The 114,466-nt window shown below is 68.3% G+C and carries 94 protein-coding genes and 5 tRNA genes (1 of these 99 cut by a window edge); 55 read left to right on the top strand and 44 right to left on the bottom strand.

Annotated elements, in window-relative coordinates:
* A protein-coding gene (locus I7X39_RS05650; RefSeq protein WP_198110007.1) for an FAD-dependent oxidoreductase crosses the window boundary here: on the top strand, positions 1–888 show its 3' portion. 357 nt of this gene lie to the left of the window's left edge; the window shows 888 of its 1,245 coding nt (coding positions 358–1,245); the start codon falls outside the window, past its left edge; its stop codon occupies positions 886–888.
* 9 nt (positions 889–897) lie between these two features.
* Here the strand turns inward: I7X39_RS05650 and I7X39_RS05645 are convergent, their stop codons facing one another.
* Together I7X39_RS05645 and I7X39_RS05640 are read right to left on the bottom strand one after the other, a co-directional pair.
* The gene (locus I7X39_RS05645; RefSeq protein ID WP_198110006.1) at positions 898–2,100 is read right to left on the bottom strand and encodes a Yip1 family protein; all 1,203 of its coding nucleotides are present in this window, start codon (positions 2,098–2,100) and stop codon (positions 898–900) included.
* Between the two features lie 115 nt (positions 2,101–2,215).
* The gene (locus I7X39_RS05640) at positions 2,216–3,001 is read right to left on the bottom strand and encodes a substrate-binding periplasmic protein (protein WP_198110005.1); all 786 of its coding nucleotides are present in this window, start codon (positions 2,999–3,001) and stop codon (positions 2,216–2,218) included.
* 93 nt (positions 3,002–3,094) lie between these two features.
* Here I7X39_RS05640 and I7X39_RS05635 point away from each other — a divergent pair, with 93 nt between their 5' ends.
* Positions 3,095–3,847, top strand: a complete 753-nt coding sequence (locus tag I7X39_RS05635) for an MCP four helix bundle domain-containing protein (RefSeq protein ID WP_198110004.1) — start codon at positions 3,095–3,097, stop codon at positions 3,845–3,847.
* Here I7X39_RS05635 and I7X39_RS05630 read toward each other — a convergent pair.
* The 7 genes from I7X39_RS05630 to I7X39_RS05600 form a co-directional block, all read right to left on the bottom strand.
* On the bottom strand, positions 3,837–4,448 hold the full coding sequence (locus tag I7X39_RS05630; protein ID WP_198110003.1) for a LysE family transporter: 612 nt from the start codon (positions 4,446–4,448) through the stop codon (positions 3,837–3,839). The two genes, I7X39_RS05635 and I7X39_RS05630, sit on opposite strands and share 11 nt — an antisense overlap.
* A gap of 21 nt (positions 4,449–4,469) precedes the next feature.
* Complete coding sequence (locus I7X39_RS05625) at positions 4,470–5,453, bottom strand: quinone oxidoreductase family protein (RefSeq protein ID WP_198110002.1); 984 nt, start codon at positions 5,451–5,453, stop codon at positions 4,470–4,472.
* Complete coding sequence (locus I7X39_RS05620; protein WP_198110001.1) at positions 5,454–6,095, bottom strand: histidine phosphatase family protein; 642 nt, start codon at positions 6,093–6,095, stop codon at positions 5,454–5,456.
* On the bottom strand, positions 6,077–6,751 hold the full coding sequence (locus I7X39_RS05615; protein WP_198110000.1) for a TVP38/TMEM64 family protein: 675 nt from the start codon (positions 6,749–6,751) through the stop codon (positions 6,077–6,079). Before I7X39_RS05615 ends, I7X39_RS05620 begins: the two co-directional genes overlap by 19 nt.
* A complete protein-coding gene (locus I7X39_RS05610; RefSeq protein ID WP_198109999.1) occupies positions 6,748–10,608 on the bottom strand; it encodes a non-ribosomal peptide synthetase in 3,861 nt (1,286 codons plus the stop codon). Before I7X39_RS05610 ends, I7X39_RS05615 begins: the two co-directional genes overlap by 4 nt.
* Positions 10,605–12,410 (bottom strand): cyclic nucleotide-binding and patatin-like phospholipase domain-containing protein, encoded by a 1,806-nt coding sequence (locus I7X39_RS05605; protein ID WP_198109998.1) that lies wholly within the window; start codon positions 12,408–12,410, stop codon positions 10,605–10,607. Before I7X39_RS05605 ends, I7X39_RS05610 begins: the two co-directional genes overlap by 4 nt.
* Before the next feature lie 62 nt (positions 12,411–12,472).
* Complete coding sequence (locus I7X39_RS05600; protein ID WP_198109997.1) at positions 12,473–13,510, bottom strand: quinone-dependent dihydroorotate dehydrogenase; 1,038 nt, start codon at positions 13,508–13,510, stop codon at positions 12,473–12,475.
* A 50-nt stretch (positions 13,511–13,560) separates the two neighbouring features.
* Here I7X39_RS05600 and I7X39_RS05595 point away from each other — a divergent pair, with 50 nt between their 5' ends.
* Complete coding sequence (locus tag I7X39_RS05595; RefSeq protein ID WP_198109996.1) at positions 13,561–14,688, top strand: 3-deoxy-7-phosphoheptulonate synthase; 1,128 nt, start codon at positions 13,561–13,563, stop codon at positions 14,686–14,688.
* A complete protein-coding gene (locus I7X39_RS05590; RefSeq protein WP_198109995.1) occupies positions 14,685–15,197 on the top strand; it encodes a GNAT family N-acetyltransferase in 513 nt (170 codons plus the stop codon). The genes I7X39_RS05595 and I7X39_RS05590 overlap by 4 nt, the downstream gene beginning before the upstream one ends.
* A gap of 48 nt (positions 15,198–15,245) precedes the next feature.
* On the opposite strand, the gene I7X39_RS05585 is transcribed toward I7X39_RS05590, so the two are convergent.
* Positions 15,246–15,321 (bottom strand) — tRNA-Ala (locus tag I7X39_RS05585).
* A gap of 169 nt (positions 15,322–15,490) precedes the next feature.
* Between I7X39_RS05585 and I7X39_RS05580 the strand changes: the two genes are divergently transcribed.
* From I7X39_RS05580 to I7X39_RS05560, 5 genes are read left to right on the top strand one after another with little or no spacing between them, the layout of a single operon-like run.
* Entirely contained in the window at positions 15,491–15,910 is a 420-nt protein-coding gene (locus tag I7X39_RS05580) for a rubrerythrin family protein (protein WP_198109994.1), read from the top strand.
* A 57-nt stretch (positions 15,911–15,967) separates the two neighbouring features.
* On the top strand, positions 15,968–17,317 hold the full coding sequence (locus I7X39_RS05575; protein ID WP_198109993.1) for a (Fe-S)-binding protein: 1,350 nt from the start codon (positions 15,968–15,970) through the stop codon (positions 17,315–17,317).
* Positions 17,318–17,321: 4 nt separating this feature from the next.
* Positions 17,322–17,900, top strand: a complete 579-nt coding sequence (locus tag I7X39_RS05570; RefSeq protein ID WP_198109992.1) for a DUF3501 family protein — start codon at positions 17,322–17,324, stop codon at positions 17,898–17,900.
* 22 nt (positions 17,901–17,922) lie between these two features.
* Complete coding sequence (dnaE, locus tag I7X39_RS05565; RefSeq protein WP_198109991.1) at positions 17,923–21,435, top strand: DNA polymerase III subunit alpha; 3,513 nt, start codon at positions 17,923–17,925, stop codon at positions 21,433–21,435.
* Positions 21,436–21,444: 9 nt separating this feature from the next.
* Positions 21,445–22,728: a patatin-like phospholipase family protein gene (locus I7X39_RS05560; RefSeq protein ID WP_198109990.1), complete on the top strand. Its 1,284-nt coding sequence runs from the start codon at positions 21,445–21,447 to the stop codon at positions 22,726–22,728.
* Here I7X39_RS05560 and I7X39_RS05555 read toward each other — a convergent pair.
* From I7X39_RS05555 to gyrA, 15 genes are all read right to left on the bottom strand, one after another.
* Complete coding sequence (locus tag I7X39_RS05555; protein WP_198109989.1) at positions 22,709–24,457, bottom strand: ABC transporter transmembrane domain-containing protein; 1,749 nt, start codon at positions 24,455–24,457, stop codon at positions 22,709–22,711. The genes I7X39_RS05560 and I7X39_RS05555 overlap by 20 nt on opposite strands.
* Positions 24,454–25,227, bottom strand: coding sequence for a glycosyltransferase family 25 protein (locus I7X39_RS05550; protein WP_198109988.1), 774 nt, complete (start codon positions 25,225–25,227; stop codon positions 24,454–24,456). Before I7X39_RS05550 ends, I7X39_RS05555 begins: the two co-directional genes overlap by 4 nt.
* Positions 25,224–26,102, bottom strand: a complete 879-nt coding sequence (kdoO, locus tag I7X39_RS05545) for a Kdo hydroxylase KdoO (protein WP_198109987.1) — start codon at positions 26,100–26,102, stop codon at positions 25,224–25,226. The genes I7X39_RS05550 and kdoO overlap by 4 nt, the downstream gene beginning before the upstream one ends.
* A complete protein-coding gene (locus I7X39_RS05540; protein ID WP_198109986.1) occupies positions 26,095–27,111 on the bottom strand; it encodes a glycosyltransferase family 2 protein in 1,017 nt (338 codons plus the stop codon). Before I7X39_RS05540 ends, kdoO begins: the two co-directional genes overlap by 8 nt.
* Entirely contained in the window at positions 27,111–27,851 is a 741-nt protein-coding gene (locus I7X39_RS05535; protein WP_198109985.1) for a glycosyltransferase, read from the bottom strand. Before I7X39_RS05535 ends, I7X39_RS05540 begins: the two co-directional genes overlap by 1 nt.
* Complete coding sequence (locus I7X39_RS05530) at positions 27,848–28,990, bottom strand: lipopolysaccharide assembly protein LapB (protein WP_198109984.1); 1,143 nt, start codon at positions 28,988–28,990, stop codon at positions 27,848–27,850. Before I7X39_RS05530 ends, I7X39_RS05535 begins: the two co-directional genes overlap by 4 nt.
* Positions 28,980–29,270, bottom strand: a complete 291-nt coding sequence (locus I7X39_RS05525; protein WP_198109983.1) for a lipopolysaccharide assembly protein LapA domain-containing protein — start codon at positions 29,268–29,270, stop codon at positions 28,980–28,982. The genes I7X39_RS05530 and I7X39_RS05525 overlap by 11 nt, the downstream gene beginning before the upstream one ends.
* A 4-nt stretch (positions 29,271–29,274) precedes the next feature.
* On the bottom strand, positions 29,275–29,589 hold the full coding sequence (locus I7X39_RS05520; protein WP_198109982.1) for an integration host factor subunit beta: 315 nt from the start codon (positions 29,587–29,589) through the stop codon (positions 29,275–29,277).
* Positions 29,590–29,702: 113 nt separating this feature from the next.
* Entirely contained in the window at positions 29,703–31,412 is a 1,710-nt protein-coding gene (rpsA, locus tag I7X39_RS05515) for a 30S ribosomal protein S1 (RefSeq protein WP_198109981.1), read from the bottom strand.
* 175 nt (positions 31,413–31,587) lie between these two features.
* Positions 31,588–33,603, bottom strand: coding sequence for a bifunctional 3-phosphoshikimate 1-carboxyvinyltransferase/cytidylate kinase (locus I7X39_RS05510; protein WP_198109980.1), 2,016 nt, complete (start codon positions 33,601–33,603; stop codon positions 31,588–31,590).
* Between the two features lie 26 nt (positions 33,604–33,629).
* Positions 33,630–34,556 carry a prephenate dehydrogenase gene (locus I7X39_RS05505; protein ID WP_198109979.1) on the bottom strand — a complete coding sequence of 309 codons (927 nt, stop codon included), beginning with the start codon at positions 34,554–34,556 and terminating at the stop codon, positions 33,630–33,632.
* Between the two features lie 4 nt (positions 34,557–34,560).
* Positions 34,561–35,661, bottom strand: coding sequence for a prephenate dehydratase (gene pheA, locus I7X39_RS05500; protein WP_198109978.1), 1,101 nt, complete (start codon positions 35,659–35,661; stop codon positions 34,561–34,563).
* Positions 35,654–36,766 (bottom strand): 3-phosphoserine/phosphohydroxythreonine transaminase, encoded by a 1,113-nt coding sequence (gene serC / locus I7X39_RS05495; RefSeq protein ID WP_198109977.1) that lies wholly within the window; start codon positions 36,764–36,766, stop codon positions 35,654–35,656. Before serC ends, pheA begins: the two co-directional genes overlap by 8 nt.
* Positions 36,767–37,336: a hypothetical protein gene (locus tag I7X39_RS05490; protein WP_198109976.1), complete on the bottom strand. Its 570-nt coding sequence runs from the start codon at positions 37,334–37,336 to the stop codon at positions 36,767–36,769. It lies immediately after the preceding gene.
* Positions 37,333–39,996: a DNA gyrase subunit A gene (gene gyrA, locus I7X39_RS05485; protein WP_198109975.1), complete on the bottom strand. Its 2,664-nt coding sequence runs from the start codon at positions 39,994–39,996 to the stop codon at positions 37,333–37,335. Before gyrA ends, I7X39_RS05490 begins: the two co-directional genes overlap by 4 nt.
* A 279-nt stretch (positions 39,997–40,275) precedes the next feature.
* Here gyrA and ompA point away from each other — a divergent pair, with 279 nt between their 5' ends.
* Entirely contained in the window at positions 40,276–40,986 is a 711-nt protein-coding gene (ompA, locus tag I7X39_RS05480; protein WP_198109974.1) for an outer membrane protein OmpA, read from the top strand.
* 104 nt (positions 40,987–41,090) lie between these two features.
* On the opposite strand, the gene efp is transcribed toward ompA, so the two are convergent.
* Entirely contained in the window at positions 41,091–41,645 is a 555-nt protein-coding gene (gene efp / locus I7X39_RS05475) for an elongation factor P (RefSeq protein ID WP_198109973.1), read from the bottom strand.
* A 110-nt stretch (positions 41,646–41,755) separates the two neighbouring features.
* Positions 41,756–42,805: an elongation factor P maturation arginine rhamnosyltransferase EarP gene (gene earP, locus I7X39_RS05470; RefSeq protein ID WP_198109972.1), complete on the bottom strand. Its 1,050-nt coding sequence runs from the start codon at positions 42,803–42,805 to the stop codon at positions 41,756–41,758.
* Positions 42,806–42,842: 37 nt separating this feature from the next.
* On the opposite strand from earP, the gene uvrC reads away from it, so the two are divergent.
* The 7 genes from uvrC (at position 42,843) to I7X39_RS05435 (ending at position 48,541) form a co-directional block, all read left to right on the top strand.
* The gene (gene uvrC, locus I7X39_RS05465; protein ID WP_232351742.1) at positions 42,843–44,858 is read left to right on the top strand and encodes an excinuclease ABC subunit UvrC; all 2,016 of its coding nucleotides are present in this window, start codon (positions 42,843–42,845) and stop codon (positions 44,856–44,858) included.
* A gap of 160 nt (positions 44,859–45,018) precedes the next feature.
* On the top strand, positions 45,019–45,363 hold the full coding sequence (locus I7X39_RS05460) for a hypothetical protein (RefSeq protein WP_232351741.1): 345 nt from the start codon (positions 45,019–45,021) through the stop codon (positions 45,361–45,363).
* A 30-nt stretch (positions 45,364–45,393) separates the two neighbouring features.
* A complete protein-coding gene (pgsA, locus tag I7X39_RS05455) occupies positions 45,394–45,960 on the top strand; it encodes a CDP-diacylglycerol--glycerol-3-phosphate 3-phosphatidyltransferase (protein WP_198109971.1) in 567 nt (188 codons plus the stop codon).
* 88 nt (positions 45,961–46,048) lie between these two features.
* Positions 46,049–46,321: an HU family DNA-binding protein gene (locus I7X39_RS05450; RefSeq protein ID WP_198109970.1), complete on the top strand. Its 273-nt coding sequence runs from the start codon at positions 46,049–46,051 to the stop codon at positions 46,319–46,321.
* Positions 46,322–46,336: 15 nt separating this feature from the next.
* A tRNA-Val gene (locus I7X39_RS05445) sits at positions 46,337–46,412 on the top strand.
* Between the two features lie 125 nt (positions 46,413–46,537).
* Positions 46,538–48,436 carry a SurA N-terminal domain-containing protein gene (locus I7X39_RS05440; RefSeq protein WP_198109969.1) on the top strand — a complete coding sequence of 633 codons (1,899 nt, stop codon included), beginning with the start codon at positions 46,538–46,540 and terminating at the stop codon, positions 48,434–48,436.
* A 29-nt stretch (positions 48,437–48,465) separates the two neighbouring features.
* Positions 48,466–48,541 (top strand) — tRNA-His (locus I7X39_RS05435).
* Between the two features lie 63 nt (positions 48,542–48,604).
* On the opposite strand, the gene I7X39_RS05430 is transcribed toward I7X39_RS05435, so the two are convergent.
* Entirely contained in the window at positions 48,605–49,300 is a 696-nt protein-coding gene (locus tag I7X39_RS05430) for a LuxR C-terminal-related transcriptional regulator (protein ID WP_198109968.1), read from the bottom strand.
* A gap of 97 nt (positions 49,301–49,397) precedes the next feature.
* On the opposite strand from I7X39_RS05430, the gene surE reads away from it, so the two are divergent.
* From surE to I7X39_RS05385, 9 genes are all read left to right on the top strand, one after another.
* Positions 49,398–50,156, top strand: a complete 759-nt coding sequence (gene surE, locus I7X39_RS05425; protein WP_198109967.1) for a 5'/3'-nucleotidase SurE — start codon at positions 49,398–49,400, stop codon at positions 50,154–50,156.
* A gap of 20 nt (positions 50,157–50,176) precedes the next feature.
* Positions 50,177–50,944: a protein-L-isoaspartate O-methyltransferase family protein gene (locus I7X39_RS05420; RefSeq protein WP_310739873.1), complete on the top strand. Its 768-nt coding sequence runs from the start codon at positions 50,177–50,179 to the stop codon at positions 50,942–50,944.
* A 62-nt stretch (positions 50,945–51,006) separates the two neighbouring features.
* Positions 51,007–51,942: a peptidoglycan DD-metalloendopeptidase family protein gene (locus I7X39_RS05415; protein ID WP_198110235.1), complete on the top strand. Its 936-nt coding sequence runs from the start codon at positions 51,007–51,009 to the stop codon at positions 51,940–51,942.
* Between the two features lie 36 nt (positions 51,943–51,978).
* Positions 51,979–52,905 carry a sigma-70 family RNA polymerase sigma factor gene (locus tag I7X39_RS05410; protein ID WP_198109965.1) on the top strand — a complete coding sequence of 309 codons (927 nt, stop codon included), beginning with the start codon at positions 51,979–51,981 and terminating at the stop codon, positions 52,903–52,905.
* Between the two features lie 53 nt (positions 52,906–52,958).
* On the top strand, positions 52,959–54,314 hold the full coding sequence (gene rlmD, locus I7X39_RS05405; RefSeq protein ID WP_198109964.1) for a 23S rRNA (uracil(1939)-C(5))-methyltransferase RlmD: 1,356 nt from the start codon (positions 52,959–52,961) through the stop codon (positions 54,312–54,314).
* A 201-nt stretch (positions 54,315–54,515) separates the two neighbouring features.
* Positions 54,516–55,679, top strand: a complete 1,164-nt coding sequence (gene carA / locus I7X39_RS05400; protein WP_198109963.1) for a glutamine-hydrolyzing carbamoyl-phosphate synthase small subunit — start codon at positions 54,516–54,518, stop codon at positions 55,677–55,679.
* A 5-nt stretch (positions 55,680–55,684) separates the two neighbouring features.
* Positions 55,685–58,951, top strand: coding sequence for a carbamoyl-phosphate synthase large subunit (carB, locus tag I7X39_RS05395; protein WP_198109962.1), 3,267 nt, complete (start codon positions 55,685–55,687; stop codon positions 58,949–58,951).
* A 73-nt stretch (positions 58,952–59,024) separates the two neighbouring features.
* Entirely contained in the window at positions 59,025–59,501 is a 477-nt protein-coding gene (greA, locus tag I7X39_RS05390; RefSeq protein ID WP_198109961.1) for a transcription elongation factor GreA, read from the top strand.
* 22 nt (positions 59,502–59,523) lie between these two features.
* Positions 59,524–59,919 (top strand): DUF4149 domain-containing protein, encoded by a 396-nt coding sequence (locus I7X39_RS05385; RefSeq protein ID WP_198109960.1) that lies wholly within the window; start codon positions 59,524–59,526, stop codon positions 59,917–59,919.
* Between the two features lie 9 nt (positions 59,920–59,928).
* On the opposite strand, the gene I7X39_RS05380 is transcribed toward I7X39_RS05385, so the two are convergent.
* Positions 59,929–60,393 carry a YhbY family RNA-binding protein gene (locus I7X39_RS05380; RefSeq protein WP_198109959.1) on the bottom strand — a complete coding sequence of 155 codons (465 nt, stop codon included), beginning with the start codon at positions 60,391–60,393 and terminating at the stop codon, positions 59,929–59,931.
* Positions 60,394–60,413: 20 nt separating this feature from the next.
* Between I7X39_RS05380 and I7X39_RS05375 the strand changes: the two genes are divergently transcribed.
* The 5 genes from I7X39_RS05375 to phoR all read left to right on the top strand — a co-directional run bounded on the left by I7X39_RS05375 (position 60,414) and on the right by phoR (position 66,663).
* Positions 60,414–61,094, top strand: coding sequence for an RlmE family RNA methyltransferase (locus tag I7X39_RS05375; RefSeq protein WP_198109958.1), 681 nt, complete (start codon positions 60,414–60,416; stop codon positions 61,092–61,094).
* 86 nt (positions 61,095–61,180) lie between these two features.
* Complete coding sequence (ftsH, locus tag I7X39_RS05370; RefSeq protein WP_198109957.1) at positions 61,181–63,088, top strand: ATP-dependent zinc metalloprotease FtsH; 1,908 nt, start codon at positions 61,181–61,183, stop codon at positions 63,086–63,088.
* Positions 63,089–63,157: 69 nt separating this feature from the next.
* On the top strand, positions 63,158–64,003 hold the full coding sequence (gene folP / locus I7X39_RS05365; RefSeq protein WP_198109956.1) for a dihydropteroate synthase: 846 nt from the start codon (positions 63,158–63,160) through the stop codon (positions 64,001–64,003).
* Between the two features lie 22 nt (positions 64,004–64,025).
* Positions 64,026–65,354, top strand: a complete 1,329-nt coding sequence (gene glmM, locus I7X39_RS05360) for a phosphoglucosamine mutase (RefSeq protein ID WP_198109955.1) — start codon at positions 64,026–64,028, stop codon at positions 65,352–65,354.
* A gap of 4 nt (positions 65,355–65,358) precedes the next feature.
* On the top strand, positions 65,359–66,663 hold the full coding sequence (gene phoR / locus I7X39_RS05355; RefSeq protein ID WP_198109954.1) for a phosphate regulon sensor histidine kinase PhoR: 1,305 nt from the start codon (positions 65,359–65,361) through the stop codon (positions 66,661–66,663).
* A 1-nt stretch (position 66,664) separates the two neighbouring features.
* On the opposite strand, the gene I7X39_RS05350 is transcribed toward phoR, so the two are convergent.
* From I7X39_RS05350 to trxA, 4 genes are all read right to left on the bottom strand, one after another.
* Complete coding sequence (locus I7X39_RS05350; RefSeq protein WP_198109953.1) at positions 66,665–68,311, bottom strand: hypothetical protein; 1,647 nt, start codon at positions 68,309–68,311, stop codon at positions 66,665–66,667.
* A gap of 102 nt (positions 68,312–68,413) precedes the next feature.
* Positions 68,414–68,668, bottom strand: coding sequence for a type B 50S ribosomal protein L31 (locus tag I7X39_RS05345; protein WP_198109952.1), 255 nt, complete (start codon positions 68,666–68,668; stop codon positions 68,414–68,416).
* A gap of 198 nt (positions 68,669–68,866) precedes the next feature.
* Positions 68,867–70,132, bottom strand: a complete 1,266-nt coding sequence (rho, locus tag I7X39_RS05340) for a transcription termination factor Rho (RefSeq protein WP_198109951.1) — start codon at positions 70,130–70,132, stop codon at positions 68,867–68,869.
* A 174-nt stretch (positions 70,133–70,306) separates the two neighbouring features.
* On the bottom strand, positions 70,307–70,636 hold the full coding sequence (gene trxA, locus I7X39_RS05335) for a thioredoxin TrxA (protein ID WP_198109950.1): 330 nt from the start codon (positions 70,634–70,636) through the stop codon (positions 70,307–70,309).
* A 212-nt stretch (positions 70,637–70,848) separates the two neighbouring features.
* On the opposite strand from trxA, the gene I7X39_RS23635 reads away from it, so the two are divergent.
* From I7X39_RS23635 to I7X39_RS05310, 5 genes are all read left to right on the top strand, one after another.
* Positions 70,849–73,389, top strand: a complete 2,541-nt coding sequence (locus tag I7X39_RS23635) for a PD-(D/E)XK nuclease family protein (protein ID WP_198109949.1) — start codon at positions 70,849–70,851, stop codon at positions 73,387–73,389.
* On the top strand, positions 73,386–76,598 hold the full coding sequence (locus I7X39_RS05325) for a UvrD-helicase domain-containing protein (protein WP_198109948.1): 3,213 nt from the start codon (positions 73,386–73,388) through the stop codon (positions 76,596–76,598). The genes I7X39_RS23635 and I7X39_RS05325 overlap by 4 nt, the downstream gene beginning before the upstream one ends.
* Before the next feature lie 48 nt (positions 76,599–76,646).
* Positions 76,647–76,723, top strand: a tRNA-Pro gene (locus I7X39_RS05320).
* A gap of 96 nt (positions 76,724–76,819) precedes the next feature.
* Positions 76,820–78,805 carry an OPT family oligopeptide transporter gene (locus tag I7X39_RS05315; protein ID WP_198109947.1) on the top strand — a complete coding sequence of 662 codons (1,986 nt, stop codon included), beginning with the start codon at positions 76,820–76,822 and terminating at the stop codon, positions 78,803–78,805.
* A 62-nt stretch (positions 78,806–78,867) separates the two neighbouring features.
* Positions 78,868–78,944 (top strand) — tRNA-Arg (locus I7X39_RS05310).
* An 11-nt stretch (positions 78,945–78,955) separates the two neighbouring features.
* Here I7X39_RS05310 and I7X39_RS05305 read toward each other — a convergent pair.
* Together I7X39_RS05305 and I7X39_RS05300 are read right to left on the bottom strand one after the other, a co-directional pair.
* Positions 78,956–81,157, bottom strand: a complete 2,202-nt coding sequence (locus I7X39_RS05305; RefSeq protein ID WP_198109946.1) for a TonB-dependent receptor — start codon at positions 81,155–81,157, stop codon at positions 78,956–78,958.
* A gap of 4 nt (positions 81,158–81,161) precedes the next feature.
* On the bottom strand, positions 81,162–81,854 hold the full coding sequence (locus I7X39_RS05300) for a glutathione S-transferase N-terminal domain-containing protein (protein ID WP_198109945.1): 693 nt from the start codon (positions 81,852–81,854) through the stop codon (positions 81,162–81,164).
* Positions 81,855–81,882: 28 nt separating this feature from the next.
* Here I7X39_RS05300 and I7X39_RS05295 point away from each other — a divergent pair, with 28 nt between their 5' ends.
* Positions 81,883–82,623, top strand: coding sequence for a hypothetical protein (locus tag I7X39_RS05295; RefSeq protein ID WP_198109944.1), 741 nt, complete (start codon positions 81,883–81,885; stop codon positions 82,621–82,623).
* Here the strand turns inward: I7X39_RS05295 and I7X39_RS05290 are convergent, their stop codons facing one another.
* The 4 genes from I7X39_RS05290 to lptF are packed head-to-tail and all read right to left on the bottom strand — an operon-like array spanning position 82,624 to position 86,076.
* Positions 82,624–83,568, bottom strand: coding sequence for a CysB family HTH-type transcriptional regulator (locus I7X39_RS05290; RefSeq protein WP_198109943.1), 945 nt, complete (start codon positions 83,566–83,568; stop codon positions 82,624–82,626). It abuts the gene before it with no gap.
* Positions 83,565–83,945, bottom strand: a complete 381-nt coding sequence (locus I7X39_RS05285; protein ID WP_198109942.1) for a sirohydrochlorin chelatase — start codon at positions 83,943–83,945, stop codon at positions 83,565–83,567. Before I7X39_RS05285 ends, I7X39_RS05290 begins: the two co-directional genes overlap by 4 nt.
* Positions 83,942–85,045, bottom strand: coding sequence for an LPS export ABC transporter permease LptG (gene lptG / locus I7X39_RS05280; RefSeq protein WP_198109941.1), 1,104 nt, complete (start codon positions 85,043–85,045; stop codon positions 83,942–83,944). Before lptG ends, I7X39_RS05285 begins: the two co-directional genes overlap by 4 nt.
* Entirely contained in the window at positions 85,042–86,076 is a 1,035-nt protein-coding gene (gene lptF / locus I7X39_RS05275) for an LPS export ABC transporter permease LptF (protein ID WP_375140742.1), read from the bottom strand. The genes lptG and lptF overlap by 4 nt, the downstream gene beginning before the upstream one ends.
* Positions 86,077–86,163: 87 nt before the next feature.
* Here lptF and I7X39_RS05270 point away from each other — a divergent pair, with 87 nt between their 5' ends.
* The 10 genes from I7X39_RS05270 to dusA all read left to right on the top strand — a co-directional run bounded on the left by I7X39_RS05270 (position 86,164) and on the right by dusA (position 99,448).
* Positions 86,164–87,624 (top strand): leucyl aminopeptidase, encoded by a 1,461-nt coding sequence (locus I7X39_RS05270; protein WP_198109939.1) that lies wholly within the window; start codon positions 86,164–86,166, stop codon positions 87,622–87,624.
* Between the two features lie 13 nt (positions 87,625–87,637).
* Positions 87,638–88,057: a DNA polymerase III subunit chi gene (locus I7X39_RS05265; protein WP_198109938.1), complete on the top strand. Its 420-nt coding sequence runs from the start codon at positions 87,638–87,640 to the stop codon at positions 88,055–88,057.
* Positions 88,058–88,062: 5 nt separating this feature from the next.
* Positions 88,063–88,308: a hypothetical protein gene (locus I7X39_RS05260; RefSeq protein WP_198109937.1), complete on the top strand. Its 246-nt coding sequence runs from the start codon at positions 88,063–88,065 to the stop codon at positions 88,306–88,308.
* Positions 88,309–88,467: 159 nt separating this feature from the next.
* Positions 88,468–89,613: a branched-chain amino acid ABC transporter substrate-binding protein gene (locus I7X39_RS05255; protein WP_198109936.1), complete on the top strand. Its 1,146-nt coding sequence runs from the start codon at positions 88,468–88,470 to the stop codon at positions 89,611–89,613.
* Positions 89,614–89,863: 250 nt separating this feature from the next.
* Complete coding sequence (locus tag I7X39_RS05250; RefSeq protein ID WP_198109935.1) at positions 89,864–91,246, top strand: TIGR03013 family XrtA/PEP-CTERM system glycosyltransferase; 1,383 nt, start codon at positions 89,864–89,866, stop codon at positions 91,244–91,246.
* 72 nt (positions 91,247–91,318) lie between these two features.
* Positions 91,319–93,406, top strand: a complete 2,088-nt coding sequence (prsK, locus tag I7X39_RS05245) for an XrtA/PEP-CTERM system histidine kinase PrsK (RefSeq protein WP_198109934.1) — start codon at positions 91,319–91,321, stop codon at positions 93,404–93,406.
* Positions 93,403–94,761, top strand: a complete 1,359-nt coding sequence (gene prsR, locus I7X39_RS05240) for a PEP-CTERM-box response regulator transcription factor (protein ID WP_198109933.1) — start codon at positions 93,403–93,405, stop codon at positions 94,759–94,761. The genes prsK and prsR overlap by 4 nt, the downstream gene beginning before the upstream one ends.
* Before the next feature lie 47 nt (positions 94,762–94,808).
* Complete coding sequence (gene prsT / locus I7X39_RS05235; RefSeq protein WP_198109932.1) at positions 94,809–97,592, top strand: XrtA/PEP-CTERM system TPR-repeat protein PrsT; 2,784 nt, start codon at positions 94,809–94,811, stop codon at positions 97,590–97,592.
* A 28-nt stretch (positions 97,593–97,620) separates the two neighbouring features.
* Positions 97,621–98,403, top strand: coding sequence for a S1 family peptidase (locus I7X39_RS05230; protein WP_198109931.1), 783 nt, complete (start codon positions 97,621–97,623; stop codon positions 98,401–98,403).
* A gap of 58 nt (positions 98,404–98,461) precedes the next feature.
* Positions 98,462–99,448, top strand: coding sequence for a tRNA dihydrouridine(20/20a) synthase DusA (gene dusA, locus I7X39_RS05225; protein ID WP_198109930.1), 987 nt, complete (start codon positions 98,462–98,464; stop codon positions 99,446–99,448).
* A gap of 21 nt (positions 99,449–99,469) precedes the next feature.
* On the opposite strand, the gene I7X39_RS05220 is transcribed toward dusA, so the two are convergent.
* Positions 99,470–100,438, bottom strand: coding sequence for a recombination-associated protein RdgC (locus I7X39_RS05220; RefSeq protein ID WP_198109929.1), 969 nt, complete (start codon positions 100,436–100,438; stop codon positions 99,470–99,472).
* A gap of 162 nt (positions 100,439–100,600) precedes the next feature.
* Here I7X39_RS05220 and I7X39_RS05215 point away from each other — a divergent pair, with 162 nt between their 5' ends.
* From I7X39_RS05215 to I7X39_RS05185, 7 genes are all read left to right on the top strand, one after another.
* On the top strand, positions 100,601–102,262 hold the full coding sequence (locus I7X39_RS05215) for a serine hydrolase domain-containing protein (protein ID WP_198109928.1): 1,662 nt from the start codon (positions 100,601–100,603) through the stop codon (positions 102,260–102,262).
* 115 nt (positions 102,263–102,377) lie between these two features.
* Positions 102,378–102,791, top strand: a complete 414-nt coding sequence (locus tag I7X39_RS05210; RefSeq protein ID WP_198109927.1) for a DUF2141 domain-containing protein — start codon at positions 102,378–102,380, stop codon at positions 102,789–102,791.
* A 9-nt stretch (positions 102,792–102,800) separates the two neighbouring features.
* Entirely contained in the window at positions 102,801–104,297 is a 1,497-nt protein-coding gene (locus I7X39_RS05205) for a carotenoid oxygenase family protein (RefSeq protein WP_198109926.1), read from the top strand.
* Positions 104,298–104,339: 42 nt separating this feature from the next.
* On the top strand, positions 104,340–105,002 hold the full coding sequence (gene rpiA, locus I7X39_RS05200) for a ribose-5-phosphate isomerase RpiA (RefSeq protein WP_198109925.1): 663 nt from the start codon (positions 104,340–104,342) through the stop codon (positions 105,000–105,002).
* A 19-nt stretch (positions 105,003–105,021) separates the two neighbouring features.
* Positions 105,022–106,188, top strand: a complete 1,167-nt coding sequence (locus tag I7X39_RS05195) for an acyl-CoA dehydrogenase family protein (RefSeq protein WP_198109924.1) — start codon at positions 105,022–105,024, stop codon at positions 106,186–106,188.
* 10 nt (positions 106,189–106,198) lie between these two features.
* Positions 106,199–107,413, top strand: a complete 1,215-nt coding sequence (locus I7X39_RS05190) for an acetyl-CoA C-acetyltransferase (protein WP_198109923.1) — start codon at positions 106,199–106,201, stop codon at positions 107,411–107,413.
* Positions 107,414–109,465 (top strand): 3-hydroxyacyl-CoA dehydrogenase NAD-binding domain-containing protein, encoded by a 2,052-nt coding sequence (locus I7X39_RS05185; RefSeq protein ID WP_198109922.1) that lies wholly within the window; start codon positions 107,414–107,416, stop codon positions 109,463–109,465. It abuts the gene before it with no gap.
* Positions 109,466–109,511: 46 nt separating this feature from the next.
* Here the strand turns inward: I7X39_RS05185 and I7X39_RS05180 are convergent, their stop codons facing one another.
* From I7X39_RS05180 to I7X39_RS05170, 3 genes are all read right to left on the bottom strand, one after another.
* The gene (locus tag I7X39_RS05180; RefSeq protein WP_198109921.1) at positions 109,512–110,912 is read right to left on the bottom strand and encodes a YdgA family protein; all 1,401 of its coding nucleotides are present in this window, start codon (positions 110,910–110,912) and stop codon (positions 109,512–109,514) included.
* 119 nt (positions 110,913–111,031) lie between these two features.
* Positions 111,032–112,018: a 2-dehydropantoate 2-reductase gene (locus tag I7X39_RS05175; RefSeq protein WP_198109920.1), complete on the bottom strand. Its 987-nt coding sequence runs from the start codon at positions 112,016–112,018 to the stop codon at positions 111,032–111,034.
* Complete coding sequence (locus I7X39_RS05170) at positions 112,015–112,557, bottom strand: Mpo1 family 2-hydroxy fatty acid dioxygenase (protein WP_198109919.1); 543 nt, start codon at positions 112,555–112,557, stop codon at positions 112,015–112,017. Before I7X39_RS05170 ends, I7X39_RS05175 begins: the two co-directional genes overlap by 4 nt.
* Before the next feature lie 71 nt (positions 112,558–112,628).
* Here I7X39_RS05170 and I7X39_RS05165 point away from each other — a divergent pair, with 71 nt between their 5' ends.
* Entirely contained in the window at positions 112,629–113,303 is a 675-nt protein-coding gene (locus I7X39_RS05165) for a Crp/Fnr family transcriptional regulator (protein WP_198109918.1), read from the top strand.
* On the opposite strand, the gene mnmC1 is transcribed toward I7X39_RS05165, so the two are convergent.
* The coding region (gene mnmC1, locus I7X39_RS05160; RefSeq protein WP_198109917.1) for an FAD-dependent 5-carboxymethylaminomethyl-2-thiouridine(34) oxidoreductase MnmC1 at positions 113,294–114,466 on the bottom strand (1,173 nt) is incomplete at its 5' end. The genes I7X39_RS05165 and mnmC1 overlap by 10 nt on opposite strands.

The raw sequence follows: 114,466 nt of genomic DNA, 5'->3' as shown, positions 1-114,466 counted from the left end.
GGTGTGGACTGGCAGACCGGGGTGACGGTGCGCGCCTTCAAGCAGGACGCGCGTGGCGTCGAGCTCAAGGGCGAGGGCGGCGCCAGTCTGGGCCGCTTTGACGCGCTGATCCTGGCCGATGGCAGCTTCTCGCCGCTGCGCCGCCTGCTGCCGGTGCGCCAGCGCGTCGAACCTTTCCCCTGGGGCGCGCTGTGGACGCTGCTGCCCCTGCCGGCCGAGTTCCCCGACATCGAGCTGCGCCAGCGCTTTCGCGCCGCGCGCCAGATGCTCGGCCTGATGCCGGTGGGCCGGGCCTGGCAATCGGCCGACGTCTGGCCGGCCGTCAATCTGTTCTGGAGCCTGCCGCTGAGCGAGCTGCCGCAGGACATGGCCACGCTGGACCTGGCTGCCTGGAAGCGGCCGCTGGTGGAGCTGCTGCCCGAATGCGAACCCCTGCTCAAGGGCCTGAAGGACCCGCGTCAGCTGCGCCCGGCGCGCTATGCCCATGTGCGCCTGGAGCGGCCGCACCATGGCTGCGTGCTGGCCTTGGGGGATTGCGCCCACGGCATGAGCCCGCAGCTGGGGCAGGGCGCCAACCTGGCACTGGTGGATGCGCTGGTGCTGTGCCAGCAGTGGCGCGAGCAGCCACGCCAGGACTGGGCGCAACGCTTCGAGCACTACGCGCGGCGGCGCCGCGCGCACTGGAACTACTACAGCCAGGCCAGCCGCGCGCTCACGCCGATGTTCCAGTCGGCCCAGCCGGTGCTGCCCTGGCTGCGCGACCGCCTGATGGGCCCGCTCGGGCGCCTGGGCTGGGTGCATGGCCAGAACGTGGCCACGCTGGCGGGGCTGAAGACCGGTTGGCTGTTCGGCCGCCTGGAGTTGGGCGCCAACCCCTGGGCCGGCTGATTTGCCGATTTACTGAGGGCGCTGCAGGCTTTCGAGCTGGCCGAGGTTCACCGCATCGAATGCCTTGCGCAGGGCGGCAGCATCCACATGGCGACCCTGGGCTTCGACGACGATGCCATTGGCCAGCACCATGCTGATTTCGCCGCCCGAGCCGTCCTTGTGGAACTGCTCGCGCACGGTGTGCTTGCCGCGCTTGAAGACCTTCTCGATCTCAGTCTCGGTCTCGCGGTCCACCGTCATCTGGGCCCAGCCGGCCACTGCGGCCAGGCCGGCCATCCCGCCGGAGTCGACGATGCGCAGCTCGATCTCGCGGTCCTCAGCCCGATAGGTGGCTTCGGCGCTGGCCATGCCGATGCCCACCGCCGCACCGCTCTGCGCTTCCACGGCCACGCGCGGCAGGCCGTTCAGGCTTTCAGGCAGCAGGGCCTTGAGACTGGCCGGGTCCACCGGCTTGCCGCCGCCGGCAGCGCCCATCATGGCGCCCAGGGCCTTGGCAGCGGCGTCGGCGTCACCGGCCTTCTCGGCTGCTTCCATCTGCTTGCCGGCCTTTTCCATCTTCTCGGCCATTTCCTCCAGCTTGGCCGTGTCCACGCTCACCGAGCCTTCGGGGGTCTTCAGCGTGACGCCGCGGCCACCCCAGTGCGGCGAGGGCAGCACGGCGGCGCTGATGGCGCCCAACACGATGCCAGCCACCAGGCTGGCAATGGCCACCACGGCGGTGTAGGCGATCGACTTCTCGGCCGGGTTGCGCATCAGCACCGGCAGGCCGGTGTAGAAGAGATAGATCGAGTACAGCGCGGCCAGCAGGCCCAGGAGGGACAGCGAGGGCAGCAGGCTGAAGATGCCGCCCAGGAAGGCGGCGGTGCAGCCATAGGCCACCAGCTTCAGCGCGGCCAGGAAGTTGCGCGTGCCGCCGAAGCTGGGTGCCAGCGCATCCACCAGCAGGGCCACCAGGTACACCATGGCCAGGCTCAGGCCATAGCCGATGACGCCCTGCAGCAGGCCGGTGAGCAGCGGCACGCGGTAGCTGAAGCCCAGCGCCCCCACACCCAGCACCGAAAGGCCGATGAAGCTGGCCACGGCCGGAATGGCCGCCAGGATCAGCACCCAGTTCTTGTAGATCGAGGCCACGCTGGCGGGCTCGGCGGCAATGGCGGGCCAGGTGTCCTTGGGCTTGAGCAGCAGATCCTGGACGCGTTGGATGAGGTTCATGCGGGTTTCCAGTGGGCGGGGGTGGAGGGGGCGCGCGGCGCGAAGCCGCGCATTCTGGGTGCAGGGGGCGGGCCTGTCAGAACGCATGTTCCGCGCCGCCCCCGGCCGCGGATCATCACCCGCCTGGCAGGTGGCGGCGTTGCAGCGCCTGCAGCTGCCCGCTTGAACGCAGGGTGCTCAGGCCGCGGTTGAGCAGGTCGCGCAGCGCTTCGCCCTGCGGGTGCTGGCGCGAGACCATCATGTGGAACTCGCCCGGCGGCAGCTCGGGCACCTGCGCATGGCCCAGGTCGGGGTCGGCCAGCAGGTCCTTGCCGGTGATCCGGTAGCCGGCCACGATCTCCAGCTTTTCCAGCCCGATGGTGCAGCGGCCCAGGTGCAGCTTGGCCACCACGGCGGCGAAGTCGCGCGCGCCGAAGTCGATCTTCTCCACCGGCACCTTGTAGGCCTCGTAGTTGTAGCCGCGCACGCCGCACACCCGCTGGTTCGCCAGATCGGCCAGATGCGTGATCGGCAGGCCCTTCGGGAAGTGGCGGCGGGAATAGAAGTAGCTGTGCGTGGTGCGGTAGTAGGGCTGCGTGAGCCAGTAGCGGGCGTCGCGCTCCTGGCTGTAACTGGCGTTCAGCGCCATCAGGTAGCGGCCGCTCTCCACCTCGCGCTGGCAGCGCGCCCAGGGCAGCAGCTCCAGGCGCAGCTTGATGCCGGCCTGGCCGAGGATCTGCTGCAGCACCTCGACCGAGAAGCCGCCCAGCTCGCTGCTGGGTTTGCCTTGCGCATCGCGCAGGTAATGCGTGAAGGGCGGCCATTCGGCGCCGTCGTCGCAGGCCAGCACTTCCTGCAGATCGAGCGCCGCGGCCGGAGCGGCCAGGGCCAGCAGCACGAGGGGGGCGCAACGCGTGGGCATGGGCCGAGCGTAGCCGCAGGCGGGTGCTGGCTCTGCTACCTTTGCACGCGCCGGCGCTTTCCACGCCGGCGGGGAGGGCAAAAGATGGTGGTGATGCAACACGATCTGGATCGCTCCGTGCAGCGCACGCTGTGCAGGGTTCTGCTGCTGCTTGCCAGCGCCCTGGTGCTGAGCTGCACGACGCTGGTGTTCAGCACGCACCGGCTCGGCCAAGGGTTGCAGACCGTGGTGGACGACCGCGTGCGGCCGCTCAGTGACCTGCATGCCGTCAGCCAGATCCTGAATGTGGAGCTGCCGCGCGTCATCGATCCGGAGCGGCCCTCGGAGGGCCGAAGCGTCGCCGTGGCGCAGGCCTTCGAGCGCCTGCGGCGCCCCTGGGCGGCCTACCAGACCACCTGGCTGACGCCCGAGGAAGCCGAGCTGATGCGCGACGCCCAGCGCCGCCTGACCGAGCTGCAGCGCCTGCTGGAAGCCGCGCCCGCCGCCGCCGAGCGCTACGCGCGCGCCCTGCAACCGCTGAACCAGACCCTGGCCGCACTGATGCATCTGCAGGTGCAGGTGGCCGAGCAGGAGCTGCAGAAAGGCCGGCAACTGGGCGCCACCACCAAGGCCCTGGGCCTGGGGCTGAGCCTGCTGGGCCTGCTGCTGTGCGCCTACGCGCTGCAGCAACTGCGCCAACGCGTGCTGCAGCCCCTGCGTGTGGTGGCCGATGCCGTGGCCACCTTGGCCGCCGGTGAGCGCGCGGACAGCCCGGAGCTCAAGGCCTTGAGCGGCGATTTCGCCGAGGTGGGCGAGCAGCTTCAGCGCTTGCGCCGCAGCCTGGGGCCGCAGAGTCCTACGGCTTGAGCAGGCTGAAGGCCACCCACAGCCCCGTGCCCACCAGCAGGGCGCCGGTCAGCACATCGATGGCGCGCAGCGCCCAGGCCGGCAGCCAGTGGCGGGTGGCGCGCACCAGGGCCACCAGGAAGCACCACCAGGCCAGCGAGCCCAGGAATACCCCCAGCACCAGCGCGTAGGCCGAGCCCCCCTGGCCCGGCTGCCCCAGCGCGGCCACCACGCCCAGAAAGCTCACCAGCGTGGCGGGGTTGGCCAGGGTCAGCAGCAGGGTGCCGGCAAAGGCCGCCCAGGTGCTGCGGGCCGGGGCCGTGGCGCCGGCGGCGGCCGGCGGCTGCAGAAGGCGCCGCCACACGCCCAGGCCCAGCGCCACCAGCAGCAGCGCGCCCAACGCGCGCAGCAGGCTGCCGTGGCTCAGCAGCCAGCCCGTCAGCGTGAGCCCGCTGGCCACCACCAGGCCGTACAGGGCGTCCGCCGTGGCCGCACCCAGCCCGGTGGCCAGGCCCAGGCGCGCGCCCTCGTTCAGGCTGCGGCGGATGCAGAGCATGCCGATGGGCCCTACAGGGGCGGCGATGGCCAGGCCGATGCCGAAGCCTTGGAGCAGGGCGTTCATGGCTGAGAGGCTCTCCGCCCCTCAGGGAATGAGCACGGTGGAGCCGGTGGTGGCGCGCGCTTCCAGTTCGCGGTGCGCGTCCGCCACCTCGCTCAGCGGCCGCACCCGGCCCACGGGGGCGCGCACGGCGCCATTGGCCAGTACTTCGAACAGCTCGTCCGCCATCGCCTGGGTGGATTCGCGCGAGCTCAGGTGCGTGAACAGGGTGGCGCGCGTCAGGTAGAGCGAGCCCTTGGCGGCCAGCATGCCGGGCGCAATGGGCGCCACCGGCCCGCTGGCATTGCCGAAGCAGGCCATCAGGCCGAAGGGGCGCAGGCAGTCGAGCGAGCGCTCGAAGGTGTCCTGGCCAACCGAGTCGTACACCACCTTGACGCCGCGGCCCTCGGTGATGGCCTTGACGCGGGCGACGAAATCCTCGCGCCGGTAGTTGATGGCGTGGGCCGCGCCGTGGTCCAGCGCGAGCTGGCATTTCTCGTCCGAGCCCGCGGTGGCGATCAGCTTCAGGCCCAGGTGCTTCGCCCATTGGCAAGCGATCAGGCCCACGCCCCCGGCGGCGGCATGCCAGAGCAGGAAATCGCCCGCCTGCAGGCCCTGCACGGGCAGGGTCTTGCGCAGCAGGTACTGCACCGTCAGGCCCTTGAGCATGCTGGCGGCGGCCTCTTCGAAGGTGATCGCTTCGGGCAGGCGGCAGACGTTCTGCGCCGGCATCAGGCGCACGTCCGCATAGGCGCCGGGCGGGTTGCTGGCATAGGCCGCGCGGTCGCCCGGCTGCAGGTGCGTGACGCCTTCACCCACCGCCTCGACGAGGCCGGCCGCCTCCATGCCCAGCGCATGCGGCAGCGGCAACGGGTAGAGGCCGGTGCGGTGGTAGACGTCGATGAAGTTCAGCCCGATGGCGCGGTGGCGGATGCGGATCTCGCCCGGGCCGGGCGCACCCAGGCCGCGTTCGACGCGCTGCAGGGCCTCGGGGCCACCGGGGGCGCTGATCTGGTAGGCGTACGACATTCAAACCGTCCTTTCGTCCAGGCTCTGATCGAGGTGATCGTCCAGGCCCATGGCCTCGACCCACCAACGCTCCTGGCGCCAGACAAACCAGTTCAGCGCTGCGTTGCCGAGTGTGACGCCGCGCGGCGCGTCGAAGTCGCCGCCCGTGGCCAGGCGGTGCACGACGTCCAGCACCCCGCCATGGCTCACGGCCAGCACCTGCTGCCCGGCATGGGCCCGTACCAGATCGGCCAGCCAGGCTTCGACGCGGGCGCGGAACTGCGCCAGGGTCTCGCCGCCGGGCGGGGCATAGCCGGGGCGGCGTTGCTGCATCAGCCGGCTGAGCTCAGGATGGCGCGCATCGATCTCTGCCTTCAAAAGGCCCTGCAACTCGCCCAGGTGGCGCTCGCGCAGGCGTTCGTCCAGGCGCAGGGCGTGGCCGTGGGGCTGCGCCAGCGCTTCGGCGGTGGCGCGGGCACGCTGCAGGGGGGAGCTGTAGCAGGCGTCAAAGCGCTCGCCGGCCAGCTCGCGCGCGGCCGCCAGGGCCTGCGCCCGGCCCTCGGCATTCAGGGGCACATCGGTCCAGCCCTGCAGGCGCTGGGCGCGGTTCCAGTCGGTTTCGCCATGGCGCACCAGGCACAGTCTCAAAGGCTTCTCGCCCATCGCTTCAATCCCCAGGTGGCACCCGCCACCAACACCAGCACACCCACCACAAAGGCCCAGCCGGCACCGCTGGGGTGCTGGAGCTGCGCCAGGATCTGCGGCGCCAGCCAGGCCGTCATGCCCGCCATGGGCAGCATGCCCAGCACATTGCCGAGCAGGAAGGGCGCCCAGGCGACCCGCGTGGCGCCCAGTACCAGATTGACCACCGCAAACGGCGCCGCAGGCACCAGGCGCACGGCCACCACGGCCAGCAGGCCGCGCCGCGCCACCAGGGCGTTGAGCGCCTGCACGCGCGGGCCGGCCAGTTGTTCCACCGCGCGCTGGCCCAGCCAGCGGCCGAGCGCGAAGCTGGGCGCGGCGATCAGGCTGCCGCCCGCCAGGCTGAACAGCAGGCCGGGCAGCGGACCCAGGGCCAGCACGGCCAGCAGCACCAGCAGGGAAAGCGGCACCGCCAGGCAGCCGGCCAGCACGAACAGGGCCAGCAGCACGCCATGTCCCATGTCGGCCGCCAGGGCCTGGGCCTGGGCCACCAGACGCAGCGGATCCAGCCATGCGCGCGCTGGGCTGAACTGCCAGGCCAGCGCCAGCCCCAGCAGGGCAATCAGCAGGGCGGCGAGGGCAAGAAGACGGCGGTGGTGGGAACGGGGCGGACTCAAGCAGCGGGCGGGGGCAGGGCGCGGAGCAGGCATTGTGCAAGCCCGCCCACCCGGCCCGGCTCGAAGATCGAGCCGTGCAGGCCTTCCACTTCCTGCACGCGCAGGCTGCCGCTGAGGCTGCGTTGCCAGGGCCCGAACAGCCAGCGCTGCCAGCGCGCCAGGCCGCTGGTGCGGATCAGCAGCACCTCACCCGGGTAGGGGGCGAGCCGGTAGTCCTTCAGGGCCAGCACCTGGCCGACCAGGCCGGCGTCGTTGAACATCGCGCCCAGGCGCCGGCCATTCATCGTCAGTTCCTGCAGCCAGAGCCGGCGCGTGGCCCAGCCCATGGCCTTCCACAGCCAGCCTTGGCGGAACAGCCAGCGCGGGAACACGGAGTCGATCAGCACCACCGACTGCACGGCCACACCCAGTTCGCGCAGGCGCCGCGCGGTTTCCAGCGCCGCCACGCCGCCGACCGAAAAGCCCGCCAGGCGCACCGGCCGGCCGCCGGCCTGAGCGGCGATGTGCTGGGCATAGGCCTCGGCCAGGTCGGCCATGCTGTGCAGCGGCAGCTGGCGCGGCGGCTGCAGCATCTGCACGTTCAGCTGGGGCGCCAGGGCCTGGGCCAGGGTTTGGAAGCGCAGCAGGTCGCCATGGCCGCTGGCGGCCAGGTAGAGGGTGTCGGCCTCGGGCTCATCGGCGTGCGAGAGCGCCAGCGCCAGCTGCGTCTCGCTGGGCGCGGCGGCGGCGCGCAGTGCCGGGTCGCCGGCCAGCATCAGGGCCTGGGCCAGGGCGGCCACCGAGGGGGCCTGGGCCAGCATCTGCAGCGTGGGGTGCAGGCCGGTGCGCTTCTCGATCGCCAGCAGCAGGTCCAGCGCGGCGAGCGAATCGCCGCCGTACTCGAAGAAGTCGTCGTCCAGGCCGAGCTCGGGGTCCTGCAGGGCCTGCCGCATCAGCTCCAGCAGCGCCTGCTCCAGCGGGCTGGCGGGCGCACGGTGGTGGTGGGCGCGTGGCGCCTCGGCCTGGGGCAGGGCCTTCAGGTCCACCTTGGCGCTGCCGGGCAACAGGGGCAGGGCGGGCAGCAGGCTCCAGTGGGTGGGCTGCATGTAGTCGGGCAGCGCGGTGCGCAGGCCCAGCTGCAGGGTGTGCAGGTCCAGATCGGCCGGGCTCAGCCAGGCCTGCAGGGCGCGCCGGCCGCCCACCTCGACAGGCTGCACGCAGGCCTCGCGCACGCCGGGCAGGCTCAGCAGCGCAGTCTCCACCTCGGCCAGCTCGATGCGGTAGCCGCGCAGCTTGACCTGCCGGTCCGCGCGGCCGGCGAACTGCAGCCGGCCCTCGCCGTCCCACCAGGCGCGGTCACCGCTGCGGTACATGCGTCCTCCCGGCACGAAGGGGTCGGGCGCGAAGGCGGCGGCGTCCAGCTCCGGTCGGTGCAGGTAGCCCTCGGCCAGGGTGCGGCCGCCGATCCACAGCTCGCCCACGGCGCCGAAGGGCAGGGGCTGGCGCTGGGCGTCCAGCACGTAGAGCCGGGTGTCGTCCACCGGCGCGCCGATGGGCAGCACGGGGGCCGGGTCGTCGGGCCGGCAGGCCCAGGCGCTGGCAAAGATGCAGGCCTCGGTGGGGCCGTAGACGTTCCAGAGCTGGGCGCGCGTGAGGCGCAGCCAGCGCTCGGCCAGCGCCGGCGCCAGTACCTCGCCGCCGCAGCAGGCCACGCGCAGCTTGATGCGCGCGCGCTCGGCCTCGGGCAGGGCCTCCAGGCCGTCGAGCAGGCGCTGCAGCGTGGTGGGCACCAGGGCCGAGAGCGTGCAGCCATGGCGCGCCGCGAAGGCGGCCCAGGTTTCCGGTGCCTGCCGGCCCGGCGGCGGCAGGGCCACGGAGCCGCCGTGGATGAGCGGCAGCAGCAGTTCGATCAAGGCCGGATCGAAGCCGGACTGCGTGCCCTGCAGGCTGCGGTCGGCCGGGGTGATGTCCCACACGCGTGAGAGCCAGCCCAGGCGCCGCGCCAGCGCGCCATGGCTCACCGCCACGCCCTTGGGCCAGCCGCTGCTGCCGCTGGTGAAGAGCACATAGGCGAGCTGGCCTTCCTGCGGCAGCGGCGGCAGGTGCGCGTCGTCGCCCCGCGCGGGCAGGTGCAGCACTGGCACGCCAAAGCGCGCCCAGCGCGGCTCGGCCGGGGCGATCAGCAGGCGCACGCCGGCGTCCTCAAGGATCTGCTCCAGGCGCGCGTCCGGGCAGTCCGGGTCCAGCGGCAGGAAGGCCGCGCCAGCGCGCGCCACCGCCAGCAGGGCCAGCACCAGCTCGGGCGAGCGCGGCAGCGCCAGCGCCACCCGATCACCCGGCTGCACGCCCTGCCGTACCAGGGCGCCGGCGAGCTGGCGCACCTGGGCGGCCAGTTCACCGAAGCGCAGCGCGCCGCCGTCCCATACCAGGGCCAAGCTCAGGGGGTGCAGGGCGGCTTGTTCGCAAAAGCGCTGGATAAAGCTGGGGGCCGGGTCCAGGCTGGCGAGGTCGCGGTGCGGGCCCTCAATCAGCGCGCGCCACTCGGCGGCGTCCAGCAGCGGCAGTTCGCCCACGGGCCGCTGCGGCTCGGCGGCCAGGCGTTCCAAGAGGCCGCGCAGGCGCCGCGCCAGCAGGTCCAGCTCGCGCGGCTCCAGGTGGGCGCGGCTGCCTTCGAACACCAGCTCGATGTCGCGTGAGGCGCCGAAATCGCACACCGTGAGCGAGAGCGGGTAGCGCGCAAAGCCGGCAAAGCGCTGGCGCGCCGCCACCAGCTGGGCGGCGCCGTAGCGCAGGTCGTAGTCCTGGCGCTCGAAGCTGAGCAGCAGGTCAAAGGGGGCGTCGCGGCCGGCGCGCATCAGCTGCAGCTCGCGCGCCAGCGCGCTGATGGGATAGCGCGCATGGCGCATGGCGCGGCGCAGCTGGCGGCCCACGGTGGCCATCAGCTCCAGGCCGGTCTGCGCCGCGTCCACCGGGATGCGCAGCGGCAGCACGCCCACGTACATGCCGATGGCGGCGCGGTGCGCGCGCCCGCTGCGGTTCAGCGCCGGCACGCCGATCACCACCTCGCTCAAGCCTTGCACGCGGGCGAAGTACAGCGCCAGCGCGGCGGCCACCAGCGCGAACTCGGTTTGGGCCACCGGCGCCGCCGCCGCGCCCCAGGCGGCGTACTGGCTGCGCGGCAGCAGGGCGTGGTGCAGCAGGGCAGCCGGGGGCAAGGGGCTGGTGGCGTCTTGCTGGCGGCGCGGCAGCAGCACCGGCGGGGCCTCGGGCAGCTCGCTGCGCCAGAAGGCGGCGTCGGCGGCCCATTGCGGCCCCTGGCGGTAGCTGGCGCTGCCCTCGATCTGTTCGCGGTAGACCTCGCCATCGGCGGGCGGCGCGGCTTCGCCGTGCACCAGCGCGCTGTAGAGCTCGCCCCAGCGGCGCAGGAACTGCGCGGTGGCCGCGCCGTCCATGATCAGGTGGTGCGAGAGCAGCAGGATGCCGAGCAGCTCCGGGTGCTCGGGGAAGCGCATCAGGTCCACCCGCCACGGTGGGGCGCTGCCCAGCGGGCAGGGCTGGGCGGTGGCGGCGATCCAGGCCTGGTGCAAGGCCTCTTCGGGCGGCAGCCCGGGCGTGGCGGGCAGCTCGCGCAGCACCGGCTCATAGACCGGCAGCAGCAGTTGCTCCTCGCGGCTGGGCTGGGGCACCAGGCGCAGGGCCAGCTGCTCGGCGGCCAGCTGATGCAGCGCCTGCTGCAGGCGCGGCAGCTCGATGCGCCCGCGCAGCATGGTGGTGCCGCCCACCCAGAGATGCGGGCTCGCCGGCCAGGCGCGCTGGTCCAGCCAGACTTCCTGCTGGGCCTGGCTGAGGGGCAGGGTCTGGGGGGCGGGGCGGCTCACTCGAAGATGCGGCTCAGGTCCCAGCGGGCAATCTCGGCACGCGCGTACTCGTAGCCGCGCTGCACCACTTCCTCGGCGCGCTTGTAGGCCATGAGCGAGAAGTCCGAGACCGGCGGCTCCAGGTAGAAGTCCGACAGACCCATGGTCTTGCCGCGCTGCGTCAGCCCGCCCATGTGGCCGGCGCGGTAGAGGATCTCGCCGATGCCAGGCAGGGGCTGGCCGTTGCTCTTCTGGCCGCGCAGCTTGGCCCAGGGCGAGAGCCGGTCCACGTCCTCGGCCACGCTCAGCGGCTCACGCACGTCCACATCGATGGCGATCACCGTGCCATTGCCGCGCCGGCGCTCCAGCGGCGTGCCCAGGCGCTGGCGCATGGCCTCCACCGGCACGTTGTCCAGGATGGCGCCGTCGACCAGCAGGTCGCCGTTGTAGAGCACCGGCGGCAGCAGGCCGGCCGGGCTGTTGCTGGCCAGCACGGCGCGCCACAGCGGGCCTTGGTCCAGCACCGTGGTGCAGGCGCGGCTGAGGTTGCAGGCGGCTGTGAAGAAGGGCAGCCAGAGCCCATCCACTTGGGCCTCGGCATTGCCCAGCTGGCAGAGCTGCTTGAGGTCGCGTTCCATGCGCCGGCCGCTGAGCAGCGAGACCACCGGCACGGTGGGCCGCTCGCCGCCGGCGGCGAACTCGACGATGCGCCCGCGGATCTCGGCCAGTGAATGGCCGAGCGCGTACTGCGAACCGATCAGCGCGCCCATGCTGTTGCCGCCCACCAGGTCGATGGGGATGCCGGCCTCGCCCAGTGCCTGGATGACGCCCAGGTGCGCAAAGCCGCGCGCGCCGCCGCCGCCCAGCACCACGCCTACGGCGCGGCCGGTCAGGAAGCGCGCCAGGCGCTCGGCATCGCCGCGCTGGCCGCGGCGCATCAGCAGCACGCGCTCGATGGCGCTGCGCTCCTTGCGCCAGGGCGCCGGGGCGCTGGGGCGCACGGTGTCCGGCCCGTGCAGCAGCACCAGATGCTGGCGCTTGAACTCGAAGCCCGGCTCCTCGCGCAGCTTGCGCTCGAAGGCGCTGGGCAGCGGGCTGTGGCTGGGGCTGGAGACGAACACCACCTGATCGGCCTGGCGCAACGCAAAGCGCGTCCAGGCGCTGGGCTGGGCTTCGGCGCGGATCAGCAGCACCTCGGCCTCGGTCTCCAGCTGCTCGATGCGCTGCTGCGCCAGCAGCAGGTCAAAGCCGGTTTCGCCGGGCTCCAGGAGGCGGCCGCTGACGCCCAGAGCGCTCAGCAGGTCCTGCGCCAGCGCGTGGGATTCCTCGCCCGGGTGCAGCGGCACGAGGGCCACGCATTGGGCGCGGCGGCGTTCCTGCAGCTGCTGGATGTGGCGCAGGTAATGGAACAGCGCCTGCGAGAACAGGTGGTTGAAGGCGATCGGCTCGGCTCGCAGCAGGGCCTCGAAGCCCTGGCGGTCCAGCCGGGCGATGTGCGAATCGCGCAGCGCGATCAGGTTGGCCGGGCGCGGCTGGCCCAGCATCAGGCCGGCTTCGCCCTGGCTTTCACCCGGGCAGAGCTCGTTGTAAAGCAGCAGATTGCCGCGCGCATCCACCCGCGTGACGCGCAGCCGCCCGGTCAGCACGATCACCAGGCTGTCCGAGGCCTCGCCCTCGCGGAACACATGGCTGCCGGCCTCCACGGCCTCAACCCGCAACTGCCCCACCAGCAGGTCCAGATGCGCAGGGGCCAGCGCGCCGAACAGCTTGCTGGCGCGCAGGACCGAATGGACTTGATCGGAAAGCGGGGCGGTGGGGCTCATCGTGGCGGCCTGGAGCCGCTACGGTGACACAGATTTCAGCCGCCGCGCCCCAGGGCGCACCCTCAGCCCCGCAATGCCAGCGCCGCCTCGCGCACCAAGGCGGAACCCTTGTAGATCAGCCCGGTGTAGATCTGCACCAGATCGGCGCCGGCGGCGCGCTTGCTCTGGGCGTCCGCCCCGCTCAGCACTCCGCCCACGCCGATGATGGGGTAGCCCGCGCCCAGCGCCGCGCGCAGCTGGGCGATGACGCGGTTGCTGGCCGCCAGCACCGGCGCACCGGAAAGCCCGCCGGCCTCGGCGGCATGGCGGTGGCCGGCCACGGCGTCGCGCGCCAGCGTGGTGTTGGTGGCGATGACGCCGTCCACGCCGCAGTCCTTCAGAGTCTGGGCGATCACCTGCACCTGGCTGTCCTCCAGATCGGGGGCGATCTTGACGAACAGCGGCACCTTGCGGCCCAGGCGACGTGCCAGCTCCTCGCGCTTGGTCATCAGGGCATCCAGCAGGGCCTTCAGCGCTGCGTCGCTCTGAAGGCTGCGCAGGTTCGCGGTGTTGGGGCTGGAGATGTTGACGGTGACGTAGTCGGCATGCGGGTACACGCCCTCCAGCCCCTTGAGGTAGTCGCTCGCCGCGTCCTCGATCGCCGTGGCGGCGTTCTTGCCGATGTTCAGACCCAGGATGCCGCCCTTGGCACGGAAGCGCGTGCTGCGCTGCACGTTGGCCAGAAAGCTCTCCAGGCCTTCGTTGTTGAAGCCGAGGCGGTTGATGAGGGCCTTGTGCTCGGGCAGGCGGAACATGCGCGGCTTGGGGTTGCCCGGCTGGCCCTTGGGGGTGACGGTGCCGACCTCGATGAAACCGAAGCCCATGGCCCCCAGGCCGTCGATGGCACGGCCGTTCTTGTCCAGGCCGGCGGCCAGGCCCACGCGGTTCGGGAAGCGCAGGCCGGCCAGGCTCACCGGGTCTTCCACGCGCGGCTGTGCCCAGCTGCATTCCAGCGGCGTGCGCTGGAAGCGCTCCAGGTTCGCCAGGGTCAGTTCGTGGGCGTGCTCCGGGTCCAGAGCGAACAGGGCGGGGCGGGCGAGGGCGTAGGGGATCAGCGACATCAGAGGGAAGGCCTGGGCAACAATCGGCCGGATTCTCTCTTGCAGCCCCCATGAAGAACCTCGACAACCCCGTGCGCGACCTTGAAGCTGGCTCGATTGACGCCACCTTCGACGCCACCCGCACCGACGACACCCGCATCCGCGCCGTGCGCCCCCTCATCAGCCCGGCCCTGCTGCTGGACGAACTGCCGGTGCGCGAGGGCGAGCTGAACCTGGTGGAGCGCACCCGCACCGACATCGGCCGCGTGCTGCGCGGCGAGGACGACCGGCTGATCGCCATCGTCGGCCCGTGCAGCATCCACGACCACGACCAGGCGCTGGATTACGCCCGCCTGCTCAAGCGCTGTGCCGACGACATGGCCGGCGAGCTGGTGGTGGTGATGCGGGTCTATTTCGAGAAGCCCCGTACCACCGTGGGCTGGAAGGGTTACATCAACGACCCCCTGCTGGACGGCAGCTTCCGCATGAACGAAGGCCTGCGCCTGGCGCGCCGCCTGCTGCTGGACGTGACCGCACTGGGCCTGCCCGCCGGCACCGAGTTCCTGGACCTGCTCTCGCCCCAGTACATCGCCGACCTGATCGCCTGGGGGGCGATCGGCGCGCGCACCACCGAGAGCCAGAGCCACCGCCAGCTCGCCAGCGGCCTCAGCTGCCCGGTGGGCTTCAAGAACGGCACCGACGGCAGCGTCAAGATCGCTGCCGACGCCGTGCTGGCCGCCAAGAGCGGCCACGCCTTCATGGGCATGACCAAGATGGGCGCCGCCGCCATCTTCGAAACCCGCGGCAACGACGACTGCCACCTGATCCTGCGCGGCGGCAAGACGCCCAACTACGACGCCGCCAGCATCGAAGCCGCCTGCCAGGTGCTCGCCGCCTCCGGCGTGCGCCAGAGCGTGATGGTGGACTGCAGCCACGGCAACAGCAGCAAGCAGTACGAACGCCAGATCGAGGTGGGCCGCGACGTGGCGCGCCAGATCAGCGCCGGCGAGCGCCGCATCTGCGGCGTGATGATCGAAAGCCATCTGCAGCCCGGCCGCCAGGACCATGTGGAAGGCCAGCCCAAGACCAGCCTCAAGCCCGGCGTCTCCATCACCGACGCCTGCCTGGGCTGGGCCCAGACCGAACCCCTGCTGCGCGAACTGGCCGCGGCCGTGAAGGCGCGCCGCGCCGCCGCTTGAGCCCGATCCGGGCGCTGCGGCCGGCCGACCTGCCCGCGCTGCTGCGCGTGCAGCTGGCCTGCTACGGCCCCGGCTTCAACGAAACCGAGGCGGTATTCGCCGCCCGGCTGCGCCAGAGCCCGCAGACCGCCTGGTGCGTCGACGACACGGCGCGTCCGGGCGAACTGGCGGCCTACCTCGTGGGCTACCCGAGCCGGTTCGGCAAGATCACCCCGCTGCACGGTGAATTCGAGCCGGCGCTCTCGCCCGACTGCCTGTACCTGCACGATCTGGCGGTTTCACCGCTGTGCCAGGGCCAGGCCCTGGGCCCGCGCTTGGTGCGGCACGCATGGGCCGAAGCCCAGCGGCTGTGGGGCCTGCAGGTCTCCGCCCTGGTGGCCGTGCAGGGCTCGCTGCCTTTCTGGCAGCGCCTGGGCTACCGGGTGCTGGAACCGCAAGAAGGCGAGATGCAAAGGGGCTTGGCTGGCTACGGCCCCGACGCCCGCTACTGCGTTCTGCAAAGCGGCTGAAAAGCAAAAGGGCCTGGTCGATGACCAGGCCCTTTTGCTTTGAACTTGTGGTGGAGAGGAGGAGGATCGAACTCCCGACCTTCGCATTGCGAACGCGACGCTCTCCCAGCTGAGCTACCCCCCCACAGAAGAGGCCAAGACTGTAGCACAGCCCCCGGCGCGGGCCTGCCGCGCGCATAGCGGCCTCCTATCCGAACTATTGCGAACCCTTATTGGTGGCCGTGCGGCGATTGGGGTAGCGTCATCGCGCTCCGCCATCTGGCGGTTCTTCCGTTCACCTTGGAGAGACAGACATGGGACTCAAAGGATCGAAGACCGAGCAGAACCTGAAGGACGCGTTCGCCGGTGAATCGCAGGCCAACCGGCGCTACCTCTACTTCGCCAACAAGGCCGATGTGGAAGGGCAGAACGATGTGGCGGCGCTGTTCCGCTCCACCGCCGAAGGCGAAACCGGCCACGCGCACGGGCACCTGGAGTTTTTGGAGCAGGTGGGCGACCCGGCCACCGGGCTGCCGATCGGCAACACGCGCCAGAACCTGGCCGCGGCCATTGCCGGCGAGACCCATGAGTACACCGACATGTACCCGGGCATGGCCAAGACGGCGCGCGACGAGGGCTTTGACGAGATTGCCGACTGGTTCGAGACCTTGGCCAAGGCCGAGCGTTCGCACGCGAACCGCTACGCCAAGGCGCTGGAGCAACTGGTCGACTGAAGATGCGAGCTGATCGGAGTGCGGCGCCTGCGGGCGCCGCTTTTGCAAGGAGGCGGCATGGACAAGCGCGAAGGCAATCTGGAAGCCCCGACCCGCCACCCGGTGGACTGGAAGAACCCGGCCTTCTACGACGAGCAGGCCTGCCTGGACGAGATGGGGCGGATCTTCGACATCTGCCACGGCTGCCGCCGCTGTGTGAGCTTGTGCCAGAGCTTCCCGACCCTTTTTGACCTGGTGGACGCGACCAGCGACGGCGAACTGCACGAGGTCAAGCGCACGGACTACTGGAAGGTCGTCGACCAGTGCTACCTCTGCGACCTCTGCTACCTGACCAAATGCCCCTACGTGCCGCCGCACGCCTGGAACCTCGACTTCCCGCACACCATGCTGCGCGCCAAGGCGATCCAGTTCAAGCGGGGCGAGGTGGGGGCCGGGGCGCGCTTCCTGGCTAGCACCGATGTGCATGGCAGTTTCGCCGGCATTCCCATCGTGGTGCAGACGGTCAACGCCGTGAACCGCACTGGCCTGGCGCGCAAGGCCATGGACGGACTTCTTGGCGTGCACCCCGAGGCCTGGATGCCCGAATTGGCCACGCAACGCTTTCGCTGGGGCGCCGCGAAATCGCCCGCCCAGGTCTGCACCAACGGCGAGCGCACGCCGGGCAAGGTGGCGATCTTTTCCACCTGCTATGTGAACTACAACGAGCCCGGCATCGGCCACGATCTGCTGAAGATCCTGGCGCACAACGACATCCCCTACGTCATCGTCGAGAAGGAGGCCTGCTGCGGCATGCCCAAGTTCGAGCTCGGCGATCTGGAGTCCGTCGAGAAGCACAAGGACAAGAACATCCCTGTGCTGGCCCGCTATGCGGCCGAGGGCTACGCCATCCTCTCGGCCATCCCCAGCTGCACGCTGATGTTCAAGCAGGAGCTGCCGCATCTGTTCCCCGAAGAAGCGGCGGTGCAGGCCGTCAAGGCGGCGGTCTGGGACCCCTTCGAGTACCTGATGGCCCGCCACAAGGACGGGCTGCTGAAGCTGGACTTCAAGACCGCGCTCGGCCGGGTCAGCTACCACATCGCCTGCCACGGCCGGGTGCAGAAGATCGGGCGCAAGACCGAGGAAATGTTCAAGCTCATCGGCCAGAGCGTCAGCGTGCAGCTCAACACCGTCGAGCGCTGCTCCGGCCATGCCGGTACCTATGGTGTGAAAACGGCGCACCACCTGGACGCACTGAAGATCGGCAAGCCCGTGTTCAAGGCCATGGCCAAAGATGAGCCCGATGTCATCAGCAGTGACTGCGCGCTGGCCGGCCACCACATTGCCCAGGGCATGCAACAGGCCGGCACGCCGGCCAAGGCCCTGGCCCACCCGCTGACCCTGATGCGCCGCGCCTATGGCGTGGAGTGAGCCCATGTCCATCACCGCCGATTCCCTGCAAAGCCTGGAAGCCTGGAGCAAGGCCCGTAAGACCCTGCGGCCGGAGCTGATTGCGCACCGCCGCCGGCGCAGCGTGCCCCTGGGCGAGCACATGAACCTGCAGTTCGAGGACGAACGCACCATCCGCTACCAGATCCAGGAGATGCTGCGCATCGAAAAGATCTTCGAGGAGGAGGGCATCCAGGCCGAGATCGACGCCTATGCCCCGCTGGTGCCCGATGGCACGAACTGGAAGGCGACGATGCTGCTGGAGTACCCCGACCCGCACGAGCGCAAGCGCGAGCTGGCGCGGCTGGTGGGTGTGGAGGACAGGATGTTCGTGGAGGTGGAAGGGCACGCGCGGGTCTACGCCATCGCCGACGAAGACCTGGAACGCGAGACGCCCGAGAAGACCTCCTCGGTGCACTTCCTGCGCTTCGAGTTCAGCGCCGCGCAGCGCGAAGCCATTCTTGCCGGCGCTGCCGTGCGCCTGGGCTGCGACCACACGAACTACCCGGCGCACCTGAGCCTCCCGGCCGAGACCCTGGCCAGCCTGGCGGGCGACCTGCGCTGAACCCCGGCGGCACAATGCCGCGATGACGTTTTGCCATCTCCGCGCCCACACCGAATTCGCCGTCGTGGACGGCACCTTGCGCATCGACGACGCCGTCAAGGCCGCTGCCAAGGACAACCAGCCGGCCATGGCCATCACCGACCTCGCCAACCTCTTCGGCGCGGTCAAGTTCTACAAGGCCGCGCGCAAGAAGGGCGTCAAACCCATCCTGGGGGCGGACTGCTGGCTGGAGCCCGAGGGGGCGCAGCTGCCCGGCACGCCGCCGCAGGCGCCGGCGCGCGTGCTGCTGCTGGTGCAGAACAGCCAGGGCTACCTGAACCTGTGCGAGCTGCTCAGCCGCGCCTGGGTAGGCAATGTGATCCGCAACCAGGCCTGCCTGAAGCGGGAGTGGCTGGCCGAGCTGAACGGGGGGCTGATCTGCCTCTCGGGCTTTGCCAGCGGTCCGCTGGCTGCGCCGCTGCAGGCGGGTGACACCGCCAAGGCCGACGCCATCGCGCAGGAACTGGCAGCCGCCTTCTCCGGGCGCTTCTACGTCGAACTGCAGCGCGTGCAGGGCCAGCTGAACGAGCGCCTGCTGCGCGCCAGCTGCCTGCTCGCCAGCCGCCTGGGCCTGCCGGTGGTGGCCACGCACCCGATCCAGTTCCTGGAGGAGGAGGAATTCACCGCCCACGAGGCACGTGTCTGCATTGCTGAGGGCGAGACCCTGGACAACCCCAAGCGCGTCAAGCGCTTCACGCCGGACCAGCACTTCAAAAGCCAGGCCGAAATGGCGGCGCGCTTTGCCGACATTCCGGTGGCGCTGGCCAACACGCTGGCGATTGCCGAGCGCTGCTCGATTGAGCTGGTGCTGGGCAAGCCGCGCCTGCCGGACTTCCCCACGCCGCTGCTGGAGGACGGCACGCGCATGCCGATGGCGGACTACTTCCGCCAGCTCAGCTTCGAGGGCCTCGAGGCCCGGCTGCAGCATCTGTACCCGAACGAGGCCAAGCGCGCGGCCGAGCGCCCGCGCTATGTGGAGCGCCTGGAGTTCGAGCTGGCCACTATCATCAAGATGGGCTTCCCGGGCTACTTCCTGATCGTGGCGGACTTCATCACCTGGGCCAAGGCGAATGGCTGCCCGGTGGGCCCGGGCCGGGGCTCGGGCGCGGGTTCGCTGGTGGCCTACGCGCTCTCCATCACCGACCTGGACCCGCTGGCCTACAACCTGCTGTTCGAGCGCTTCCTGAATCCTGAGCGCGTCTCGATGCCCGACTTCGACATCGACTTCTGCCAGGGCAACCGGGATCGCGTGATCGACTACGTGAAGGACAAGTACGGCCGCGATGCAGTGAGCCAGATCGCCACCTTCGGCACCATGGCCGCCAAGGCGGCGCTGCGCGACGTGGGCCGCGTGCTGGGCATGAGCTACGGGCATGTGGACGGCATCGCCAAGCTCATTCCGGCACCGCCGGGCAAGACCGTGACCCTGGCCAAGGTGCCTGAAAAGCCCGACACCAGCATCATCTACGCGCGCCAGGAGGCGCCCGAGCTGGAACAGCGTGAGGCCGCGGAAGAGGAGGTGGCCACGCTCTTGGGCCTGGCCACGCAGGTCGAGGGCATCGTGCGCAACATCGGCATGCACGCCGGGGGCGTGCTGATCGCTCCGGGCAAGATCACCGACTTCTGCCCGCTCTACCAGCAGCCCGGCAGCGACTCGGCGGTGAGTCAGTACGACAAGGACGACGTCGAGGCCATCGGCCTGGTGAAGTTCGACTTTCTGGGTCTGGCCACGCTCACCATCCTGGAGCTGGCCAAGAAGTACATCTGCGACAAGCTCAAGCCCGACTTCGCCTACGAGAACCTGCCGATCGACGACGCCAAGACCTACAAGCTCTTCAGCGACGGCAAGACCGAGGCGGTGTTCCAGTTTGAATCCAGCGGCATGCAGAAGATGCTGCGCGAGGCCAAGCCCACGCGCCTGGAGGACCTGATCGCGCTGAACGCCATGTTCCGCCCGGGCCCGCTGGAGAACATCCCGAGCTTCTGCGCGCGCAAGAACGGCAAGGAAAAGATCGAGTACCCGCACGAGCTGCTGGGCCAGGTGCTGAACGAGACCTACGGCATCTTCGTGTACCAGGAGCAGGTGATGCAGGCCGCGCAGCTGATGGGCGGCTACAGCCTGGGCGGCGCCGACCTGCTGCGCCGTGCCATGGGCAAGAAGAAGGCCGAGGAGATGGCCCAGCACCGCGAGATCTTCCGCACCGGTGCGGCCAAGCTCAGCATCAGCACCGAGAAGGCCGACGAGGTCTTCGACCTGATGGAGAAGTTCGCCGGCTACGGCTTCAACAAGAGCCATGCCGCTGCCTACTCGCTGCTGGCGTACCACACCGGCTACATCAAGGTGCACTACACGGCCGAGTTCTTCGCGGCCAACATGACGATCGAATCGGACAACACGGACAAGCTCAAGATCCTGTTGGCCGACGCCAAGGCCTTCGGCATCGATTTCCAGCCGCCCTGCGTGAACCGCAGCGAGCTGAAGTTCGTGCCGCTGGGCAAGAAGCTGATCAGCTACGGCCTGGGGGCCATCAAGGGCACGGGCGCGGGTGCCATCGAAGTGATCGAGCGCGTGCGCCGCGAGGGCGGGCCCTTCAAGAGCCTGTTCGACTTCTGCGCCCGCATGGACCGCCGCACGGTGAACAAGCGTGTCGTCGAGGCCCTGGTGAAGGCCGGCGCCTTCGACACCCTGCACACCGAGCGCGAGCGCGTGCTGGAGTCCGTCGGCCTGGCCTTCCAGCATGCCGAGCAGCTGGAGGCCAATGCCGCCCAGGGCGGCCTGTTCGACTTCGCGGATGCCCCGGCCAGCGAGCCCGATCTGCTCGAGGCCAAGCCCTGGGGCGTGCGCGAGCGCCTGAGCCTGGAGAAGGCGGCGATCGGCTTCTACCTGAGCGGCCATCTGTTCGATGAGCACGCCGCCGAGGTGCGCCGCCTGGTGCCCAAGCAGCTCAACGAGCTGGAGGACAGCCGCGAGCCCACGCTGATCACCGGCATCGTCTCGGACCTGCGCGTCATCAATGGCGCACGGGGTCGCGTGGCGATCTTCAAACTCGACGACGGCAGCGGCGTGCTGGAGGTGGCCTGCAACGGCGAGCTCTACGACCAGCACAAGGAGCTGCTGACCGAGGACACCCTGGTGCTGGTGCAGGCCAATGTGCGCTTCGACCGCTTCAGCGGCGGCCTGCGCGCCAATGCCCAGCAGGTGCTGGACCTGGCCGGTGCGCGCGCCCGTTTCGCCAAGGCGCTGCGCGTGGAGCTGCCACGGCCCAGCGAGGCCCAGGTGGCGGCGCTGAAGGCCTGGGTACTGCGCCACCCGCCGCAGACCGTGGCGCATGAAGAGGGCCGCGTGCAGCGTGGCCTGCCCATCCGCTGGAGCCTGCAGCTGCCGGGTGTGGCGGCGGATGTGGAGCTGGGCGCGGCCTCGCTGCACTGGCCCAGCGATGCCGCACTGTTGGAGTTGCAGCACATCGGCCTGCCAGCCCAGCTGGTGTACCGATAAGCTGCCTCGGTGTCTGCCCAGAACCCGCCCACCACTGGCCTGATCCTCACCGGCGGCGGCGCGCGCGCCGCCTACCAGGTGGGGGTGCTGCAGGCGATCGCGCAGATCCGCCGCGATGCCGGCGTGAAGGGCAACCCCTTCCAGGTGATTGCCGGCACCTCGGCCGGGGCCATCAATGCCTGCACCCTGGCCTGCGAGGCCGACCATTTCGATCTCGCCGTTGACGCACTGGTGCGCATGTGGTCGCGCCTGCACGTCGAGCAGATCTACCGGGCCGACCCCTTTGGTGTGATGCGCACCGGCGGGCGTTGGGTCACCATGATGACGCTGGGCTGGGCCATCCAGCGCTGGCGCAAGACGCAGCCGCGCAGCCTGCTGGACAACGAACCACTGGGTGAACTGCTCAAGCGCGCCGTGCGCTTCGAGCGGCTGCCGCAGCTGCTGCGCGAAGGGCATCTGCATGCACTGGCCGTCACCGGCTCCAGCTACAGCACCGGCTACCACGTCAGCTTCTACCAGTCTGCCAAGACGGTGGAGCCGTGGATGCGTTCGCAGCGCATGGCGGTGGACACCGAGATCACGCACAAGCACCTGATGGCCTCCAGCGCCATTCCCTTCATCTTCCCGGCCCAGAAGCTGGAGTTGCTGGGCCATGAGGAATGGTTTGGCGACGGCTCGATGCGCCAGAACGCACCGATCTCGCCGGCCGTGCATCTGGGCGCCGAGCGCATCCTGGTGATCGGTGCTGGGCGCATGCAGGAAGCCGGGCAGGCACCGGACCTGCGCCTGCCGGCCACCGGCCACCCTAGCATGGCGCAGATCGCCGGCCATGCGCTGTCCAACATCTTCCTGGATGCGCTTTCGGTCGACATCGAACGCCTGCAGCGCATCAACAAGACCCTGGCCCTGCTGCCGCCGGAGGCGCGCGAAGCCACGCCGCTGCGCCCGCTGGAGGTGCTGGTGATCGCGCCGAGCCGGCGCCTGGACGAACTGGCCGGCCTGCACCAGCACGAACTGCCCGCCACCATGCGTGCGCTGCTGGGCACGGTGGGGGTGACGGGGCAGGGCGCCGATGCGCGCGGCACCGTGCTCTCCAGCTACCTGCTGTTCGAGCCCGGCTACACCACCGAGCTGATCCTGCTCGGCATGGTGGACACGTTGCGGCGCCGGGCCGATGTGCAGCGCTTCTTCGGCTGGCCCGAGCAACCAACCGAAACCCCCTGGCCCAAGCAGGGCCGTGCCGCCTACCCGGCGGAAAGCGAAGCCGAGCCGCTCATTCCGCCGCCAGGCTGACCAGGGCGGCGTAGCTGCCGCCCAGGGCCAGCAGCTCGGCATGCGTGCCGGCTTCCACCACGCGGCCGGCCTGCAGCACGAAGATGCGGTCGGCATGGCGCACGGTGGAGAGCCGGTGCGCGATCAAGATCAAGGTCTTGTGCCCCTGGTGGCGCGCCAGGGCTTCCTGCACCGCGCGTTCGCTCTCGGTGTCCAGGGCCGAGGTGGCCTCGTCGAAGATCCAGATCGGCGCATCCCGGTAGAGCGCGCGCGCAATCGCCAAGCGCTGGCGCTGACCGCCGCTGAGCGTGCTGCCGTTGGCGCCGATGCGCGTCTGCAGGCCCTCGGGCAGGGTCTGCACGAAGTCCCACAGCGCGGCGTCGCGCAGCGCGGCCTCGGCCCTGGCCGGATCCGGCACCTGCGCGTAGCAGACGTTAGCCAGCAGGCTGTCGTCGAACAGCACGATGTCCTGGCTGACGACGGCGAACTGCCGGCGCAGCGCGGCCAGGCTGAGCGTGCGGCTGTCCACGCCGTCGATCAGGATGCTGCCGGCATCCGGCTGGGCCAGGCCTTGCAGCAGGTGGATGACGCTGCTTTTGCCTGCGCCCGAGGGGCCCACCAGAGCCACGGTCTGGCCGGCCTGCACCTGGAGGCTCAGGCCGTCCAGCGCCGGGCCGGCGCCGCCGGGGTAGCTCAGGCGCAGGTCCTGCAGGAGGATCTCGCCACGCACCGGTTCGGGGAGTTCGCCGCGGCCCGGGTCCTGCTCGGCCGGCGTGTCCAGCAACTCCATGCTGCCGCGCGCCACGATCAGGCCGTTGGTGATGGGCTGCGCCACATCGGTGAGGTGGCGGGCTCGGCTCATCAGGCCGAGCAGGGCGGTGACGAAGGCAGCGAACTCGCCCGGCGTCACGCCGGTCTGGCGACCTTGGTAGAGCGCCAGCGCGACGATGAGCGAGAGCCCGGCCGCGCTGATCAGCTGTGAGAGCGGCTGCGACATCGCGTTCGCCGCCGCCTGCTTCAGCGTCTGGCGGCGCAGATGGCCGGCGGTCTCGGCAAAGCGGGCGCGCTCGTGCGGCTCGGCGTTGAAGCTGCGCACCAGGCGCCAGGCGCGCGCCACGTCGTCCACCACGCCGGAGAGCTGGATCTGCGCGTCATAGGCCACCGAGCCGACCTTGCGCACGCGCCGGTTGACCTTGCGCAGCACCAGCGCCAGGGCGGGCAGGGTGGCCAGGGTCAGCAGCGTGAGTTGCCAGTTGGTGTAGAGCAGGTAGCCGAGCAGGGCGATGGCGGGCAGGCCATCGCGCAGCAGCACCACGGCCGAAAGCGCCAGCAGGCTGACGGCCTGCTGGGGGTCGGCCACCACCTTGGTGACCGCCGCGCCGCCCGGCATCTGCGTGAAGGCGCGCGCATCGGCACGCAGCAGCGCGTCCATCAGCGCGCGGCGCAGGTCGAGCACGGTGCGGCCGATGGTCCAGTGCAGCAGGTACTGGCCCAGGAAGCCAAACAGGCCGCGCAGCGCGAACAGGCTGATCAGCACCGCCGGCACCATCCAGAGCGGGAAGCTGGCGGTGGCGGCAAAGCCCTGGTCCAGCACCAGGTTCAGCAGGTGCGGGATCAAGGGTTCAGTGGCCGCCGCGCCCAGATAGGCCAGAAAGGCCGCGAGCAAGCCGCGGCGGTGCGGCTTGAAGAAGGTCCAGAGCCGGCGCGCAGTAGGCTTGAGTTCGTCGCGGGCCGGGGGCGGGCCACTCATGCCGCGCCCTGGCGGCGCTCGCGCACCGTTTCGCGGAGGCCATACAGCAGGCGGCGCAGCTCGTTGCCGGCGCGGTAGGCAAAGGCCGGCAGGCGGCGTGTCCAGTGGAACTTGCGCTTGGCCGGCATGACGATGGTGGTAGCCACTTCCTGGTCGTGCCCGCAGGGCGGCGGCACGGCCAGGCGGATCTTCAGGTCGAACACCCAGCCCTGGTCGAACACATGGTCGTAGGGCAGTTGCATGGGCAGCAGGCCAGCCAGGAAACGCTCGGCGCCGCGGCGGTTCAGCAGGTAGGCGCTGGAGCCGGTGCAGCGCGAGAGCATCACGGCCAGCTGGGTCTTGGGCGTGAGCTGCAGGTAGCACTGCGGCGTGCCCGAATGCACGGCCGAGAGCTTGACCAGATCCCAGCGCCCGGGGTGCTGCTCCAGGGCTTTGATGACGGCCGGCAGTTCGGCACCGAGCTGCACATCGTCTTCGAGGATCAGCGCGAACTCCTTGTCGCTGGCCAGAAAGGCGCGCATCACATCGACATGCGAGAGGTAGCAGCCCAGTTCGCCCGGCACCGGCTGCTTGCCATGCTTGCGGTGGTAGGCCGGCACATCCAGCAAGGCCTGCTGCTCGGGCGTGAAGGCACGCGCGTCCACGGCGCGCTGGCGCGTCCAGGCCAGGCCCAGGCCGTCGAGCTGGGCCGAGATGCTGGCCAGGCGATCGGGCGAGCGATCGAGGTTGATGACCCAGGTGTGCGTGCGGGTCTTGGCGGGTTCACTCATACCAAGGGACGGCCGGTGACGCGTTGCAGGATGGCCAGCGGGCTGGCCTGCGGGTTCACCTGTCGGGCGGCGGGCAGGTGCAGGGTCTGCTCCAGCATGTACTGGCCGGCCATCACGGCATGCGAGGTCTGGTCGGAGTAGCAGACCCAGGTCGAGCCGGCCGGGAAGGGCTGGGTCTGCTGCGGGCAGTTCGCCTGGTAGTCGGCGTCGCCCTTCATGCCGTCGTGCAGCTGCAGCATCAGGTGGTCGTACTCGCTGCGGTAACTCTTCGTGACCTTGAGCAGCTGCAGCGCCCTGGCCTGCCAGGGGCGGTAGGGCCTGGCGCGTGGCACGAACTGGCGGGCGATGGCCTCGAAGCCTTCGCCCACGCGCCACACGCGCGGTTGGCCCTGCGGATTCACATTGGTGAACACGCGCAGGATGCGTTCTCCGTAATTCGGGCGCGAGGGAAAGGCGTCGACATGCAGACGGCGGTCGTCGGCGCGCCAGGACTGCGCACGCGACTCGACCTGGCTGGGCCGGTAGCTGGTGGGCGCCAGGCGCAAGTACGGCTTGTACTGCGGCGCCAGGGCGTCGATCAGGCTGCAGGCCTGGGCGCGAAAACGTGCCAGCAGGGCGGCCAGCTCGGCCTGGTCGGCCTCGCTGCCCAGGGCGCCGGACAGCTTGCCGTCGGCGCGCAGGCTGATGTTGCGCGACTTCGGATTGCGCACCGCCGGGTCCAGGAAGCGCCGCTCCGTGTCGCGCAGGTCAAAGCGCAGGTCCGGAAAGAACAGCACCTTGCCGTCCTCCAGGGCGGTGATGAGCTCGGCGGATGCGGCGGCGCCGGGCAGTCGGGCCCAGTCGCCACCGCTCAGGGTCAGGATGCGGTCAGGCATGGGAGAGCGTGCCCGCGGCAAGGCGGGCTTGACGAAGCCAGTGGCGCAGGCGCAGCGCGCGCCACCACCAGCCCCGCGCCACATAAAAGCGCAGCAGCTCGGGCGCCGGCACGGGCGCGTTCCGCTCGAACTGCGCCAGGTAGCGCACCAGGCGGCTGCGGTCCTGCTGGCGGGCGGCGTAATGGCTGGCGATAACGAAGGTCTTGGCCACGAAGTGGGCGGCTGCCAGGCGGGCTTCCCGGTTCAGCGGGGGCTGCTGGGCGTCGATCAGCGCCGCCAGGCCATTCAGCGCGTCCAGCATGTCGTCGGTCTTGGCCAAGCTGTTGCTGGCCAGGATGCTGCCCGGCCGCTTACGGTAGCCGATCCACACCTCGGGCACGTAGTACGCGCAGCGGGCACGCAGCAGCAGGGCCGGCAGCACGGCGATGTCCTCGAAGCAATGGCCCACCGGGAAGCGCAGGCCCTCCCAAAGTTCGCGCCGCGCCACCTTGGTCCAGAGGTGCAGGTGCGCTTGGAGGAACATGCCGGCCAGGATCAGCGAGGCATCACGACAGGGCTGGCGCGCCGGCATCGTGTGGGTGCGCTTGTGGTGCTCGCCGCGCAGCCGGTGGCGCAGGCGCGGCTTGGCACGCACGTCGCGGAAGTCGCACAGCACCAGGTCCACGCCCGGCTGGCGCAGGGCTTCGCGCAGGCTGGCCAGGGCGCCGGGTTCCAGGAAGTCGTCAGCGTCGATGAACCAGATCCATTCGCCTCGGGCGGCGTCGAGCAGGCGGTTGCGCGCCAGGCTCACGCCGCCGTTCTGCGGCGCGCCCAGCAGGCGCAGCCGGCCCGGGTGCTCCTGGTCGAGCTGGCGCAGCAGTGCGGCCGAGCCATCGGTCGAGGCGTCGTCATACAGCAGCACCTCGGCGCCCTCATCCAGCTGCGCGAGCAGGGATTCGACGCAGGCCCGCAGATAGGGCTCGACGTTGTAGACCGGCAGCAGCACGCTGAGCCAGGGGCGGGCTGGCATCACTCTTTCCAGTGCTCCGCGATCCAGGGCGCCGGCTGGGCGTGGCGCCAGTTGCCGTTGCTGCGGCCTTCCAGCGCATCGGGCGGGTTCATCACGCCGTGGAAGATGAGGATGCGCGCGCCGGCCGGGATGTGCGGCGGGCGGAAGTAGTTGAGCGGGAAGTTCGGGATGCAGTGGTACTTGTAGCTGGCGCACCAGCGCTTGTCCCAGTACTTCAGCTTGCCCTGGGCGTGCAGGTAGTGGCTGAGGAACTCCTGCTCATTGCGGTGCTTGCGGCGCACTTCAGCCTGGTTGGCGACGAAGTAGTCCAGCATGTCGGCGTGGGCGCCGAGCGTGAAGCGGTAGACGGAGGAGTTGCCGGTCACGCGCCAGGGGCGCTTCCAGTCCTTGATGATGAGGAACTCGCCGGGCTGCTCGAAGAAGGGCGTGATGTCGTCAACGATCACCACGTCCAGATCCAGGAACAGGGCCTGGCCCTGCAGGCCGTAGAGGTCTTTGCGGTAGCTGTTGAGCTTGCGCCAGCCGCCGTCGCGCTTGCTGGCTTGCTGCTCCAGCTCGGGCAGCGGAAAGCATTCCACCTCGGGGCGCACGCCGCGGCTGTCGTCGGTCAGGCAGACGAAGCGGAACGGCCCCTTCAGGTGCCGTGCCACCATGCCGTAGAGGCGGTTGACGTACTCGGGGCCGTACTTCGTGCCCCATTTCATGCACATCACGAAGCGGTCTTGGCGTGGGGCGTTCATAGTTCTTCGACGGGGCGGGGCGGGAAGCTGTCCCAGCTGAGACAGCCCGGGCATTGCCAGAAGTAGTGGCCGGATTCGAAGCCACAGGCGGCGCAGCGGTGCCGGGTGCGCGGTTTGGCGGCGCGATCCAGTGCGGCTTTGAGCTGGGGCGCCACTGCGTCCGGTAGCTCGTTCACCAGGGCCAGCAGGCGGCGTGCACCGTCCAGCGAGCCGGGCTGCTGGCGCAGATGCTCGGCCAAGCGCTCGCGCTGGTGCTCCGGTTCAATGAGGTTCTGGGCCAGCACCAGGGCCAGCGCGGGAGCCTGGGCGTAGCGCTCATCGAGGGTCTTGAGCGCGCGGCGCGACTGGCCGGCCTGGTAGGCGGCGCGCGCGTAGTCGGCCGCGGCCAGGTTGAAGCTTTCGGGGGCCAGCTGCACCAGCTGCTCGAACTGCGTCAGCGCGGCATGGGCGTCGCCATCGCGCAGCAGCCACTGGCCGCGCAGCAGCAGGGCGCGCGGGTGCTTGGGGGCGAGCGCCAGCGCCTGAGCCAGGAACTGGTAAGCGCGCTCGCGCTGGCCATCGCTCTCGGCCTGCAGGGCCTGTTCGCACAGGTAATGCGCGCGTTGGGTGGCAAAGGAGCCGATGCCACGCGCTTCCAGGCACTCCGCGGTAGCCTGGGCGCGCTCCCAATCATGCGAGCGCTCGTAGAGCGAGAGCAGGGCCAGGTCGGCCTCGGGTTCGAAGGCGGTGCCCTTGAGCGCCAGATAGGCCGCCTCGGCGCGGTCGAACAGGCCGGCCTTGAAGAAGTCCTGCGCCAGCGCATGCTGGGCGCGGGCGCGCTCAAGCTCGGGCAGGTCGCCGCGGTGCAGCAGGTGCTGGTGCACGCGCACGGCGCGTTCGGTCTCGCCGCGGCGGCGGAACAGGCTGCCGAGTGCGAAGTGCAGATCCACCGTATCCGGATCGAGCTGCACGGCTTCGATGAAGGCATCAATGGCCTTGTCGTGCTGCTCGTTGAGCAGCAGGTTCAGGCCCTTGAAGTAGGCCTGCGGAGCTTCGCGCGGGTCGCGCTTGGCCTGGCGCAGGTCCAGGCGCGAGGCCAGCCAGCCCAGCGCGAACGCGACGGGCAGGATCAGCAGCAGCCAGCGGGGGTCAAAGTCCATCGCGCACGCCCTGGGGGGCTTCTTGCAAGGTGCTCAGCTGGGCCTCACGCACCAGCTGCTGACGGCGTGCCTGGGCGCGTTGGCGCCACCAGGCCGGCGTCATGGCCAACACGCCCAGTGCCATGCCGGCGGCCAGACTGACGAGCACCACGAAGATCAGAGGGGTCTGCCAGAAGTAGCCGAAGAACCAGTGCACGGTCACGGTCTGCTGGTTGTTCAGCGAGAACGCGAACAGCGCGAAGAACAGGAAGGCGCGCAGCAGCCACTTCAGGGCACGCATGGGGTCAGGCCTTGCTGATGCTGTCCAGGCCGTCCACGCCGCGGGCTTCGACGGCCTCGCGAAGCGCCTTGCCGGGCTTGAAGTGCGGCACCAGCTTCTCGGGGATGGGCACCTGCTCGCCGGTGCGCGGATTGCGACCCATGCGCGGCGGGCGACGCGAGACGGAAAAACTGCCAAAACCGCGGATCTCGATGCGGTGGCCGCGGGCCAGGGCATCGCTCATCGCATCCAGGATGGTCTTGACCGCGAACTCGGTGTCTTTTTGCGTGATCTGCGGGAAGCGTTCGGCCAGCAGCGTGACGAGGTCGGAGCGGGTCATGGCGGAAGACAAGAAAAAGGGCCCGCGACGGGGGTCGGCGCGGGCCCGAGAGGATAGCTGGCGTCCGCCGAGGCGGACGCTGCTTCAGGTCAAGTCCTCAGACTTGTTGATGCTCAGTTGCCACCCTTGTCCAGCTTGGCGCGCAGCAGGGCGCCCAGGCTGGTGGTACCGGCGTTCTCGCGCTCGCTGGTGGCCGACAGGGCCTTCATGGCTTCTTGCGAGTCGGCGTCGTCCTTGGCCTTGATCGACAGCTTGATCGAACGCGACTTGCGGTCGACGTTGATGATCAGGGCGGTGACTTCGTCGCCTTCCTTCAGCAGGTTGCGGGCGTCTTCGACGCGGTCGCGGCTCAGCTCGCTGGCGGGCAGGTAACCGGTCACGTCGTCGGCCAGCAGGATCTCAGCGCCGCGGGCATCCACGGTCTGCACCTTGCCGGTCACGGTGGCGCCACGGTCATTGACGGCCGTGTAGTTCGTGAACGGGTCGCTGTCCATCTGCTTGATGCCCAGCGAGATGCGCTCGCGCTCGACGTCCACAGCCAGCACCACGGCCTCGACTTCCTGGCCCTTCTTGAAGTTGCGCACAGCAGCTTCGCCCGTCTCGTTCCAGCTCAGGTCGCTCAGGTGCACCAGACCATCGATGCCAGCGGCCAGGCCGATGAAGATGCCGAAGTCGGTGATCGACTTGATCGGACCCTTGACCTTGTCGCCGCGCTTGAAGTTCTCGGCGAACTCTTCCCACGGGTTGGCGCGGCACTGCTTCATGCCCAGCGAGATGCGACGCTTGTCTTCGTCGATCTCCAGCACCATGACTTCGACTTCCTGGCCGAGCGTCACGACCTTGGTCGGGGCGACGTTCTTGTTGGTCCAGTCCATCTCGGAAACGTGCACCAGGCCTTCGATGCCGGGTTCGATTTCCACGAACGCGCCGTAGTCGGCGATGTTGGTGACCTTGCCGAACAGGCGGGTGCTGTTCGGGTAGCGGCGGGCCACGCCCATCCAGGGGTCGTCACCCAGTTGCTTGATGCCCAGCGAGACGCGGTTCTTCTCGGCGTCGAACTTCAGCACCTTGGCGGTCAGTTCCTGACCGACCGTCACCACTTCGCTCGGGTGACGGACACGGCGCCAGGCCATGTCGGTGATGTGCAGCAGGCCGTCGATGCCACCCAGGTCAACGAACGCGCCGTATTCGGTGATGTTCTTGACCACGCCGTTCACGATGGCGCCTTCGGACAGGGTTTCCAGCAGCTTGGCGCGCTCTTCGCCCATCGAAGCCTCGACCACGGCACGACGCGACAACACGACGTTGTTGCGCTTGCGGTCCAGCTTGATGACCTTGAACTCCATGGTCTTGCCCTCGAACGGGCTCAGATCCTTGACCGGACGGGTGTCGATCAGCGAACCCGGCAGGAAGGCGCGGATGCCGTTGACCATGACGGTCAGACCACCCTTGACCTTGCCGCTGACGGTGCCGGTGACGAACTCGCCGGACTCCAGTGCGGTCTCCAGGCTCAGCCAGGAAGCCAGGCGCTTGGCCTTGTCGCGGCTCAGGATGGTGTCGCCGTAGCCGTTTTCGACGGCGTCCACGGCCACCGAGACGAAGTCACCAACTTGGACTTCGATCTCGCCTTGATCGTTCTTGAACTCTTCGAGCGGCACATAGGCTTCGCTCTTGAGGCCGGCGTTCACCACCACGAAGTTGTAGTCGATGCGCACCACTTCGGCGGACACGACTTCGCCCGAGCGCATGTTGCTGCGCTGCAGGGACTCTTCGAACATCGCGGCAAAGGATTCAGCCGCGGCGGCAGTTTGGGTTTGGTTCATGGGTTTTCCTGGGTCCGCAGGGCTGCTGCGGGGCTGGAGAGGTCACACGGGTGAGGTTTTGAAACCCCGCCCGGAGGTAAAGAAGCCTGCGGCCCGCCCCTGTTGCCAGGGGCCGACCGCAGACGGCGGTTGCTCTTCGAAAGGTTGAGGCTGGGGCGCGGTGCGCCGGGCGGTCTCAGCCCGGGAAGGGCCGCCCTTCGCTCCACCACGTCAGAACCTGGTTCACCGAGGCTTCGATGTCCAGATCCGAGTTGTCGAGCAAGCGGGCGTCTTGCGCGGGCTTCAAGGGCGAGGCGCTGCGATTCTTGTCGCGCGCGTCCCGCTCCTCCAAGTCCCGGAGCAAGCCCGTGATATTAGCGGAAAAGCCCTTTTCCATCAATTGCTTATGGCGGCGCTCGGCGCGTTTGGCGGCGCTGGCCGTGAGAAAGACCTTGAGTTCGGAGTCCGGGAAGATCGCCGTGCCCATGTCGCGCCCGTCCGCCACCAGGCCGGGCACGCGCCGGAAGCTCAGCTGCAGCTGGTGCAGGGCCTGGCGCACCTTGGGCAGGGCCGCCACCGTGGAGGCGCCTTGGCCGACGGCCTCGGCGCGCAGCGCGTCGGTCACGTCCTCGTCGTCCAGGAAGCAGCGCCCGCCGTCGAAATGCAGGGGAAGGGTCGCCGCCAGGCTGGCCAGCCGTTCTTCGTCCTGCAGCGAGACGCCGGCGCATTGTGCGGCGAGTGCGGTGGCGCGGTAGAGCGCGCCGGAATCCAGCACCGCATAGCCCAGGCGCTGGGCGACTTGATCGGCCAGCGTGCCCTTGCCGGAAGCCGTCGGGCCGTCGATGCACAGTACCGGCACGTCGTGCGGATCCGCCTGCACCAGGCTGAAGAGGGTCTCGAAATAGTCCGGGAAGGTCTTGGCCACGCAGCCCGGGTCCAGGATGCGCAGCGCCTGCGGCTGCGCGCCGGCCAGCGGGTGCAGGGCGGCAAGCGAAAAGCACATCGCCATGCGGTGGTCGTCGTAGGTGTGGATGGCGGCGCGCTGCCAGGCCGGGGCGGGCAGGGGCTGGACCTCGATCCAGTCCAGCCCTTCGGCCACGTGGGCGCCCAGCTTGCGCAGCTCGGCGGCCATGGCGGCGATGCGGTCGGTTTCCTTGACGCGCCAGCTGGCGATGCCGGTCAGCCGGGTCGGGCTGTCGGCAAACAGGGCCATTACGGCCAGGGTCATGGCGGCGTCGGGGATGGCCACGCAGTCCAGTTCGATGCCTTGCAGCGGCCAGCGGCCCCGCTTGACTTCCAGCGCATGGTCCAGCCAGCGGATCTCGGCACCCATGGCGGCGGCGGCATCGGCAAAGCGCACGTCGCCTTGCAGGGCATCGCGGCCGATGCCTTCGATGCGCACCGGTTCCGCGCTGGCGGCCAGCGCGCCCAGCGCGATGAAGTAGGAGGCTGCCGAGGCGTCACCTTCCACCACCAGGCGGCCTGGCGAGCGCAGCCGGCTGCCGGCCGGGATGATGAAGCGCTGCCAGCCCTCGCGCTGCACCTGCACGCCAAAGCGCGCCAGCAGGGCCAGGGTGATCTCGACGTAGGGCTTGGAGATCAGCTCGCCCTCGACCTCGATTACCACATCCTGCTGCGCCACCAGGGGCAGGGTCAGCAGCAGGGCGGTCAGGAACTGGCTGGAGACGTCACCGCGCACGCGCACCGGCTCGGCCAGGCGCAAGGGGCTGGGGCCGCACAGGGCCAGCGGCGGGTAGCCGGGCTGGCCCAGGTCTTCGATCTGGCAGCCCAGGCCACGCAGCGCGTCCACCAGGTCCCTGATGGGCCGCTCGTGCATGCGCGGCACGCCGCGCAGGGTGTAGCGGCCACCGTCACGCGCGGCCAGCAGGGCCAGCGCCGCGGCCAGGGGGCGCATGGCGGTGCCGGCATTGCCGAGGAAGCAGTCCGCTGCCGAAACCGGCAGGTGCCCACCCAGGCCGCGCAGCGTCACGCTGCCATCGCTGCCGCGGTGCCAGGCGCAGCCCAGCGCGCGCAGCGCTTCCAGCATCACGGCGGTGTCGTCGGCATCCAGCAACTGCTCGATGCGGGTCTCGCCCTCGGCCAAGGCGGCCAGCAGCAGCAGGCGGTTGGAGATGCTCTTGGAGCCGGGCAGGCGGACGGTACCGGCAGCACCGCGCAGCGGTGGCAGGTCCAGAAAGGGGATCTTCAGCATGGGCAGCGGCGCGGGGCGCGCCGGGGTCAGAAGTGGGAGGAGGGCTCGCCGTCCTCGGCGTCAAAGAAGGCCGGGGACCACTTGTTGCGCGCTTCGCTGACCTGCTTGAGCAGGGTCTCGATGGCGTCGCGGTCGCCTTCCTTCAGCCAATGTTCGAAGCGATCGAGCACCGAACGGAAGCGCTGCGACTGGTGCAGCACCTCGTCGCGATTCGCCAGCAGGATGTCGCGCCAGACATTGGGGTCACCGCCGGCGATGCGGGTGAAGTCGCGAAAGCCGGTACCAGCCAGTTCCATGAACTCGCGGCCTGAGGGCTGGCGCATCACCGACTGGAAATAGGCAAAGGCAAGCAGGTGCGGAAAGTGGCTCACGGCCGCGTAGGCGGCATCGTGGTTCTCGGGCGTCATGCGCAACACCTTGCAGCCCAGCGCGGCCCACACGCCGGCGGCCTTCTGCACCGTGCCGGCGTCGTTCTCGGGCAGCGGCGTCAGCACCACTTGACGGCCCTGGAAAAGCTGGGCATCGGCGTTTTGTACGCCGGCCAGTTCCTTGCCGGCAATCGGGTGGGCGGGCACGAACTGCCCGGCCAGATCGCCCAGCACCTTCTGCGCGGCAATGGCCACGTCGGCCTTGGTCGAGCCCACGTCCATGAACAGGGTGTTGGGCTGGATCTGCACCAGATGGCGAATGGCACGCAGCGTGGCCTCAGTGGCCGAGACCGGCACGGCCACCAGCACCAGATCCGAACCCGACACCGCCAGCAGTGCAGACTCGGCTGCCACGTCGATGACACCCAGGCGCTTGGCAGCCTCGGTGGTGCTGGGGGACTTGCTATAGCCCATGACCCGCTTGACCAGGCCGGCGCGTTTGGCGGCCAGCGCAAAGCTGCCGCCGATCAGCCCGCAGCCGATCACGCCGAGTTGCTGGAATTGGGGTCTGAGGATGCGCGACATGCGGTCAGTGGGTATCCAGGGGGTAAGTGCCCAGCACCTTGAAGAAGGCGCAGTTGGCGCGCAATTCTTTCAGGGCTGCGGCCACTTTGGCATCGTCGGGATGACCCTGCAGATCGATGTAGAAGTAGTACTCCCATTGGCCACCCGAACGCGCCGGGCGCGACTCGAAGCGGGTCATGGAGACATCGTGCTGCTTGAGTGGCAGCACCAGATCGTGCAGGGCGCCGGGTCTATTCAGCACCGACACCACCAGCGAGGTGCAGTCGTTGCCACTGGCGCGCGGGCTAGGGTGCTGCTCGGGCTGGGTCAGCACCGCGAAACGGGTGCGGTTGTGGGCGTCGTCCTGGATGGCCGGGGCCACCAGGTGCAGTCCGTACTCGCTGCCGGCACGGGTGCTGGCGATGGCGGCCAGGCTCGTGTCCTGCGCGGCCAGGCGGGCGCCTTCGGCATTGCTCGATACCGGGCGCCGTTCGGCGTGCGGCAGGTGCTGGGCCAGCCAGCCCTGGCATTGCGCCAGCGCTTGCGGGTGCGCACACACGGCCTGGATGCCTTCCAGGCTGTCTTGCGCGCGCAGCAGGTTGTGGCGCACGAACAGGCTGGTCTCGGCCACGATGAAGAGCGGCGTCGAAAGCAGCAGGTCCAGCGTGCGGGCCACGCCGCCCTCGGTCGAATTCTCGACCGGCACGACGCCGAAATCCGCCGCCCCCGCGCTGGTGACGTGGAAGACTTCGTCGATGTTGCTGCAGGGCACGCGCACGATGCTGGAGCCGAAGAAGCCCAGCGCCGCCTGCTCGGAAAAGGTGCCGGCCGGGCCCAGGTAGGCGACCCGGGTAGGGGTCTCCAGCGCCCGGCAGGCACTCATGATCTCGCGCCAGATCGGCGCGATGTTGTCGTTCTTCAGCGGCCCCGGGTTGTGCTGCTTGAGGCCGGCGATGACGGCGGCCTCGCGCTCCGGGCGAAAGACCAGGCTGCCCTGGTGCTTCTTGATCTCGCCCACCTTCTGGGCCAGGCCGGCACGCCGGTTCAGGAGGTCCAGCATTTCCCGATCGACGGCGTCGATCTGGGTGCGCAGCCCGGCAAGGGCCTGGTCTTGGGTGTCAGCCATGGCGGCGTTCAAAGTCCTGCATGAAGTCAACCAGGGCCTGAACGCCCGCCAGCGGCATGGCGTTGTAGAGCGAAGCGCGGCAGCCGCCCTTGCTCTTGTGGCCCTTCAATTGCAGCAGGCCGGCGGCCCCGGCCTGCGCCAGGAAAGTGTCCGTCAGGCCGGATTCGCGCAGGAAGAAGGGCACGTTCATGCGCGAACGCACGTCCGGCCGCACCGGATTGAAGAACAGGGCCGAGCGATCCAGGAAGCCGTAGAGCAGGGCGGCCTTGTCGCGGTTCTGGGCTTCCAAGGCGGCCAGGCCGCGCAGGCCGGCGTACTCGAAGCCCAGCGCCCACTCGAACACCAGACCCGCCAGGTAGATGGCGTAGGTCGGCGGGGTGTTGAACATCGAGCCTTCGCGCGCCACGGTCTCGAAGCTGAAGGCGGTGGGGCAGGCCGGCAGCGGGCTGCGCAGCAACTCACGCCGCACATAGACCAGCGTCAGCCCGGCCGGGCCGATGTTCTTCTGGGCGCCGCCAAAGGCCAGCCCGACGCGCGACCAATCGAACGGGCGGGACAGCTGGTTGGACGAGCAATCCACCACCAGGGGGGCCTGGCAGCCCAGCGTCTGCAGGTCCGGCAGTTCGGCGAACTCCACCCCATCGATGGTTTCGTTCGAGCACAGGTGGACGTAATCCACATCGGACCGCAGGGCCCAGGTGCTGGCGGGCGGGATGTCGAGGTAGCCACCGGGTTGGGTGTCGACGACACGCTGTACATCGGCATAACGCGCCGCCTCGTTGGCACTCTTGGCCGACCAGGAGCCGGTGACCAGCACATCCACCCGGCCCTTGTGGGCCAGGTTCAGCGGCACGATGGCGTTCTCGGCCAGGGCGCCGCCCTGCATGAACAAGATGGCGAAGTCCTCGGGCAGGCCCTGCAACTGGCGCAGATCGCCCTCGGCCTTGCGGATGATGGACTGGAACTCCGGCCCGCGATGGCTCATCTCCATCACGGACATGCCGCTGCCCTGCCAGTCCGTCATCTCGGCCGCCGCACGCTCCAGCACCGGCAGCGGCAGGGCGGCCGGGCCGGCCGAGAAATTGAAGGGGCGCGCCGCGGCCATTCAGGGCTTGGTGGCGCTGGCGGCGGGGGCGTTGCCGGCCGGCTTGACGCCCAGCAACTCAGCGAGCTTCTGATCCAGGGCCTTGGCGCGCGCCTCGATCAGGCTGCGGTTGTCGCCGAGCACCTTCTGCGCCACGGTGTTGTTCAACTCGGCGCCCATCTGGTGGTAGCGGCGGATGGCCGGTGACTCCAGGAACTGCAGCACCTGCTTGAGCTCGGCCTCGTTGAAATCGGCCTCCAGCTTGGCCGTCAGCTGCTCGCCGGCGTGCTTGACGGCGCTGGCGCGCAGCGCCGGGCCGACGTCCTTCAAGTAGGCGCGCAGCTCATCGTCCATGGCCTTGCCGGTGGCCTCGCGCTTGTCGGCAGGCACGCGGGCGCGCAGCACCTGACCGGCGTTCTGCACCAGTTGCTGGATCGGCGCCTGCGCCAGGTTCATGCCGAACTGCTCGTGCTGCGCCTTCTGCAGCGTGACGATCTTGGCGGCCAGTTCCTTCTTGCTTTGCGCCTGGGCGGGAGCGAGGGCGCTGGCGCTGATCAGCAGCGCGGCCAGGACGAGGGAAGGGGCGTTCATGCGGTTTCTCCGTTGGTTTCGCCTGCGTCGCCAGCCTCGTTGGCGTCGGCGGCAGGGTTGGGCTCACTGCCGTCGCCGGCGTCGTTCTCGACGATGCGCTGCAGCCCACTGAGCTTGCTGCCATCGTCCAGTGCAATCAGGGTCACGCCTTGGGTGGCACGGCCCAGTTCGCGGATCTCGGCGACGCGGGTGCGCACCAGCACGCCCTTGTCGGTGATCAGCATGATTTCGTCCTCGGGGCGCACCAGCGTGGCGGCCACGACCTTGCCGTTGCGCTCGCTTTGCTGGATGGCGATCATGCCCTTGGTGCCGCGGCCATGTCGGGTGTACTCGACGATGCTGGTGCGCTTGCCGAAACCGTTTTCGGTCGCGGTCAGCACCGATTGCGTCTCGTCTTCCGCGACCAGCATGGCAATGACGGACTGGCCGTCTTCCAGCTGCATGCCGCGCACACCGCGCGCCTGGCGGCCCATGGCGCGCACATCATCCTCGTCAAAGCGCACCGCCTTGCCACCGTCGCTGAACAGCATGACGTCGTGGTGGCCATCGGTCAGCGCGGCGCCGATCAGCACATCGCCCGGATCCAGGTCCACCGCAATGATGCCGGCCTTGCGCGGGTTGCTGAATTCCTTCAGCGAGGTCTTCTTCACCGTGCCCTGGGCGGTGCACATGAAGATGAAGTGGCTTTCCGGGAAGCTGCGGAACTCGCCCGACAGCGGCAGCACCACCGACACCTTTTCGTCCTGCTGCAGCGGGAACATGTTGACGATGGGCTTGCCGCGCGAATTGCGGCTGCCCTGCGGCACTTCCCAGACCTTCAGCCAGTACACGCGGCCACGGTTGGTGAAGCACAGGATCCAGTCGTGCGTGTTCGCTATGAACAGCTGGTCGATCCAGTCGTCTTCCTTGGTGGCGGCGGCTTGTTTGCCGCGGCCGCCGCGGCGCTGCGCCCGGTATTCGCTCAGAGCCTGGCTCTTGATGTAGCCGGTGTGGCTGAGCGTGACCACCATGTCGGTGGGGGTGATCAGATCCTCGGTGCCCAGTTCTTGCGCGTTGCGCTCGATCACCGAACGGCGCTCGCCCAGCTTGGTCTGGCCAAACTCGGCCTTCAGCGTGCCAAGTTCGTCGCCAATGATGGCGGTGACGCGTTCGGGCTTGGCCAGGATGTCGAGCAGATCGGCAATCTGCGCCATGACGTCCTTGTACTCGCCAACGATCTTGTCCTGCTCCAGGCCGGTGAGGCGCTGCAGGCGCATCTGCAGGATTTCGCTGGCCTGGGTGTCCGAGAGCGAATACAGGCCGTCAGTCTGCAAGCCGAACTGCGGCTCCAGACCGTCAGGCCGGTAGGCGGCGGCGCCGCCGGTGTTCTCGCTGTTGGCGCGCACCAGCATCTCGCGCACAAGGCTCGAATCCCAGCGGCGCGCCATCAGCTCGGCCTTGGCCAGCGGCGGCGTGGGCGAGTTCTTGATGATCTGGATGAACTCGTCGATGTTGGCCAGCGCCACCGCTAGGCCTTCCAGCACATGGCCGCGCTCGCGCGCCTTGCGCAGCTCGAACACGGTGCGGCGGGTCACCACCTCGCGGCGGTGCTCCAGGAAGACCGAGATCAGATCGCGCAGATTGCACAGCTTGGGCTGCCCATCGATCAGGGCCACCATGTTCATGCCGAAGCTGTCTTGCAACTGCGTCTGCTTGTACAGGTTGTTCAGCACCACCTCGGGCACTTCACCGCGCTTGAGCTCGATGACCACGCGCATGCCGGATTTGTCCGACTCGTCCTGGATGTGCGAGATGCCTTCGAGCTTCTTTTCCTGCACCAGCTCGGCAATGCGCTCCAGCAGGGTCTTCTTGTTAACTTGATACGGAATCTCGTCAACGATGATGGCCTGGCGCTGACCGCGGTCGATGTCCTCGAAATGCGTTTTGGCACGCATCACCACGCGGCCCCGGCCGGTGCGATAGCCCTCGCGCACGCCTTCCAGGCCATAGATGATGCCGGCGGTGGGGAAGTCAGGCGCCGGGATGAAGCCCATCAACTCGTCCACCGTGGCGTCCGGGTGGCGCAGCATGTGCATGCAGGCGTCCACCACCTCGTTGAGGTTGTGGGGCGGGATGTTGGTGGCCATACCCACGGCAATACCCGCTGCGCCATTCACCAGCAGATTGGGCAGCCGGGTCGGCAGGACCAGGGGTTCCTTTTCCGAGCCGTCGTAGTTCGGCCCGAAATTGACGGTTTCCTTGTCGATATCGGCCAGCATTTCGTGGGCGATCTTCGACAGCCGGATTTCGGTGTACCGCATGGCTGCTGCGTTATCGCCGTCCACCGAACCGAAATTGCCCTGGCCATCCACCAACATGTGACGCAGGCTGAAATCCTGCGCCATGCGCACGATGGTGTCGTACACCGCGCTGTCGCCGTGCGGGTGGTATTTACCGATGACGTCGCCCACGATACGGGCGGACTTCTTGTACGGGCGGTTCCAGTCGTTGTTCAGCTCGTGCATGGCGAACAGCACGCGCCGATGCACTGGCTTCAGGCCGTCCCGGGCATCGGGGAGGGCGCGCCCCACGATCACGCTCATCGCGTAATCGAGGTAGGAGCGGCGCATCTCCTCTTCGAGGCTGATGGGCAGGGTTTCCTTGGCGAATTGGGACGTCATTCTGGTAACCGGCTTTTCCGCTCAGGCGTGCACAAACCGCAAGCTGCGCCCGAGTGAAATGGGAGGCAAAAGAGCCGGCGATTCTAGGGTTGCGGGCTTGTCTCTCATGTGCAACAGCGTCACATGGCTGCGGGACCCACCCGCACAATGCTTCGCTGGAATAGCCGGGTGGCAGAATGGTTTTTGCAATTTGTGAATCCATCCATGCCGGCGGGCTCCCAATCCGCGGCTGACCTGACCAAGTTCGGGCTGATCGCCCCACCCTTGAGAGGAGAACGAATGAAGAAACTGACCCGCGTGGCCTCGCTTCTGGCCTTGGCCGCTTTTGCCCAGGCTGGCGCTCAGGCTCAAGTCAATGACAACTGGATGAGCGGCGATGGCAAGCTTGTCTGGCTCAACGGCACCAGCGAGCATTGCTGGCGCAACAACTTCTGGACGCCGGCCACGGCGGCCAAGAAGGTTGAGAACCTGAAGGGTCTGAAGGCATTCCCGAACCAGGATTGCGATGGCGCCCTGCAGCCGCCGCCGGCCCCGCCGGCTCCGCCGCCCGCGCCGGCCATGCCCGCTGCCCAGCCGCCCGCACCAGCTCCGGTGGCGCCGCCGGCTCCGCCCAAGCCCATCGTCGAGAAGGTGACCTACGCGGCCGACGCCTTCTTTGATGTGGACAAGTCGGTGCTCAAGCCCGAAGCCAAGGCCAAGCTGGACGATCTGGCTTCCAAGATGGGTGCCATCAACCTGGAGGTCATCATCGCCGTGGGTCACACCGACAGTGACGGCTCCGATGAGTACAACCAGAAGCTGTCGGTGCGCCGTGCCGAAGCCGTGAAGGCCTACTTGACCGGCAAGGGCATCGAGGCCAACCGCGTGTACACCGAGGGCAAGGGCGAGAAGAGCCCGGTGGCCGACAACAAGACCAAGGAAGGCAAGGCGAAGAACCGCCGCGTCGAGATCGAGGTCGTTGGTACGCGCACCGTGACCCCGAAGAAGTAAAGACCTGTGTTGACGGGAAAGGGGCCTTCGGGCCCCTTTTTTTGTGCTCCCGAAAGCAAACAAGGGCGCCGATGGCGCCCTTGTTCGTGGGGGTCAGAGGCGGCTCAGACGCGCTTCTTGTACTCGTGCGTGCGGGTGTCGATTTCAATCTTGTCGCCCGACTCCACAAACAGCGGCACCGAGATCTCGAAGCCGGTGCCGACGATGCGGGCGGGCTTCATGACCTTGCCCGAGGTGTCGCCCTTGACGGCCGGCTCGGTCTCGATTTCGCGCACGATGGTGGTCGGCAGTTCGACCGAGATGGCCTTGCCGTCGTAGAACACCACTTCCACTTCCATGCCGTCCTGCAGGTACTGCACGGTGTCGCCCATGTTCTCGGCTTCGACTTCGAACTGGTTGTACTCGCTGTCCATGAACACGTACATCGGATCGGCGAAGTAGGTGTAGGTGCAGTCCTTCTTGTCCAGAATGATCTGGTCCATCTTGTCGTCGGCCTTGAAGACCACCTCGGCGCCGGCGCCGTTCAGCAGGTTCTTCATCTTCATGCGCACCGTGGCGGCACCGCGGCCGCCGCGGCTGTATTCGGTTTTCAGCACGACCATCGGGTCCTTGCCTTGCATGATGACGTTGCCGGCACGGATTTCTTGGGCGAGTTTCATGGTGGGATCTTCAGCGGTTGAGGCGGGCGCGCGCCGCAGGCGCGTTCCATTCGCGGGTGGCGCGCCCATAAGGTCCGCTCAGGGCGACAGCGGGCGCAAAGCCCTCAATTCTAACCCGGCGCGGCACGGCTTCCGGGGGAGGCTGTCTCGGCAAAGGCGAGCAATTGGTCGCACAAGTCGGTTTGTCGGCTGAGTTCAGTGCGCCAGCTTCGAGCTTCCTCATTCCACGCCTGCAGGTCTGAAGGGATGTCCAGCTCAGCCACGGGTCCAAGGTCGTTCCAAGCCTGCCAGAGCAGCCGTACAGGGCTCGTGCGGTCGGGCCAGCGGATGTCCAGGTAGGCCTGCAGCTTGGCGGCGTGGGCGTCATCGTCCTGGCGGTAGATGTGCCAGAGCATGGGCTTGCCGGCCCATTGGGCGCGCACGAAGGAATCCTCGCCGCGCACCACATTGACGTCGCAGCTCCACAGCAAGCGGTCGTAAGTGGCCTGGTCCAGCCAGGGCAGGTGTCGTATGCGCAGCTGCCCGCGGGCTTCCAGTCCCTCGGCACAGGTCCCCATGCCAATCAGCAGCGTCGGCTCGGCCGACAAGCGATCCAGCAGGGCCTGGCGAGGCGCATGCAGGTAGCAGAACAGGCTGACGAGCCGTTCGCCGCTTCTTGGCTGCAGCCCCAACTCCGTCAGAAAGGCTGCACGGTCATGCTCCGCTTGCGCCTGTGCCAGCTCCTTCTCGCGCAGCAGGCCCCCGCTGCCCGGCACGAAGCCGGGGTACCAGAAGGTCTTGCTCAGGCCCCTGGCGGGACCGCTCATCACCGGCGATGGCAAGCGATGTGAGCGCAGGGTGTAGGGCTCCGCGCTGAGGTATTCGAGGTTCAGCCACAGCGGTGGCGTGCGCGCCAGGCGGGCCTGCACGGGCTCGGGCAATGCGCAGCCAAAGGTCTCGATGACCACATCGCCCACGGCTGCAACGGGCCATTCCGACTCCGGCCAGGCATGGATGGTGATGCATTTGCTCGGAACGGGGGCCATCCAGGCCAGGGCGCGGGCATCGTCGACCCAAAGACGAACCTGCTGCCCCCGCTCGACCAGGTTGCGGGCCAGTCGCAGCGTGACGCCCAGATCACCGTGGTTGTCGATGACGCGGCAGAAGAGATCCCAAAGCATGCGCCATTGTCATGAGGCCAGCTCGCAAAATGCGGCCATGTCTAGCAAACCCATGGAGCCGGTCGCGGCAGATCCCCAGGACCTTGGGGCGCAGGCCTTGCAGACCTGGGATGCCGAGCGGCTCAGTGCCGAGCAACGTGAATCGGCCGAGTCCGCGGCCTTGGTGGCTGCTGCGCAGCCGTTGCGAGAACGCCTGTTGGCCGAGGTGGCGGCCTTGCCCGCGCTGCCGGGTGTGTACCGCTTTTTGGACGCGCGCGGGCAGGTGCTCTACGTGGGCAAGGCCAAGCTGCTCAAGCGCAGAGTCAGCAGCTACTTCCAGCGTGATCACCAGGGCACCCGCATCGGCCTGATGGTGGCGCGGATTGCCAAGCTCGAAACCACCGTGGTGCGGACGGAGGCCGAGGCGCTGCTGCTTGAGAACACGCTCATCAAGTCGCTCAACCCGCGCTTCAACATCCTGTTCCGAGACGACAAGAGCTATCCCTACCTGCGGTTCACGGCGCATGAATTCGCGCGCGTCAGCTACTACCGCGGCTCGGTGGATCGGCGCGGCCAGTATTTCGGCCCCTACCCGAACGGGCTGGCCGTGCGGCAAACCATCGAGCTGGTGCAGCGGGTGTTTCGCTTGCGAACCTGCGAGGACGCCGTGTTCAACCACCGCTCGCGCCCCTGCCTGCTGCATCAGATCAAGCGGTGCACGGCGCCCTGCGTCGGTCTGATCGATGCCGAGAACTACCGCCGGGATGTCGAGCGTGCCGCGACCTTTCTGCGCGGCGGTGCCGAGGAAGTGATGGGGGAGCTGCAGCGCCGCATGGCTGCACACGCCGAGGCGCTGGAGTACGAGCGTGCGGCGGAACTGCGCGACCAGATTGCTTCGCTGGCCCAGGTGCTGCAGCAGCAGGCGGTGGAGGCCAGCAGTGCCTCGGGCAGCGAGCGAGATGTCGACATCGTGGCTGTGCGGGTGCGTGGCGGGCGCGCTTGCGTCAACCTGGCCATGGTGCGGGGTGGCCGTCACCTGGGGGATCGAAGCCATTTCCCCGCCCAGGTCGAAGAGGGAACGCGCGTCAGCACGGAAGAAGAAGGCGATCAGGTCAAAGGGGAGGCGCAGCTGGTTCTGGAGGCCTTCCTGTCTCAGCATTACCTGGGCGCCCAGGTGCCGCCGCTGGTGCTGGTCAATGAGACCGTGGACCCGGCCTTGGCGGAGGCGCTCGGCCAACAGGCCGGGCACCGCGTCGTGCTGCAGGACCAGCCGCGCGGCCCGCGTCGCATCTGGCTGGACATGTGCATTCAAGGTGCCGAGCTGGCGCTGCAGCGCCTGCTTGCTGAGGAAGGTTCCCAGCAGGCGCGCACCCGTGCGCTGGCCGAGGTGCTGGGTCTTGATCAGGGCGACCTGGCCGCGCTGCGCATCGAGTGCTTTGACATCAGCCACACCGCAGGCGAGGCGACGGTCGCCTCCTGTGTGGTGTTCGAACAGCACGCCATGCAGTCTTCGCAGTACCGGCGCTACAACATCGCCGGCATTCAGGGGGGCGACGACTACGCGGCCATGCGCCAGGTGCTGATGCGGCGCTACGAACGAATGGGCCAGGGTGAGGGCGAGGTGCGCTGGCCCGATGTCGTCTTGATCGACGGCGGCAAAGGCCAAGTCAAGATTGCGCGCGAAGTGTTCGAGGCGCTGGGCATTGACCTTGGGCGCATCGTGGGTGTGGAAAAGGGCGAAGGCCGCAAGGTGGGTCTGGAGGAATTGGTCTTTGCCGATGGCCGCGCCAAGCTGAGCTTGCCGCCGCATTCGGCCGCCCTGATGCTGGTGGCGGAGATTCGCGATGAAGCCCATCGGTTTGCCATCACCGGCATGCGGGCGCGGCGCGCCAGTACGCGCCTGCGCAGTTCGCGCCTGGAAGACATTGCGGGAGTGGGGCCGCGCAAACGCACCGCGCTGCTGCAGCGGTTTGGCGGCCTGCGAGGCGTGGAGGCCGCCAGCGTCGAAGAGCTGGCCAGTGTGAAAGGCATCTCACGTGAACTCGCCCAAGAGATCTACCGGGCTTTCCGTTGAACGCTGGGGGCGCCGGGCGGTGCTGCTCACCCTGGCGGCGTGTGGGGGCACGCGCCAGAAAGGCCCTGAGCCGGCGGCCGCGGGCCACGGCGCGCCGCCAACGCCTTCCGCAGCCCCGCCCCAACCGGCAGCTTCCGCGCTCACCGTCAGCCCAGCCCCCGTGCTGCCGCCCCCCGTGCCGGCGCGCAGCTGGGCCGAGTTGAAGCGGCAAGTCGCCGAGCGCTTGCTGCTCGCCAATCCGAGCGGCGTGTACCGGAGCAAGGCACCGCCGGTGCTGCTGGCGGTGCCGGTGCTGCAGATCGAGCTGCAGGCCAATGGACACATCAAGCGCATCAGCGTGCTGCGCGAGCCGCGCCAAGCGAAGGACACGATCGAGCTAGCGCGTCACGCCTTGATGCGCGCGGCGCCCTTTGGTGACATGCGCCACCTGCCGGGCCCCTGGGTCTTCACCGAAACCTTTTTGTTCGACGATGAGCGCCGCTTCAAGCCGCGCAGCCTCGATTGAGGCGCCAGGGCGCTGGCGCACAATCCTCCGATGTTCTTCACCATCCCCACCTTGCTGACCTGGGCGCGCATCGTCGCCATTCCGCTGATCGTTGGGGTGTTTCATCTTCCCCTGGACGCGCCGACCCGCAACCTGATCGCTACCGTGCTCTTCGTGACGGTGGCGTTGACCGACTGGCTCGACGGCTACCTGGCACGTCGGCTGAATCAGACCTCTTCGTTCGGGGCTTTCCTGGACCCGGTGGCCGACAAGTTTCTGGTCTGCGCCTCGCTGCTGGTGTTGCTCGAATTGCAGCGGGTCAGCGCCTTGTTTGCGCTGGTCATCATCGGTCGCGAGATCGCGATCTCGGCACTGCGGGAATGGATGGCACAGATCGGTGCGGCCAAGAGCGTGGCAGTGCACATGGTGGGCAAGCTGAAAACCACCGCCCAGATGGTGGCCATCCCGTTCCTGCTGTTCGATGGGCGGCTCTTTGGGCTCGTCGACACCCGGCTCTGGGGCCAGTGGCTGCTGGCCGTGGCGGTGGTGCTGACGGTGTGGTCGATGGTGTATTACCTGCAGAAGGCGTTGCCGGAAATTCGAGCTCGCGTCGAGTGAGCGGCCTGCGCCTAGAATCCGCGCCCCGCACGCTGCTCAGGCCGTGCGCATCCAACGATTCAAGACACTGCCTATAAGGGACCTTCGCGTGAACAAGTCGGAAATGATCGAACACATTGCCAAGCAGGCGGATCTGTCCAAGGCGGCGGCCCAGCGTGCGCTGGAGGCCATGATTGGCGGCATCAAGACCACGCTAAAGAAGAATGGCACCGTGTCGCTGCTGGGCTTTGGCAGCTTCAGCGTTACCAAGCGCGCGGCGCGTACGGGCCGCAATCCGCGCACCGGCGATGCCATCAAGATCAAGTCCAGCAAGACGCCTAAGTTCCGTCCGGGCAAGGCGCTCAAGGACGCGATCAAGTAAGGAGTTCGACCCGTCGGGTGCTTAGCTCAGTTGGTAGAGCGGCTCCCTTACACGGAGTAGGTCGGCGGTTCGAGCCCGTCAGCACCCACCACCGACGGCATCGGTCGTCCAGCAGTCAGGCCGCGCTCCCTACAATGGCCGCCCCTGTTGGAGTCAAGGCGAACCTCGGTTCGCCTTTTGTTCGTTTGCGGGCTGTTGGCCCCCTGAGGAAGCTGGATGTTTGACTTTGTACGAACCCACAGCCGCTGGTTGCAGCTGATCCTGCTGGTACTGATCTTGCCCTCCTTCGTGGCGCTCGGCGTACAGGGCTATTCGAGCTTCTCGGATGGCGTGGGGCTGAAAGTGGCAACGGTCGACGGCCACAAGATCACGCAGGGCGACTGGGACAACGCGGCACGTGAGCAGGCGGAGCGCATGCGGCGCGAGAACCCGCAGATGGACCCCAAGCTGCTGGACAGCCCGGAGGCCCGGCAGCAGGCGCTGGAAGGGCTCGTCAGCCGCCGCGCGCTGGAGACCGCGGTGCAGAAGCAGCAATTGATGGCTGCCGACGGTCGGGTGGCCTCGGTGTTTCGACGCTCGCCGACCTACGCCTTCTTGCGCACGCCGGAAGGGCAGCCCAACAAGGCCTTGCTCGCCGCGCAGGGCATGAGCTCGGAAGGGTTTGCGGAGCGGCTGCGGCAGGACCTCGGTCTTCAGCAAGTCCTCGCTCCGGCCGACATGCTGCCGCGCTCCCTCAAGCTGGGCGGCAAGCTGGCATTTGATGCGCTGCTCCAGCAGCGTGACATCAGCGTCAAGCGCCTGGAGGCTCAGGCCTACCGGGACCAGGTCCAACTCGGCGATGCCGACGTCGCGACCTACTACCAATTGCCCGCCACGCAGAAGCGCTGGATGCAACCCGAACGCGCGCAGATCGAATACCTGGTGCTCGATGCCGAGGCCCTGAAGCAGCGTGTGCAGGTCAACGAGGGCGAGCTGAAGACGTATTACGAGCAGAACCGCAAGCGCTTCAGCACCCCGGAAGAACGACAAGTCAGCCACATCCTGATCAAGCTCGACGCGGGTGCCAAGGCAGAGCAGGAGGCCGCTGCGCGTGCGCAGCTCGAGGCCCTGCAAGCCCTGCTGCGTAGCGATCCCAAGCAGTTTGCGGCCCTGGCTCGCAAGCATTCGCAGGACGAGATTTCCGCGGCGTCCGGCGGCGAGTTGGACTTCATTGGCCGGGACTTCAACGTGAAGGCCATCGCGGATGCGGCGTTTGCACTTGGCAAGGGAGAGATCAGCCCCATCGTGCGCAGCGAGTTCGGCCTGCATCTGGTGACCGTCAGCGACATCCGCGGCGGGGATGTGCGCAGCTTCGAGGATGTGCGCGCCGAGCTGGAGACGGAGCAGCGCAGCGAACTGGCCAAGAAGGAGTTCCAGACGCTCTCCGAGCAGTTCAGCAACGCGGTCTACGAGCAGGCGGATGCACTGCAGCCCGTGGCGGAGAAGTTCCAGCTTGAGCTGCGCAAAGCCGAGCTGGGGCGCGTTCCCGCCGCGGGTGCGCAGGGCCCGCTGGCTTCGCCCAAGTTGATCGAAGCTGTCTTCGCTCCGGAATCTCTGAAGACCAAGCGCAACACGGAAGCCGTGGAAACCGGCGTTCAGCAGCTGGTTTCGGCGCGCGTGCTGAAGCACGTGCCGGCTGCGGCGCCCGCGCTCGATGAGGTGAAGGAAGCGGTGCGCGAACAGCTGTTGATGGAGCGCGCCGCTGCGCTGGCCAAGAAGGCTGGGGAAGCGCTGTTGGCGCAGAAGGCGGAAGAGCTCAGCTATGACACCACGGTCACTGTCTCGCGCATGAACCCGCACGGTCTGCCGCGTGAGGCCCTGAACAAGATCCTGCTTGCGTCTGCGGGCAGTCTGGCCAAACCCTTTGGTGTGGACCTTGGCACGGGCGGGTACTTGCTGGTGCGTTTGAACGCTGTGAAGCCGCCGAGCGAGCAGGAGGTTCCGGCCAAGCAGGCGGAGCAACAGTACGCGCAGGCGCTGGCCAATGCCGAAGGGCTTGCTTATCTGGAAGCGTTGAAGGCGGGGTACAAGGCAAAAATCTTGGCCTCACCAGCGAAAGCGGCTTCCAGTCCCTGATTCCTTGCTATACTGCTTGGCTTTCGACGGTGGCTGTAGCTCAGTTGGTAGAGTCCAGGATTGTGATTCCTGTCGTCGTGGGTTCGAGTCCCATCAGCCACCCCAAGATCCAAGAAGAACGGGCGCCTCTGGCGCCCGTTTTTTATTTCGCGATCCGTTTGCGGCGGGTTAGGTTTTGGCGTCGGCGCGGCTGCTGAGGCTGAGCTTGCGATAGATGGCCTTGATGTGGTCGTTCACGGTGAACCACTTCACACCCATGAGGTTGGCAATCTCTTTGACGGTGAAGCCCTTGCTCAGATAGGTCAGCACCTCGTTTTCGCGCGCGCTCAGACGGTTGGCGTCATCTGCGGGATCGAGCGGCGTGGGGCGGGACGCAGAAGAGAAGCTGCCGAAGCCGCTGTTCAAGCCCATTGGGCCGCTGTCGCCACTGGAGCCGGGGCGGAAATGCCCTAGCAAGCGCCGAGCGATGGCGGGAGACAAGGGCGGCTGGCCGCGCACGATGCGCTGCAACTCTTCCACCAGCACCTCGAAGCGATCTTCCTTCAGCAGGTAGCCGCCAGCGCCCAATTGGAGCGCCGGGAAGAGATGCTCGTCGTCTGAGTAGAGCGTGCTGACGATCTTCAAGCCGGGCGCCCGGTTGAGCTCCTGCAGCAATTCCATGCCGCTGCCATCCGGCAACTCAAGGTCGATCAGATAGAGCCGGAAGGGGTTTCCCGCCCGCGCCAGCTGGATCTCGCGCCGAGCTGATTCCAGATCGGAGCTTTCAACGATTTCAAGATCGTCACTGAAGCTCTCGCGAACCACCTTGCACAAAAAGCTCCGCGCGACCGAGTTGTCTTCGAGGATGAGTACTTTGACGGCCATGGGTGGGTGCGGGGTGGGCTGGTGATGCTACCCGGAGGTGTTGGGCTCCTTCCCCCCCAAGCGCGGGGCAATCGCCGGGCATTTCTAGAATGGCCGGATGCGCATCCTTATCGCGAACGACGACGGCTACCTTGCCCCCGGGCTGGCCGCCTTGGTGCAGGCTTGTCAGGGCCTGGGTGAAATCGAGGTGATCGCCCCGGAACAGAACGCCAGCGGAACCTCCAATTCACTGTCCCTGCATCGCCCCTTGTCGGTGCACCGCGGCATGAACGGCTTCCGCTTCGTCAATGGCACGCCGGTTGACTGCGTGCACTTGGCGTTGACGACTCTGCTCGACGCGTGGCGACCGGACTTGGTGCTGTCAGGCATCAACAACGGCGCCAATATGGCTGACGACACCATCTACTCCGGCACCGTGGCGGCGGCTACCGAGGGCTATCTGTTTGGTATCCCGGCGATTGCCTTCTCGCAGGTCGAGCGCGACTGGGCGCACCTGGATGCCGCGGCGCGAGCGGCGCGAGCGGTGGTGGAAGAGGTGCTTCGCCAGCCGCTGGGCGACCCCTTCCTGCTCAACGTGAATATCCCGAACCGCAGCGATGCCGACACGCTCCCCAGGCGCATCACGCGGCTTGGCAAGCGGCATGCCAATTCCGGCGCCCATTGCCAGGTCAACCCGCGCGGGGAGGCGATGTACTGGATCGGCCCGCCGGGCGAGGTGCGTGAAGGGGGGGAGGGCACGGATTTCCATGCGGTGCAGAACGGTGCGATTTCCATCACGCCCCTGCAAGTGGACCTGACGCACCACCAGCGGCTCGCGTACTGGCAGGGGCGCCTGGCGTCTGTGGCGCCTCGATGAGCAGGCGGGCGCCCGGCGGCGTGCTGCGCCCGCAGCGCCTGTTGCATGAGGCCACGCGCGACAGCGCCCGTTTGCGCCCCCCAAGCGGCATCGGCCTGGACTCCCCCGGCGTGCGGATGCGCATGGTGGAGCGCCTGCGCCAGCTGAAGCTGGCAGACGACTTTGTGCTCAGTGCGTTTGAGCGCGTGCCACGCCACCGATTCGTGGATTCGGCATTCGTGCCTCAGGCCTATGAGGACACCAGCCTGCCGATCGGTCACGGCCAGACGATTTCGAAGCCTTCGGTGGTGGCCCGCATGCTGCAGTTGCTGGCGGAGGCTCCGGGCCGTCTTCGCGGCGGTGCAGAGGTGCGCCTGGGCCGTGTGCTGGAAATCGGTACGGGCTGTGGCTATCAGGCGGCGTTGCTGGCCTTGTTGTCAGAGCGCCTGACCTCGGTGGAGCGGATTGCCGCGTTGCATCACGGTGCTCAAGCGCGCCTCAGTGCCCTGAAATCGGAGTTGCCGCTGTGCTCCTTTCAGCTGCTGTTGGCCGATGGCAGCCTGGGTCGCCTGGGCGTCGGCCCCTATGACGCCATCATCGCGGCGGCGGGTGGTGAGGCGATCCCCGAGGCTTGGCTCCAGCACCTGGCGCCGGGCGGCCGCTTGGTGGCGCCGGTCGCACGGGGGGCGGGTGGCCAGCGTCTGATGGTGGTCGACCGGGTGCGCGGCGCTGAAGGGCCGCAGGAATGGCGGCTGACCGAGTGCGAGGGCGTTTCCTTCGTCCCTCTAAAATCTGGCGTTCTGGTCTGACGCTCGAATCCGCAGCGTTCCCTCCGCCGCTCCGGCACCTTTTGCGAAGTCTCACCGTTTGCATGATCTTGGTCTCCCTGCCTTGCCGTGTGCAAGTCCTGCGCCTCACTTCGCTTGCTGCCGTCCTTCTGCTCACTGCCTGCGCGGCACCGAAGCCGCATCGCGCCCCGGTTGAAGACCGCACCGTAGCGCCGGCTGATGGCCAGTCGACGAGTGCCCACACCGCAGAGCCGCGTGCTTCGGCAAGCGCTGAGCCGGCGCGACCGGGCACTTATGTGGTCAAGCAGGGCGACACCCTGCTGCGGATTGCCCTGGATCACGGATTGAGCTGGCGCGACCTGGCGCGCTGGAACGCGCTGGACAACCCCAACCTGATCGAGGTGGGGCAGGTGCTCCGGACGGTGCCACCGCAGGCCGTTGCAACGGCGGCAGCGCCGGCGGACGGCTTGTCCAGCCGGCCGGTTGCCTCCGCGGTCAAGCTCGAGACCAAGCCGCTGGATGCCCGCGGCGCGGACGGCAAGCCAAGCACGCTGCCTCTGCCCGCGGCGGGCGCCGCCAGTGCCGTGGTGCCCGCGCCTGCGCCTGTGCCGGTGGTGCCGCCGGCCACTGCCGCTTCGGCCAATGGGGAAGGCGAGATCGGCTGGGCCTGGCCCTCGCCGGGGGCCCTGATCGCCAGCTTTGACGAGCAGCGCAACAAGGGTATCGGCATCGGCGGCAAGGCGGGGGATGCCGTATTGGCGGCGGCCGATGGCCGCGTGATGTACGCCGGCTCCGGCCTGCGTGGCTACGGCAACATGGTCATCATCAAGCACAACGAAACCTATCTGAGTGCGTACGCGCACAACCAGACGGTGTTGGTGAAGGAAGACCAATTGGTGCGCAAGGGGCAGCGCATTGCCGAGATGGGCAGTTCGGATGCCGATCAGGTCAAGCTGCACTTTGAAATTCGCCGCAAGGGCAAGCCGGTGGACCCGGCAAAATTGCTGCCGCCGCGCTGATTTCCAGCCCTCGCGCGGCGGGGCCTTGGAGGTTCCATGCCGGCGCGCCGACCGCGAACGAACGAAGCCGATGCCGAGGCGGGTGAGGGGTTCGGTGCGTCGGACGATGCGCGAGAGAGTGGCGGCAATGCCCTGCAGATCTATCTGCGTGAGATCCGCCGCACGCGGCTCCTGAGTGCGGAAGAGGAGTACGCCACGGCAGTGCGGGCCCGTGCCGGCGACTTCGCCGCGCGGCAGGCGATGGTGGAACACAACCTGCGCCTGGTGGTGTCCATCGCCAAGCATCACCTCGGACGCGGCCTGCCCCTGGGCGATCTGATCGAGGAAGGCAACCTCGGCCTGATCCATGCCATCGAAAAGTTCGAGCCGGAGCGGGGCTTTCGGTTCTCGACCTATGCGAGTTGGTGGATTCGGCAGGCCATTGACCGCGCCTTGATGCACCAGACCCGGTTGGTGCGCCTGCCCGTGCATGTCGTGCGCGAACTAAGCGCCCTGCTGCGTGCGCGGCGCACCATCGAGGCCTTGCCGGGCGTGCAGGACGGCAAGGCTCGCGTGGAGGACCTGGCGCAGCTGCTGCGCCGCCCCATCGCCGAGGTGCAGGCTTTGCTGGCCCATCTGGAGCTTCCCGCCTCACTCGATGCGCCGCTGGACCGCGAGGGCGAGGCGCATGAGTCCATGGTGGACCATGTGGGCGACGCCAGCCACCTCGACCCTCTGCAGGTGCGCTTGCTCCAGGAGGTCGAGCAATTGCTGGCCCAGGGCCTGGGCGAGCTGACGGAGCGCGAGCGCGAGGTGCTGGAGGCTCGTTTTGGCCTGTTTGCGCGCGAACCCGAGACCCTGGATGCCGTGGCCGGGAGGTTGCACCTGACCCGCGAGCGCATCCGGCAGATCCAGGTGGAGGCGCTGGGCAAGCTCAAGCGCAGCCTCATCCGCCAGGGCGTGCAGCCGGACGCTCTCTTTTAGCGATGCCACACGCTCCTGGCCGGGCCATTGCGCCCGGTCCGGATAATTGCCGGATGAGCAATCAAGACGAGTGGCTGAAAGTCGAATCGCTGGATCTGGAGGCACAGGGCGTGGCCCGGCGTGCCGACGGCAAGGTGGTATTCATCGAAGGCGCCTTGCCGGGTGAGACGGTGCGTGCGGTGGTCGGGCGGCGCAAGAACAACTGGGAGCAGGGCGTCATCAGCGCCCTGCGGCGTGAAAGCCCGCAGCGGGTGCGGCCGGCCTGTCCGCATTTCGGTTTGCATGCCGGAGCCTGTGGCGGCTGCAAGATGCAGCACTTCCACCCGGCGGCGCAGATCGCAGTGAAGCAGCGTGTCCTGGAAGACAACCTGGCGCACCTCGCCAAGGTGCGGGCCGAGCGGGTGCTGCGCCCGATTGAGGGGCAGGCCTGGGGCTACCGCCGAAGAGCCCGCCTGTCGGTGCGCTATGTGGCGAAGAAGGGCACCGTGCTGGTGGGCTTTCACGAGCGCAAGAGCCGCTATGTGGCGGACATGCAGGTGTGTCCGGTTCTGCCCCCGGAGGTCAGCGCTCTGCTGATGCCGCTGCGCGCGCTCATTCAGTCGATGGACGCGTGCGAGCGACTGCCTCAGATCGAATTGGCGATGGGGGACAGCGTGATCGCCCTGGTGCTGCGGCATCTGGAGCCCTTGAGCGCAAGCGACCAGCAGGCCTTGCGCCAGTTCGCGGCGCAGCATGGCGTGCAATGGTGGCTGCAGCCCAAGGGGCCGGACAGCGTGCATCTGCTGGACGAAGCCGTGGCGCCACTGAGCTATCGCCTGCCCGAGTTCGGCGTCGAGATGCCCTTCAAGCCGACCGATTTCACGCAGGTGAACCACGACATCAACCGGGTGCTGGTGCATCGGGCCCTTGGCCTGCTGGAGGTGCAGCCCGAGGAGCGGGTGATCGACTGGTTCTGCGGCTTGGGCAATTTCACTCTGCCGCTGGCGCGCCAGGCGCGCGAGGTGCTGGGCATCGAGGGCAGTGAGGCGTTGGTGGCCCGGTCGCGCGAAAACGCGCGGCACAACGGCCTGGCGGGCAAGACCCGTTTCGAGGCGCGCAATCTCTTTGAGCTGGCGCCTGCCGATCTCGCGGCCTATGGCTCTGCGGCCCGATGGCTGGTGGACCCGCCGCGCGAAGGTGCCTTCGCGCTGGCCAAGGCAGTTGCCGATGCCGTGCAAGACCCCGCCACTGCCCCTGGCTGGAGCCCGCCGCGACGCATCGTCTACGTGAGCTGCAATCCGGCTACCTTGGCGCGGGATGCGGGCGTGCTGGTGCACCTGGCGGGGTACCGCTGCAGCGCAGCCGGCGTGGTGAACATGTTCCCGCACACCGCCCACGTTGAAAGCATCGCGGTTTTTGATCGGGACTGACCATGGGAAAGGCTGGGCTGACTGCCCGGCCAGTTCAACGCCGGATTCGTGCTTCCCGACGCCTGAGGCTGGCGATCTCCGGGCTATACTCCTCAGGTTTACCCTAAAACAGCGCGCCTCGAACCCAGACCCCCTCGATCTCCGCATTCAGGCCGCTACATCCAGGGCAGGCGGGGCGCGCTCAAAGAAGGAGCTGCGCTTTTGCTTTCGCCGACCACCCCTCCCGCCGCCAGCTGTCTGCTGGTCCTTGCCGACGGTTCGCGTTTTCTCGGCCACTCGATCGGAGCCCAGGGCTCATCGGTGGGCGAGTTGGTCTTCAACACCGCGCTGACTGGGTACCAGGAAATCCTGACCGATCCCAGCTACTGCCGCCAGATCGTCACGCTGACCTACCCGCACATCGGCAACTATGGGGTGAACGAGGCCGATGGGGAAAGTGACCGGGTGCACGCTGCCGGCTTGGTGGTGCGACAGGTGCCCGCCGCAGCGTCCAACTTCCGCAGCCAGCAAAGGCTGCAGGACTACCTCAGCGCCAATGGCTGCGTCGGTATTGCCGGCATCGACACCCGCAGGCTGACGCGCATCCTGCGCTCGACGGGCGCCCAGAACGGCTGTCTCTGGGCCCTGGCGCCGGGTGAAGCGGTCACGGAAGCGCATTGGGAGCAGGCCTTGGGGCGCGCGCGCGGAGCCGTAAGCATGGCTGGGCAGGATCTGGCCAAGGTCGTGAGCCGCAGCGCAGAGGAAGTCTGGACTGAGGGCGAATGGAGCCTGGAGGGTGGCTTTGAAAAACCGGCCCGTTCGCGCTTCCACGTCGTGGCGTACGACTTCGGCGTCAAGCGCAACATCCTGCGCATGCTGGCCTCGCGCGGCTGTCGCGTGACGGTGGTGCCCGCGCAGACCCCCGCCAGCCGCGTGTTCGATCTCGAACCGGACGGCGTGTTCCTCTCCAACGGCCCTGGCGACCCCGAGCCCTGCGACTACGCAATCGAGGCCACGCGCACGCTGGTGGAGACCGGGCTGCCGACCTTCGGCATCTGCCTTGGCCACCAGATCCTGGCGCTGGCCAGCGGCGCCAAGACCTTCAAGATGAAGTTCGGCCACCATGGCGCCAACCATCCGGTCAAGGACCTGGACACCGGCCGCGTTTCCATCACCAGCCAGAACCACGGCTTCGCGGTCGACGCACAGACCCTGCCGCCGAATCTGCGCGCCACCCACATCAGCCTGTTCGACGGCAGCCTGCAAGGCATCGCCCGCACCGACAAGCCCGCCTTCAGTTTCCAGGGGCACCCCGAAGCCAGTCCAGGGCCGCATGACATCGGCACCCTGTTCGACCGCTTTGTCTCCCTGATGGCCAAGGAATAAGAAGAATGCCCAAGCGTACCGACCTCAAGAGCATCCTCATCATCGGCGCCGGCCCCATCGTCATCGGTCAGGCTTGCGAATTCGATTACTCCGGCGCCCAGGCCTGCAAGGCTTTGCGCGAAGAGGGCTACCGCGTCATCCTGGTCAACAGCAATCCGGCGACCATCATGACCGACCCGGAGATGGCCGATGCGACCTACATTGAGCCCATCACCTGGCAAGTGGTCGAGAAGATCATCGCCAAGGAGCGGCCTGACGCCGTGCTGCCCACCATGGGGGGGCAGACGGCGCTGAATTGCGCGCTCGACCTGCACCACCATGGCGTGCTGGCGAAGTACGGCGTCGAGATGATCGGTGCCAACGAACACGCGATCGAAAAGGCCGAGGACCGCCAGAAGTTCAAGGATGCGATGACCAAGATCGGCCTTGGCTCGGCTAAGTCTGGCATCGCCCACTCGATGGAAGAGGCCTGGGCCGTGCAGCGCCGCATCCAGCACGAGATCGGCGGTTCCGGCTTCCCGATGGTCATCCGCCCCAGCTTCACGCTGGGCGGCAGTGGCGGTGGCATTGCCTACAACCCCGAGGAGTTCGAGGAGATCTGCAAGCGCGGTCTGGACCTGTCGCCGACCAAGGAATTGCTGATCGAGGAGAGCCTTCTCGGCTGGAAGGAGTACGAGATGGAGGTCGTGCGCGATCGCGCCGACAACTGCATCATCGTCTGCTCGATCGAGAACCTCGATCCGATGGGCATCCACACCGGCGACTCGATCACCGTTGCTCCGGCGCAGACCCTGAGCGACCGCGAGTACCAGATGCTGCGCAACGCATCGATCGCCATCCTGCGCGAGATCGGCGTGGACACCGGTGGCTCGAATGTGCAGTTCTCGATCAACCCGGCCAATGGCCGCATGATCGTCATCGAGATGAACCCACGCGTCTCGCGCAGCTCGGCGCTGGCGTCCAAGGCCACGGGCTTCCCGATCGCCAAGATCGCCGCCAAGCTTTCCGTCGGCTACACGCTGGACGAGCTGAAGAACGACATCACGGGCGGCGCCACGCCCGCCTCGTTCGAGCCCTCGATCGACTACGTCGTCACCAAGATTCCGCGCTTCGCTTTCGAGAAGTTCCCGATGGCCGACCAGCGCCTGACCACGCAGATGAAGTCGGTCGGCGAGGTGATGGCGATGGGCCGCAGCTTCCAGGAAAGCTTCCAAAAGGCTTTGCGCGGCCTGGAGACGGGCATCGACGGCCTGACTCCGCGCAGCACCGATCGCGAGGAGATCACCGAGCAGATCGGCGAGGCCAAGCCGGATCGCATCCTTTACCTGGCGGATGCCTTCCGCGTGGGCATGCCGTTCGATGAAATCCAGCGCGAGACCTCGATCGATCCCTGGTTCCTGCGGGAGATCGAGGAGATCGTGCGTGCCGAGCAGGCGCTGAGTGGCCGCAACCTGGCATCGCTGGATGCCGCCACGCTGCGCGCCTACAAGCAGATGGGGTTCTCGGACCGCCGCCTGGCGACGCTGCTGGGCACGAACCAGCACGAGCTGCGCGCGCGTCGCCATGAGCTGGGCATCCGACCGGTCTACAAGCGCGTGGACACCTGTGCGGCCGAGTTCGCCACCCAGACGGCTTACCTGTACTCGACCTACGACGAGGAGTGCGAAGCCGAGCCGACCGACAAGAAGAAGATCATGGTGCTGGGCGGTGGCCCGAACCGCATCGGCCAGGGCATCGAATTCGACTACTGCTGCGTGCACGCGGCGATGGCGATGCGCGAGGATGGCTATGAAACCATCATGGTCAATTGCAATCCCGAGACCGTCTCGACCGACTACGACACCAGCGACCGCCTCTACTTCGAGCCGGTGACGCTCGAAGACGTGCTGGAGATCGTCGCGAAGGAAAAGCCGGTGGGCGTGATCGTGCAGTACGGCGGTCAAACCCCGCTGAAGCTGGCACTGGACCTGGAGCGTGCGGGCGTGCCCATCATCGGCACCACGCCGGATTCGATCGATGTCGCCGAGGACCGCGAGCGCTTCCAGAAGCTGCTGCATGAACTGGACCTCAAGCAGCCGCCTAACCGCACTGCACGCACCGAAGAGGCTGCGATCGCGCTGGCCAACGAGATCGGCTATCCGCTGGTGGTGCGCCCGAGCTATGTGCTGGGCGGCCGTGCGATGGAGATCGTGCACGGCGACAAGGATCTGGAGCGCTACATGCGCGAGGCGGTCCGTGTTTCCGACAAGTCACCGGTACTGCTGGACCGCTTCCTGGAGGATGCGGTCGAGGTCGATGTCGACTGCATCAGCGACGGTGAGGACGTGCTGATTGGCGGCATCATGGAGCACATCGAGGCCGCCGGCATCCACAGTGGTGACTCCGCCTGCTCGCTGCCGCCTTACACGCTGGCGGAGGATGTTAAAGACGAGCTGCGCCGGCAGACCGCGGCGATGGCCAAGGCGCTCAAGGTCGTCGGCCTGATGAATGTGCAGTTCGCCATCCAGGGCGACGTGGCGCGCGGCCTGTCCGCCTGCACCGTCTATGTGTTGGAAGTGAACCCGCGTGCCTCGCGCACTGTGCCTTTCGTGTCCAAGGCAACCGGCCAGCAGCTGGCCAAGATCGCCGCGCGCTGCATGGCCGGCGTCAAGCTGAAGGACCAGAAGGGCTTGGGCGGCACCGCGCCGCGCGAGATCACGCCGCCTTACTACAGCGTCAAGGAAGCGGTCTTCCCCTTCAACAAGTTCCCCGGCGTGGACCCCATCCTGAGCCCCGAGATGCGCTCGACCGGCGAAGTGATGGGCGCGGCCAAGACCTTTGGCGAGGCGATGCTGAAGAGCCAGATCGGTGCTGGCTCGCGCCTGCCACGCTCGGGCAATGTTCTTATCACGGTGAAGAACAGCGACAAGGCGCGCGCCGTGGCCCTGGCCAAGGATCTGCACGAGCTGGGGTTCGGCGTCATCGCGACCCGCGGCACCGCGGCGGCCATCGAAGCCATCGGCGTGCCCGTGCGCATGATGAACAAGATCAAGGAGGGCCGCCCCAACATCGCCGACGCGATCAAGGGCGGGGACATCCAGCTGGTCTTCACCACCGTGGACGAGACCCGCACCGCGATTGCCGACAGCCGCTACATCCGCCAGGCCGCGCTGGCCAACCGCGTGACCTACTACACCACCATGGCAGGCTGCGAGGCGGCAGTTGAAGGCATGAAGCATCAGGAAGGCTTGTTGGTGCGTTCCCTGCAGGAGCTGCACGCCGAGCTCGCCTAAAATTTGAGCCTGTCCATCGCCGCCGCTCCTGGCTTGCCGGGTGCGGCGGCTTGCTTTTGACCCGAGAACAACCATGGCCACCATTCCCCTGACCAAGCGCGGCGCCGAGCTGCTTCGCGAAGAGTTGCACCGCCTCAAGACCGTGGAACGCCACGCCGTGATTCAGGCCATCGCCGAGGCGCGCGCCCAGGGTGATCTGAGCGAGAACGCCGAATACGACGCGGCTAAGGACAAGCAAGGCTTCATCGAGGGCCGCATCCAGGAGCTCGAAGGCAAGCTTGCGGCCGCCAAAGTCATTGACCCGGCGGAGCTTGATGCCGGCGGCAAGGTGGTGTTCGGCGCCACCGTGCTGCTGTCGGACGAGAGCAGCGGCAACGAGGTGACCTACCAGATCGTGGGTGACGACGAGGCCGATCTGAAGACCGGACGCATCTCCATCAGCTCGCCCATCGCGCGGGCCTTGATCGGCAAGGAAGCCGGTGATGTGGCCAGCTATCAGGCGCCGGGCGGCGAGCGCAGCTACGAGATCGTCGAGGTGCGCTACGTCTAAGGCGTTGCGGGCGCGCTCGCTGTTGGCAGCCCTTTGGGCTGGCCAGCTGCTGACGGTGGGGCTGCTTGCAGCTCCAAACGCCTTTGCCACGTTGGCGCGGCCCGAGGCCGGCGCCTATGTGGCGAGGCTGTTCCTACTCGATGCGCGCATCAGCCTGGTCCTAGGCGTGCTGCTGCTGCTGATCGAGCAGCGCTTGCAGCGCCAGGCGCACCATGAGCGCCTGCGCTTCAATGCGGCGCTGCTGCTGCCCTTACTGGCGGTCTTTCTGACCGTAGTGGGTTTCGACGTGCTGCAGCCCTTGATGCAGCAGGCCAAGGCAGAAGGCCAGGGCAGCTTCGTCTGGCTGCACGGCGTCAGCATGGCCGCCTTTGCGGCCAAGGGTGCAACCGTGCTGGTCCTGGCCTGGAAGACGCGTTGAGCCTGAGGCTCAGCCGCCCTTCTTGCTCTGCATGCGCGGCTTGGCACGCTTGACGATGCCGCCGGCCGTGACGCGTTCGTTGCCCATCACGCGCAGGCTCTTGACCTGGGGCCGTTGGAACTTGCCCTTCGAGGCCTTGACCACCTTGACGATCCGCGGCGCAGCCTTGGCCTTGTCGTCCGGCGCCTTGACTCTCTCAGGGATGGGGCGCCAGATAACGAACAGCTTGCCGATGTGCTGGACCGGCGCGGCATCGAGGGTCTCGCACAGCGTCACGAAGGCGCCCTCACGGGCTGCGCGGTCATCCATCATGGCGCGCACCTTGATCAAGCCATGGGCGTTGAGCGCGGCGTCGGCTTCCTTGGTGACCGCAGGAGTGAGGCCGTCGGCCCCGATCATCACCACCGGTTCCAGATGATGGGCCTGGGCGCGCAATTCGCGGCGCTGGGCGCTATTGAGTATCAAAGCAGTCATTCGCGGATTATCGTGGTGCGATGAAAGTTCAGACCAAAAGCAAGAAAGTCAACAAGGCCTGGCTCAATGACCATGTCACCGATCCCTATGTGCGCCTGGCGCAGAAAGAAGGCTACCGCTCGCGCGCGGCCTACAAGCTGAAGGAGATCGACGAGCAGCTGGGGCTGATCAAACCCGGCCAGTTGGTGGTGGATCTGGGCGCCGCACCGGGCGCCTGGAGCCAGTACCTGCGCCGGCGTTTCGCTCCCAAGGTGGCCGGGCAGGGCGGGGCCGCAGTGGGGGAGCTGAACGGCCGCATCGTGGCGCTGGACCTGCTCGACTTCGAGCCGGTCGAGGGCGTTCAGTTCATCCAGGGAGACTTCCGTGAGGAGGCCGTGGCGAACCAACTGGCGCAGGCCCTGGGCGGTGCCGCGGTGGACCTGGTGGTGTCCGACATGGCGCCCAACCTCTCGGGCGTGGAGAACGTCGATGCGGCGCGCATCGAGCACCTGATCGAGCTGGCTCTCGACTTCTGCAAGCAGCACCTCAAGACCGAGGGGGCCTTGGTGGCCAAGGTCTTCCATGGCAGTGGCTACAGCCAACTGGTCGAGCTGTTCCGGCAGAACTTTCAGGTCGTCAAGCCGATCAAGCCCAAGGCCAGCCGCGATCGGTCGGCAGAAACCTTTTTGGTGGGCATGCGCCTCAAGCGGGCGGCGCGCTGAGGACTTGAACTCCCTAGAATGGCCCCCACTTGCGCGCAGGTGCCACGCTCCGCATCGGGGCAAACCCGGCGCTTGGAAGGATTGAAGTGAACAACCCCTGGTTTTCGAAGATCGCCGTCTGGGCAGTGATCCTGCTGGTGCTCTTCACCGTCTTCAAGCAGTTCGATCGCGCCAATGCCCGCGGCGAGCAGATGCAGTACTCGGAATTCCTGGTCGAGGTCAATGCGGGCCGCATCGGTGCGGCCAAGTTGATCGAAGGCCCGGGTGGTGTCGAGATCATCGCCAAGACCAATGACGGGCGCGACATCCGGGTCCAGGGCGGCTTTTCCGACCGTGGCCTGACCGGCGACCTGATCCGCAACAACGTCAAGTTCAGCTTTGAAAAGCGCGAGGAGCAGGGCCTGCTGATGACCCTGCTGCTGAGTTGGGGGCCGATGCTGCTGCTGATCGGTGTGTGGATCTACTTCATGCGCCAGATGCAGGGCGGCGGCAAGGGCGGTGCCTTTAGCTTCGGCAAGAGCAAGGCGCGCATGCTGGACGAGAACAACAACTCGACCACCTTCGCTGATGTGGCGGGCTGCGACGAAGCCAAGGAGGAGGTCAAGGAACTGGTCGACTTCCTCAAGGACCCGCAGAAGTTCCAGAAGCTGGGTGGACGCATTCCGCGCGGCGTGCTGCTGGTCGGCCCTCCGGGCACGGGCAAGACCCTGCTGGCCAAGGCCATCGCGGGCGAAGCCAAGGTGCCATTCTTCACAATCTCGGGCTCCGACTTCGTCGAGATGTTCGTTGGTGTGGGCGCGGCGCGCGTGCGCGACATGTTCGAGCAAGCCAAGAAGAACGCACCGTGCATCATCTTCATCGATGAAATCGACGCCGTCGGTCGCCATCGTGGTGCCGGCCTGGGCGGCGGCAATGACGAGCGCGAGCAGACCCTGAACCAGATGCTGGTCGAGATGGATGGTTTCGAGACCAATCTCGGCGTCATCGTCATGGCTGCCACCAACCGTCCCGACATCCTGGATCCGGCCCTGCTGCGTCCGGGGCGCTTCGACCGCCAGGTCTACGTGACGCTGCCGGACATTCGCGGTCGCGAGCAGATCCTGAACGTCCACATGCGCAAGGTGCCGCTGGGTGGCGACGTGAAGGCCGAAATCATTGCGCGCGGCACCCCTGGCTTCTCTGGTGCGGACTTGGCCAACTTGGTCAATGAGGCGGCGCTGTTTGCCGCGCGTCGCAATGCCCGCATTGTGGAAATGATCGATTTCGAGCGCGCCAAGGACAAGATCCTGATGGGCGCCGAGCGCAAGTCCATGGTGATGGACGAGGAGGAGCGCAGGAACACCGCCTATCACGAGGCGGGCCATGCGCTGATCGGCAAGCTGCTGCCCAAGCTTGATCCGGTGCACAAGGTCACCATCATCCCGCGCGGTCGTGCGCTGGGTGTGACGGTGTCACTGCCTGAAAAGGACCGCTACAGCACCGACAAGATCCGCATGCTCTCAACGATTGCGATGCTGTTCGGCGGTCGTATCGCCGAAGAGGTCTTCATGAACCAGATGACCACCGGCGCCAGCAACGACTTCGAGCGGGCCACCTCCATCGCCCGCGACATGGTGATGCGCTATGGCATGACTGACAGCCTGGGTCCGATGGTCTACGCCGAGAACGAAGGGGAAGTGTTCCTGGGTCGCTCGGTGACGCAGACCAAGAACATCTCCGAAGAGACCATGCGCAAGGTGGACACCGAGGTGCGCAAGATCATCGACGAGCAGTACAGCCGTGCCCGTCAGTTGATCGAAGAGCATTCGGACAAGATGCACACGATGGCCAAGGCGCTGCTCGAGTGGGAAACCATCGATGGTGAGCAGGTCGAGGACATCATGCAGGGCCGTCCGCCGCGTCCGCCGAAGGAGTCCTCCGGTGGCACCGGCGGGACCGCGGGTGGTGATGGTGCCGCACCGCCGGTCACGGGCAGTGCCACGGCGACGGTCTGACCGCTCCGTGCATGAGCAAGGGCCCTGCGGGGCCCTTTGTTTTGCGCCATGCCCTTGCCCCTGGATTCCATGAACTGGCAAACCACCCGTTTCAACATCGACCTGACGCAAGCCCGGGTGATGGGCATCGTCAACCTGACGGCAGATTCGTTCTCGGACGGCGGCCAGTGGCTGGACAGCCGTGCGGCGCTGCGTCATGCCGAGCAACTGCTGCGGGAAGGAGCCGATCTGCTGGACCTGGGGGCGGAGTCCAGTCGCCCGGGAGCCCAACCGGTGCCGGCCGAACAGGAGTGGGGGCGACTGCAGCCGGTCCTGATGGAGCTGGCGCGCTGGGGGATGCCGCTGTCGGTCGATACCTGCAAGCCCGAGGTGATGCAGCGGGCGCTGGACGCGGGGGTCGATGTCATCAATGACATCCAGGCGCTGCAGCAAGAAGGCGCCGTCGAAGTGCTCGCGCGCTACCCGGCCGCCGGGGTCTGCCTGATGCACATGCGCGGGGAGCCCCGCACCATGCAGGCGCTCACCTCCTATGCCGACGTGGTGACGGAGGTGCGAGAGTTCCTGGGTGAGCGCATGCGTGTGCTGCGGGCGCATGGCCTGCAGCCCGCGCAAATTGCGCTCGATCCGGGCTTCGGCTTTGCGAAGACGCCAGAACAGAATCTGGAGCTGGGCCGCCGTTTGGTCGAGTTGCATGGGCTGGGAGCTCCTTTGCTGGTGGGCTGGTCCAGGAAATCGACGCTCGGCTGGCTGACGGGCCGCAGCGTGGAGCAGCGTCTGCCGGCCAGCCTGGCTGCACTGCTGGCCGCGGTGAGCCAAGGGGCCCGCATCGTGCGTGTGCACGACGTTGCCGCGACAGTCGACGCCCTGCGCACCTGGCAGGCCTTGCAGCCCCTGCACGGACAATCAATCCCATGAAATCCAACACAGGATCCACACAATGAGTCGTCAGTATTTCGGCACGGATGGCATTCGCGGCACCGTGGGCGTGGCCCCCATCACCGCTGACTTCGCCCTGCGCCTGGGCCAGGCCGTCGGTCAGGTGCTCAAGCGCAGCCAGGCGCGGCCGGCCGTGCTCATCGGCAAGGACACGCGCATCTCCGGCTACATGCTCGAGTCCGCGTTGGAAGCAGGCTTGGTGTCGGTGGGGGTGGACGTGCTGTTGACCGGCCCGCTGCCCACGCCAGGCGTGGCCTACCTGACGCGCGCCCTGCGCCAGGATCTGGGCGTGGTGATCAGCGCGTCACACAACCCTTTCGAGGACAACGGCATCAAGTTTTTCTCTGCCAAAGGCGAGAAGTTGCCGGATGCCTGGGAGCTGGAGGTCGAGGCAGCGTTGACGGAACCGCCGGCCTACGTCGACAGCCGGCACCTGGGCAAGGCGCGCAAGCTCGCCGATGCTCGAGGCCGCTATGTGGAGTTCTGCAAGTCCTGCTTCGGGGCAGATCTTTCGCTGCGCGGGCTCAAGATCGTCATCGATGCCGCCCACGGCGCGGCCTACCACGTTGCGCCCGATGTGCTGCATGAGCTCGGAGCCGAAGTCATCGCGATCGGCTGCAGTCCGGATGGCTACAACATCAACGCCGGGTTTGGCGCCACCGCGCCGCAAGCCTTGCAGCAGGCCGTGCACCAGCACGGTGCGCACTACGGCGTGGCCCTGGATGGAGATGCCGATCGCCTGCAATTGATCGATGCCAGCGGCCGGCTGTTCAATGGTGATGAGCTGCTGTATCTGATGGTGCGGGATCGCCTGCAGCAAGGCCTCCGGGTGCCCGGTGCCGTCGGCACCCTGATGACCAATATGGCGGTTGAAGTGGCCCTGCGGCGCTCGGGGGTCGACTTCGTGCGCGCCAAGGTGGGTGACCGCTATGTGCTGGAAGAGCTGAGCGCACGCGGGTGGGAACTGGGCGGTGAAGGCTCCGGGCATTTGCTGGCGCTGGACAAGCACACCACCGGCGATGGCATCGTCAGCGCGCTGCTCGTGCTGCAGTCCGTGGTGCGCTCGGGGCGCTCGGTGGCCGAGCAGCTCGGTGATGTGCAGCTCTTCCCGCAGACTCTCATCAATGTGCGGTTGCAGCCTGGCCAGGATTGGCGCGCCAATCCGGAGCTCGCTCAGGTGCAGGCCGAGGTGACGGCGGAGCTGGGAGAGCGCGGTCGCGTGCTGATTCGCCCCTCGGGCACCGAGCCCCTGGTGCGGGTGATGGTGGAAGCCGCTGACGCCGCGCTGGCCCAGCGATGCGCCGAGCGCCTCGCCGCCACGCTTCGCTGAGCCCATGCGCGGCCTGCAGGCAGGCCTGGCCCTGCTGATCCTCGCCCTGGCCGTGTTGCTGCCGCTGCAGCTCCCTGGTGTGGCGGACTCCGCCTGGCTGAGCACCAGTCTGGCCGCCGCGATCACGGCGCTGGGCTGGGGCCTGCTGGGTACTTGGCGGGTGCGCGCCCTGCTGGCCTGGTTGCGGCAGCCGCGCGAGCGGGCCGCCCCCGTGCTGGGCGGGGCGTTTGCCGAACTGATCTACCGCATCGAACGTCTGCTCGATGGCGCGCGGCGTGATTCCGAGCGCGAGCGTCTGCGCCTGCAGAACTTCCTGTCGGCCATCGAGGCTTCGCCCAACGGCGTGTTGCTGCTCGACGCCAATGAGCAGATCGTCTGGCTGAACAGCCAGGCTGCGGATCATTTCGGCTTGCACCCCGAGCGCGACCTGATGCAGCGCATCACCAATCTGGTGCGGCACCCGGACTTCGTGCGCTACCTGCAATCCAACCAGTACCAGCAGATGCTGACCGTGCCCCTGCACGACGGCCGCAGCCTGGCGCTGACGCTGCGCCACTACGGCGAGGGCGCCCGCCTGCTGCTGAGCCAGGATGTCAGCGAGCGCGAGCGTACCGAGGCCATGCGCCGCGACTTTGTGGCCAACGTTTCGCATGAGATCCGCACGCCGCTGGCGGCACTGACGGGATTTGTCGAGACCATGGCCACCCTGCCGCTGCAGGAGGGCGAGCGCGCGCGCGTGCTGGAGTTGATGCGGCAGCAGTCCCAGCGCATGCAGTCTCTGGTGGATGACTTGCTGACACTCGCCCGGCTGGAAGGCAGCCCGCGGCCGCCGGCGGATGCCTGGTGGAGCCTGGACGACCTGCTCGACCTGGTGCAGGCCGAAGCGCAGGGGCTGTCGGCGGGGCGCCATGAGTTCGTTTGGCCCCAGGCTCGCACCGGCTTGGCGCTGGCGGGCGTGGACTCTGAAGTGCACAGCGCGCTGACCAATCTCTTGAGCAATGCCGTGCGCTACACGCCGCCGCAGGGGCGCATCAGCCTGAGCCTGGAGCGCCTGGAAGACGGGGGGCTGCAGCTCAGCGTGCAGGACAACGGTCCGGGCATCGCCGCCGAGCACCTGCCGCGCCTGACGGAGCGCTTCTACCGGGTGGACGGTTCGCGTTCGCGTGCGACCGGAGGCACGGGCCTGGGCTTGTCGATCGTCAAGCACATCTGCCAGCGCCATGGCGGCCAGCTGCGCATCGAGTCCGAGGTCGGTCGCGGGTCCCGATTCAGCCTGTGCTGGCCCGCCAATCGCGTGCGCAGCGCCTGAGTCAGCGGCGCCGCAACACCCAGTACCAGGTGCCGCGGTCCGCCGGACGTTCGATCTGGCGCACGGCCTCCCAGCCTTCCGGCGGCTGGTAGCTGACGCGGCGCGGCAGGCGCAACAGCGCCCAGCTGCAGGAGCTGCTGGCGAGCGGGGTGCGGCCGTCCGTACGCCACTTCCCCAGCGCCTGCAGGGTGGAAAGCACATCCAGCGACTGGCCGGGTGCGGCCACACAGTCGGCCTCAGCCGGAATGGCCAGCTGCAACTGCGACAGCAGGCTTTGATGACCCAGCGCACGGTCAGCGGCCGGGCGCAGCAGCGTCATGAAGAGCAGCCACAACAACACGAGGCCACCGGCCGGCAGCACCAGGCTGCGCCATAGCGCGGCGCGCTGGCGGCTAGAGCGCCAGCGCACCAGCGTCAACCAGGCCAAGGTGCCCGCCACTGCCAGCAGCAGGGCCAGCCCTTCAAATTCGGCCTGAAATCCCGGCGACTGACGCTGCACATTGGCCAGCAGCTTCGGAAACCAGGGGGTGTGCAGGGCCAGGTAGTAGGCCCAGACGAACAAGGCCGCCGCGCTGAAGAAGAACAGTGAGAACCAGTCCAGCATGGCGCTCGCGCCGCGCTTCAGCGTGGGCAATGCAAAGCTGGCCAGCACGGCCAAGCCGGGTAGGGCGACGAGCAGGGCGCGGTCACTTCCGCCCATCGACAGGCAGGCCAGCAGCCCCACCGCGGCCAGGCTCAGGGGGACGGCGATGTGCCGAAAACCCAGGTGGCCACGCCAGCGCCACAGCGTCCACAGCGTCAGCGCGCCGCTCGGCCACAGGAACCAGAGCAGCAGCTGCAGCAGGTTGCCGGCCTGCAAGGCGTCCAGTCGCCACGTCCAGGCATGGCTGATGAAGGCCGCAGCACCGGCCGTCAGCATGCCCAGGGCAAGCCCCCAGCGCAGGCGCCTGGCGCCTTCGAAGCGCGAGTACTGGCAAATCAGCAAACCCACCAGGGCCAGCAGCAGGGCCACGAAGGGCGCGCCGCTGAGGGAAAGAATCAGCAGACCGAGCGCCACCAGGCCCTGGGCGCGGCGGTCCCGGTAGGGAGCGGCCGCCATGGCGTAAAGCCACAGGCCCGCCCCCACCAGCTGCAGCAGCGCAGACGTGGCCTCATGCCCGATGCGCAGCAGGCCGAGCGAGGCGATCAGGGCCAGCAGGGCGGCATCGGCCAGGGCGCGCGCGTAGTCCAGCGTGTTGGCCTCGCCGCCAAAGGCAAACGCCACCGGTTGCGCGGCCTCGGTGCGCGCAAAGTGGAAAGTGGCGTACCAGACCAGGGCCAGCACCAGCGCCAGCAGCAAGATGAAGGGCAGGCGCGCCGCCAGGGCGGTATCCAACATCGGCAGGGCCAGCATGCTGCCTGCACCCAGCCAGTAAGGCAGCAGCGCACCGTCGGGCGTGGCCAGGCCGGCCAGGGTGGGAGTCCACCAGGAGGATTCGCCACGCGCCAGCGCCGCCATGAAACCGAAGCTCGCCAGATCGCCCTGGCGCCATGGCTCACGGCTCAGCTGACCGGGAAGCAGATAGGCCAGGCAGATCAGCAGAAGGGCCCAACGCGAGAGCGGACGGGCGCCGGCTTGGGCAACGAGGGCAGGGGATGCGGGGGTCACGGCGGCGGATGATGCCAACAAAAGGGCGGCCCGCAGGCTGCCGTTTCGGCACAAACAAAAAAGCAGCCCGCAGGCTGCTTTCTTGGGGCAACAGGGGTTGGCTTACTTCTTGAGGTGAGCGAACTTGTTGCGGAACTTCTCGACGCGACCGCCCAGGTTGTCCACGCTCTTCTGGGTGCCGGTGTAGAAGGGGTGCGACTCGCTGGTGGTTTCCAGTTTCATCAGCGGGAGCTCGCGGCCGTCTTCCATCTTGATGGTTTCCTTCGTGGTAACCGTCGAGCGGGTCACGAACTTGAAACCGTTGGACAGATCCACGAAGCAGACGTCGCGGTAATTGGGGTGAATGCCTTCTTTCATGGGTACCTCAGAAGTAGGTGGAGAGCCACGCCCCTCTCAACGGCGGGCGCACTTTTCCGGGGTGTGGGGCGAAAAGCCGGCGATTATAGACGGAGTCTGAGAGACGTACTGCAAGCAGCTCTCCAGACTCGCCGCGCGAGACGCGGCGTGTCCTTCGACAGGCGTCGCAAAGCCCTCAGGGCTTTGCTCGGTCCTGTCTCAGCCCCCTCGCCGCATCAGGTCGAAGAAGTCGTGGTTGTTCTTCGTCGCCTTCATCTTTTCAAGCAGGAACTCCATCGCCTCGATCTCGTCCATCGGGTAGAGGAGCTTTCGCAGGATCCAGGTCTTTTGCAGGATCTCAGGCTTGAGCAGCAGTTCCTCACGGCGGGTGCCGCTGCGGTTGATCAGGATCGAGGGGTAGACGCGCTTCTCGGCCATGCGGCGATCCAGATGGATCTCGCAATTGCCGGTGCCCTTGAATTCCTCGTAGATCACCTCGTCCATCTTGGAGCCGGTGTCGATCAGGGCGGTGCCGATGATGGTGAGCGAGCCACCTTCCTCGACATTGCGGGCCGCGCCGAAGAAGCGCTTGGGGCGCTGCAGGGCGTTGGCGTCCACGCCACCGGTCAGCACCTTGCCCGAGCTGGGCAGCACGTTGTTGTAGGCGCGGGCCAGACGGGTGATCGAGTCGAGCAGGATCACCACGTCCTTCTTCAGTTCGACCAGGCGTTTGGCGCGTTCGATCACCATTTCGGCGACCTGCACGTGGCGGGCGGCCGGTTCGTCGAAGGTCGAGCTGATGACTTCACCGCGCACGGTGCGCACCATCTCGGTCACTTCCTCGGGGCGCTCGTCCACCAGCAGCACGATCAGGTGCACCTCGGGGTGGTTGGCCACGATGGAATGGGCCAGATGCTGCATCAGCATCGTTTTGCCGGTCTTGGGCTGGGCCACCAGCAGGGCGCGCTGGCCTTTGCCGATGGGGGCGACCAAGTCAATGATGCGGCTGGCGACGTTTTCCTCGCCTTTGATGCCCTCGCGCTCGAGCCTGAACTGTTCCTTGGGGAACAGTGGCGTCAGGTTCTCGAACATGATCTTGTTCTTGCTGTCCTCGGGCGGCAGGCCGTTGATGCGGTCCACCTTGACCAGCGCGAAGTAGCGCTCGCCGTCCTTCGGCACCCGCACCTCGCCCTCGACCATGTCACCGGTGTGCAGGTTGAAGCGGCGGATCTGGCTGGGCGACAGATAGATGTCGTCCGTGCTGGCCATGAAGCTGGTGTCCAGCGACCGCAGGAAGCCGAAGCCGTCGGGCAGCACTTCCAGCACGCCGTCGCCGAAGACCTGCTCGCCCGCCTTGGCGCGCTTCTTCATGATCGCGAACATCAGCTCCTGCTTGCGCATACGCGTGACGTTTTCGATCTCCAGCGCCTCGCCCATCTTGATGAGGGCGGAGACGTGCAGGTCCTTGAGTTCGGAGAGATGCATAGGGTCCTATCGGTCCTGGCGGCTTGCTCACGCAGAGCCGGGGCAAGCCTGGGGCCTGCGGCGGAACAACGGAAGGTCGGAGGGAACTTGGGGGAGAAACCTGCGCCGCGCCTCGAATGCCGGGGGGCTGCAGGGGGCCGGGCACCGCGTTGCTGCGGTGCCCGTGGACGCAAATTATAGGTGGGCGTCCAGGAAGCTCGTCAGCTGCTGCTTGGACAGCGCGCCGACCTTGGTGGCGGCCAGCTGGCCGTCCTTGAAGAGCATCAGCGTGGGGATGCCGCGGATGCCGTACTTGGCCGGCACTTCACGGTTCTCGTCCACATTCATCTTCGCGACCTGCAGCTTGCCTTCGTAGGCGCTGCTGACCTCGTCCAGGATGGGGGCGATCATCTTGCAAGGGCCGCACCACTCGGCCCAGTAATCGATCAGCACCGGGGTGCCGGACTTGAGCACGTCGGCTTCGAACGAAGCGTCGGAGACGTGTTTGATCAGGTCGCTGCTCATGTAGGGGGTTCCTAGTCTGGAAGGGGCTGAAAACGGTCATCGACCGCGCCAAATCACCGCGCCACTGCAGCCGGGCGAGCCCCATGGCCGAGGGCAGAATGATTCTTACACAAGGCCTACAGGTACTGGATCCGCAGGCCGATTCAGGGGCATTGAGCGGCCCGCAAGGAGAGAGGGTGCAGGGCTGGCAGGCCTGGCCGGAACCGGCCGGAGTGGAAACGTTTTGGCGCCAGCTGGCGCAATGGGTTCGGGGGCGTCTGCAGGAAGCGGAGATTGCGCCGCGCGACGCCGTGCTGTTGCTGCCCTTTGTTCAGCAACTGCCCCTGGCCCGCAAGGCCTTTGGCGCGGGCTGGGCGCCGCGCATCGAAACCACACGCAGCCTGGCTTCTGCCCTGGGCCCCAGCTCCCTGCCGGCGCCCGGACAACCCAGTGGCGATGCTGCCACGGATGCCCTGGTGGCCCGTCAGCTGCTGCTGGCGCAAGGGCTGCAGGTGAAGGATTTGCCCGGCGGTCCGCGGGGTTTGAGCCTGATGTGCGAGCGCCTGGTGGAGCTGACGCAGGCCCTCGTGGCCCGCGCAGCGGAGCAGGCGCCGCCGGACCGTGAGGCCTGGTGGCGGCTGGCCAGCCAGCGCTTTCAAGCCCTGCAGGCCGCTGGCGCGCCGGCTTGGGAGAGCCTGCTGGCGCAGGTGGCCCTGGCCTGGGCCCAGACGGCTCCCGCGCCGGCCACCGACGCCTTGTTCCACTACCCGGCCAAGGCCTGGATCCTGCTTGAAGTCGCCCAAGCCGATCCGCTGGCGCGTGCGGTGCTGAGCCACAGCGGCGCGCCCCACTGGGTGCTGAATGCGGACGGCGCTCCGATGGCGTGGTTGCACGCGGCACAGCCGCGCGTGAGGCAGGCCATCGCGCCCGATGCCCAGGACATGGCGTCACGTTGTGCGCAGCAGATCCTGGAGGGGGCTGCCCAGGGGCAGTGCACGGCGCTGATCGCGCTGGACCGCTCGCTGGTTCGGCGGGTGTTGGCCCTGCTGGCGCCTTATGGCCTGCGCATGGCCGATGAAACCGGCGCCACCCTGTCCGCCCAGGCGCCAGCGGCTGCCCTGATGCACCTGCTGCGGGCGGCCCATGGGGGCAGCATGGACGAGTTGCTGGCCTGGATGAAGGGCCCACTGGCCCCTGCGGCTGTGACTGCGGCCGATGTGGATGCCCTGGAAGCTTGGGCGCGCCGCAATGGCTGTGCCCAGTGGCGCGGGCTGGCACCGGCGCGCCTGCCCGAGCCGGCCCGCGTGGCCTGGCAGCTGGCAAGGGAAAGCCTCGCGCGCCTGGACGGGGCGCCGCGCAGCCTGAGCCTGTGGCTGCTGGGCTTGCGCGACTTGCTGCGCGAACGCTGCAAGCTGGACGAACGTCTTGGCAGCCTGCCGGGGCTGAGCGATCTCGGTGAGGCCCTGTGGCTGACCCGCAACCCCTGGCCCGGCAGTGCGGCCGAGCAGGCCCTGCTGGAGCTGCGCGTTGATGCCGGCGAGTGGCTGGCCTGGGTGGATGAACGATTGCGCAATGCCGTGGGCAGCGGTCAGCGCAGCGAGCGGCCCCAACTCGTCATCACGCCGCTGGCGCGTGCGCTGTTGCGGCCCTTCGACCGGGTGCTGCTGGCCGGCTGCGATCAAGACGCGATGGCGCTGGGCCGGGTGGCGCCCGCCCTGCTGCCGGACGCCGTAGCTGCCGAGCTGGGGCTGCCGCACCGCGCCGCGGCCCAGCAGCAGCAATGGGAATCGGTGTGCCATCTGCTGCGCGCGCCGCAGGTGCTGCTGCTGCGGGCGGCGTCGGAAGCAGGGGCGGCACTGGAGTGGGGCTGGGCCATCCAGCGCCTGCTGGCCCTGTGGCCCCCGTTGCCGGACGAAGCCGACGACCGTGCCCGCCTGAGCCTGCCGCCCGTGCCCATCGGGCGCGCGCAGGCGGCCACGCCCGGCTGGCTGCCCACGCGCCTGAGTGCCGCCGCGGCCGAGGCGCTGCGCGTCTGCCCCTATCGCTTCTTTGCTCAGCGTCGCCTGGGTTTGGCGGTGGCCGAGGAGCTCGACCTGGACCCCGACGGCCGCGACTGGGGCGCCTGGTTGCACCGCGTGCTGGCGCTGCTGCATGCCGAGCTCTTTGGGCCCGAGCAGGCGCCGGCGCGCTGGCAGGCCGCCGTGGCGCGCAGCCTGGAGGAGCTGGGGCTGTCGGATGCCGATGCGCTTAGCCTGCTGGCCCTGCTGGAGCGCTGGCGCGAGCCGTATCTGCGCTGGTGGTGTGCGGAGCTGGCACGCGGCGCCCAGGTGCAGGACCGCGAGCGCGCCCTGAGCAGCCGGCCGTGGCCCGAGGCTCCGCTCCATGCGGTGGAGTGGGTGGGTGTGGCCGATCGCATCGACAGCGGCCCCCAGCGGCGCCTGCTGGACTACAAGACCGGCTCCGTCAGCGGGCTCAAGGAGCGCCTGCGCGAGCCGCAGGAAGACACGCAGCTGCCGTTCTACCAGGCGCTGCTGCAGGATCTCGGCGAGCCGCTCGACGAAGCGGCTTATCTCGGCCTGGATGCTCAGGGCGAGATGGCGCTGCTGCCTCACCCCGAAGTGGCGCGCAGCGCGGCCCGGCTGCGTGACGGTTTGGCCGATGACTTGCTGGCCCTGCATGCGGGCGCACCCCTGGTGGCCCTGGGGGAGGGCGCGGCCTGTGCCCATTGCGAGGCACGTGGTCTGTGCCGGCGCGACGATTGGAGTTCGCCATGAACGCGGCCGGGTATCGCATTGACGGCGCGCCCGTGGCCGCCGAGCGCTTCTATGCCCGCGCCTGCTCGCCCCAGGGTTCGGTGGTGGTGGAGGCCTGCGCCGGCGCCGGCAAGACCTGGATGCTGGTGTCGCGCATGCTGCGCGCCCTGCTGGAAGGCGCCGAGCCGCAGCAGATCGTGGCGATCACCTTCACGCGCAAAGCTGCGGCCGAGATGCGCGGGCGCCTGGACGAGTGGCTGGATCAGTTTGCGCGCTGCAGCCGTGAGGAGCGCCTGCGGGCCCTGCAGCAGCGGGGGCTGGAGGACGCCCAGGCGCAGGCACTGGAGCCCGCGCTGCAAGGCCTGCAGGCGCGTCTGCTCGAACGGGGCCGGCCGGTGGAGGTGCACACCTTCCACGCCTGGTTTGCGCAGCTGCTGCGCGGCGCCCCGCTGACGCTGTTGCAGTCGCTCGGGCTGGCCCCCGAGCTGCGCCTCATCGAGGACAGCAGCGAACTCGACCAGGCGCTCGGCCGGCGCCTGCGCGCTCGCGTGCGGCGCGACCCGGCGCTGCAGGCGCACTACCTGGCGCTGGCCGCCCGTCATGGCCCGAGGCGCCTGGCGGAATGGTTGCAGGCGGCGCTCGACAAGCGGGTCGAGTTGGAACTTGGCACCCCGGTGCTGGGTGACTCCGTGCCCTATCCAGGCGGTGGGGGCGACGATCCCTTGCACGCCTGGCCGCGCCTGCAGCCGGCGCTGCAGGAGCTGGCGCGCGTCTTGGGGCAGGGCAAGGTCAAGGCGCAGGAAGCGGCCCAGGGCCTGGTGGATGCGCTGGCCCAGCCGCAGGCGCAGGCCGGCTTTGCGCGGGCCTGGCAGGCACTCTTCACGCAGACGGGCAGCCCACGCAAGCTGGGCGAGGTGGCGGGTCTGGCGGAGCTGACGGCCCAGCTGGAGCAGCTGCAGCGCGACCGCCAGCAATGGCATGCCGCCCGCGATCACGAAGCACTGGCGGCGCTGGCCCGCGCGCAGGCCGAGGAGTTCGCGGCGCTCAAGCGCGAGCGTGGCTGCGTGGACATGGGCGATCTGGAGCGCGGCGCCACGGCCTTGCTGGCCGACAGCGGTGCCAGCGGCTGGTTGCAGCAGCAGCTGGATCTGCAGGTCCGCCACCTTCTGATCGACGAGTTCCAGGACACCAGCCCGCTGCAGTGGCAGGCGCTGCAGGCCTGGCTCTCGGCCTATGCCGGTGCCGGCGGTGGCCGCAGCCTGCAGCTCTTCCTGGTGGGCGACCCCAAGCAAAGCATTTACCGCTTCCGCCGCGCCGAGCCGCGCGTGTTCGAGGCCGCGGCTCGCTTTGTCGTCCAAGGCTTGGGCGGGCAGCGGCTGGCCTGCGATCACACCCGTCGCAACGGCCCCGCCGTGCGGGCGTTGGTGAATGCCGTGTTCGGCGGCCTTCAGGATGCGGGGGCGTACGCCGGCTTTCGCCCGCACAGCGGCGACAGCCCGGCTGAGGGCTCGATCTGGTTGCTGGATGCGCCCGTCACCGAAGCCGCGGCCCAGGAGAACGCAGAGCCGGACGTTTGGCGCCCCAGCCTGGAGCGCGCCCGCACCGAAGCGGAAGAAGCGCGCCGCAGTGCCGAGGGGCGGCGCGTGGCGGGCGTGCTGGCGCAGCTGTTGCAGCAGGGCCATGAAGCGAAGCAGCTGATGGTGCTGGCGCGGCGGCGCGACGCCCTGGCCGCCGTGGCCGAAGGCCTGCGCGCGCTGGGCATCGCGCACGAAACCCCGGAGGAGCAGGTGCTGGCCGAGCAGCCCGAGGTGCAGGACCTGCTGGCCTTGTGCGAACTGCTGGCGTCGCCCCAGCATGATCTGGCGCTCGCGCGCGTGCTCCGCAGTGCGCTGTTCGGCGTGGACGAGGCGGCGCTGATGGGCCTGCAGGTTGCCGCCGCGGGGGCGGCTTGGCTGCCCACCCTCTTGGCGCTGCCACCCGAGCAGGCCGAGGCCCTGGGGCTTACGCCGGCGCGCGAGCTGCTGGCCCGTTGGTGCACCGAGTTGCCGGCCCTGCCGGCCTTCGAGGCCCTGCAGCGCGTGCTGACGGAGGGGCAGTTCAAGGCCCGCGTGGCGGCGCGCCTGCCGGCCGCATTGCTGGCGCCGCGCTGGGCGGGCATTGATGCCCTGCTGGACCAAGCGCTGAACCTGGATGGCGGGCGCTACTGGAGCCTGTACGGTTTCGTGCGCGCCCTCAGGCAGCGTCCCATCAAGGTGCCGGTGCGCGCCAGCGGGCAGGGCGTGCAGCTGCTGACCATCCACGGTGCCAAGGGGCTGGAAGCGGACACGGTGATCCTGGTGGACGCCGATGCCGCACCGGCACGGGCGCAAAGCACCACCCTGCTCATCGAGTGGCCGGTGGAGCAGCCGCAGCCGAGCCGGGTGGCGTTCTTGGCCAGCGAATCACGCCCGCCGCCCGCGCTGGCAGCGGCCATGGAGGAAGAGCTGGCCCAGCGACGCCGTGAGGAGCTCAATGGCCTCTACGTGGCGCTGACGCGCGCGCGCCGGCAGCTCATCCTGAGCCGGACGCCCTCTGCCCGCAGCGGCCCTGCCAGCAGCCCCTGGGCGCTGGTGACCGGCAGTGGCCTGGCACTGCCATGGCAGGCCTCCGATGCGCCCCCGCTCAGCCGGCCCTTGGCGGCGCCGGCGTTGCCGATCTTGCCCGCGCTGCAACCACGCCCCGAAGCGCCCGCCGAGGCGGTGCCGGGCGCGGCCGATGACCCGCGGGCCGCCAGCTTGGGCGAGGCCTTTCACCGCGTCATGGAGTGGGCCACTCAGCCCGGCGCGCCGCGCAGCCAGTTGCCCCAGTGGCTGGCCTCTAGCAGCCAGATGTACGGCCTGGATGCGCGTGGCCAGAAGGCGTTGGCCGAATGGGTCCAGGGCGTGTTGGGATCGGCCGCGCTGGCGCCCTGGCTGGCGGCTGAGAGCTTGCTCTGGGCAGGCAATGAAGTTGCCCTGCCGGACGAGGGCCGGGAGATCCGGCTGGACCGGCTGGTGTGCCGGCGCGAACCCGATGGGCAGCCCTGCTGGTGGGTGCTGGACTACAAGCTGCATCCGGCGCCCCTGCAGGTTCCCGAGTACCTGGAGCAGATGGGCCGCTACCTGGGCGCGCTGCGGGCCATGGAGCCCGGCCAGCGCGTGCGGGGAGCCTTTATCAGCGCGGATGGCCAGCTGCACGAAGCGCCGGAATGAGTTGGAACGGGTGCGTGTGGCGAAGCCCCCTACAATGGCGGGCTTCGTCGGGGTGTAGCGCAGTCTGGTAGCGCATCTGCTTTGGGAGCAGAGGGTCGGAGGTTCGAATCCTCTCGCCCCGACCAAAATTTTCGATTCATCGTTGCGTTGATGCCAAGAGGACCCACAAGGTCCTCTTTTCGCATGCGCGATCCGAACCCCGGATTAACCCTGAGGACAACATGGCCCTCTTGCACCTGACCGACGAGCAAGTCCAGACCTGGAGCCGCGAGCAAAAAGACCGCTGGTGGCTGGAGAACGTCTACAAGGCCGACATGGCGCAGCTGACCCTGCGCTCGGGCCTGACCGGCTTTCTGCTCGGCGGCATCCTGTCCGCCACGGGTCTGTACATCGGTGCCAAGACCGGCATCGGCATCGGTGTCGGTCTGACTTCGGTGATCCTGGCCTTTGCGCTGTTCCGTGCCATCGCCGCCAGCGGCATGGCGCGGGACTACACCATCTTGGAAAACAACTGCACCCAGTCGATCGCCACCGCGGCCGGCTATGTGGTGTCGCCGCTGTTCTCCAGCCTGGCGGCCTATATGTTGGTCACCGGCGTCATCCCGAACTGGTGGCAGCTGATGGTGTGGATCTTCGTGGTCTCGACCATCGGCGTGCTGCTGGCCTTCCCGATGAAGCGCAAGTTCATCAACGAAGACCAGGCCCCGTTCCCGGAAGGCCGGGCCTGCGGGGTGGTGCTGGATTCGCTCTACCACGGCGAGGGCAGCGAAGGCGTGTTCAAGGCCAAGCTGCTGGGTGTCGTCGGCGGCCTGACGGCGCTCTACCAGGCCATCGTCAGCGATGGCTGGATGAAGCTGGTGCAGTTCAAGCTGCTGGCCATGGACAAGTGGGCCGGCATGAAGGAGCCCTGGCACTTCCAGGAGCGCCTGGACCAGTACTACTACAGCTGGGCCGCCAAGGCCGAGGGCTGGATCCCGACCATCCTGGGGACCGACATCCGCCAGCTCGGCCTGCGCCTGACGCTGGACGCCGCCATGCTGGGCGTGGGCGGCCTGATGGGCATTGCCGTTGCCACCAGTTGCCTGCTGGGCGCCTTGATCAACTTCGGTGTGCTGGCTCCGCTGATGATCCAGCTGGGTGACATTGCGCCGCGCATCGCCGCCGATGGCAAGGCAATTCCGCTGAACCGGGCCGAGATCGTCAACCAGTGGTCGCTGTGGTGGGGCGTCACGATGATGGTGACAGGTGCCATGGTGAGCCTGGCGGCCAAGCCGGAAATCTTCACCTCGGCGTTCAAGAGTCTGGGCAAGAAGAAGGACGGTGCCAAGGGCAGCGACGTGCTCAAGGACATCGAGGTGCCGATGTGGATCAGCTACATCGGCGTGCCGCTGTTCTCGGTGCTCGGCTCGTGGGTGACCCATCTGTTCTTCGGCGTGCCGTTCTGGATCGCCCTGGTATCGCTGCCGCTGATCTTTGTGCTGACCCTGATCTGCACGAACTCGATGGCGCTGACCTCCTGGACGCCGACCGGCTCGCTGGCCAAGATCACCCAGTTCACCATGGGCGCGATCGATCGCAGCAACCCGGGCTCCAACCTGCTGCCCGCGGCCATGACCTCGGAGATCGCCTCCAACGCCGCCAACCTGCTGTCCGACATCAAGCCCGGCTACATGCTGGGCGGCAAGCCGCGTCACCAGGCCGTGGGCCATGTGATCGGCAACCTGGCCGGCGTGCTGTTCTGCGTTCCGCTGTTCTTCCTGCTGTTCCTGCCGCCCGATGCGAACGGCGTGCGCAGCGTCACGACCCTGGTCAGCGACCAGTTCGCGATGCCCGCCGCGCTGCAGTGGAAGGGCGTGGCTGAGATCATCGCCAAGGGCCTGAAGGGCCTGCCGACCTCGGCGGTGCTGTCGATGGGCTTTGCTGCGGTGGCCGCGCTGGTGATCGAGGTGCTGCGCATCAAGACCAAGGGCAAGTTCGGCCTCTCGGCCGTGGCCATCGGCCTGGGTGTGGTGCTGCCGCCGGAGAGCACGCTGGCCATGTTCGTGGGCGCACTGGTGTTCTGGCTGCTGGGCCGCAAGCACAAGACCGCCGGCACGCCCGGCCACCGCCTGTGGGTTGAAGGTCTGGAGCCGATCTGCGCCGGCCTCATTTCGGGTGCCGCGTTGATGGGCATCGGCAATGCCATCATCAACGTCCTGTTGACCTGATGCGGACCTGAGCCGCACGGCACAATGCGAAGGGGCTCCACGGAGCCCCTTCCTCATTCAAACCGACGGTAGCTCAACCGGATAGAGCAGCTGCCTTCTAAGCAGCAGGTCGGGGGTTCGAGTCCCTCCCGTCGGGCCAAGTCTTTCCGCTCAGAAGCTGCCCTCCAGGCCCAGGCTCAACTGGCGCGGCGCGCCTGGCAACAGGGTCTGCGCCTGGCCGAGCGGGTCGTTGTTGACGAAGCCGTTCGAGCCTAGCGTCGCGATGCCGCGGCGATTGCCGAGGTTCTGCACCGCCAGACTCAGTCGCACACCCTGGAGTGCGCCCACCGTGCCGAAGCGGTAGGCCGCCTGTGCGTGCCAGAGCGCTTGCCCGGGCACGCTGGCGTCGTTGGTGTAGCTGTAGTAGCGGCGCGAGATCGCGTCCAGGCCAAGGTTCAGGCTGACCGGGCCCTGCTGGTAGCCCAGCCCGGCCTTGAGCATGCGCTCGGGGCTGTCCACCACACGCTTGCCCTGCGTGGGCACGCGGGCGCTGCCACTGATCACATCGTCGAGGTAGCGAGCCCGCGCCAGGCTGAGGCTGGCGTAGGCGGACCACGGACCGCTCAGGCGTGCTGAGAGCGCGGCCTCCAGGCCGCTGCCGCGGACATCGCCGACATTGCTCAGTACGCTGGGGTTGCCCTGGATCGCACTGCCGGCCTGCACGCTCAGCAAGCGGTCGCGGAAGTGCACGCGGTACAGCACGAGCGAGGCCTGATGGCGCGCGCCGTGGCGGCGCCAACCGAGCTCCCAGTTGTCCGATGACTCGGGGTGCAGGCGGTCCTTGATGGCCTGAAAGCCAGCGGCGGTGGTGGCAAAGGGCGTGGTGCCGGCCGCGGCGGCCTGGAAGGCCCGCGCATTGCGAGCGAAGGAGACGAACAGTTCGTCGGTCGGGCCGAGCGTGTGCACGAGGCCGGCCTGGGGCAGGAAAGGGCGGTCGGAGACGACACGACCGACCGGACGGTCGCTGCCCGTGGCGAGTGCGGCGTCGGTGACCACCCGCATGCCCTTGAAGCCCAGGCCCAGGCTCCAGTTCGGCGCCAGGCTCCAGGTGTCGGCCAGGGAGTACTGCAGGGTGTCGGTGTCGAAGTCGAAATCCCAGTCGGTGCGAAAGGCGTTGCGCGGGAACTGATACGGATCGGGCAGCGCCGCCGGGCTGACGGCATAGAAGCGCCGCGCGTGGTCGAAGTGGTTGCGTTCCAGCCAAAGGCTGGCGCGCCACTGGTGCGCTGCGGTCTCCCAATCCAGGCTGCCCAGCCAGCCGCGGCGGGCAATGCGGTACTCGGTGGCGCGCAGCGCCAGCGGTGTGCCGTCGGGTGAGGGCGTGTACGGGGTGAACCAGAGTCCGGCGCCCTCATTGCGATGCCCGTAGGCAACCTGACGCAGCAATCCGTTCGCCGTCGGGCGCCATTCAAGGCTGATCCCGCCGAGCGTGTCCTTGCGCAGGCCGCTGCCGGCGAAGTAGGCGTCGTCGCACTGCGTGACATAGGGCTTGCTGCCGTTGCCGCACAGCTCGCGCGACGCGCGCAGCGCGGCGTCGAGGTCAGGGTAGGAGTTGTCCCAGTCGGGGCCGAGGCGGCGCAGCATGTCGAGCGAGAAGTCCTGGTAGTCCATCTCGCGCCGGTCCGAGCTGTTCAGAAAGGCGCTGGCGCGCCATTGCGTGCCTTCCTTCAGCCATTTCAGATTCCATTGGCGCTGGCGCTGCCGGCCTTGGGCCTTCCATTTGTCCTCACGGTGCTCGGTCAGGCTCAGGCCCAGCGCGCCCCAATCGGACTGGCCGGTGTCGCCGCGCAGATGCAGGCGCTGGCGTTGGTCCGAGCCCAGGCTCAGGCGCGCCTGCACACGCGCCTCGGGCGCGGGGTCGAGCGAATAGAACTGCACCGTGCCGCCCAGGTTGCTGGTGGAGGCGGTGTCAAGCGCGCCGGTGCCCTGGGAGAGGCTGGCGCGTGCCAGGTTTTCGCTGGCGATAGCGCGGCTGATGTGCAGGCCGTTGTGGTTGCCGTAGGACATGTCGCCCAGCGGCACGTCGTCCAGCGTGAAGCCGAGCTGGCTTTGAGAAAAGCCGCGCAGCGCGAACCGTGCCGACCACTCGTAGTTGCCCAGGCTGTCCGCAGCCTGGAAGTAGGCGCCAGGCAGGCGCGCCATGCTGGCCAGCGGGCTCGTACCCGGAATGGCCTGCGCAAACTCCGAGCGCTCCAGGCCATGCACCGAGCGCAGCTGGCCGCGCACCACGGTGATGGTCACACGGTCCAGCTCCGCGCTTTCCTGGGCCTGCACCAGCGTGGGGAGGACCAGCAACAGGGCGCGCAAACGCATGGCTTCAGCGCCGCTTGTACTGGGTGTTGCCGAACAGCATCTCGCGGGCCTGCTCGTCCAGCACCGGGCGCCGCCGCTCGGATAGCACCGTCAGTGCGCGCTGCACCGCCGGCCGCTTGTCGATCTCGTCGAACCAGCCCTTGAGGTGTGGAAAGTCGGCCATCTCCACACCCTGGTTGCGCCAGGAGCGCAGCCAGGGCCAGACGGCCATGTCGGCGATCGAGTACTCGGACGCTCCGATGTAGGGGCTGTGGGCGAGCCGCTTGTTGATGACCGTGTACAGCCGCCGGGCCTCGTTCGTGTAGCGCTCGATCGCGTAGTCGATCTTCTGGGGCGCGTAAATGCGGAAGTGGTGTGCCTGGCCGAGCATCGGCCCCACGCTTCCCATCTGGAACATCAGCCACTGCAGCACCTCGTACTTGCCGCTGACCGAGGCCGGCAGGAAGCGCCCCGTCTTGCCAGCCAGGTAGAGCAGGATGGCACCCGATTCGAACAGGGTGATGGGCTCGCCATCCGGGCCATCCGGGTCGCGCAGCGCCGGGATCTTGTTGTTCGGGCTGATGCGCAGGAACTCGGGTTCGAACTGCTCGCCCTTGCCGATGTCCACGCCATGCACGTGGTACGGCAGACCACACTCTTCCAACATGATGTGCACCTTGTGCCCATTCGGCGTGGCCCACGAATAGACTTCCAGCATCTTTGGCTCCGGTGGCGTGTGCAGACCCATGGTAATCAAACAGGTCAAGCATTGGATGAAGCTGCGCGCCAATGCGGCTGCGTGGAAGGCCATCACCGACTGGGCGGAGGCGCGCGAGGCGCGTTTCGATCAGAACGAGGAGGGCGACGGATTTCTGATCGACGAGCCCAAGAACCCGCTTGGGCATCTGCGCATCGAGTGGGGGCCTTCGCAGCGGGCCTACATCGAGGGCCAGGAACTGCGCTTGCGCTGGGAGCTCGGGGTGCACCCGGAGCTGCAGATGATGGCCATCGAGCGCGAGCTGCGCGATGTGCTCGAAAAGGCGGTGTTCGAGGCCTACACCGACACGCTGCAGACCCGCATCGACACCGACACACCCGAAGAGATGCGTTGGTTGGTGATGTTCCAGCAGATTGAGAACTGGAAGTCCAAGCTGGCACGCGCGCGCTTCTCGGTCTGTTCGGTGACCAAGGAAGTGGCGGCCGCCTGGTGCGATGACGCGCTCTCGGATGCGCTGGCCCTGGCCAGCCAGGATCTCGTCGCGCAGGGGCAGCCCTTCGTGATGCTGACGCAGCGTGGCAATCTCTACGTGCGCACGGCCGCTGCCCAGCCCACGCTGGACCAGATCAAGAACATCGTCAGCCTGGCGGAGGTGGCGGCGAAGGGGGCCAAGCGCGTGGATCAGCTGCTGGGTGAGGCCGCCACCTGGCCGAACACCGCGTCGTCGGCCTGGCAGCCCAGCACGCGCAGCCCCGAGCCGGACGCCTGATCAGAGGTCGAAGTGGCTGGCTTCGCCAGCCAGCGCGCGCTTGAGCAGCGGAGCCGAGAGCCGGTCTGACAGCAGCTCGGTGAAGACCAGCACATGGTTGCGCAGCACCACGCCCTTCTTGAAGGCGATGCGCGCCACATTGCTGCCGAACAGATGGCCGAGCGGCCGCGAGACCAGATCGCCGTCGGGCGGGTCGTCGCGCATGGCCATTTCGGCCACGATGCCCACGCCCAGGCCAAAGCGCACATAGGTCTTGATCACGTCGGCGTCGATGGCTTCCAGCACCACTTGCGGGTGCAGGCCGCGCGCGCCAAAGGCGCGGTCGATGCGGGTGCGGCCGGTGAAGCTGGGGTGGTAGGTCACCAGGGGCTGCGCCGCGAGCTGCTCCATGCTGATGGATTCACAGTCGGCCAGTTCATGCCCGCGCGGCAGCACCGCCACATGCTGCCATTCGTACCAGGGCAGCGACACCAGATCCGCGAACTCCTCCAGCGACTCGGTGGCTAGGCCCAGCACCGCGGTCTCGTCAAGCACCATCTGCGCCACCTGGCGCGGGTTGCCCTGATGCAGACCGATCTGCAGCTTGGGGAACTGCCGGCGCAGCTGTGCCAGCGGGGCCGGCAGCACATAGCGGGCCTGGGTGTGCGTGGTGGCGATGGACAGGGTGCCGCTGTCCTGCCTTGAATATTCTTCGCCAATGCGGCGCAGATTGCCGACCTCGCGCAGGATCACGTCGATGCAGCGCAGCACACGCTCGCCCGGTTCGGTGATACGGCGCAGGCGCTTGCCGTGACGCGAGAAGATGTCGACGCCCAATTCCTCTTCGAGCTCAAGGATGGCCTTGGATACGCCGGGCTGCGAGGTATGCAGGGCCTTGGCCGTCTCGGTGAGATTGAGGTTGCGGCGCGCGGCCTCGGCGACGAAGCGGAACTGCTGCAGGTTCATGGCGTGCCTCCGGCCTCGAGCAGGCGCAGGCAGAGCTGGCTCATGGCGTCGAGCATGGTGGGCTGCTCACCGAGCGCGGCATGCACTTGGATCTCGATGCCCAGGCTCGCGCGGGCAGCCTCCAGCAGCGGGGCCAGATCCCGTTGCACGTGGCCGGCACCCCCCAGGAACATGGGCAGCACTTCCACGCGTCCGACGCCCGCTGCAGCGAGTTGCTGCAGCGCCTGCGCGGGGGCTGGCTCCATCAGCTCCAGATAGGCCAGGGCTACGGCCCGGTCGGGCTGCTCAAGCTGCAGGCGTTCGCGCAGCCGCTCAAAGGGTGCAGCCCAGGCCGGGTTGCGGGCGCCGTGGGCGACGAGGAGGAGACCACGCTTCATCGGTAGCGCACCAACCAGGTGAAGGCTGCCATCGATAGGCCCAGATAAAGCAGGCTGGGCGCGGCAGCCACCGCCCAGGGCGTCCAGTTGTTCAGCAGACCGAGGTGGCCCGACAGGTTGTTCAGCAGCACGAAGCTGATCCCCAACATGATTCCGCCAAAGACCTTGGCACTGACGCCGCCCGCCCGCGCATGCAGATAGGCAAAGGGCAGGGCCAGCGCCACCATCACAAGGCAGGCGAACGGGTACAGCGCCTTGCGCCAGAACTGGATGGCATAGCGCTGTGCCGACTGCTCCTGGCCGGACAGGTGTTGCGTGTAGAGGAACAGCTCCGAGGTGGACATGGTGTTGGCCTTCAGCAGCGCGGCGCTGACCACTCCCAGACTCAGGTGGCTCTGCCAGCTGAGGTCGGCGGGCGCCAGCGTTTCGATGGCCTGCGCTTCCTGCGTGGGCCAGCGCGTGCGCCGGGCCTGATCCAGTTGCCATGTGCCGCGGCTGTCCACGCTGCCCTGATCCGCCTCCCAGCGTTCCAGCAAGCGGCCCTCGGTGTCGAAGCGAAAGATCCGTACGCCTTGCAGCCGCCCGTCGAGGGCCGCACCGCGCACGTGCACGGTGTACAGCCGCTCCTGACCTTCCTCGTCCGCCAGCCGGTCCTTCAGCCAGGCGCCGCCGGCGCGCTGCAGCACACCGCCCGACACCTCGGCGCGGAAGCTCTCGGAGGCTCGTTCGGCCAAGGGGGCGACCAGGTCGCCCATCACAAAGGTCAAGGCCGCAAAGCCGAGCGCCGGGATGGCCAGCAGGCCCAGTGCCCGACCGGGCCCGAGGCCGCCGGTGCGCAGGATGGTGAATTCGCTGGACTGAGCCAGCCGCGCCAATGAAAAGATGGTGCCGATCAGCACGGCGATCGGGAACACCTCGTAGAAGAGCGCAGGCATCTCCAGCAGCGCGAGCAGCGCACCCTGCGCCAGCGACTGGCCGCGCCGCAGGCGATCCATCTCTTCTGTGAAGGCGTTGAAGTAGAAGAGGGCGAGAAAGCCGACGGCCACGAACATCACCGCCAGCACCATGTCCCGGTAGAGCAGACGACGCACGGTCTTCACGCCACGGCCCTCCGCGGCAGCCAGGCAAAGAGACGCAACGCCTCATCGCGCAGCATCAGCAAACCCAGAGCCAGTGCGGCCACGCTGCCGTGCACGGCCAACAAGGCCTCCGCCGGGCGCATCCTTTCGCGCGCCACCCAGCCTTCGGTGAGGTTGATCAGCTGAAAGTAGATGATGAACACCAGCAGCGCGGCCAATAGGCCCCAGTTGTTGGGCCGCCGCGGGTTGGTTGCCGCCAGCCCCAGCCCCAGCACGGCCAGATTCAGCGCACCCAGCACCATGCCCACGCGCCAGACCAACTGGCCCCGATGGCGCGGGTCAGGCGAGCGCCACAACTCCAGCGTGCCCATGGCCTTGGGCGGGAGTTCATCCAGCGAGCGCGTCACCTGGCGGTCGGCGATGACTCGGTAGCTCTGGAAGCGTGCCTGTGCAAAGCGTTGTTCGGTCTGGTCGGTCTCGCTGCGCTGGCCCGCTTCCAGCAGCAGGTAGCGGTCGGCGCCATCCCATTCGATGCGGCCGTGCTGGGCCGTGGTGACCGATTCCTGCCCCGGCTTCTGCGTCAGGATGAACACATTGCGGCCCACGCCCGGGGTGTCGGTGTCGCGCTCAATGAAGAAGACTTTGCTGCCGTCCCGCGAGCTCTGGAACTGACCAGGGGCCACGCGCGAGAGGTCGCTGCGCTTCTCGTAGCGCTCGCGCATCTGCACGGTTTCCCGCTGGGTCCAGGGTGAAACCCAGAGCTGCAAGGCGGCCAGGCCCAGCAGCACCGGCCAGGCCATGCGCAGGACAGGCGCGAGAAAGCGGCGCAGCGGCAACCCGCAGGCCAGCCAGACGGCCATCTCCGAATCCTTGTACAGGCGGCCGACGCTGGATACGACCGCGATGAACAAGGCCAGGGCCAGCACCACCGGAAGTTGCGTCAGCCCGGCAAAGGCCAGCGCCAGCAGCACATCAGCCGGATCCACGCGGCCGCCGGCTGCAAGGCTGAGCGTGCGAATCAGCGCGTACGTCAGCACGATGGTGGCCAGCACCACCAAACTGATTCCGAAGTTGCGTGCCAAATCGCTACGAAACGAGGTATCGAATAACATGAGCAAGTTTTATTCAGTTGCGTAATTATGGACGCCCGAATTCAAACCATTTCTATTGACAAACTGTCCGGCGCCAACGCCGATGCCTTGGTGGTGGTCTTGGGTGGAGAGGCTGTGCCCGCGCAGCTGGACCCTGCCGTGGCGCAAGCCATCAAAGGCGCGCTCAAGCTCGGCGACTTCGACTGGAAGGCCGGCAAGGCGCTGATGCTCGTGGGTGCGGCCGGCGTGAAGGCGCCGCGGCTGGTGCTGAGCGCGACGGGCAAGCCGTCGGTCAAAGCCGCCCGTGCCGCCTTGGCCGCTGCCCTGGCCCAGCTCAAGGGTCGCAACGTCGGTCATGTGGCCGTGGCTTTCGTGGGCTGCGGCGCGGTTGACGAAGGCTTGATCGAGCACGCCGTGCTGGCCGTGCGCGAGCAGGGCTACCAATACCGACTGACCAAGCCGAGCGCATCGAACGATCCGCGCATCGAACGGCTCAGCCTGCTGGTGGACAAGGTCGAAGCCAAGGCCGCCCGGGTGGGGCTCGAGCGAGGCCAGGCGGTGGGCGAGGGCATCGAGTTGGCGCGCGAACTCGCCAACCGGCCGGCCAATCACTGCACGCCTACGCACTTGGCCGACTGCGTGCGCGACCTCGGCCGCAAGCATGGCCTGAAGGTTGAGGTGCTGGACAAGCGGGCGGTGGAGCGCCTCGGCATGGGCTCCTTCCTGGCGGTGGCCCAGGGGGGCGACGAGCCGCTGCGCTTCATCGTGGCGCGCTACGACGGCGCGCCGCGGGGCCAGGCTCCGGTGGTGCTGGTCGGCAAGGGCATCACCTTCGATACCGGCGGCATCTCGCTCAAGCCTGGCGCCGAGATGGACGAGATGAAGTTCGACATGGGTGGCGCAGCCTCGGTGATCGGCACCCTGCGTGCGGTCGTCGAACTCAAGCCGAAGCTGAACCTGGTGGTGCTGATCCCGGCCTGCGAGAACATGCCCAGCGGTCGCGCAGTCAAGCCCGGTGACGTCGTGACTTCGATGTCGGGTCAGACCATCGAGATCCTGAACACCGATGCCGAAGGACGCCTGATCCTGTGCGATGCCCTGACCTATGCCGAGCGCTTCAAGCCCAGCGTGGTGGTGGACGTCGCGACGCTGACGGGCGCCTGCGTCATCGCGCTGGGTGGCGTGCGCAGTGGCATGTACGCCAGCGACGACGAGCTGGCGAGCTCGCTCACCCGCGCGGGTGAGGAGGCGCTCGACTTGTGCTGGCGCATGCCGCTGGACGACGAGTACGAAGAGGGCCTGAAGACGCACTTTGCCGATGTCGCCAACGTCGGTTCGCGTGCTGGTGGATCCATCACGGCGGCGATGTTCCTGAAACGGTTTGCCAAGGCCTATCGCTGGGGGCACCTCGACATCGCCGGCACCGCCTGGAAGGGCGGCGCGGCCAAGGGCGCGACCGGTCGTCCGGTGGGCCTGCTGACGCACTTCCTGCTGTCGCAGGCGCGCTGAGCGGAGTAGCAGCGTGCCTGCGGTGCGCTTCTACACAGGTCTTGCGGATCGACCGGGCTTCGCGGCCCGGTTGCTCCGCAAGGCGGCGCGTCAGGACCTGAAAGTCTGGGTGGTGGGCGACGAGGCGGAACTGCGCGTGCTGTCGCAGCGGCTCTGGAGCCTGCCGGGTTTTGCCGCGCATGCGGGTGTCCAGGCTTCGCCTGCGCTGAGACGGCGCAGCCCGCTGCGCTTCAGCAAGGGCTTCGCGGCGGATGCCGACTGCACGGCCCTGCTCAACCTCACGGCAGATGTGCCGCCCGAACTGGCGCGTTGGCAGTTCGTCTTCGAACTGGTCGGGCGGGAGCCTGAGGACGTCCAACAGGGGCGTCGTCAGTTCAAGGCCTATCGCGCGCAGGGCTTGACGCCGGAGCACTTCGAGTCCGAGACCGCATGAGTGCCATGCGGGACAAATCTGACATCGAACTGCCGGTATTGACCGACGTCGTGCAGGTGGCGCGGCGGGCCGCCGCACCGACCATCGACCCCACCCTGGGCGAGCAGTTGGATGCCTGGTTGATCGATCAATTGCCTGGCCTGGTGCACGAGGTGGTGGTCGAGCTGACGCCCCGCTTTGAGCAGCAGTTGCTGGATGCCTTGATGCCCCGGCTGCTGGCTTCATTGGCGCAGTGGCAGGGCGAGGTCTGACCCAGTCGGTCGGGCGGTCAACCGAGCCGGGTTGCTGCCGTTGTGGAGGCCGCGGATCGCCCCAAGATTTCCCCTAGCAAGGCGGGTGCGAATTACGGTATGGTCTGCGCCGCTTTGGGACTGAGCCTCAGTCCCGTAATTCCTTGTCGGAGACATTTCATGCAAATCAGGTTCAATCAGGTGGCCGTTGCGGCTTTGGTGGCCATGGGTTCGGTGGCGATGGCGCAGGAAACTCTTGAGGTGCGAATCGGCCACGTCGGCCCGACCTCCGGCGGTATTGCCCACCTGGGCAAGGACAACGAACTGGGCGCCCGTCTGGCCATTGAGGATCTGAACAAGAAGGGCGTGATGATCGGCGGCAAGAAGGCTGTCTTCAAGCTGCTGGCCGAAGACGACGCCGGTGATCCGAAGCAGGGCACCGCTGCTGCCCAGAAGCTGGTGGACTCCAAGGTGCACGGCGTGGTGGGTCACCTGAACTCGGGCACGACCATCCCCGCCTCCAAGATTTACAGCGACGCAGGCATTCCGCAAATCAGCCCGTCGGCCACCAATCCCAAGTACACCCGCCAGGGCTTCAAGACGGCCTTCCGCGTCGTGGCTGACGACGTGCACCTGGGCGGCACCCTGGGCAAGTACGCGGTGAAGTCGCTGAACGGCAAGTCGATCGCCGTCATCGATGACCGCACCGCTTATGGCCAGGGCGTGGCCGATGAGTTCGAGAAGGGCGTGAAGTCCTCGGGCGGCAAGCTGGTGGGCCGCGAGTTCACCAACGACAAGGCCACCGACTTCTCGGCCATCCTGACCAAGCTGAAGGCTGCCAATCCGGACGTCGTGTTCTTCGGCGGCATGGATGCGGTGGCTGGCCCGATGCTGCGTCAGATGAAGCAACTCGGTATCAATGCCAAGTTCATGGGCGGCGACGGTATTTGCAGCGGCGAACTGCCCAAGCTGTCGGCCGGCACCATGGCCGATGGTCAGGTGTATTGCGCCGAAGCCGGCGGTGTTGAGGGTGAGGCGAAGAAGTCGATGGACGATTTCAAGGCCCGTTTCAAGTCCAAGTTCAACATCGAAGTCCAAATCTACGCGCCTTATGTTTACGACGCCGTGATGGTGATGGCGGACGCGATGGCCAAGGCGGGTTCGGTGGATTCGGCCAAATACCTGCCGGTGCTGGCCAAGACCTCCGATTACAAGGGTGTCACCGGCACCATCGCCTTTGATGCCAAGGGTGATATCAAGAACGGCGCTCTGACCCTGTTCACCTACAAGGGTGGCGCACGCGAGCAAGTCGCCGTGATTCGTTAATCGTCCCAGCGACGATTCGAGAGCCCGCTTCGGCGGGCTTTTTCATTTATTTCGCCATTTCACTAAGCGACGCATGATTGCTGCGTGTGAACTGGTTCACTGTCCCCCCTGATTGGGCGATTCAGCACCCAAACAGGGGGCTTTCAACCCCTATGCGCAAGGGCATGATCGCGCCACTTTTTGAAACGCATGGGTGGCTGCGCATCGAGCTCTCTCGATTGGCTGCGCTACCGAATGCCAAGGGGCTTTCATGGTGCGCATCTTCAACCACTACCTTCGCCGTCGCACGATCATGCAAATCGGCTTCGACGTCGGACTGATCGTCGCCGTTCTGTTGCTGGTGGCCGTGGGCCAAGGCGTGGCGACGTTGCAGGCGCTGCCCGTGGCGGCCTCGCACGGCCTGTCGCTTGCCGGTTTCATCTTCCTGATCAACAGCGCCACCGGTTTCTACCAGCCTGCCGCCAAGCGCTCGCTCACTGAAACCTGCGCACGCGCCCTGGTGGCGCTGCTGCTGGCGCTGCCGATCGCTTATGCGCTGACGGCATTGCTGCCCAACTCGCTGGATCAGGGCGGGGCGGTCACCGCTGCCGCCATGCTGGCTGTCTCTGCGGTGGTGCTGCACCGCGTGTATGCGTCGCACGTTGCCAACCCCTCGCAAGGGCGCAGCAAGATCCTGGTGCTGGGCGCCGGGGCGACCGCTCAGGGCGTCGCCGCCAGCCTGCGCGCAGCCGACCCGCACGCCCAGATCGTGGGCTTCTATGCCGGTAGCAACGAAACCGAGATCGCGGTGCCCCAAGAGCAGTTGGTGAGTGCCGAACAGGGTATTTCCGACACGGCTTTGCGCCTGGGCGTGGATGAGATCGTGGTGGCTCTTACGGACCGTCGGGGCGGCAACATGCCCATGCGTGAATTGCTGGACTGCAAGGTCTATGGCATTCGCGTGCTTGACGTGGCCACCCATTTCGAGAAGAACCTGCAGCAGATCAGCCTGGCGCATGTGAATCCGGGCTGGTTGATCTTCGGAGACGGCTTCAATCAGGGGGCCTTCCGCAGTGCGATCAAGCGGGTGTTCGACGTGGTCTTTTCCGGCCTGCTGTTGCTGCTGACCGCGCCGCTGATGGTGCTGGCCGCTCTGGCCGTGAAGCTGGAATCGCGCGGCCCCGTTTTCTACCGCCAGGAGCGGGTGGGTCTGAATGGTGCGCCGTTCTTCGTCACCAAGTTCCGCAGCATGCGCGCTGACGCCGAACGCGATGGCAAGCCGCGTTGGGCGACCAAGAACGACGACCGCGTCACGCGTGTCGGCAAGTTCATTCGCCGCACTCGCATCGATGAGCTGCCGCAGCTCTTCAATGTGTTGGGTGGCTCGATGAGCCTGGTGGGGCCGCGTCCGGAACGTCAGTACTTCGTTGAAGAGCTGATCGAGAAGATCCCTTATTTCGCCGTACGTCATTCGGTCAAGCCGGGCGTGACGGGGTGGGCGCAGGTTCGCTACGAGTACGGCTCGACGGTGGAAGATGCCGCCGCCAAGCTGCAGTACGACCTGTATTACGTGAAGAACCACAGCCTGTTCCTTGATCTCCATGTGCTCATCGAGACGGTGGCGGTGGTGCTGACCGGGCGGGGTGCCCGCTGACCGCTCCAGCGAACTCGGCCGCTCGGTGAGGGGCTGACGGATGAATAGGCGCGCCTTTTGAGCCTGGATGCCATGCCTTTGAGCGCTGCGGCCGCCCTCGTGGCGGCCTGCGCTTTTCTGGTTTGCCTGCTGGCATTTGCGTGGCGGGTGTTCCGCCAGCGCGAACTGCACAACCTGCACAGCGCCGGATGGTTGCTGGCAGGTTTGGGTGCCTCGGCGCTGTGGGCCCTGACGCACGGCCTGCAACAGCTTGGCTTCGAACTCGAACAGGCCTCCGCGCTGCTGGACTGGCTCCGTCTGCTGGCTTGGTTCGGTTTCTTGTTGACCCTGCTGGGCCATGTGCTTTGGAGGCCGCAGGGAAGTTGGCTGACGCTGTCGGTGCTGGGCGTCCTGCTGATTGCGTTTGTCACCCTGTGGCTGGCCGATGCCGACTGGCTGACGCGGCGCGAAGGCAGCTGGCTGCAAGGCATTTCCGGCCTGATGGTGGCGGTGATGGGCCTGGTGCTGGTCGAGCAGGTCTACTTCAATGTCACCGAGGACGGTCGTTGGCTGGCCAAGCCCAGTTGCCTGGCGCTGTTGACCGTGTTCGGCTTCGACCTCTACCTGTTCGCCGACGCCACCCTGCTGGGTTCGCTGGATCCGCAATTGCTGGCCTCCCGCCCGGCGGTTCATGCCCTGGGCCTGCCGCTGCTGATGTTGGGGATTGGCCGCGGCATCGCTTTGCTGTCGCGCCTGCAGGTGTCGCGCAGCGCGGCCTTTCACTCGGCGGCGCTGCTGCTGGTCGGGGCGTACCTGATGGTGGTCGCCTTGCTGGGCTATTGGGTGCGCTACACCGGGGGGGCCTGGGGTCCCACCTTGCAGGTGCTGATCCTGGTGGCGGCGATTCTGCTGATGGCCGCCTTGCTGCTCTCCGGTTCAGCGCGCGCACGCTTCCGGGTGCTGTTCAGCAAGCACTTCTTTCGTTACCGCTACGACTACCGCCAGGAATGGCTGCGCTTCACGGCCGCGTTGAGCACGCAGAGCTCTCCCGAGTACACCGGGCTGGCCGTGATCAAGTCGCTGGCAGGGTTGATCGAAAGCCCGGGTGGTGGCCTCTGGTTGCTGGATGCCTCAGGGCAGCGCTACGAGCAGGTGGCACACTGGAATTTCGAGCGCCGCCAGCACATGGAGCCAGCCGACTCCGAGTTCCTGCGCGAGCTCAAGGCCACGGCCTGGATCGTCGATCTGCAATCGGCCCGAGAGGGGCGCGGTGTGGATGCCGAGGCCACGCCGCCCGAATGGCTGAGCCTGGAGACCCAGGCGCGCCTGCTGGTGCCGTTGCAGGCCGGGGGGGAAACGATCGGCTTTGTGGTGCTTCTGACCCCACGCGCACCGCTGGAGCTGGATTGGGAGGTGCGGGACCTCCTCAAGACCGCCGCCTCGCAGGCGGGTGGCTACTTGGCCATGCTGCGCGCCACCGAGCAGCTGTTGGAGGTACGCAAGTTCGATGCCTTCAACCGCATGTCGGCCTTCGTCGTGCACGACCTGAAGAACATCGTGACCCAGCTCTCGCTGATGCTGAAGAACGCGCAGCGCCACGGCGACAACCCCGAGTTCCGCCAGGACATGCTGGAAACCGTCGAGCACGCGCTGGAAAAGATGCGGCAGCTGATGCTGCAGCTGCGCGAAGGTGAGCGCCCCACTGGCCTCACCAGCGGCGTGGCCCTGGCGCCCATTGCGCAACGGCTGCAGCAGGTGGCGCAGCAGCGCGGGCGTGAGCTCCGCCTGGAGCTCCATGGAGCGGTGGCGACCCGCGGCCATGAAGACCGCATCGAGCGCGTCATCGGGCATGCCGTGCAGAACGCTTTCGATGCAAGTACCGAGGGCCAGTCCGTGCTGTTGCGCATCGAAGCCGAGGGTTCGTCGGCGCGCGTGCAGGTGGTGGACGAAGGCTGCGGCATGAGTCCGGAATTCATCCGCGATCGCTTGTTCAAGCCCTTCCAAAGTACCAAGCAGCAGGGCATGGGCATAGGTGCTTACGAGAGCCTGCAGTACGTGCGTGAACTGGGTGGCAAGATGGATGTGGTGAGCCAACCCGGTGAAGGCACCTGCGTGACCTTCCTGCTGCCCCTCTTCCATCAACAACCGTCCAACGGCCTCTCCGATCGCGCCCTTGCATGAGCTCTGACGTTCGCCCCGCCTCCTTGCTGATCATCGAAGACGACCTTGCGCTGCAGAAGCAGCTGAAGTGGTCACTTGATCGCTTCGAGGCCCACACCGCCAGCGATGCCGCCAGCGCCCTGCTGCAGTTCCGCAAGGTGCAGCCCGGCGTGGTGACGATGGACCTGGGGCTGCCGCCCGATCAGGACGGCGTCACCGAAGGCTTCAAGCTGCTGGAACGCCTGCTGGAGCTGGACCCCTATGTGAAGGTCATCGTCCTGACCGGTCAGAACGACCAGACCAATGCGCTGCGCGCCGTGCGTCTGGGCGCCTACGACTTCCTGGCCAAGCCGGTGGATCCCGACGTGCTGTCGCTCACGGTCGAGCGCGCCCTGCGCATGCGCGAGTTGCAGGACGAAAACCGGCGCTTGAGCGCCGAGCAGGCCGGTGCTCTGGGCGGGTTGCTGACCCGCGATGACGCCATGCTGCGCATCTGCCGCACGATCGAGAAGGTGGCCCGCTCGGACGCCACCGTGCTGCTGCTGGGGGAGAGTGGCACCGGCAAGGAGGTGCTGGCTCAGGGCCTGCACGAGGCGGCCGGTCGCAAGGGGCGCTTCGTCGCCATCAATTGCGCGGCCATCCCGGAGAACCTGCTGGAGAGCGAGCTGTTCGGCTACGAGAAGGGCGCCTTCACGGGGGCCGCCAAGGCCACGCCGGGCAAGATCGAAGTCGCCCATGGCGGCACGCTGATGCTGGACGAGATCGGTGACCTGCCGATGTCCCTGCAGGCCAAGCTGCTGCGCTTCCTCCAGGAGCGCTCGATCGAGCGATTGGGCGCGCGGCAGGAGATCGCCGTGGATGTGCGGGTGGTGGGCGCCACGCACCAGAACCTCAAGCAGCTGATTGCCGATGGTCGTTTCCGCGAGGATCTGTATTACCGCCTGGCCGAGATCGTCGTGGAGATCCCGCCGCTGCGCCAGCGCCATGGCGACGCCGTGCTGCTCGCCCACGCCTTTCTCAAGCGCATGGCGGCGGACCAGCGCCGGCGTGCCCCGACGCTCAGCGACGATGCCATTCGCGCGCTCGAACGCCACAGCTGGCCGGGCAATGTGCGCGAGCTGCAGAACCTCATCAAGCGTGCCAGCATCATGGCCGACGGCGACCGCATCGTTGCGGCCGACCTGGGGTTGGACCCGGGCAACCCGGAAGAGCCCGGCATCGAGCTCGACCTGCGCACCGTGCGTGAGCGCGCCGAGCGTCAGGCCGTGGTGGCGGCCCTGGCGCGCTGCGACGGCAACATCGCGCGGGCCTCGGAGCTGCTCGGCGTGAGCCGTCCCACGCTCTACGATTTGATGGCCCGTTTGCAGATCAAGTAAGCGGCAAAGACCGGCCTGCGCCGGCAGTGACAACGGAAGGAATCTGGGTGCAAACGAGCGGAAACAAGGCGCGCCGGGTGGCGCGGGTGGGTGCCATGCTGGCCCTGGCTGTGGTGCTGCAGGCCTGTGGCCAGAAGGACCCGGCTGAGGAACTGGGGGCTGCGCGCGCCGCACTGGCCAAGCGGGACCACAAGACTGCCACCATTCACCTGAAGAACGTGCTGGAGCAGGAGCCCGATCGCAAGGACGCCCGCCTGCTGCTGGCCAAGACCCTGCTGGAATCCGGCGACCCCAATGCCGCCGAGGTCGAGTTCTCCAAGGCCAGCCGCCTGGGTGCGGCGCCGGAGGAAGTGGCGCCTTTGCATGCTGCGGCCCTGATTGCCAAGCGGGACGCGCGCAAGGCCCTTGAGCTGTATGGCACGGTCCAACTCAAGGACCCGGCGGCCATGGCCGAGCTCAAGCTGGCGCTGGCCACCGCGCAGGGTGCGCTGGGCAAGCGCGATCAGGCTCGCGCGCTGATTGAGGCTGCACTGCAGCTGCAGCCACAAGGGGTGTCGACCCGGCTGGCCTGGGCGCGTGTGCTGATGGCCGAGGGCCAGGTCGATGAGGGCCTGGCGCTGGTCGACACCCTGCTGAAAGAAAACCCCAAGCTGGCCGAGGCCTGGCGCCTCAAAGGCGACCATGCCGTGGCGCGCCGAGCGCTGCCCGAGGCCCGTCAGGCTTATGCCGCCGCGGTGGATGCCGACCCGCGCAACATGGGTGCCCAGGGTGCGCTGCTGACGGCCCTGATGACCGAGCGCGACTTGGACGAGGCACGCAAGCGCCTCGATGCCCTCAAGAAACTGGTGGGGCAGAACGGGGAGGTGCTGTACTTCAGCGCCGCGCTGGCCCTGGAAGCGCGCGAACTCGGCCCTGCCTTCGAGCAGATCCAACAATTGCTGAAGATCGCGCCCGATGACCCGCGCGCCCTGATGCTGGCCGCGCACATCGAATTCCAGCGCGAGAACTACCTGCCCGCCGAGGCGCATCTGAACCGCCTGCTCGGTCGGGGTGTCGACACACCAGCCGTGCGCGTGCTGCTGGCCCACACCTTCCTGCGCCGCGACGAAGCGCGCGCCGCCCTGGAAGCGCTGAGCGGTTTGCCGGATTCGAGCAACGATGCCCGCGTGCAAGCCCTGGCGGGTGAAGCGCTCATGCGCATGGGCGAGGTGCGCAAGGCCGAGGCCCATTTCCGCCGGGCGGTGCAGCTCAATCCGCAGGACTCGCGCAGTCGCATCCTGCTGGCCATGCGCGAGGCCAACGCCGGCTCCGTCGACAAGGGCCTGAGCCAGCTGCAGGACATTGCCTCCGAGCTGGACAACCCGGCGGCCGATGTCGCCATCGTCGCGACCCTGGTGCGCAAGAACGACTTTGCCGGCGCCCTCAAGGCCATCGACCAGGCGGCGCCCAAGTTGCAGCCCGGCTCGGCCGATTCCATGCGCGCCTCCGTGGCCCTGATGCAGGGCGACCGCCCCAAGGCCCGCACCCTGTGGGAGCAGGCGCTCAAGGCCAATCCCAAGCTGCTCGCCGCCGCGCAGCAGCTCGCTCGGTTGGACCAAGTCGAGGGCAAAGCCAAGGACAGCGTGGCGCGCTTCGCGGCCGTGATGAAGGCCGATCCGGCCCTGGTGGAGGCCAAGCTGGCCTGGCTCAACGCACGTCAGCTGGCCCAGGAGCCCGCGGAAGACGTGCTCGCGGCGGCACGCCAGATTGCCAAGGAGCATCCGAAATCGGTGCCTGCGCAGCTGGCCTGGGTGCGCACCGTGCAGCAGCGCCAGGATGTGGCCGCTGCCTTGCAAGCTGCGCAGGATGCCGCGGCGGCCCTGCCCAATGAGCCGCAGCTGATTGAGCTGATCGGCCAACTGCAGATGCGCCAGCGCGACTACAAGCTGGCGGCGCTGAGCTTCAAGCGCCTGGCGGAGCTCAAGCCCAGCTCGGCCGCGGCCTTGATGCGCTTGGTCGAGGTCGAAGTGGCGCAACGGGACTACCCCGCCGCGTTGGCCACTGCCAAGCGCGCGCAGGCCCTGCAGCCTGGTCGGATCGACACCCAGCGTGCCCTGGTGGCGCTGGAGAGCGAGACGGGCAATGTGGCCGGCGCGCGCCGGCTCTTGAAGGAGATCCAGAGCCAGCCCGGCCGCGAGGCCTTTGCTTTCGCCCTGGAAGGCGACCTGGAAACCAGCCAGCGCAACTGGGATGCCGCCCGTGCCGCCTACAAGCGCGCCTTGGAGCGTGGCGGGCAGATGAACGATGTGGCCGGCAAGCTGCACGGCAGCCTGGTGGCAGGCGGCAAGGAGGGCGATGCCCAGTCCTTCGAGCGCCAGTGGTTGGCCGATCACCCCGAGGACTGGAGCTTCCGCATGTACCTGGGCAATTTGGCCCTGGTGCGTGGCGCCTTCGAGCCGGCGCGCCTGCAGTACGAGCAGGTCGTCAAGGGACAGCCGGGCAATGCCGTGGCGCGCAACAACCTGGCCTGGGTGCTGATGCGCAGCGGCGATCTGGCCAACGCCGAAGCCCAGCTGAAGGAAGCGCTGGCCCTGCGGCCGGGTGATGTCGAGATCCTCGACACCCAGGCGCAGCTGCTCTCCAGCCAAGGGAAGCACGAGCAGGCGCTGCAGGTGCAGCGCCGCGTGGTGGGCGTCGAGCCCGGCAACCCGGCCCGCCGTGTGGCGCTGGCGCGCCTGCTGATGGCCGCCAAGCAGCCGGACGAGGCGCGCGGCGAATTGCAGGGTGTGCTCAAGCTGGGCGATCAGTACCCCGGCCAGGCCGAAGTGCGTCAGCTGCTGCAGCAGCTCTGAGGTCGGGCAGGCCAGAGGGATCCGAACCATGCAACGACGTGAACTGATGGCGCTGGCGTTTGCGCTGGCCGCTGGGCCGGCTGTGCCGGCCCTGGCTCAGACCCAGGCCCTGCCCAAGCTCATCGAGGCCAGCAAGCCGGGCGTGGTGCTGGTGGGCACGCACTCCCTGACTGACAGCCCGCGCTTCGGCTTCCGAGGCACGGGCTTCGTGGTGGAGCAAGGCCGCTTCGTGGTGACGAATGCCCATGTGCTGCCGCCCCCCGATGCCCTGGATTCCGAGCGCCGCGTGGTCATCCAGGCCTGGCAGGGGGGCAGCCGCTGGGAGCAGCGCGAGGTCCGGACCGTGGCGCTGGCGCGTGCGCACGATCTGGTGCTGCTGCAGGTGGAGGGCGCGCCCTTGCCCGGCAGCCTGAAACTGGCGCCCGAGGCGCTGGTGCGCGAAGGCACCGAAATCGCACTGATGGGCTTTCCCGTAGGCGGCGTGTTGGGTTTTAGCCATGTCACGCACCGCGGCATCGTGGCCTCGGTCACGGGCATTGCCTTGCCCCAACCGAGCGCCCAGGCGCTCAACGAACGGGCGATCCGCCAGATCCGTGAGGGCAGTTTCGACATCTACCAGCTCGACGCCGTGGCCTATCCCGGCAACAGCGGCGGGCCGCTGTTCGATGTCGCCAACGGCACCGTCATCGGGGTCATCAACATGGTGCTGACGAAAAGCCGCGAGGCCGCGCTCAGCAGTCCCACCGGCATCAGCTACGCCTTGCCGGTGCGGCATGTGCACGCCCTGTTGCGTCAGGCGCAGCTGCCCTGAGCGCTGGCGGGCTGCGGGTTTTCGATAATCGCGGGCTGTCCCCAGCCCCTTGCCCTGCATGACTGCTTCGCCCTGGCGCCTGTCCGTCGCGCCGATGATGGACTGGACGGATCGGCATTGCCGCGTCCTCCATCGCCTGATCACCCGCCACACCCGCCTGTACACCGAGATGGTGACCACCGGCGCGCTGCTGCATGGCGACCAGGGGCGTCACCTGGATTTCGACGCCGTGGAGCACCCGCTGGCGCTGCAGCTCGGCGGCAGCGAGCCCGAGGACCTGGCGCAATGCGCGCGGCTGGCCGAGCGCTGGGGCTATGACGAGGTCAACCTGAACTGCGGCTGCCCCAGCCCGCGCGTGCAGCGCGGTGCCTTTGGCGCCTGCCTGATGGGCGAGGCCGCCCTGGTGGCCGATTGCGTCAAGGCCATGCGCGACGTGACCACGCTGCCGGTGACGGTCAAGCACCGCATCGGCATCGATCGTCAGGAGAGCTACGAGTTCGTGCGCGATTTCGTCGGCACCGTGGCCGCGGCGGGTTGCGAAGTCTTCATCGTGCACGCCCGCAATGCCTGGTTGGACGGGCTCAGCCCCAAGGACAACCGCGAGATCCCGCCCCTGCGCTACGAGATCGTGCACCGCCTCAAGCGCGAGTTCCCGCAGCTCACCATCGCCATCAATGGCGGCATCAAGGACGACGAGACCATCGCCGCCCAGCTCGAAGCGGTGGACGGCGTGATGGTGGGGCGCCACGCGTATCACGAGCCCTGGGCGATGGCGACCTGGGACGAGCGTTTCTTCGGTGCCCATGCGCCGGCCACGGAGCGCGGGGCGGTGGAAGAGGCCTGGATGGCCTATCTGGACGCCCGCTGGCAGCAGGGGCAGCCCTGGGCGCTGGCGATGCGCCATGCGCTGGGCCTGTGGAACGGTACGCCGGGGGCACGGCGCTGGCGCCAGGTCTGGAGCGACCACCGGCTCAAGAGCTTGCCGCCGCGCCAAGTGCAGGCGCAGGCTACGGCCGCGCGGCTGGGCGCGCTGGAAGCGGCCTGAGCCCCGCCAGCCGCCGGCCTCTCAGTCCCAGGGCGCCTTCTCGTCCGAGGGCGCTTGCGTTGCCAACACAGGCGTAGGCGCTGCGGCGCCCAGGCCGTCGGTCACGCCGCCGAGGCCCTCGAACAACGCGGGCAGCAGCTCCGACAGCTCGGCGGTTGCCAGCAGCATGTCGGCGTCGAAAGGGTCTTGCTCGCTCTGCGTGGCGCCGTCCTGGTCGAACACGCTGTCGTCCAGCTTCAGGCGGGTCAGCTGCAGGGTGTCGGTCAGCACCAGTTCCAGGCGGTCCTTCCACTGCAGGGCCATCTTCTTGACCTGCTTGCCCTCGGTGAGGTGCTGCTGCACGTCCTGGCCGTCCAGGCCGTGGCGGGTGTAGCGCACGCTGGCGTTCTGGCTGTCGGCGCTGCGCAGCTCGGCGTCGCGGCCGATGCCGAAGCCAGCCGGTGCCACGCCATCCAGCAGCCAGGCGCGCATGCAGGCGGCCGGGCTTTCGGCCGTCATCAGTGGCTGCGGGGCCAGATTGGGGATGGCCTTGGTCAGCAGGCTGAGCGCCGAATCGGTGCGCGCTGCGGTGGTGCTGTCGATGGCCAGCAGCTCCAGCTGCGGTGCGATCCAGACGCGCAGCGAGGTCTGGCGCGTGAAGGCCAGCGGCAGCAGGTCCAGCATGGCCTCGTCCTTGAGCTCGCGGCGGCGCTTGGCGCCGGGCTTGCGGCCGCTTTCCTGCTCGATCTTCTCGGCCAGCTCGTCCACCCGCTCGCGCACCACCGAGCCCGGCAGCAGGCGCTGCTCGAACTGCAGCTTCAGCAACAGATGGCCGTTGACCCACTCCGCCAGCGGCCCATGGGCCTTGCCGCGCGGCGGCACGAAGCCGACCGACAGGGGCTGGGTGGGCATGCAGGGGGTGAAGGGCAGGGCGGCCAGCTGCTCGTCCAGGCGCGCGGGGTCGGGCTGGGCATGGGCGGGCAGGCGGTAGAGGGTCAGGGCCTTGAACACGGCGGGACTTCTGGGAGGGCAGGGGGCGCGGATTCTGGCACCGCTCCGTCGGCCCGGGCTGCAGCCCGGTCGGCACAAATGCCGCTCAGTCGGTCGCGGCTCGCCTTGCGGCCGGTGCTCGGGCAGCATGCACGACTTTCCAAACCCGGCACCCACTCGACCATGCACATCTCATTGCGCTCCGCCCTCCTGCTGGCCCTCTCACCTGCGCTGTTGGCGCCCGTGCTGGCCGCGCCCCCGGCGAAGGAGCTGGCGGCCTATGCCGAACAGCTGCTGGATGAACAGGGCATCAAGAAGGACGGCCCCGGCCTGACCCTGCTCGTGGCCCAGGGCGATCAGCTGCTCTACCAGGGCGCACGCGGCATGGCGTCCGTCGAGCTGGGCGTGCCGCTCAAGCCCGAGCACCGTATGCGCCTGGGCTCCATCACCAAGCAGTTCGCCGCAGCCACCCTGCTCAAGTTCATCGATGAGGGCAAGGCCAAGCTGGACGATCCCTTGTCCAAGTACCTGCCCGACTACCCGAACGGCGGCGCCATCACCCTGGCCCAGCTGCTCAACCACAGCTCAGGCGTGAAGAGCTACACCGGCATCCCCGGCTACATGCACAACCCGATCCGCCAGCAGCTCAGCACGGTGGAGCTGGTCAAGGTCTTCAAGGACCAGCCCGTCGATTTCGCCCCCGGCGCCGACTTCCGCTACAACAATTCCGGCTATGTGCTGGTGGGCGCGGTGATCGAGGCCATCAGCGGCAAGGCCTGGCACGAGGCGCTCGACGCGGCCCTGCTCAAACCCCAGCGCATTGCGGTGAGCTACCCCGGCGAGCAGGGTCTGGTGCCCGGCATGGTGCAGGGCTATTCCAAGGTGGGGGCTGACGCCCTCTCGGTGGCGGGCGTGCTGAGCATGACGCAGCCCCATGCCGCCGGCGCCCTGGTGGGCGATGTGCAAGCGCTGTGGCGCTGGAACCAGGCCCTGCATGGCGGCCAGCTGCTCAAGCCCGAGACCTATCAACGCATGGTCACGCCCGAAGGGGCCGCCGTGAAGGCGCGCTACGCCTTCGGCATCGGTACCGACAGCCTGCGCGGCCAGCCCATGCTGCAGCACGGCGGCGGCATCCACGGCTTCAGCACCCTGCTGGTCTACCAGCCGGAGCACAAGCTCACGGTGGCCCTGCTGTCCAACTCCGACAGCGCCGGCATCAACCTGGACCTGATCGCCCGCAAACTGGGCGCCAAGGCCATGGGCAAGCCCTACCCGGCCATCCAGCCGGTGGCGGTGGACGCAAAGGCCCTGCAAGCCTATGAGGGCATCTACTCGCCCGATGGCCGGGACACCCGCACCCTGCGCGTGCAGGGCGGCGTGCTGACCAGCACCCGCAGCGGCTCGCAGCCCTTCAAGCTCATCCCCCTGGGCAAGGACCGCTTCGCCTTCAGCAACACCGTCGCACAGCTGCAGCTGGAGCGCGATGCCCAGGGCAAGGTGGTGGCAATGCAGTACTTCGCCGATGCCGACGGCCAGGGCGAGCGCTGGCCGCGCACGGCGGACCTGCCGCAGCGCGCCGAGTACGCGCTCAGCCCGAGTGAACGGCAGGCGCTGGTGGGTGAATACAAGTCGGCGCGCTTCGCCATCAAGGTGTTCGTGGACGAACAGGGCCAGCTGCGCGGCCAGGTGCCCGGCCAGCCGGTGGTGACGCTCAAGGCCAGCGGCCCGCGCGAGGTCTACGTCGTCGAGGTGGACGCCACGCTGAGCTTCGCCAGCGAGGGCGAGCAGCCGCGCAGCGTCACCCTCAAGCAGGGCCCGAACGTCATGGAGCTGCAGCGCAGCTGACGCGCCTGGCGCTCCGTTCGCGCCGCGCCGGCCCCATTGGTCGCAGGACCGTGGGCGCCGGCGCTGCGTTTTCGCACCATGGCGGCCATCGCAACCCAACCCCCATGGAGTCCCCATGTTCAAGCGCCTCGTTCTTCCCCTTCTGCTGGCCAGCACCGGCCTGGCCCAGGCTGCCAGCCTGGAACTTACCGTCACCGGCCTGAACCGCACCGAGGGCCATGTGCTCGTGGCGGTGTACGACCAGGCCGAGCTCTGGCTCAAGGGCAAGCCCCTGCGCAGCGCCCGCGCCAAGGTCGAGGGCACCGAAATCAAGCTGCAGCTGGACGATCTGCCTGAGGGCGCCATGCTGGCCCTCAGCGTGGTGCACGACCTGAACGACAACAAGCGCCTGGACATGAACGTCATCGGCATGCCCACCGAGCCCTACGGCTTCAGCAACAACGCCGCGGGCAATTTCGGCCCGCCGAGCTTCGAGGCCGCCAAGCTCGTGCTCAGCGGCAGCGCCAAGCACCAGATCAAGCTGAACTGAGGCCGGGTCATGCTGACGCGTCGCTCACTTCTGCAGGCCGCCGCGGCCCTGCCCGTGGCCGCCCTGGCGCCCGCCTGGGCCACCGGCGATGGCCTGGTCCGCACGCCCTTCGGCAGCGCGCCCGAGCTGCAGCCGCTGCGCGGCTGGCTGGATGGGCAGGACCGCCTGGCCGAGGGCCTGCGCCTGCAGGGCCGCTGGCCCGCTGAACTGCGCGGCACCCTGTACCGCAATGGTCCGGGCCTGATGGAGCGCGCCGGCCAGCGCTACCGCCATTGGTTCGATGGCGACGGCCTGGTGCAGGCCTGGCAGCTGGGTGCGCAGGGCTTCAGCCACCAGGCGCGCTTCGTGCGCACGCCCAAGTTCGTGGCCGAGCAGGAGGCCGGCGAGTTCCTGTTGCCGGCCTTCGGTACCGCCGTGCCGGCCAAGCGGCCCCTGCGGCGCAGCGACGACGTCAACACCGCCAACACCAGCGTGATGCTGCAGGGCGGGCGCCTGTATGCGCTGTGGGAGGGCGGCTCGGCCACCGAGCTCGACCCGCAGTCCCTGCACACCAAGGGCCTGCAGACCTGGGCGCCCGAACTTCAGGGCATGCCCTTCAGCGCCCACCCCAAACGTGAGCCCGACGGCCGCTTGTGGAACTTCGGCAGCTTCGGCGGCAAGCTGGTGATCTACGAAATCGATGCCGCGGGCGGCCTGAAGCGCTGGAAGCTGCTGGACATGGCTGTGCCGGCCATGCTGCATGACTTCGTCATCACCGAGCGCTTCCTGGTCTTCCTGCTGCCGCCGCTGCGTCTGGACCTGGCCGCCGTCAAGGCCGGCCGCTCGATGGTGGGTGCCATGCGCTGGCAGGCCGAGCAAGGCAACCGGGTGCTGGTGATCGACAAGGCGGACCTGAGCGTGCGTGCCCAGCTGCAGATGCCGGCCGAGCTGGTCTTCCACTTCGGCAATGCCTGGGACGACGGTCAGGGCGTGATCCGGCTGGACTATGTGCATGGCGACATCGACGAGTTCCTCGATGGCCGCTTCAACTCGGTGGTGCAGGGCCAGCGCCCGTCCAGTGTTGGTGAAAGCGGCCCGCGCCTGCTGCGCATCGACCTGCCGCGCCAGCGCCTGGACCTGGTCAAGCGCGAAGAGACCACCGAGTTCCCGCAGGTGGACCCGCGCGTGGTGGCGCGCCGCTACCGCTACGTCTATGCGCCCGCGCGGCATGGCCGGGCACCCGGCTGGGGCTTCAACGCGGTGCAGCGCCTGGACCTGGAGCGCGGCGCCGTGGAGCGCTTCGTGTTCCCGAGCGAGGTGGTGATCGAGGAGCAGCTGCTGGTGCCCAAGCCCGGCAGCCGCCGCGAGGGCCAGGGCTGGCTGCTGGGCACGGGCTTCGACGTGGCGCGCCAGCGCAGCTTCTGCACCGTGTTCGATGCCGAGGCGCTCAGCGCCGGTCCGCTGGCCACCGTCTGGCTGCCCTACTGGGTGCCTCTGGGTTTCCACGGGGCCTTCGTGCCCGCTTGAGCGGGCAGGAAGCGCGCAGGGGCCGGGCCACAATCCCGGCCCATGGACCAAAACGCACTCAAGCGCCAGGTGGCTCAGGCCGCGCTGGCATATGTGGAACCCGGCTCCGTGCTGGGCGTGGGCACCGGCTCGACGGTGGATCTGTTCATCGAGGCCCTGGCCGCCAGCGGCATCAAGCTGGCGGGCGCGGTCTCCAGCTCGGAGCGCTCCACCAAGGCCCTGGCCGCGGCCGGCATTGCGGTGCTGGAAGCCGGCCAGGTTGAGTCGCTTGCCACCTACATCGACGGGGCCGACGAGATCGACCCGCGCGGGAACATGATCAAGGGCGGCGGCGCCGCGCTGACGCGCGAGAAGATCGTCGCCGACCTGGCCGCCCGCTTCGTCTGCATTGCCGACGCCAGCAAGTGCGTGGACGTGCTGGGCGCCTTCCCGCTGCCGGTGGAAATCATCCCCATGGCCGCACCCCAGCTGATCCGCCGTTTTGCCGCCCTGGGCGGTCAGGCCGCCGTGCGCGCCGGCTGCGTGACCGACAACGGCCAGCACATCTTGGACGTGCGCGGGCTGAAGATCAGCGACCCGCTGGCCATGGAGGCCGAGGTCAGCCAGTGGCCCGGCGTCGTCACGGTGGGCATCTTTGCGCGCCACCGCGCCAAGGTGGCGCTGATCGGCGCGCCCGAGGGCGTGCGCACCTTGAACTTCGACTGACCCCCAGGAGACCGCCGCGATGCTCCCGCTCTTCCCATCCCCCTGGCTGAGCGAGGAGCACCAGCTCCTGGGCGACGCCGCCGCGCGCTTTTTTGCCGAGCGCTGGGTGCCCCATCAGGCTGAGTGGCGCGCCGCTGGCCTGATGCCGCGCAGTGCCTGGCGCGAGGCCGGCGCACAGGGCTTTCTGTGTGCCGGCATGCCCGAGGAATATGGGGGCGGCGGCGGGGACATCGGCCACGAGGCCGTGCTGGCGCTGGAGCAGGCGCGCGCCAACATCTCCGGCTTTGGCGGGCCGCTGCACTCGGTCATCGTGGCGCCCTACCTGCTGCACCATGGCTCCGAAGCACAGAAGCGCCGCTGGCTGCCGCGCATGGCGCAGGGCGAGCTGATCGGCGCCATCGCCATGACGGAGCCGGGCGCCGGCTCGGACCTGCAGGGCGTCAAGACCCATGCCCGGCGCGACGGCGAGCACTACGTGCTGAATGGCTCCAAGACTTTCATCACCAACGGCCAGAACGCCAATTTGATCATCGTGGTCTGCAAGACCGACCCCAGCCAGGGCGCCAAGGGTGTCTCGCTGCTGGTGGTGGAGACTGAGGACGCGGCCGGCAACCCGGTGCCCGGTTTGAAGCGCGGCCGCAACCTCGACAAGATCGGCATGCACGCGCAGGACACCTCCGAGCTGTTCTTCGACGACCTGCGGGTGCCGGCCGACCACCTGCTGGGTGGGCGGGAAGGGCAGGGCTTCTTCCAGCTGATGCAGGAACTGCCGCAGGAGCGCCTGCTGATCGCCCTGCAGGCCGTGGGCGCGATGGAGCGCGGCCTGGCCGAGGCACTCGCCTACACCAAGGAGCGCAAGGCCTTCGGCAAGTCGATCTGGGAATTCCAGAACACCCGCTTCAAGCTGGCCGAGGTGCAGGCCCAGGTGATTGCTGCGCGCGCCACCGTGGATGCGGCCCTGGTGGCGCACCTGAAGGGCGAGCTCGATGCCGCCCGCGCCGCCCTGCTCAAGGCCTGGACCACCGACCTGGCCTGCCAGCTGCTGGACGAATGCCTGCAACTGCACGGCGGCTACGGCTACATGCTGGAGTACCCGATCGCCGAGCTCTGGGCCGACGCGCGCGTGGCGCGCATCTATGGCGGCACGAACGAAATCATGAAAGAGCTGGCTTCCCGCTCCATGTAAGGCCCACGAGATGAAGACCGCCTTCGACGCCTATCTCTACGACCACGTGCGCACCCCGCGCGGGCGCGGCAAAGCGGGCGGCAGCCTGCATCAGGCCAGCCCAGTGTGGCTGCTGCGTGGCCTGCTGCAGGCGCTGGCCCAGCGCAACCACCTGGACACCGCCCTGGTGGACGACGTGGTGCTGGGCTGCGTGACCCCGCTGGGCGAGCAGGGAGCCGACATCGCCCGCACCGCGGTGCTGGACGCCGGCTGGTCGCAGACGGTGGCCGGCGTCACCCAGAGCCGCTTCTGCGCCTCCGGCCTCGAATCCATCAACCTGGCGGCCGCCAAGGTGGCCAGCGGCTTTGAGCAGCTGGTGGTGGCCGGCGGCGTGGAGAGCATGAGCCGCGTGCCGATGGGCAGCGACGGCGGGGCCTGGGTGCTGGACCCGCGCGTCAACCAGGCGTTGGGCTTCATTCCGCAGGGCATCAGCGCCGATCTGATCGCCACGCTGGAAGGCTTCACGCGTGAGCAGCTCGATGCCTACGCCGCCGGCTCGCACCAGCGCGCCGCCGCCGCGCAGGCAGCCGGCAACTTCAAGCGCAGCCTCGTGCCGGTGCACGATATTGCCGGCCTTTTGATGCTGGAGCGCGACGAGACCGTGCGGCCGGACACCACGGTCGAGAGCCTGGCCAAGCTCAAGCCCAGCTTCGCCGCCATGGGCGCGATGGGCTTCGACGCCACGGCGCGCCGCCGCTATCCGCAGGTCGAGGCGATCCAGCATGTGCACCACGCTGGCAACAGCAGCGGCATCGTGGATGGCGCTGCGCTGATGCTGGTGGGCTCCAAGGCCGGTGGCCAGCGCGCCGGGCTGCGCGTGCGTGCCCATGTACGCGCCGCGGCCGTCATCGGCTCCGAACCCAGCATCATGCTCACCGGCCCCACGCCGGCCTGCCGAAAGGCTCTGGCCCAGGCCGGCATGAAGGCGGCCGACATCGACCTCTGGGAGATCAACGAGGCCTTCGCCGCCGTGCCGCTCAAGACCATGCGCGACCTGAGCCTGGACCCCACGCGCGTCAACGTCAACGGCGGCGCCATCGCGCTTGGCCACCCGCTCGGCGCCACCGGCTGCATGCTGCTGGGCACGGTGCTGGACGAGCTGGAACGCCGCCACCTGGCCACCGCCTGCGTCACGCTCTGCGTGGGCGGCGGCATGGGCATTGCCACCATCATCGAGAGGATCTGAATGATCCACGCCGAACTTTTGGACGACGGCCTGCTGCTGGCCCGGTTCGACCACCCGGGCAAGGCCAATGTGTTCGATGCTGCGCTGGGCGAGGCCTTTGCCGCGGTGGTCGAGCGGGTGTGCAGCGCTGAAGATGTACGCGGTTTGATTCTGGCCAGCGCCAAGCCGGACTTCCTGCTCGGCGCCGACATCGAGCTGCTGCGCACCCTGGACAGCGCGCCCAAGGCCTTCGAGGCCACGATGGCCTTCAAGGCCGAGCTGCGCCGGCTGGAGCGCTGCGGCAAGCCGGTGGTGGCCATCGTCAACGGCCAGGCCCTGGGCGCGGGCTTCGAGATCGCGCTGGCCTGCCATGCCCGCATCGGTCTGGCGGACACCGTGCTGGCCCTGCCCGAGGTGCGCCTGGGCCTGCTGCCGGCCGGCGGTGGCACGCAGCGCCTGCCGCGCCTGGTGGGCCAGGCCACGGCCTTGCCCTGGTTGCTGGAAGGCACGCGCATCCGCGCGGCGCAGGCCCTGGAAGCGGGGCTGCTGGAAGCGATTGCCGCGAGCGCGGAGGACGCGCTGGCCCAGGCGCGTGCCTGGGCGCTGGCGCATCCGCAGCCCGAGCCGCCCTGGGACCGCAAGGGCTGGCGCTACCCCAGTGGCGGCTCGGCCCGCCAGGGCGAGCTCTGGGCCATCGCGCCCTCGATGGCCAGCGACAAGGGTGGCACCCAGCTGCCCAATCTCACCCACATCCTCTCCTGCGTGTTCGAAGGCGGCCTGCTGGGCATGGACGCCGCGCTGGAGCTGGAAAGCCGCTACTTCGCCGCCTGTGCCACCAGCGCCCCGGCGCGCGCCCTGCTGGGCCTGTGGCTCCAGCAGCGCGAGGTGCAGCATGGCGCGGCGCGGCCGGCCCTGCCGCCGCGGCGCGTCAAGCGCCTGGGCGTCATCGGCGCCGGCATGATGGGCGCGGGCATTGCCCATGTGGCGGCCAAGGCCGGCATCGAAGTGGTGTTGCTGGACAGCCAGCAAAGCCTGGCGGAGCAGGGCAAGGCCCGTGCCGAGCAGCAACTGAAGCGCCTGCCCGAGGCCGAGCGCCAGGCGGTGCTGGCGCGCATCGAGCCCACGACCAATTTCGTCGCCCTGCGCGGCTGCGACCTGGTGATTGAGGCGGTATTCGAGCAGCGCAGCGTCAAGACCGAGGTGATCCACAAGGCCGAGGCGCATCTGGACGTCGACACCGTGTTCGGCTCCAACACCTCCACGCTGCCGATCGGCTCGCTGGCCCAGGCCAGCAGCGCGCCCGAGCGCTTTGTGGGCATCCACTTCTTCTCGCCGGTGGAGAAGATGCCGCTGGTGGAGATCATCCGCGGCCCGCGCACCGGCGAGGCTGCGCTGGCCCTGGCCTTTGACCTGACGCGCCAGCTTGGCAAGACCGCCATCGTGGTGAACGATGGCCGCGGCTTCTACACGAGCCGCTGTTTCGGCACCTACCTGCTGGAAGCCTGCGCCATGGTGCTGGAAGGCGTGCCCGCCGCGGTGGTGGAAGCCGCCGGGCGCCACGCTGGCATGCCCATGCCGCCGCTGGCCCTGCACGACGAGGTGAGCCTGAGCCTGACCCTGGCGGTGGACGCCCAGACGCGCACTGATCTGGGCGCCGCCGCGCCGGCCCCGCACCCCGGCTTGGCGCTGGTGCAGGAGCTGGTGGCCGCCGGTCGTGTGGGCCGCAAGGCCGGGCAGGGCTTCTACGACTACGAGGGCGGCAAAAACCTCTGGTCCGGCTTGGCCCGGCATGCGAAGCCCGCCAGCTGGGAAATGGACGAACTGGCCCAGCGCCTGCTGGACGTGCAGATGCTCGAAGCCCTGCGCTGCCTGCACGAGGGTGTGCTGGGCTCGGTGGCCGAGGGCAATGTCGGGGCCGTGCTGGGTTGGGGCTTTGCGCCGCACACCGGCGGGCCGCTGCAGGCCGTGCAGGCGCAGGGATTGGCGGCCTTCTTGCAGCGCTGCGCCGGGCGGGCGGCGCGGCTGGGCGCACGCTGGCAGCCCGAGCCCGGCTTGGCGAAGTTGCCGCTCTGAAAGAAAGAAGGCGGCCCGCAGGCCGCCTTCCAAGGGTCAGAGACGCTTACTGCGCCTGCGGTTCGCCCGGGGGCGGCGCCAGTTCGGGCTGCGGGCCCATGCCCGGCAGGGGGATGGGCTTGCCATTGACCTTCATCGTGCCGCCGCTCATCTCCATCTCGGCGCTGATGAGCTCACCCTCGCGCCGGACGAAACCACGCGCCACCGCCTGGTCCAGCTGCGCGTTCAGCACTTCAGGCGGCATGTCCTTGCCGCTGGCCTTGAGCATCTGCTCGATGAAGCCCAGCGGCAGCTTGCCGGCCATCTTGAACTGGGCCTTCTTCATCAGCACGGGCGCGAGCGCCGGGGCCTTCAGGTCCTCGGCCGTCACGCCCTGCGTGCCGAACGAGTAGCTGAACTCGGCGCTGCGGCCGCCCATCGTCAGCTTGATCTCGTCGACGCTCATCGAGGGGTTGTGCGGCAGCAGGGCCAGCAGCGGGGCCATCAGGCGTTCGGCCTCGGCCTGCGGGTTCTTGCTGCTCTGGCAGCCCTGGCTCCAGGCGCCGCGCACGAAGTCGGTCCAGCCCTGGGCCTGCAGGCGCTGCATGCGCCCCTTCATGCCGATGGACTCCAGCTTGACGCCGGCGACCTCGGCCTTGCCCTGCAGATTGAACTCGGCGCTGAACAGCTGGTCGGCCAGGCGGCCGTCCTGCTGATAGGCCACATCGGTCCAGGCAAACAGGGTGCGCGCCTGGCCGTCCGGGCCGGGCGCCTCGAAGCGCATCGCCTTCATCACGCCCTTGCCCTTGCCGTTCAGCGCCCACCAGGTGGGAGCCAGGCCCTCGCCCTCGAACTCGGCGCCTTCGATGACGGCCTTGAAGCCCTTGGTGGGCGACTCGATCACATAGCCCGGCAGCTTGCCGGTGTAGCGCGCGCTGCCGTCCTTGTTCAGTTGCAGATTGGCGTCCAGGCCCTGGAACTTCAGGCTCATCTCGGCATCGGGCTTGATCGTGAAGGCCGAGACCAGCAGGCGGCTGTTGCTGGCGCCGTCAAAGCCCACGCTGGTGCGCAGGCTCACGGGCACTTCGTCCATGCCGAGCTTCTTCAGCTCGGCGCGGTCGGCGTCGCTGAGCACGAGCTTGCTGTCGATGCGGGCGGCGCCGAAGCCGCCAAAGCCGGGCAGCGGGCCGTGCTGGATCTGGTCCTGCCAGACCATGGTGTGCACCTTGTCCTTGCCGCCTTGCTCGGGGCCGCAGCCGAACTCCAGTTCGAGCGTGCGGGTGGCGCCCATGAAGCCCTTTTGGTAGTCGACCTTGCGGATGCGGATGGGCGACTGGGTGTGGGCACGCAGGCTCTCGGCCTGCAAGATCATTTCGGTCTTGACGCGGCCGCCGCTGTAGGCGGTGGCACCGGCCCACAGACCGGCCAACACGGCCACGGCGATCGCGGCCTTCACGGGGGTGTTCATACCCTCTCCCTGAGCAGTGGAAAAAGCGCCGGATTGTGGCGGCGCCCCTGGCGACCCCCGGCGTGCCGCCAGGCTTCTTACGCCTGCTTACAAACTCGGGCCGCGCGGCGTGAAGACGGTCACGCCCTCAGGCGCTGGCGCAGGGCCTGGGCATTGAGCGGCTGGGGCCGGGGAGCGGAGAGCAGTTCCACCATCAGGCGCTGGCGGGGCGCCTGAAGGCCCTGGGCCTGGGCCAGGCGCAGCACGGCGCCGCACAGGGCGTCGATCTCCGTGGGGCGGCCAGCGGCGAGGTCGTCGGCCATGCTGGAGCGCGCCTGGGCGTCGATGCGCAGCATGCGGGCGGCCAGGCGCTCGAACAGGGGCGTGGGCAGGCGCATCAGCGCCGGCAGCCAGCCCGGGGGCAGGGGCGTCAGGCGGGCCGGGCGGATGCCCGCGGCGCGCAGCACCTGCAAGGCCTCGGCCATCAGCGCCGCGGTACAGGCGCGCCAGTCGGCGTCCAGCAACTGCGCGCGCAGCGGCAGGCCGGAGAGGGCGTTGACGGGATTGTTCAGGTTCAGCAGCAGCTTGGCCCACTGCACGGCGCTCATGTCGCGGTGCAGTTGCAAGGGCAGGGCGGCGCGCTCGAACAGCGCCAGCCAGGGCTGCAGTGCAGCGTCTTCCTGCGCCGCCAGCTGCCCGCTGCTGCCGCGGTGCCAGTGCCCGGGGCCGACATGGGCCACGTTGAAAGGCACCATGCCCGCCAGCACGCGCGCCTGCGGTGCCGCCTGCTGCGCCAGCCGGGCGTTGTCCACGCCGTTCTGCAGTGAGAGCACCGGCGTGCCGCTGGGTAGCGCCAGGTCCGCCAGGGCCGAGGCGGTGGCGCCGGACTTCACGCACAGCAGCACCAGCCCCGGCACGCCGGGGGGCGCCGCTTCATGCCACTGCAGCGCGGCCAGCCGGTGCTCGGGGCCTTCCAGATCGGTGAGAAGCAGGCCGCCGGCCTGGGCGATCTCGTCGCGCAGCCGGGCGCGGCCGATGAAGTGCACGTCGGCGCCGGCGGCCGCCAGGCGGCCCCCCACGAAGAGACCGATGGCCCCGGCGCCCAGCACCCAGATGGGCGCGTTCATCCGGCCTGCACGGCGGCCGGCCCGCTGCGGGTCGGGCCCACCCGGGCCTCGATGGCGGCCAGCAGGGGCTTGCCCCAGCCGAGCGCGAACAGCGCTTCCGCCACCACGAACATCGGCCCGACCAGCAGACCGACCAGATCGTCCACAAAGGCCGGCTTGCGCCCCTCGTACTTGTGGCCGATGAACTGGATCACCCAGCCAACGACGAAGAGCCCGATGCCCCAGCCCAGCCACTGCGGGGTGGCCAGCGTGGCCACCGGCAGGGCCAGGGCGGTGAGCAGCAGGTTGACGAGGCTGGTGACCGCGCCGAGCACGAGCTCCCCGCGCGTCAGGTACCAGAGCGCACTGAACAGCCACACCAGATGGATGGGCGTGAGCGCCAGCCCCGCCAGCTCGAAGCCCGGCCGCGCCAGCAGGATGGCCAGGGCGTAGACGATCAGCGGGATGCCGATGAAGTGGGTGGCGATGTTGCGGCGGTCACGGTGGTAAGCGGCGTACATCGCCAGCAGGTCGAGCGCGGGGCGGAAGGGCGAGGCCATGGTCTTGCTCCAGGTCAAGAGGTCTGCATGCTAGGTTTCGCACCTGCCCTTGACTGTCCGGATTCCGACAAATGGCGCTGGTTGAAACCCTTGCCCGGGATGCCTGGTTTGCACGCTGCAGCCCGGCCCTGCAGCAGTTGCTGGTGGCCCATGGCCACGAGCTGGCCCTGGGCGCGGGGCAGCTGCTGTTCCGGCGCGGCGATGCCGAGGCCGATCTGTGCTGCGTGCTCGAAGGTGCGCTGCGCGTGGGCAGCCTGCGCGCCGACGGCCGCGAGGCCCTGCTGGCGCGCGTGGAGCCGGTGCAGTGGTTCGGCGAGATCGCCCTGATCGACGGCCAGGCGCGCACTCACGACGCCGTGGCGGAAGGGGCCGCGCGCGTGTGGCGCGTGCCGGCCGCGCACCTGGCGCCGGCGCTGGACGCGCAGCCGCAGTTGTGGCGTGAGGTGGCGCAGCTGGCCTGCGCCAAGCTGCGCCTGATGTTCGAGGCGCTGGAAGACATCGCCCTGCTGCCCCTGGCCGCCCGGCTGGCCAAGCGCCTGCTGCTGCAGGCGCAGGCCTATGGCAGCCGCAGCGCGCAGCCGCGCCTGCGCCTGGCCCAGGAGCATCTGGCGCTGATGCTGGGTGTGAGCCGGCAGTCCGTGAACAAGGCACTGGGCGAGCTGGAGGCGCAGGGCCTGCTGCGCCGCCACTATGGCGAGATCGAGCTGCTGGACGTGGCGGCGCTGCAGCGTCTGGCTCAGGACTGACGCACCTTTCGGACGGCGAATCGCGCCGGGTCCACGGCGTCGATCAGGCCGCGCTCCACTGGCGCCGGCAGGCCCAGCGCCAGCGCGGCGGCCAGTTCGCCCGCCAGCTGCGCCCAGGTGATGCCGCGTGAGGCCAGCGCACCGCAGACCACCAGACCCGGGTGGCGCGGCCAGTGCGCGGCCTGGGTGGCGCGGTGGCGCGGCGCGCCGCTGGGCAGGCCGCCGATGAGGGGCAGCTTGTCGGGTGCCAGCAGGCGCCAGCCCACGCGGCCCTGTAGCGGCCGCTCGCCCGCATCCGCCACGCCGCAGAGCCGCTGCCAGACCGCCAGGTTGTGCTGGTGATCGGCCTCCCGCAATGCCGGGTCGGGGTCGTCCAGGCTGCTGGTGGCGCCGCACACCAGGCGGCCGTCCGGCAGTTCCAGCACGTATCCGCCGCCCGCCACCGGCAGGCGCGGCCGCGCACCCGGCGCGCCGGCATCCAGCCAGCTCACCTGGCCGCGCTGCGGCTGCAGCAAGTCAGCCAGCTCGGGGTCCAGCCCCCGCAGCAGCTCGGGCAGGCGGTGGCCGCAGGCCAGCACCAGCAGCTCGGTGCGGGCGATCTCGCGGCCCTGCGCGTCCAGCACCCGCCAGTGCGGTGCCTGCCGCTGCAGGGTCTGGGCGTGCTGCCCCAGGCGCAGCGTGCAGCCCTCCAGGCGGCTGCGCACCCAGTCGGCCGGGCACAGCGCGCCGCCGCCGGGGTAGTGCCAGGCACTCTGGGCCAGGGGCAGGGCGCTCAGGCCCGCCACGGCCTGGGCGTCCAGGGCCTGCAGGTAGTCGGCCGGCAGGGCCTGGCGGGCCAGCAGTTCGGCCAGCGCGGCCGGGTTCGCATCGCCGGCCAGGCGCAGCAGGCCGTGCTGCACCCAGGGCAGGCCCTGCAGCCCTTGCGCGGCACGCAGCGCGGCGGCGCGGTTCCAGCGCGCGTGCGGGCCGTCGTCGGCATGCACGCTGCCGTGGAACAGCCCGCCGGGGTTCCCGCTGGCGCACTGCGCCGGCGCGCCGGCGGCATCCAGCACCGTCACCGCCAGGCCTTCGGCGCGCAGGGCGGCAGCGCAGGCCGCACCGGCCAGGCCGGCGCCCAGCACCAGGGCCTCGCGCGCCTGCGGCGCCAGGGCGGTGTGCGCGGC

The organism is Inhella proteolytica, assembly GCF_016093275.1.
Classification (GTDB): Bacteria; Pseudomonadota; Gammaproteobacteria; order Burkholderiales; family Burkholderiaceae_C; genus Inhella; species Inhella proteolytica.
The sequence above is the reverse complement of the archived record's forward strand: the minus strand, read 5'-3'. Positions and strand labels throughout refer to the sequence as shown.

Bases quoted from the DNA above. Each gene is read 5' to 3' on its own strand.
- I7X39_RS05645 (WP_198110006.1), bottom strand. From the start codon at position 2,100: ATGAACCTCATCCAACGCGTCCAGGATCTGCTGCTCAAGCCCAAGGAC.
- I7X39_RS05640 (WP_198110005.1), bottom strand. From the start codon at position 3,001: ATGCCCACGCGTTGCGCCCCCCTCGTGCTGCTGGCCCTGGCCGCTCCG.
- I7X39_RS05635 (WP_198110004.1), top strand. From the start codon at position 3,095: ATGCAACACGATCTGGATCGCTCCGTGCAGCGCACGCTGTGCAGGGTT.
- I7X39_RS05630 (WP_198110003.1), bottom strand. From the start codon at position 4,448: ATGAACGCCCTGCTCCAAGGCTTCGGCATCGGCCTGGCCATCGCCGCC.
- I7X39_RS05625 (WP_198110002.1), bottom strand. From the start codon at position 5,453: ATGTCGTACGCCTACCAGATCAGCGCCCCCGGTGGCCCCGAGGCCCTG.
- I7X39_RS05620 (WP_198110001.1), bottom strand. From the start codon at position 6,095: ATGGGCGAGAAGCCTTTGAGACTGTGCCTGGTGCGCCATGGCGAAACC.
- I7X39_RS05605 (WP_198109998.1), bottom strand. From the start codon at position 12,410: ATGAGCCCCACCGCCCCGCTTTCCGATCAAGTCCATTCGGTCCTGCGC.
- I7X39_RS05600 (WP_198109997.1), bottom strand. From the start codon at position 13,510: ATGTCGCTGATCCCCTACGCCCTCGCCCGCCCCGCCCTGTTCGCTCTG.
- I7X39_RS05595 (WP_198109996.1), top strand. From the start codon at position 13,561: ATGAAGAACCTCGACAACCCCGTGCGCGACCTTGAAGCTGGCTCGATT.
- I7X39_RS05580 (WP_198109994.1), top strand. From the start codon at position 15,491: ATGGGACTCAAAGGATCGAAGACCGAGCAGAACCTGAAGGACGCGTTC.
- I7X39_RS05575 (WP_198109993.1), top strand. From the start codon at position 15,968: ATGGACAAGCGCGAAGGCAATCTGGAAGCCCCGACCCGCCACCCGGTG.
- I7X39_RS05570 (WP_198109992.1), top strand. From the start codon at position 17,322: ATGTCCATCACCGCCGATTCCCTGCAAAGCCTGGAAGCCTGGAGCAAG.
- dnaE (WP_198109991.1), top strand. From the start codon at position 17,923: ATGACGTTTTGCCATCTCCGCGCCCACACCGAATTCGCCGTCGTGGAC.
- I7X39_RS05555 (WP_198109989.1), bottom strand. From the start codon at position 24,457: ATGAGTGGCCCGCCCCCGGCCCGCGACGAACTCAAGCCTACTGCGCGC.
- I7X39_RS05550 (WP_198109988.1), bottom strand. From the start codon at position 25,227: ATGAGTGAACCCGCCAAGACCCGCACGCACACCTGGGTCATCAACCTC.
- kdoO (WP_198109987.1), bottom strand. From the start codon at position 26,102: ATGCCTGACCGCATCCTGACCCTGAGCGGTGGCGACTGGGCCCGACTG.
- I7X39_RS05540 (WP_198109986.1), bottom strand. From the start codon at position 27,111: ATGCCAGCCCGCCCCTGGCTCAGCGTGCTGCTGCCGGTCTACAACGTC.
- I7X39_RS05535 (WP_198109985.1), bottom strand. From the start codon at position 27,851: ATGAACGCCCCACGCCAAGACCGCTTCGTGATGTGCATGAAATGGGGC.
- I7X39_RS05530 (WP_198109984.1), bottom strand. From the start codon at position 28,990: ATGGACTTTGACCCCCGCTGGCTGCTGCTGATCCTGCCCGTCGCGTTC.
- I7X39_RS05525 (WP_198109983.1), bottom strand. From the start codon at position 29,270: ATGCGTGCCCTGAAGTGGCTGCTGCGCGCCTTCCTGTTCTTCGCGCTG.
- I7X39_RS05520 (WP_198109982.1), bottom strand. From the start codon at position 29,589: ATGACCCGCTCCGACCTCGTCACGCTGCTGGCCGAACGCTTCCCGCAG.
- rpsA (WP_198109981.1), bottom strand. From the start codon at position 31,412: ATGAACCAAACCCAAACTGCCGCCGCGGCTGAATCCTTTGCCGCGATG.
- I7X39_RS05510 (WP_198109980.1), bottom strand. From the start codon at position 33,603: ATGCTGAAGATCCCCTTTCTGGACCTGCCACCGCTGCGCGGTGCTGCC.
- I7X39_RS05505 (WP_198109979.1), bottom strand. From the start codon at position 34,556: ATGTCGCGCATCCTCAGACCCCAATTCCAGCAACTCGGCGTGATCGGC.
- pheA (WP_198109978.1), bottom strand. From the start codon at position 35,661: ATGGCTGACACCCAAGACCAGGCCCTTGCCGGGCTGCGCACCCAGATC.
- serC (WP_198109977.1), bottom strand. From the start codon at position 36,766: ATGGCCGCGGCGCGCCCCTTCAATTTCTCGGCCGGCCCGGCCGCCCTG.
- I7X39_RS05490 (WP_198109976.1), bottom strand. From the start codon at position 37,336: ATGAACGCCCCTTCCCTCGTCCTGGCCGCGCTGCTGATCAGCGCCAGC.
- gyrA (WP_198109975.1), bottom strand. From the start codon at position 39,996: ATGACGTCCCAATTCGCCAAGGAAACCCTGCCCATCAGCCTCGAAGAG.
- ompA (WP_198109974.1), top strand. From the start codon at position 40,276: ATGAAGAAACTGACCCGCGTGGCCTCGCTTCTGGCCTTGGCCGCTTTT.
- efp (WP_198109973.1), bottom strand. From the start codon at position 41,645: ATGAAACTCGCCCAAGAAATCCGTGCCGGCAACGTCATCATGCAAGGC.
- earP (WP_198109972.1), bottom strand. From the start codon at position 42,805: ATGCTTTGGGATCTCTTCTGCCGCGTCATCGACAACCACGGTGATCTG.
- uvrC (WP_232351742.1), top strand. From the start codon at position 42,843: ATGTCTAGCAAACCCATGGAGCCGGTCGCGGCAGATCCCCAGGACCTT.
- pgsA (WP_198109971.1), top strand. From the start codon at position 45,394: ATGTTCTTCACCATCCCCACCTTGCTGACCTGGGCGCGCATCGTCGCC.
- I7X39_RS05440 (WP_198109969.1), top strand. From the start codon at position 46,538: ATGTTTGACTTTGTACGAACCCACAGCCGCTGGTTGCAGCTGATCCTG.
- I7X39_RS05430 (WP_198109968.1), bottom strand. From the start codon at position 49,300: ATGGCCGTCAAAGTACTCATCCTCGAAGACAACTCGGTCGCGCGGAGC.
- surE (WP_198109967.1), top strand. From the start codon at position 49,398: ATGCGCATCCTTATCGCGAACGACGACGGCTACCTTGCCCCCGGGCTG.
- I7X39_RS05415 (WP_198110235.1), top strand. From the start codon at position 51,007: ATGATCTTGGTCTCCCTGCCTTGCCGTGTGCAAGTCCTGCGCCTCACT.
- I7X39_RS05410 (WP_198109965.1), top strand. From the start codon at position 51,979: ATGCCGGCGCGCCGACCGCGAACGAACGAAGCCGATGCCGAGGCGGGT.
- rlmD (WP_198109964.1), top strand. From the start codon at position 52,959: ATGAGCAATCAAGACGAGTGGCTGAAAGTCGAATCGCTGGATCTGGAG.
- carB (WP_198109962.1), top strand. From the start codon at position 55,685: ATGCCCAAGCGTACCGACCTCAAGAGCATCCTCATCATCGGCGCCGGC.
- greA (WP_198109961.1), top strand. From the start codon at position 59,025: ATGGCCACCATTCCCCTGACCAAGCGCGGCGCCGAGCTGCTTCGCGAA.
- I7X39_RS05380 (WP_198109959.1), bottom strand. From the start codon at position 60,393: ATGACTGCTTTGATACTCAATAGCGCCCAGCGCCGCGAATTGCGCGCC.
- I7X39_RS05375 (WP_198109958.1), top strand. From the start codon at position 60,414: ATGAAAGTTCAGACCAAAAGCAAGAAAGTCAACAAGGCCTGGCTCAAT.
- folP (WP_198109956.1), top strand. From the start codon at position 63,158: ATGAACTGGCAAACCACCCGTTTCAACATCGACCTGACGCAAGCCCGG.
- glmM (WP_198109955.1), top strand. From the start codon at position 64,026: ATGAGTCGTCAGTATTTCGGCACGGATGGCATTCGCGGCACCGTGGGC.
- phoR (WP_198109954.1), top strand. From the start codon at position 65,359: ATGCGCGGCCTGCAGGCAGGCCTGGCCCTGCTGATCCTCGCCCTGGCC.
- I7X39_RS05345 (WP_198109952.1), bottom strand. From the start codon at position 68,668: ATGAAAGAAGGCATTCACCCCAATTACCGCGACGTCTGCTTCGTGGAT.
- rho (WP_198109951.1), bottom strand. From the start codon at position 70,132: ATGCATCTCTCCGAACTCAAGGACCTGCACGTCTCCGCCCTCATCAAG.
- trxA (WP_198109950.1), bottom strand. From the start codon at position 70,636: ATGAGCAGCGACCTGATCAAACACGTCTCCGACGCTTCGTTCGAAGCC.
- I7X39_RS05325 (WP_198109948.1), top strand. From the start codon at position 73,386: ATGAACGCGGCCGGGTATCGCATTGACGGCGCGCCCGTGGCCGCCGAG.
- I7X39_RS05315 (WP_198109947.1), top strand. From the start codon at position 76,820: ATGGCCCTCTTGCACCTGACCGACGAGCAAGTCCAGACCTGGAGCCGC.
- I7X39_RS05305 (WP_198109946.1), bottom strand. From the start codon at position 81,157: ATGCGTTTGCGCGCCCTGTTGCTGGTCCTCCCCACGCTGGTGCAGGCC.
- I7X39_RS05300 (WP_198109945.1), bottom strand. From the start codon at position 81,854: ATGCTGGAAGTCTATTCGTGGGCCACGCCGAATGGGCACAAGGTGCAC.
- I7X39_RS05295 (WP_198109944.1), top strand. From the start codon at position 81,883: ATGGTAATCAAACAGGTCAAGCATTGGATGAAGCTGCGCGCCAATGCG.
- I7X39_RS05290 (WP_198109943.1), bottom strand. From the start codon at position 83,568: ATGAACCTGCAGCAGTTCCGCTTCGTCGCCGAGGCCGCGCGCCGCAAC.
- I7X39_RS05285 (WP_198109942.1), bottom strand. From the start codon at position 83,945: ATGAAGCGTGGTCTCCTCCTCGTCGCCCACGGCGCCCGCAACCCGGCC.
- I7X39_RS05270 (WP_198109939.1), top strand. From the start codon at position 86,164: ATGGACGCCCGAATTCAAACCATTTCTATTGACAAACTGTCCGGCGCC.
- I7X39_RS05260 (WP_198109937.1), top strand. From the start codon at position 88,063: ATGCGGGACAAATCTGACATCGAACTGCCGGTATTGACCGACGTCGTG.
- I7X39_RS05255 (WP_198109936.1), top strand. From the start codon at position 88,468: ATGCAAATCAGGTTCAATCAGGTGGCCGTTGCGGCTTTGGTGGCCATG.
- I7X39_RS05250 (WP_198109935.1), top strand. From the start codon at position 89,864: ATGGTGCGCATCTTCAACCACTACCTTCGCCGTCGCACGATCATGCAA.
- prsK (WP_198109934.1), top strand. From the start codon at position 91,319: ATGCCTTTGAGCGCTGCGGCCGCCCTCGTGGCGGCCTGCGCTTTTCTG.
- prsR (WP_198109933.1), top strand. From the start codon at position 93,403: ATGAGCTCTGACGTTCGCCCCGCCTCCTTGCTGATCATCGAAGACGAC.
- I7X39_RS05230 (WP_198109931.1), top strand. From the start codon at position 97,621: ATGCAACGACGTGAACTGATGGCGCTGGCGTTTGCGCTGGCCGCTGGG.
- dusA (WP_198109930.1), top strand. From the start codon at position 98,462: ATGACTGCTTCGCCCTGGCGCCTGTCCGTCGCGCCGATGATGGACTGG.
- I7X39_RS05215 (WP_198109928.1), top strand. From the start codon at position 100,601: ATGCACATCTCATTGCGCTCCGCCCTCCTGCTGGCCCTCTCACCTGCG.
- I7X39_RS05210 (WP_198109927.1), top strand. From the start codon at position 102,378: ATGTTCAAGCGCCTCGTTCTTCCCCTTCTGCTGGCCAGCACCGGCCTG.
- I7X39_RS05205 (WP_198109926.1), top strand. From the start codon at position 102,801: ATGCTGACGCGTCGCTCACTTCTGCAGGCCGCCGCGGCCCTGCCCGTG.
- rpiA (WP_198109925.1), top strand. From the start codon at position 104,340: ATGGACCAAAACGCACTCAAGCGCCAGGTGGCTCAGGCCGCGCTGGCA.
- I7X39_RS05195 (WP_198109924.1), top strand. From the start codon at position 105,022: ATGCTCCCGCTCTTCCCATCCCCCTGGCTGAGCGAGGAGCACCAGCTC.
- I7X39_RS05190 (WP_198109923.1), top strand. From the start codon at position 106,199: ATGAAGACCGCCTTCGACGCCTATCTCTACGACCACGTGCGCACCCCG.
- I7X39_RS05185 (WP_198109922.1), top strand. From the start codon at position 107,414: ATGATCCACGCCGAACTTTTGGACGACGGCCTGCTGCTGGCCCGGTTC.
- I7X39_RS05180 (WP_198109921.1), bottom strand. From the start codon at position 110,912: ATGAACACCCCCGTGAAGGCCGCGATCGCCGTGGCCGTGTTGGCCGGT.
- I7X39_RS05175 (WP_198109920.1), bottom strand. From the start codon at position 112,018: ATGAACGCGCCCATCTGGGTGCTGGGCGCCGGGGCCATCGGTCTCTTC.
- I7X39_RS05170 (WP_198109919.1), bottom strand. From the start codon at position 112,557: ATGGCCTCGCCCTTCCGCCCCGCGCTCGACCTGCTGGCGATGTACGCC.
- I7X39_RS05165 (WP_198109918.1), top strand. From the start codon at position 112,629: ATGGCGCTGGTTGAAACCCTTGCCCGGGATGCCTGGTTTGCACGCTGC.